Source organism: Dyella sp. AtDHG13, from assembly GCF_003201105.1.
GTDB classification, from domain to species: domain Bacteria; phylum Pseudomonadota; class Gammaproteobacteria; order Xanthomonadales; family Rhodanobacteraceae; genus Dyella; species Dyella jiangningensis_B.
Genome location: NZ_QICJ01000007.1, coordinates 57,672 through 173,014 on the forward strand (window position 1 = coordinate 57,672; position 115,343 = coordinate 173,014).

A 115,343-nucleotide genomic window follows, 5' to 3' on the forward strand; every position below is an offset into this window, starting at 1 on the left:
CGTGCATACGCACCCGTGGCCGCCACGGCGGCGCGCACGCCACCGGTGGCATTCGACGGCAGCGAAATGGCGCGGCCCACGGACAGGCATTCCACCAGCATGCGCCAGCCATGGCCGGCCATGTGCGGGCCGCCGATCAGCACCGACATCGGCACGAACACATCCTTGCCGTGCAGCGGACCGTTCTGGAACGGAATGTTCAGCGGGAAGTGGCGGCGGCCGATTTCCAGGCCCGGCGTCGAACGCGGCAGCAGCGCCAGCGTGATGCCGAGGTCTTCCTTGTCGCCCAGCAGCTTTTCCGGGTCGTACAGGCGGAAGGCCAGACCAACCACCGTCGCGATCGGCGCCAGCGTGATGTAGCGCTTGTCGAAGGTGAGCTTCATGCCCAGCGTTTCCACGCCGTCGACCACCTGCTTGCACACCACGCCATAGTCGGTGATGGAGGTGGCGTCGGAGCCGGCATACGGGCCGGTGAGCGCGAAACAGGGTATTTCCTCGCCCACGGCAAGGCGCGGCAGGTAATGGTTCTTCTGCTCGTCGCTGCCGTAATGCAGCAGCAGTTCGGCCGGGCCCAGCGAGTTCGGCACGGCCACCGTCGAGGCCACCGTGGCCGACATGGTCGCCAGCTTCTGCAGCACCGCCGAATGCGCCAGCGCGGAGAAGCCCAGGCCGCCGTACTGCTTGGGAATGATCATGCCGAAGAACTTGTGCTTCTTGATGAAAGCCCAGACTTCCGGCGGCAGATCGGCCAGCTCGTGCGTGATCTGCCAGTCGTCGAGCATGCCGCACAGTTCTTCCACCGGGCCGTCGAGGAACGCCTGCTCCTCCACGCTCAGTTCCGGCTTGGGCTGCTTGAGCAGTTCGTGCCAGTCGGGCTTACCCGAGAACAGCTCGCCCTCGAAACCGACGGTGCCCGCTTCCAGCGCGGTCTGCTCGGTTTCGGACAGCTTCGGCGTCACCTTGGCGAACATCTTCAGCAGCGGCGCGGTGATCTGCTTGCGACGGAAGCTGTCCATCAACAGCGGCACGGCGATGGCCAGCTCGATTACCAGCAGGATGAACATGGTCCACGGCGCACCGGCGACCAAGCCGACCACGACGGTGGTGATCACCGTGGCGATCGCCCAGGTGCGCAGGCTGGCGCGGTGGTAGGCACAGGCGCCGGTGGCGATGAGCGCCGCCAGCAGGGTCAGTATCACGGACATCACAACACCTCGTTACGAATGACGTCTTGGTCGAACAGGGATTTCATAGGTTCACGCGGAGACCGCATCGCTGCGATCCGTGGAAGAAAGCTTGCCCACGAAGCGTGCGATTTCGCGGGTGAATACGTCGTTGGCGTCGCCCGCCACCATGTGCGTGGCGCGCGGAAGCTCCACGTGCTCGGCGTGCGGCACCAGTCGCAGGAATTCGTCCACCGTCTCACGCGACACCACGTCGCTGCGTCCGCCCGAGAGCAGCAGCACGGGCACGCGCACTTTCGATGCGGCCGCCATCAGGCGCGGCTGGTAGCGTTCGCTCTCGCGCACCAGGCCGTTGAGCAGGGCGGGATCCCAGTGCCAGCGCAGACGTCCGTCGGCGCCTTCGCGCAGCAGTGGTCGCAATTGGTCTTCTGTCTTGCGCTCGGTGCGATGGGGCAGGTACTTCGCGATTTCCTCGGCCGCCTGCGCGTAGCTGGCGAAGCCGTCCGGATGGGCTTGCATGAAGGCCAGGATGCGTTCCACGCCCCGGGTTTCCCAGCGCGGCGTGATATCCACCAGCACCAGGGCGCGGAAGGCGTCCGGATCGATCTCGCCAGCGATGACGAGGCCCAGCAGGCCGCCCATCGAGGCGCCGACCAGAATGGGCTCGCGCAGCTCTGCATGGGCGAGCAGGCGCAGATCGCCGATGAACTGCTCCATGTGGTAATCGCCGCCGGCGACGTGGCCGCTTTCGCCGTGTCCGCGCGCGTCGAAGGTGACGCAGCGGAAGCCTTCCTGCGCCAAGGCCTTGGCCGTAGGGCTCCACGCACCGCGCGTCTGGCCGAAACCGTGCGCGAACAGCAGCGTGGGATGACCCGAGGGCTGGCGGGTTTCAACAGCCAGCGTCAGGCCATCGACGGCCTTGACGTAGGCGAAGGACTGCTCGGTGCTGGGCGCGGATACCATACGCACGAGTATGGATCGACGCAAAGCGCTGCGTCAATATGCGCTGCGACAAGGGCGTTTTCCGCCGATTCAACGACTTGTCGCAGCGCCAATTGCAAAGCCGCAGCCAGGGGCTACCATACGGATATGAATGCAAGCGCCAAACCCGAACGCACCCGCCTGTCCGCCGAGGACTGGGAAGACGCCGCCCTCAAGCTGATTGCCGACCAGGGCGTCGGCGCACTGGCCGTGGAGGCGCTGGCCCGCCAGCTCGGCGTGACCAAGGGCAGCTTCTATTGGCACTTCCGCACCCGCGAAGCCTTGCTGCAGGCCGCCCTGGAGCGCTGGGAGCAGTACGGCGAGAAGGAAGTGATCAGCCAGATCGAGGCCATGCCCGATCCGCGTGCCCGTCTGCCGGAGCTGTTCCGTCGCGTAGCGCACGAACTGGCGCCGCACCGCGTCTACGCCGCCCTGCTGAAGGCGCTGGACCATCCGCAGGTCGTGCCGGTGATGGCCCGCGTGTCCCAGCGCCGCATGGAATTCCTCACCAATATCTACCGCGAAGCCGGCCTGGTGCCCGACGAGGCGCTCAACCGCGCCCGCCTGACCTACGCCGCCTACGTGGGTTTCCTGCAACTCAATTTCACGCTCGGCCTGCCGCGCATCAGCCACGAGGAGTTCGACGCCTACGTGGAACACATGATCCGCACGCTCACGCCCAGCTGATCCAGCGTCACGGGGAAGTCCAGGGGAACGCCACCTTCGGGTGGCGTTCTTTTTTTGTGCCCGTTCCTCCCGTGGGTCTTCATCGGGTCATCGCTCGCGCGATGCCAGGATCGCCCCGTGTCCTGGTCCGCAAGCCACTGGCAGTCCACCCGCCGGATTGGTCTTATGTTGCATCTGTAACTGTCGGGTCCAGCAGTGAATTAGGGGTGCGCCCAGTTGCCTTTTGCTGCGCCCTGACTTGCCATGCCAGTACGCGCAAGTTACCGTTTCTGCTCTTTTTTAGCTCAAGACCAGAGTGAGGGAACGATGTCGAGCAAGTTGGCTGCGCTGCAGCGCTGGGTGGATGAGGTCGCGGCGCTGACCCGCCCCGCCCGTATCCATTGGTGCGACGGTTCCGATGCCGAGTACCAGCAACTGGTGCAGCAGATGCTGCAGACCGGCGACCTGATCGAGCTCAACCAGCAGACCCACCCGGGCTGCTATCTGCATCGGTCGAGCCCCTCCGACGTGGCCCGCGTCGAGCACCTCACCTTCGTCTGCACCCGGGAGCAGGAAGACGCCGGCCCGAACAACCACTGGATGGCCCCCGCCGAGGCCCACGCCAAGATGGATGCGCTGTTCGATGGCTGCATGGAAGGCCGCACCATGTACGTCATCCCGTACTGCATGGGCCCCATCGATTCCCCGCTCGCCCGCTGCGGCGTGGAAATCACCGACAGCCCGTACGTGGTGGCCAACATGCGCACCATGACGCGCATGGGCGCCGCCGCGCAGGCGCGCATCGAGCGCGAAGGCACGTTCGTGAAGGGGCTGCACTCGACCGGCGAGCTCGACCCGGAGCGTCGCTTCATCATGCATTTCCCCGAAGAGCTGACCATCAAGTCGTACGGCTCGGGCTACGGCGGCAACGCGCTGCTGGGCAAGAAGTGCCATGCACTGCGCATCGCCAGCTACCAGGCGAAATCGGAAGGCTGGCTGGCCGAGCACATGCTGATCGTGGGCATCGAAAACCCGCAGGGTGACACCCACTACATCGCGGCCGCGTTCCCTTCGGCGTGCGGCAAGACCAACCTCGCCATGCTCATTCCGCCCGAGGGCTACCGCAAGGACGGCTGGAAGGTGTGGACCGTGGGCGACGACATCTGCTGGATGCGTCCCGGCGCCGACGGCCGCCTGTACGCGATCAATCCGGAAGCCGGCTATTTCGGCGTGGCGCCGGGCACCAGCGACGCCACCAACCCGAACGCGCTGTCGACCATCGCGCGCGACACCATCTTCACCAACGTCGCCGTCACCGCCGACAACCAGCCGTGGTGGGAAGGCCTGCCCGGCACGCCCGTCACCGACTGGCAGGGGCGTCCGTACGATCCGGCCAATGGCCCGGCGGCGCATCCCAACTCGCGCTTCACCGTGAGCGCCAAACAATGCCCCACCTGGTCGCCGCGCGCGGAAGACGCGCAGGGCGTGCCGATCAGCGCCATCGTGTTCGGCGGTCGCCGCCCCTCGCTGATCCCGCTGGTATTCGAGGCGAAGGACTGGAAGCACGGCGTGCTGGTCGGCGCCGCCATGGGTTCGGAAACCACCGCCGCCGCCACCGGCGCCGTGGGCGTGCTGCGCCGCGATTCGATGGCCATGAAGCCGTTCGCCGGCTACCACTACGGCGACTACTTCCGTCACTGGCTGTCGTTCGACAAGCCGGGCGCGAAGCTGCCGAAGATCTTCCACGTCAACTGGTTCCGCAAGGGCGACGACGGCCGGTTCCTGTGGCCGGGCTTCGGCGACAACCTGCGCGTGCTGCAGTGGATGATCGACCGCGTGGAAGGCCGCGCCGAGGGCAACCACACGCCGATCGGCACGCTGCCCACGGCCGATGAGCTCAAGCTCGACGACCTGGGCCTGGACCGCGCCACCGTCGATACCCTGCTGCACGTCGATCACGCCGGCTGGACGGCGGAGCTCGCCGCCATCGGCGAATACCTCGACAGCTTCGGCCAGCGCATGCCCAGGGAGCTGCATGTCGAACAGCAGCGCGTCGCCAAGGCGCTCAACGATGCGGCGATGACGCCGCGCGCGGCCGTCGCCTCCTGACGTCCGCCCTGCTCCGCCGGCGCAACGCCGGCGGGGTTCCCGGCCTTTCCCGCGACGGTCTCTAAACCTTGCCACGCGCCGGCGCATCCAAGCTGGCAAGATGATCGCAGCCTGCCCCGCCACCGGAACCACGATGCCGCCGCCAGCGCCCGCCGCGGATTCCCACGACATGGACGACGTCCGGGCGGCGTCAGCCGGCGATCGCCAGGCCTTTCAGCGCCTCTACCGTGCGCACGTGGATCGCGTGTACGGCGCCGTGTACCGGCTGGCCGGCTACGACCACGCCCGCGCGGAGGACCTGACGCAGGAAGCCTTCGTGCGCGCCTGGCAGAAGCTGTCCGGCTTTCGCGGCGACAGCGCGTTCGGTACCTGGTTGTACCGGCTGGCGGTCAATGTCGCCTTGATGGACATCCGATCGCGCGGCGCCGACCCCGTCACCATGATGGACGAGGACGACATACCCGATCACGGCGATACGCCATTCTGTGCCGCCGAACGCGAAGAACTGGAACGCGCGATCGGCAACCTTCCGCCACGTGCGCGCGCGGTGCTGGTGCTGCATGACGTGGAGGGCTGGCGACACGAGGAAATCGGTGCCGAACTCGGCATGGCGGTAGGTTCGTCCAAGGCGCAGCTGCATCGCGCACGCGGCCTGCTGCGGAAAGTATTAGGAGAACGCTCATGAACGAATTCGAATGGCTCCGCCAGACACGCGCCTTGCGCGAACCGGTCACGCCACGCCGCGACCTGTGGTCGGGCATCGATGCCGCGCTGGATGCCGCGCATGCGGAAGCCGAAAAGCCGGCGCCGCAACGCAATCATCGGCGCGTGCAGAACTGGCTGATCGCGGCGAGCTTCGTCGGCTTGTCACTGTTTGCGGGCAGCCTCGCCGTGCATCTGCGCGACCGCACGCTGGCCAACGCCACGGCGGCGGCAACGCTGGATGCAGGCCGCTGGCGCCCGAACGATCCGCGTCTTGCGGGCGCCGCGGTGGAACTCGACGCCGCCAGCATGGAGCTTCGCCAGGCCATGGAACAGGCACCGCGTTCGCCGGCCTTGCAACGGCTGCTGTACCGCACGCAAAAACAACAGTCGCAGCTGCGACAGATGGAACACCAGGCTGGTTGAGTCCAGTGGAGCCTTCACCATGAAAACCGCACGCTTGATCCCACTCCTGCTCAGCCTGTCGATTGGCCAGGCCCTGGCCGATACGCCGCTCAACCTCAATCACGGGGCCACGCCCAACGCGCGCGTGAGCATCAGCAACGTCAAGGGCGAGGTCACGGTAAGCGCCTGGGACCGCAACCAGGTGCAGGTCACCGGTCGCCTTGGCGACGGCGCCAAGCCGCTCACCATCGAGGGCAGCAACAGCAACATGACCATCAAGGTCGAATCGATGGGCAAGTCCGGCTGGTTCAACTTCGGCAGCGACACGTCGATGGGCGCCACCACGCTGGACGTGCGCGTGCCCAAGGGCGCCTCGCTCGACGTCGACGTGGTCAGCGCGCCGATGAACATCGACGGCATCGAAGGCGGCGCAATCAAGGTCAACACGGTGAGCGGCAAGGCGCGCATCAATGCCCGCTCGCCCAGCATCGACGCCGATGCCGTCAGCGGCAGCATCGAGCTGGCCGGCAACGCCGACAAGGTGCACTTGCAGACCGTGAGCGGCGACATCCTCGCGCCCAACGTCGGCGCGGAAGCCGACCTGCAGACAGTGTCCGGACGCATCCGCGTCAGCGGCGGCCCGTGGCGCAAGCTCAACCTCAGCACGGTCTCCGGCGACGTGCAGCTGGCCGGTGGGCTGGCGCCGAACGGCAGCTTCGATGTCGACAGCATGAGCGGCGACGTGCAGGTGCAGGTGCCGTCCAACCTGTCCGCCATCATCAAGGCCTCGACCTTCAGCGGCGACCTGCGCAGCGACTTCGGCTCGGTCAAGAAACCCGAGCACGGCCCGGGCAGCGAACTGCAGGCGACCGTGGGCGCCGGCGGCGCGAAGATGAACATCGAGACCTTCAGCGGCGACCTGCGCATCCGTCGGCAGGACTGAGCGTCGTCCAATATCCGATGCCGGAAACGAAAACGCCGGGCCAAGCCCGGCGTTTTTCTGTGCCTCCATGCCGGTGACCGGCGGGCGGATCAGAGATCCTGGTGGTACTGCACGTACGGCGTGCGCGACTGATCCGGCTCCGGACCCGCCGGCGTGTTCACGCCGCTGCCGGACGACCACAGGTTCTGCGCGCCGACGCTCAGCGAGCCCTGCCACGGCAGACGCCAGGTGACGCCGAGATCGATGCTGTTCCAGCGGCGATCCGGGTTGTAGCCCGCGCCCGGTACACCGGCTTCCGGCGCCATGGTGCGGCCGACGATGCTGCCGCTCAGCGGACCGCGGTCGACGCCGAAGCTCACCGCCTTCTGGTCCAGCGTGTTGACGCCCAGCAGGTTGCCGGGAAGCAGGCGCACGCGGCCGACGCTGGCGCCCAGGTCGATGCCGCTCTTGCCGTCCAGCGCCACGCGGCCGCGCGCATTGATCTGCGTGCTGCTGTCGAAACCGGAAAGGCCGTTCACGCCCGGCAGGGCGCCCGGCAACAGGCGCGGCAAGGTCGCCGCACCTTGTACGTTGTCCGTACCCACGCTCAGGCCCAGCGAATAGCGGCCGTCGCTGTACGTCGCGCCGACTTCGCTGCCGATGATGCGCGGCGCCTGGTTGTTCGCCCAGTTGTGCTCGCTCACGCCGACGTGCGCCTGCACGTTGGGAGCGATGCCGTAGCGGATGTCGGTGGACTGCACCGTCGCCGAATCGACCGCGCGGAACTGCAGCGGCGCATCGGCCCGCTGCGCGGAAGCCAGCGTGTCGCTGTTGGCCTGCAGGGCCAGCCAGCGGCCGTCCGCGCCACGCCAGAGCGGAACACCGTTGCCCGTGGCGGCCGGCGAGGTCTGCTCCGGCGTCTGCGAGAGCAGGCGTCCAGCGGCGCTGTACGGATCATTGGCCGCACTCTGCCCTGCCGCGACGAACGGCATGAACAAAAGAGGCAATGACAAGAACAGGCGACGCATGTACGCGAAAACCCCCGCGGTACGATTAGACGGGAACGAGTTCGCCCCCTCCCAGAGACGAGTTAGGGGTAACGATACCACGTTTTACTTTTTACTAACACCCAGATTTGCGCTTTGTGAGCAAGGTCCGAAACGACCTTCATCACACTTTTTTGACATCAGGAAGCGCTTGAGGTTCCCGGTTTATCCGGGCAGCGACAAAGCTGAATGGAGGCGATATATAGTCCTCCCCTGTCGACAACGTACGGATTCGTCCTGCGACTGATGACCTCGGTTCTTTCCAGCCACATGTCCGCCCCACCGGCGGACAGCGCGGTCGCTGCCCTTCACGCGGCGGTGGAGCGCCTTTTCCGCGCGGCCGATGCGGCCAGCGTGGCGGAAATCTGCGAAGCCATGCTGCGCGACCTGGGCATCGCGGGGCGCCTGCACTGGCGCCTGCTGGGCGATACCGAGGCGCCGAACCAGGAGTTCACCCAGCTCGACCTGGCCGAGGACCCGCAAGGGCTGCGATCGCTGGTGCTGGCGCTGCCGACGGGCACGATCTCGGACTTGATGAGAGAGAACCTCGCCTGGGTCGGGCGCCTCGTCGCCTGCCGCCTGCGGCAGCTCGCCGAGACCTCGCGCCTGTACGAGGCGATCTCGCGACTCGCGCTGGCCGAACGACTGCAACGCGCGCTCTACGCCATCGCCGACCAGGCCAGCGCCGAGCACAACATGACCGAGATGATGCATGCGCTGCATGCCATTCTCGGCAGCCTGATGTACGCGGAGAACTTCTACATCGCGCTGTATGACGCGGCCACCGACACGGTGCGCTTTCCCTACTACGTCGACACGATGGACAAGGAGCCTCCCTCGCCCGACGAGGCGGTGCCGCTGCAGGAAATGCGTTACAGCCTGACCTGGAACCTGCTGCAGACGGGCCAGGCGATCATGGGCTCGGTGGCCGAGCTCACCGAACAGTTCAAGGGCCGCTTCGTACTGATGGGCCCCGTGTGCGAGCACTGGCTGGGCGTGCCGCTGCTGCGCGACGGCCGCGTGGTGGGCGGCATCGTAATGCAGAGCTACCGCGAGGACACGCACTACAGCGAGCACGATCGCGAACTGCTGAGCTACGTCGCCAAGCATGTGCAGACGGCGCTGGAGCGGCGCGAGGCGCACGAGGAACTGGAACGCCGCGTGTCCAGCCGCACCGCCGCGCTGCGCGAGGCCAATCGCGTGCTGCGCCAGCAGGTGTTGCAGCGGCAGCGCGGCGAGCGCCTGCAGGCGGCGCTGTTCCGCATCGCCGAGCTGGCCAACGCCTCCGAAAGCATCGACAACTTCTACGCCGCCGTGCATCGCGTCATCGGCGGCCTGCTGTATGCGCGCAACTTCTACATCGCGCTGCTGGACGAAGAGCAGAAGACGCTCAGCTTCCCCTATTCCGTGGACGAGTTCGACACCGTGCGCCTGCCGCGCGCGCACGGCCGCGGCGTGACCGAATACGTGCTGCGCCACGGCAAGCCGCTGCTGGCCGATCCGACGGAATTCGACCGCCTGGAACAGGTGGGCGAGATCACCCATCGCGGTTCGCGCTCGCTGTGCTGGCTGGGCGTGCCGCTGATCTGGGGCGATCGCGCCATGGGCGTGCTCGCGGTGCAGAGCTACTCCACGGAACACACCTACGACGTGCGCGACCAGGAACTGTTGACCTTCGTGGGCTACCACGTGGCCAACGCCCTGCAGCGCAAGCACACCACCGAATCGCTGAAGCAGGCCTATGCGAGCCTGGAGCGCCGCGTCACCGAGCGCACGCGCGCCCTGGCGCTGGCGAATCGCGACCTGCGCGAGCAGATCGCCGAGCGCGAACGCGTGGAACGCCGCCTGAAGTACGAAACCCTGCACGATTCGCTGACCGGCCTGCCGAACCGCACGCTGCTGCTGCAGCGTCTGGAGCAGGCGCTGCAGCGTTATCACAGCGACACGCAGGAATTGTTCGCGGTGCTGTTCATCGACCTGGATCGCTTCAAGGTCATCAACGACTCCGTCGGCCACCTGGTGGGCGACGACCTGCTGTTCCAGGTCGGCGGACGCATCCGCGCCTGCCTCAAGACGCGCGACGTGGTGGCGCGCCTGGGCGGAGACGAATTCGCGGTGCTGGCCGAGGGCATCACCGATCCCAAGATGGCCATGCTCATCGCCGAACGCATCATCGACGAGTTGCAGACGCCCTTCCGCCTCGGCGCCAAGGAGATCTTCACCTCGGCCTCGATCGGCATCGCCCTGCCCAGCCCGCATTACCAGCGTCCGGAAGAACTGCTGCGCGATGCGGATGCCGCGATGTACCGCGCGAAGGACGAGGGCCGCCATCGCGCCGCCGTGTTCGACGACCGCCTGCGCCGCGAAGCGCTGTCGCTGCTGGAAATGGAAGGCGACCTGCGCCGTGCGCTGAGCCGCAACGAGTTCGTGCCGTTCTACCAGCCCATCGTGGCGCTGCAGACCGGCCGCACGGTGGGCTACGAAGCGCTGCTGCGCTGGCGCCATCCGGACCGCGGCCTGCTCACGCCCGGCGACTTCCTCGCCGTGGCCGAGGAAAGCGGCTGCGCGGAAAGCATCGACTGGCAGATCTTCGACCAGGTCTGCGCCCAGGCCGAGGCACTGGCCGGCAGCGACGGCTTCGTCAGCATCAACGTCTCCGGCCGCCACTTCCGCTCGCTGGACCTGGACAAGCGCCTGCTCGACCTGATCGAGTCGCATCACCTGCCGCCGCGCTGCCTGCGCATCGAGGTGACCGAACGCGCGCTGCTGGAGAACGCCATCCAGGTGAAGCGCATGCTGGACAACCTGCGCAGCCAAGGCGTGAGCATCGCGCTCGACGACTTCGGCACCGGCTATTCGTCGCTGAGCTACCTGCACCAGTACCCGATCGAGACGCTGAAGATCGACCGCTCGTTCATCGTGGAACTGCCGCGCGAAGGCGGCCACGGCGCCGCCGTGGTACGCGCCATCCAGGCACTCGCCAATTCGCTGCAGATGCAGGTGATCGCCGAAGGCATCGAAGACGAACACCAGCGCGAGGCGCTGCTGCGCATCGGCTGCCGCTACGGCCAGGGCTTCCTGTTCGCCACGCCCAAGATGGCCGAGGTGTGGCTGCAGCGGGAGCATCATTTCGCGCTGCCGTAGTCCACGGCGACGCTTCTTTGCTCGTCATTCCGGCGCAGGCCGGAATCCAGGTGCGGGGCGCTCGCTCTTCGCTGAAGACAGGTCGTGTTGCCGCGGGGCGACAATCGTCGACCGGAGCAACTGGATTCCGGCCTGCGCCGGAATGACGAACAAAGAAAAGGCCGGCATCGAACGATGCCGGCCTTTTTCCGCACAGAACTTACTGCGCCGTATGCGGCGCCGTCGCCGCCGGGCTGACGCTGAGCAGATGCTCCGCGTCAATGCGGTCGAAGGTATAGCGCTGCGCGCAGAACTCGCAGATCACCTCGATCTCGCCCTCGCGCGCTTCCAGCGCCGCTTCCACTTCATCGCGTCCCAGCGAACGCAGCACCGCCTCCACGCGCTCGCGCGTGCAGCTGCAGCCGAACGCCAGCGGGCGTGGCTCGAACAGGCGCACGGATTCCTCGTGGTACAGGCGATACAGCAGTTGCTCCGGCGGCGTGGTCAGCAGTTCTTCCTGGCCCAGCGTGGCCGTCAGATGCTGGATGCGCGTCCAGGCGTCTTCGTCTTCCACGGCGTCGTGGCCGCCTTCGTCCGGCAGCTTCTGCAACATCAGGCCCACCGCATGCTCGCCATCGGCCGCCAGCACGATGCGCGCCGGCAGCTGTTCGGACTGGCTGAAGTAGTTCTCCAACGCCGAGGCGAGATCCGGATGCTGCAGGTCCACCAGGCCCTGGTAGCGCTGCCCGCGCTCGGCGTTGCCGATGGTGATCGCCATGTAGGCATCCGGCAGCACGGCAAGGTCGATGGTCGAGGGCAGCGGATCGTTCCACCGCGCCAGGCCGCGCAGACGGCCCTGGTCGGTGCATTCGGCGAACAGCAGGCGCAACGGGCCGCTGCTCTTGAGCTCCACCGACAGCGCGCCCTCGAACTTGATGTTGCCCGTCAGCAGCGCGCTGGCGGCCAACGTCTGCCCGAGCACCGAGCGCAGCGCGGCGGGATAGGCGGAGCGGCCGGCGACCTCGCGCCAGGCCGACCCGAGACGAACGAGCACGCCGCGCACGCCGGCGCGCTCAAGCATGAAGCGATGCAGCACATCTTCGACTAGCACGGTTTCCACGGGATAGACCTCTCAAGAACAATCCAGCTACATGGGGGCGCCTGCAGCCGGGCACAACGACCATGGGGCGGGCTCATGGGAAGTGAGCCGGGCTCTTATACTGCCCTCAACCTTGTCCAAGCGCCGCCATGACACCACGACGCCCGCTCGCCGCCCGCCTGCTACGCAGTTGCCTTCTGCTCATCCTGGCCTGGCTGGCGCTCAGCTGGTTCCTGGTGCTGGTGTTCCGGTTCGTTCCACCGTGGACCTCGGCGGTGATGATGGAGCGCCAGCTCGGCGCGCTCATCCACGGCGAGAGCGACTTCCACCTGCGCCACCGCTGGGTGCCGTGGAATCAGGTGTCGCCTTACGTGCCGTTGGCGATGGTGGCGGGCGAAGACCAGAAATTCCCGTTCCACCATGGTTTCGACTTCGATTCCATCCAAGATGCCGTGGACGCCGCCGACGAGGGCCGCCGCCTGCGCGGCGCCAGCACCATCAGCCAGCAGACGGCCAAGAACCTGTTCCTGTGGAATGGACGCAGTTTTGTCCGCAAGGGGCTGGAAGCGTATTTCACGGTGCTGATCGAGTTGACCTGGCCCAAGCAGCGCATCCTCGAGGTGTACATGAACATCGCGGAGCTGGGCGACGGCATCTACGGCGTCGGTGCCGCCAGCGATGCGTTCTTCCACGTGCCGCCGGCGCAGCTCAGCGCGGCCCAGGCGGCCCGGCTGGCCGCGGTGCTGCCCAGCCCACGGCGCTTTCACGCCGACCACCCTTCCGCCTATGTGCAGGGCCGTGCCAACTGGATCCAGCAGCAGATGGCGCAGCTGGGCGGGCCCGGTTATCTGCAAGGCCGGCAGGCGCCGCGCAACGTGCGTCGCCGGTGACGCTCTCGTCCCTAGTGCACGGGTGCACTAGCATGCGGCCACCGCCAAGGAATCGCCTTTGACCATGTCCCGCCTCACCGTCGTCGTGCCCGCCTACAACGAAGCCGCCGTGCTCGAAACCTTCCACGCCCGGCTTTTCCGCGTGCTGGACGAGCTTCCGCTGGCCTGCGACGTGCTCTACATCGACGACGGCAGCAGCGACACGACCTGGCAGCTGATCGAAGGCCTAGCCGCGCGCGACCCGCGCACGGGCGCGCTGAAGCTCTCGCGCAACTTCGGCAAGGAGGCCGCCCTCACGGCGGGCCTGGACCACGTGGACGCCGACGCCGCCGTGGTGATCGACGCCGACCTGCAGGACCCGCCGGAACTGATTCCTACCCTGGTCGAGCGCTGGCGCGAAGGCTTCGACGTGGTCTACGCCACGCGCACCGCGCGCGAAGGCGAAACCGGCTTCAAGCGGTTCACCTCCGCCCTGTTCTACCGCAGTATGGAACGCGTGTCGGACACGCGCGTGCCCCGCGACACCGGCGATTTCCGACTGCTGTCGCGCCGCGCGCTGGATGCCCTGCGCCAGCTGCGCGAGCGCCAGCGCTTCATGAAAGGCCTGTTCACCTGGATCGGCTATCGGCAAACGGCGGTGTACTACCTGCGCGAGCCGCGCCAGGCCGGCACGACCAAATGGAACTACTGGCGCCTGCTGCAGCTGGCCATCGAGGGCTTCACTTCGTTCTCCACCGCGCCGTTGCGGCTGGCCACCTGGATCGGCGTGAGCGCTTCGCTCCTGGCCTTTCTCTACGGCCTCTGGGTGTTCGGCAAGGCGCTGCTGTTCGGCGACCCGGTACACGGCTATCCGTCGCTGATGGTGGTGATCCTGTTCATGGGCGGCGTGCAGCTGCTGGCCCTGGGCGTGATCGGCGAATACCTCGGCCGCAACTACGCCGAGAGCAAGCAGCGGCCGCTGTACTTCATCGAAGAGAAGCGCGCACCCCGCACCGGGCCTTGAGAACCGGGCGCTTCACGCCGGGCCAACACCCCGTGCGCACGGCGGCGCTAGACTCGCCCCATGCGGCCCATAGGCGGCCTCCTGGGAGGTTCAAGCATGCGACAGGTCAAGCATTTGCTGGAAGGCAAGGGCACCGACATCTTCAGCATCGCACCGGACGCGCCCGTACTCGAAGCGATCAAGCACATGGCGGAGCGTCGCGTCGGCGCGCTGCTGGTCATGCGCGGGGAGCACCTGGTCGGCATCGTCTCCGAGCGTGACTACGCGCGGAAGGTGATCCTGCAGGGTCGCTCCTCCGCACAGACCGCGGTCTCGGAGATCATGAGCAGCCCCGCGCTCACCGTAGGCCCCGACACCGACGTGTTCGACTGCATGCGCCTGTGCACGGACAGCCGCATCCGCCACCTGCCGGTGGTGGTGGGCGAGCGCGTGGTCGGCATCATCTCGATCGGCGACCTGGTGAAGGAAGTGATCGACGCTCAGGCCGAGCAGATCGAACAGCTGCAGCGTTACATCACCAGCTGAGCTCACGCCTCCGCGGCGCTGGACCCACGCACCGGATGCCCATCGGCCTGCTGCTCCGGCAGCAGGTCGGGCGAATGTCCCGCGCGCGCGGCCACCCACGTGGCCAGGACGGAGACGCCCGCGCCGATGCCCGCCATGCCGGTGGCCGCCACGCCGAGCGTAGTTAGCAAGGTCACGCCACTGGTGACCAGCACGTCGCCGAACCGCCAGATGGCCGTCTCCACGAAATTCTTGCCCTTGTAGCGCGTCTCACGAGGCACGCGGGTGTACAGCGCGTCGACCGCCGGCTTGGTCATGCCATAGGCGAAGCCACGCGAGCCCGCCATCATGATCGCAAGCACTGGTACGACCTGCCCGAACAGGCTGACGTTGCCGATGCCCAGCGCGACCACCAGCAACAGCAGCGCCAGGTTCACCAGCGACGGCACCACCAGCCCCCAGCCCGCGCCCTTGCGGATCAGCAGCCAGCGCGTGAGCGTGAGCTGCAGCGCGACGCCCAGCAGGTTCGCGGCCAGGTCCAGGTCGTTGTAGAACGAGGTGCGCGCGACGCGATCGGGCAGGTGCACCTTGGTGTAGTCCGCCATCAAGGCGTAGGCCAGCGTGCCGATGCCGTCGCCCAGCACCATCAGGATGGCCATGTAGCGCAGGAACGGCCGCGTCCACAGCTCCTTGATGCCAGCCCACAGCGAGCCGCCGATGGCTTCGTCGTTGCGCGCCTCCGCGCGGCAGTCGTGGCGGGAGGACAGCATGAGCAGGATGATCAGCGCGATCGTCAACGCTATCGCCGATACCACCAGCAAGGCCGCCACGCCGATCACCTGCACCAGCGCCTTGGTCACCAGCGGGCCGAAGATCGCACCGGCCATGCCGCCCAGCGCAATCAACGGAAACACGCGGCGCGCCTGCACGCTCTGGAAGATGTCCGCCATGAAGCTCCAGAACAGCGACACCACGAACAGGTTGAACACGCTGGTCCAGATGAAGAAGCCCACGCCCAGCTGCCGCGCGCCGATGCGATCCTGCGCCATGAAGGCCGGCACGAAGGCGAGCAGGCAGAACACGAAGAAGCTGTAGCTCCAGCCCAGCAGCCGCTTGCGCGGGAAGCGCGACACCAGCGCGCCGAACACCGGCGTCAGCAGCAGCATCACGGCGAAGGTGCTCGCGTAGAACAGGGGAAGCGATTGGGAACCGACGGCGCCGCTGAGCTGGTCGCGCACGGGCCGGATGATGTAATAGGCCGTCATCACGAAGAAGAAGGCCAGCGCCGAAAGCGTCGATGCAAGGCCAGCGTTCGCTGCGGCGGGTCGGGGGATGTTCACCGGCATTTCCAGCGTGGGTCCGGCACAGACTAGCATGCAGGTATGACGGCACAGCGCAGGGGGGCGCCATGGGCTACGACTACATCATCGTGGGTGCGGGCTCGGCAGGCTGCGTGCTCGCCAACCGGCTGAGCGCCAGCGGGAGCAAGCGCGTGTTGCTGCTGGAGGCCGGCCCCACCGACTGGCACCCACTGATCCATATGCCGGCCGGCATTGCCCGCCTCGCCAGCCAGCGCCGGCTCAACTGGAACTACCTGACCGAACCGGAGGCGCAGCTGCGGAACCGCAGGCTGTGGTGGCCACGCGGCAAGACGCTGGGCGGTTCCAGTTCGATCAACGCGATGTGCTACGTCCGTGGCGTGCCGGGCGACTACGACCGCTGGGCCGACGCCGCCGGCGATGACCGCTGGTCGTGGGAGCAGGTACTGCCGTGGTTTCGCCACAGCGAAAACCAGGCGCGCGGCGCCAGCGCGCTGCACGGCAGCGACGGGCCGCTGTCGGTGAGCGACCTGCGCTATCACAACCCGTTGTCCGAGGTCTTCATCGACAGCGCGCTGGCGGTGGGCTACGCGCGCAACGATGATTTCAATGGCCCGAACCAGGCAGGCTTCGGTTTCTACCAGGTCACCCAGCGCAACGGCATGCGCTGCTCCACCGCCACCGCCTACCTGCGCCCCGCGCGGCAACGGCCGAACCTGGAAGTGCGCACCGGCGTGCTGGTGAGCCGCGTGGTGATTGCCCATGGCCATGCGGTCGGCGTGCAACTGCATGGGCAGGATTCGATCATCGAGGCCGGCGAAACCATCCTCGCGGGTGGCGCCGTCAACACGCCGCAGTTGCTGATGCTGTCGGGCGTCGGACCGGCGGATCATCTGCGCCAGCACGGCATCGCCGTGCACGTCGACCAACCCGGCATCGGCGCGAACCTGCAGGATCATCTGGACATCTGCACGCTGGACCACAGCACGCAGAAGATCACCTACGACCATCTCAACGAACTGGCCGCCGGCTGGCGCTTCCTGCGCCATCGCGATGGCCCGGGCAGCTCCAACGTGGCCGAGGCCGGCGGCTTCGTGCGCAGCCGGCTCGCCACGGACGAGCGCTGCGACCTGCAGTTCCATTTCGTGCCGGCGCTGCTGGACGATCATGGCCGCCACCGCCTGCCCGGTTATGGATACACCGTGCACGCGTGCTATCTGCATCCGCGCAGCCGCGGCACCTTGCGCCTGCGTTCGGCCCATCCGGCCGAACCCATCGCCATCCACGCGAACTACCTGGACGACCCGGAAGGACACGACCTGCAGCGCATGATCGAAGGCGCGCGGCTTTCCCGCGAGCTGCTTTCGCAAGCCCCGTTCGATCGCTTTCGCGGTGGCCCGGTTTTTCCCGAGCGACCGATCGCCAGCGACGCGGAGTACGCCGATTTCATCCGGCGCAAGGCGGAGACGATCTACCACCCCGCGGGCACGTGCCGCATGGGCAAGGAACCCGATGCCCCACTCGACGGTGAATTGCGTGTACGCGGCGTGGAGAAACTGCGCGTGGTCGATGCGTCCATCATGCCCAGCCTGCCCAGCGGCAACACCAACGCCCCGGTGATCATGATCGCGGAGCGCGCCGCCGCGTTGATCCTGAACGAAACCGTGCTCCCAACCGCAACGCCTCAGGAATAGCGCCCTTCCTGGCCATGCGGCCTGCGGATTTTCCACGGTCTCTGCGGTACTCTCGGCCGGCCGTCACGGATGGATCCGGCTCGCTTCACCAGGCCCGGCTCTCTCCCGAGCTGTATGTCGACACGGCGCCAAGCGGCGCCCATCACCATCGAACAGCATGACGTTTCGCACGCTTCCACTGCTCATTGCCGCCACGCTGGGGCTCGTCAGCCTCTCGCCCATCGCGCATGCCGCCACTCCCTCGAATGATGCCGACGCCGGCTTGCCGCCCGCCTCGCAGAGCGTGCCCGCCGATCGGATGAAGGACACGCTGGCGTCCTACCAGCAGTGGCTGGAACGCCTGGACCAGCGCAACGCCGTCGCCGGCCTGGCCACCGCGGTGGTGGCGGACAACAAGGTGGTGTTCGAGGACACCATCGGTTACGCCGACGCGTCCACGCGCGAGCCGGTGACGCCCGAAACGGTGTTCCGCCTGGCGTCCTTGTCCAAGGCCTTCGCCACCGCGCTGACCGGCGTGCTGGTGGATAGCGGCAAGCTCTCGTGGGACACCAAGCTCGTCGCGGTGCTGCCTTTCTTCAAGCTCAAGAACGATGGCGCCGCGCAGCAGGCCACCGTGCGCGACATTCTTGGCCAGCGCCTGGGCCTGCCGAAGAACACCTACGACAACCTGCTCGAGGAAAACCTGTCCTACGAGGAACTGGCGCGCCGGCTGGACGAGGTCACGCTCACCTGCGACGTCGGCCAGTGCTACGGCTACCAGAACATTGCCTTCAGCCTGATCGGCGACGTGATCTACGCGCAGACCGGCGACTTCTTCACGCGCCAGGTCGACAAGAACATCTTCTTCCCGCTCGGCATGAAAACTGCCAGCTACGGCCGCGAAGGCCTGGAGGCCAGCAAGAGCTGGGCGCGTCCGCATCGTCCCGGCAGCAACGGCTGGATTCCCTTCGAGCCGAAGGAGGCGTACTACCGCGTCGCCCCCGCTGCCGGCGTCAACGCCAGCCTCAAGGACATGGAGCAGTGGCTGATCGCGCAGATGGGCGGACGCCCGGACGTGCTGCCCGCCACGCTGCTGGCCACGCTGCATGCGCCGGAGATAGCCACGCCGATCGAGATGCACTCCGCCCCGTGGCGCCGCGCGCGCCTGGAGGATGCATCGTATGCGTTGGGCTGGCGCGTGTTCGACTACGAAGGCGAGACGATGATCTTCCACGCCGGCGCCGTCGAGGGCTATCGCACCATGATCGGCTTCCTGCCCAAGCGCCACGTGGGCATGGTGATGATGTGGAATTCCGCCGATCCCCTGCCCGCCGGATTGCTGCCGATGGTGTTCGACAGCCTGCTGGGTTTGCCGCACGTGGACTGGGCCGGCATCGAGAGCGACGCACCCGCCGCCAGCACGGCCAAGGGCAAGGTGCGCCGCAAGAGCAGGCACGCGGCCACCGCGCGCAGCAAGGACTGACCTCGCAACTCAAAAACGAAGGCGCCGCATGTTTCCATGCGACGCCTTCGTAAGGCTGCCGGCCGTGCGAACACGGCCGGCCTGTCGTCAGTTGAGCTTGAACACGATGCGGCGCTTGTCCTGCGAGGCGACCGGGTTGCCGTCCTGCGTCGCCGGCTGGAACTTCCAGCGGCTCACCGCTTCGGTGGCGGCGCGGTCGAACACGTGGCGCGGCTCGGCATCCACCACCTTTACGTCGTCGACGGTGCCATCCGGCGTGATGGTGAAGGTCACCTCCACCCAGCCTTCCTGGTTGGCGCGAACCGCTGTGGTCGGATAACGCGGCGCCACGTTGCGCAACAGCACCGCCGGGTGCGTGCCGCCCGCGTTCGCCGTCGCCGAGTTGCTGGCACTGGCGGTCGAGGTGGCGGCCTGCTGCTGCCGCGCCGCTTCCGCCGCTTGCTGCTGCGCGGCGCGCGCCTGTGCCGCACGCTGGTCGGCCTGCGCCTTCTGCTGCGACTCCGCGGCGAGGCGTTCGGCTTCGGCCTTGTCCGAGGCCGCCTTCTGCGCCGCCAGTTGCTGCTGCCTCTCCTTGTCCGACGCCAGCTGCTGCTCGCGGTCCTGCAGCTTGCGCTGGGCGTCGAGCTTGGAACGCAGGATGGTCAGCGTGTAGTTCGCCGGGTCGGCGCGGGCCAACAGGTCGATCTGCCGCTGCGCTTCGTTGAAGTCGCGCTGGTTGATGGCCTGTTCGGCCACGCTCGCGCCCACCGGGAAGGTTTCGCGCAGCGCATCCGTAGCCACCTGGTTGCCCGGGTCCTTTTCCAGCACCTTGAGGTAGAACTCGAAGGCGTTGTTGCCGGCCGGCGCGAGCAGGCGCTGGTCGATCACCGCCTTGCGCGCTTCGGCAAGCAGCTGGTTCATGCTCATGGCGGCCACGTTGACCGGTGGTGGCGGCGCCTGCACACCGGCCGTTACCGGCGTGGACGGGTGCGCGCCCAGGTCCGCCGAAACCAGATCCTGGTGCGGCTTGATGATGAGGAACCAGGACGCCGCAGCCAGAACGGCAATGACGGCAGTGATGGCAATAGTGGCGGGCCGAACGGCCCCACGCGCGTAGCGACGCGCATGAAATGTGTATCGGGTATCCATGATCTCTCACCGAGTGGCATCAGATACCCGCGCTTTTTCCCCCTGTGAATCCAGGAGCGGCACGCCTCCCCAAGGCTTGCCGCGGCGCGGATGTGTGAAAGGTAACCGTAATGCAGCACTACGGCAAATCGTTCGTCGTGTCGGCGATGGCGCGCACATGGCAAGGCACCGGCTGACATCTCGGCACCCTTCGGCAGACAGCCTGGCGTTAGGAAATTTTCCTACCCCGGATTTTCCGACCCCAGAAACGAAGCGTCCCGGCAAGGGCCGGGACGAGTCGCTCTTTCGAAGGACTCTCCCCGCGCTGGGCACCGCGGGGAGAAAAGTCGTTCTTGCTTGTTATTAAGAGTGAAGCCTTAAAGCGTAAAGCTTACTTCTTGGCCTTGGGGGCCTTGGCAGCCTTGGCCTTGGGGGCCTTCACGGCCTTGGTGGCCTTCACCACCTTGGCAGCGGCAGCCTTCTTGGCGACGCGCTTGGTGGCAGCCTTCTTGGCAACGCGCTTGGTCGCGGCCTTCTTGGCAACGCGCTTGGTCGCGGCCTTCTTGGCAACGCGCTTGGCGGCGGCCTTCTTCACGACCTTCTTGGCGGCGGCCTTCTTGACCGCACGCTTCACAACGGCCTTCTTGACCGCACGCTTGGCGGCGGCCTTCTTGACCGCCTTCTTGGCGGCAGACTTCTTAGCAGTGGCTTTCTTGGCAGTGGCCATAGTTCGTCTCAGCTCCTCATCAGTTGGCAGTGGTTGCCCAGTAAAAGCATGTAGGAACGCCTCCACCAGCAAGTCGCTGTTGGTGGCGTGCCGAAGATTGTTCACCTGACGACGGGTGCGTTCGTCAGACAGGGGCCTTAGAACGTGCAGTGGAATCGAGACCGTGATCTTGCGTACTGCGCCGGCCTTTTCTCCATGCTCGATATAAGGCGGGATGAATTTCGATGTTGCCATGGCACCCGTTCTCCGTGTTCCGATGCGAAAGCTATTCCTGAAGATTTCAGCTGTCAATTGATTTTAACCATGAAATCAATCCGTTTCACCCACCCCCAGGAGGGTCCAAACCCCCGCCAGACAAGGCCTTGCAGGGGTTCGACGGCATTTTCATTTGGACGTCCATACATCCAGAATCAAATGCGTCCTTGATTACCTCAAGTTGAATAAAACCGCTTAAAACAAGGCATTTTGTCTTTTCAGCGACTAGCGCACCGCAACATGCGTGTCTCATAAACCAAGACACATCAAGCACATGCCGCAGATGCCCCGAAGACACCCTCCTGGATGAACGAAAGTCGACTGAAATTATTTTTTCGGGGACCGCCCCAAAGGGGCGTTCCGAACACCCTCCGAGGGTGTCCAACGCATCGAAGCCGGTCGCCTCGGCATGCGGCCCCGATCGCGAACCCGATATTCCGGAACCGCCGACCTGGACATCTATCGGCATGAACGGCGACAACTGCAGTACGAAAAAACACTGCATTCCACGATGCCGCGACGGCTGCCGAAAGTCGGGAAACGCGCGGACGTCCACTCAAAAAAGACGCCGGCCGCTTGCGGCGGCCGGCGTCGGGTGAAGCGTCGAAGACGGGGTTTAGTGGTCTTCGTTCTCGATCAGCTCGGCATAGGCGTCGGCGTCGAGCAGCTCGTTGAGCTCGCCACGGTCGCTGGCGCGGACCAGGAAGATCCAGCCATCGCCGAAGGCGTCTTCGTTGATGGTTTCGGGCTTGTCGTTGAGGGCCTCGTTGACCGCGACGATCTCGCCGGAGACCGGGCTGTAGATGTCCGAGGCGGCCTTGACCGACTCGACCACGGCCACGCCGTGACCGGCCTGCACGCTTGCGCCGATCTCGGGCAGTTCGACGTACACCAGATCGCCGAGCTGGCCCTGGGCATGGTCGGAGATACCCACGCGAACCAGGCCGTCGTCTTCGACGCGGGCCCACTCGTGGGACTTCAGGAATTTCAGATCGCCGGGAATCTCGCTCATGATCGGATCCAGTCGTTGATGTGGGGTCGTGGATGGAGCGGCAATTCTAGCCGCTCCACCGGATTGGCAACACGGGCCCAGGCCCGGTTGCCGCCAGATGGAAAATCAGATGCCCTCGCAGGGCTTGCCGTCGCGCACGAAGGGGTACTTCACCACGCGCACCGGCACTTCCTTGCCGCGGATGTCCACGCGCACGTCGCCCGGCTCGCCGGCGGGAATGCGCGCGAACGCCACCGCCTTGTTGAGCGTGGGCGCAAAGCTGCCGGAGAGGATCTCGCCCGCGCCGTTGGCGGTGAGCACCGGCTGGCCGTGGCGCAGCACGCCCTTCTCGTCCAGCACCAGGCCCACCATCACGCGCTGCACGCCGGCGGCCTTCTGCGCTTCGAGCGCCTTGCGGCCGATGAAGTCGCGGCCTTCGTCCAGCGCGATGGTCCAGCCGAGGTTGGCCTCCCACGGCGACACGGTTTCGTCCATGTCCTGGCCGTAGAGGTTCATGCCCGCTTCCAGGCGCAGCGTGTCGCGCGCGCCCAGGCCGGCCGGGGCGACGCCGGCGGCGGCGAGCGCCTGCCACAGGGCCACGGCGTGCTCCTGCGGCACGACGATCTCGAAACCGTCCTCACCGGTGTAGCCGGTGCGGGCGACGAACAGCGGCATGCCGTGCGGGCCCTGCGCGGCGGCGGCGGCGAACTTGCCGAGCTTGCCGATGCGCTCGTGATCCACTTCCGCCAGCAGGCCGATGACCTTGGCGCGGGCGTTCGGGCCCTGCACCGCGATCATGGCGAAGTCCGGGCGCTCCTTGACCTCGACCCCGAAGGCCCTGGCCTGCTGCTCGATCCACTTGAGGTCCTTTTCGCGGGTGGCGGCATTCACCACCAGGCGGAAGAACTCCTCGCCGAGGAAGTACACGATCAGGTCGTCGATCACGCCGCCCTGCTCGTTGAGCATGCACGAGTACAGCGCCTTGCCCTGCACCTTGAGCTTGTCCACGCTGTTGGCCAGCAGGTGGCGCAGGAACTCGCGCGTGCGCGGGCCGTGCAGGTCGACCACCGTCATGTGCGATACGTCGAACATGCCGGCGTCACGGCGGACCGCGTGGTGTTCCTCGATCTGCGAGCCGTAGTTGATCGGCATGTCCCAGCCGCCGAAATCGACCATGCGCGCGCCGAGCGCACGATGGGTGTCGTTGAGTACGGTCTTCTCGGTCATCGCAGTCGTGCCCTGGGGAAAGAAACATTATCGCCGGGCGCACGGACACATTCCAAGCCAAGCGCGGCAAAGGCTGAACGTGCGTGGGCGTATCGGCCGCGTCTCGTGCAGCGCAGCATGCCCAGGCGTGCGCGCCGGCTTGTCGCCGTCATCCCGGTGTCGGCCGGGATGACGGCAAGTGCGTCGATCAGGATGCGTGGGTCGAATGGCCCAGGCCGGCCAGCAATTGTTCGACCACCTGCTCCGCGAGCTGCTCGGGTCGCAGCCCCGTGGTGCGCAGATGCAGTTCGGCGTTTTCGGGCACTTCGTAAGGCGAGTCGATGCCGGTGAAGTTGAGGATCTCGCCGGCACGGGCCTTGCGATAAAGGCCCTTGGGATCGCGGCGCTCGCACTCGTCCAGCGTGGTGTCGACGAACACCTCGAGGAATTCGTCCTCGTCGAACAGGCTGCGCGCGAACTGGCGCTCGCTCTGGAACGGCGAGATGACGCACACCAGCACGATCAGGCCGGCGTCGACCATCAGATGGGCGACCTCGGCGACGCGGCGGACGTTCTCCACGCGCGCCTCGGGTGTGAAGCCGAGATCCTTGTTCAGGCCATGGCGCAGGTTGTCGCCGTCGAGCATGTAGGTGTGGTAGCCCAGCGAATGCAGACGCCGCTCCACCAGATTGGCGATGGTCGACTTGCCCGCGCCGGACAGCCCGGTGAACCACAGGCAGCGCGCCTGCTGACCCTTGCTGGCGCTGCGCACCTCCTTGTCCAGGTCGGTGTGCTGCCAGTGCACGTTGGCGGCGCGGCGCAAGGCGAAGTCCAGCATGCCGCAGCCGACGGTGGCGTGGGTGGTGCGGTCGATCAGGATGAAACCGCCCAGGGTGCGGTTGTCCTGGTACGACTCGAACGCGATGGCATGGTCCAGGTCGATGTTGCAGTAGCCGACCTCGTTGAGGTCCAGGCGGCGCGCCGCCAGCTCGGCCTGGGTGTTGACGTCCACCTTGTGCTTGATCGAGGTGATGCGCGCGTTGACCGTGCGCGAGCCGATCTTGAGCCAGTAGGCGCGATTGGGCAGCAGCGGCTCGTCGCCCATCCACAGCACGTGGGCGGCGAACTGGTCGGCCACCGGCGCCGGACGCGCCGCGTCGGCGATCACATCGCCGCGGCTGATGTCGACCTCGCGGTCCAGCGTCAGCGTGACCGCCTGGCCGGCAATGGCTTCCGGCCGGTCGCCATCGGCGGTCACGATGCGCTCGATGCGGGCGCGGCGCATGGCCGGCTCCACCACGATCTCCGCGCCCACCGCGAGCCGGCCGCCGCACACCGTGCCGGCGTAGCCGCGGAAGGAAGCGTCCGGACGGTTCACCCATTGCACCGGCATGCGGAAGGCTTCGGCCTGCGCGACCGTGGTGTCGGCCGACTCCAGCCATTCCAGCAGGGTCGGCCCCTGATACCAGGGCATGCGCGCGGAGCGCTGGCCAACATTGTCGCCGCCCGGCGCGATCACCGGCAGGCAGTGCACCGAGGTGATGCCCAGCTGGACGGCCAGTTCGCGGTATTCGTGGGCAATGGCCGCATAGATGTCCTCGCGGCAATCCACCAGGTCCATCTTGTTCACCGCCAGCACCACCTGGCGAATGCCCATCAGGGCGCAGATGTAGCTATGCCGGCGCGTCTGCGGCAGCAGGCCCTTGCGTGCATCCACCAGCACCACCGCCAGCTGGGCGGTGGAGGCGCCGGTGGCCATGTTGCGGGTGTACTGCTCGTGGCCCGGGCAGTCCGCCACGATGAAGTTGCGCCGGGGCGTGTGGAAGTAGCGGTAGGCCACGTCGATGGTGATGCCCTGCTGGCGCTCCGCATCGAGGCCGTCGGTGAGCAGGGAGAAATCCAGCGCGTCGGGTGCATCCGCGTGCAGCTTGCGGCTGTCGCGGGCCAGCGCGGCGAGCTGGTCGTCCGGCACCATGCCGGCGTCGTAGAGCAGCCGGCCGAGCAGCGTGCTCTTGCCGTCGTCGACGCTGCCGCAGGTGATGAAGCGCAACAGGGCGGTGTCCGACGCGCTGGCGGGGTTGGTGGCGGCCATCAGAAATACCCCTCCTGCTTCTTACGCTCCATCGAGGCGTTGCCGTCGTTGTCGATCACCCGGCCCTGACGCTCCGAACTGCGGGAGGCGGCCATCTCGTCGATGATCTGGTCCAGCGTGTCGGCGGTGGACTCCACCGCGCCGGTCAGCGGATAGCAGCCCAGGGTGCGGAAACGCACGTTGCGCATTTCGATCTTTTCGTTTTCGCGCAGGGTGAAGCGGTCGTCGTCCACCATGATCAGCGCGCCGTCCCGCTCGACCACCGGACGGGGCTTGGCGAAGTACAGCGGCACCACCTCGATCCCTTCGCGGCGGATGTAGTGCCACACGTCCATCTCGGTCCAGTTGGACAACGGGAAGACGCGCACGCTTTCGCCCTTGTGGATCTGCGTGTTGTAGGTGTGCCACAGCTCCGGGCGCTGCTGCTTGGGGTCCCAGCGGTGCTGTGCGTTGCGGAAGGAGAACACGCGCTCCTTGGCGCGGGATTTCTCCTCGTCGCGGCGCGCGCCACCGATGGCGGCGTCGAAACGGTACTTGTCCAGCGCCTGCTTGAGCGCCACGGTCTTCATCACATCCGTGTGCACGGCCGAGCCGTGCGTGAGCGGGGAAATGCCCTGGCGCACGCCCTCCTCGTTGATGTGGACCAACACCTCGACGTCACCCGCCGCCGCCACCTGATCGCGGAAGGCGATCATCTCGCGGAACTTCCAGGTGGTGTCCACGTGCAGCAACGGCATCGGCGGGCGGGCCGGATAGAACGCCTTGCGCAGCAGATGCAGCAGGACCGAGGAGTCCTTGCCGATGGAGTACAGCATCACGGGGCGCTCGAAAGCGGCCGCCGTTTCGCGAAAGATGTGGATGCTCTCGGCTTCGAGCGCGTCCAGATAGGACAGGGAAGTCATGCGTGGCGTCACTGGTTCCTGGGCCCTCGACGGCTGTCGGGTGCACGGTCAATGGGTCAATTTAGCGGAAAACGGCGGGCCAGGCAGTGCCGGCGGCCTCAAGGCGTAGGAGAACGCTTCAGCTTTTCCCTCGCTGACCTCGGCATCATTTCGTCACCCGTCTTACGCGACACTCCACTAAGATCGCGCCCCATGAGTACGTCGATGGCGACAGGAAGCGCACAACTCGATGCCACCACCACGCCGCCACGCCTGCGCGTGGCCGGCGACTGGACGCTGGCGCACTACGGCACGCTAGAGCGCGCCGTCGACGCGCTGAAGAGCCGGCTCGACAGCCACACGCCCATCGACTTGAGCGGCCTGGGCACGCTGGACACCGCGGGCGCCGCGCTGCTGGCGGGCCTGCTGGGCGCCCGGCGGCTCAGCGACCTGGCCAGCGACGACCCAACTCTGCCCGCCGCGCAGCGCGCGCTGCTGCAGACCGTGGGCAAGGCCATGGCCGGCTACGTCGAGCCCAAGGCCAAGCGGCGTCACAACACGGCGACCGAACTGCTGGCGCGCATCGGCGCGGCGATGGAAAACGTGTGGCACCAGCAGGTGCGCCTGCTCGGCTTCGTCGGCCTGACCCTGGAAAGCCTGTTCCGGACGATCCTGCACCCACGGCGCTGGCGCGTCACCTCACTGGTATCGCACGTGGAGCAAACCGGCCTGGACGCTGTGCCCATCGTGGCGCTGCTCACCTTCATGGTCGGCGCGGTGGTGGCCTTCCTGGGTTCCACGGTACTCGCGGATTTCGGCGCCACCATCTATACGGTCGACCTGGTGGCGTTCTCGTTCCTGCGCGAGTTTGCCGTGCTGCTTACCGCCATCCTGATGGCGGGCCGCACCGCCAGCGCCTTCACCGCGCAGATCGGATCGATGAAGGCGAACGAGGAAATCGACGCCATCCGCGCGCTAGGCCTCGACCCCATGGAACTGCTGGTGCTGCCACGCGTGCTGGCGATGCTGGCCTCGCTGCCCATGCTTACCTTTCTCGCCATGATCGCTGGCCTGGTGGGCGGCGGCCTGGTGTGCGCGATGGTGCTGGACATTCCGCCGGTGATGTTCGTGAACCTGGTCAAGTCCGACATCGGTGTGCGGCATTTCCTCGTCGGCATGGCCAAGGCGCCGATCTTCGCGTTCCTGATCGCCGTGATCGGCTGCCTGGAGGGCTTCAAGGTCACGGGCAGCGCGGAGTCGGTCGGCGAGCACACCACTTCGAGCGTGGTGCAGTCGATCTTCGTGGTGATCCTGCTCGACGCCGTGGCGGCGCTCTTCTATATGGAGATGGGCTGGTGAACGCCGTCGCGAAACCGCATCCGGTCGACAACGTCATTGAGGTGCGCGATCTGGTCAATCGCTTCGGCACGCAGACCGTGCATGAGCATCTGGACCTGGACGTCCGCCGTGGCGAGATCCTCGGCGTGGTGGGTGGCTCGGGCACGGGAAAGTCCGTGCTCCTGCGCAGCATCGTGGGCCTGCGCCGGCCGACCTCGGGCCAGGTCCGCGTGTTCGGCCAGGACCTGCAGGATCTGCCGCCCGAGCAGCGCTCGCGCGTGGAGCGGCGCTTCGGCGTGCTGTTCCAGAACGGCGCGCTGTTCTCCTCGCTCAACATCGTGGAGAACGTCGCCATGCCGCTGATCGAACACGCCGGCCTGCAACGCCCCGACGCGCAGCAGCTCGGCGGCGTGAAGCTGGCGCTGGCGGGATTGCCGGCGGGCGCCGAGACCAAATATCCCTCGGAACTCTCCGGCGGCATGGTGAAGCGCGCGGCGCTGGCCCGCGCACTGGCGTTGGACCCGGAAATCCTCTTTCTGGACGAACCCACCGCTGGCCTGGACCCGATCAGCGCCGCCGCCTTCGACCAGTTGATCCTGACCCTGCGCGACGCGCTGGGCCTGACGGTGTTCCTGGTCACGCACGACCTGGACACGCTCTACACCATCTGCGACCGCGTGGCCGTGCTCTCCCAGAAGAAGGTGCTGGTGGTCGGCCCGCTGGATGAGGTGGCCCAGTGTCCCGACCCCTGGGTGCAAGCCTATTTCCATGGCCCGCGCGGCCGCGCTGCCGAAGAAGCGCACGAGCGAGCTCCGTTTACCGAGGTGAAGTGATATGGAAACGCGTGCCCATCACGTATTGATTGGCCTGTTCACGGTGATCGTGGTCGCCGCCGCCCTGCTGTTCGGGCTGTGGCTCGCCAAGTCCAGCTCGGATCGCCAGTTCTCCGAATACCAAGTGGTGTTCAACGAAGCGGTGAGCGGCCTCTCGCAAGGCAGTGCCGTGCAGTACAACGGCATCAAGGTGGGCGACGTCACCCAGCTCAAGCTCGACCCCAAGGATCCGCGCAAGGTGCTGGCGCGCATCCGCGTTGGCGGCGACACGCCGGTGAAGCAGGACACGCATGCCAAGCTCACGATGACCGGCGTCACCGGCTTGTCGATCATCCAGCTCAGCGGCGGCTCGCCTGGCAGCCCGGCGCTCGAATCCCGCGATGGCCAGCCGCCGGTGATCGTGGCCGACCCTTCGCCGCTCAGCCGCATCCTCGCCAACGGCGAGGACCTGGTGACCAATATCAATGAAGTGGTGGCGCGCGCCAACATGCTGCTGTCGCCGGAGAACACCGACCGCATCAGCCGCACGCTGGAACACCTGGACCAGGCCACCGGCGCCATCGCCAGCCAGCGCGACGACATTCGCCAGCTGCTGCAGCAGCTCGCACTCGCCAGCAAGCAGGCCAACGAGACGCTGGCGCAGACCGATCAGCTGGTGCGCAACGCCAACGGCCTGGTCGACAACCAGGGACGCGCCACGCTGGACAGCGCACGCAACGCCATGGCGTCGCTGGAACGCTCCGCCGCCGACATCGACCGGATGCTCAGCGACAATCGCGCCGCCATCAACGGCGGTCTGCAAGGCTTCAGCGAACTGGGCCCGGCCGTGCGCGAACTGCGCGACGCCGCCGGTTCGCTGCGCGGCATCTCGCGCCGTCTCGACGACAATCCGGCCAGCTTCCTGCTCGGCCGCGAACGCAACAAGGAGTTTGAGCCATGAAGTTGCTCGCCCACGTTTTCGCCGGGATGGCGATCGCCCTGTTGAGCGCCTGCTCGGTACTGCCCAAGGCGGAACCGCAACAGATCTACCGCCTGCCGGCCACGCCGCTGCCGCATGATGCCGGCGCGCCCGTGAACTGGTCGCTGCGCATCGACACGCCGCATGCGGAGCGCATGATCGACAGCTCGCGCATCACCGTGCTGCCGCAAGGCGACACGATGAGCGTCTACAAGGGCGCGCGCTGGAGCGACTCGGCCACGACGTTGCTGCGCAACCGCCTGGTCGATGCCTTCCGCGACAACGGACGCATCGCCGGCCTCAGCAGCGATGAAACCAGCCTGCAGGCGGACTACTTCCTGTCCGGCGACCTGCGCGCTTTCCAGACCGAGTACGAAAACGGCCAGCCCGTGGTGGTGATCCGCTTCGACGCGCGCCTGGTGAAAAGCAGCGGACTGCGCATCGTGGCCAGCCGCCGCTTCGACATCAGCCAGCCGGTGAACGGCACCGCGGTACCGCAGGTCGTGGCCGCCTTCGGGCAGGCCACCGATGCACTCGCCTCGCAGGTGGTTGGCTGGACGCTGCAGCAGCCACTGGATGGCCGCGACGTCCATACCAACTAGAAGTCTGTTCCCGATCTCGCTCGAACGCCTATTTTCCTCACCGTCATTCCGGCGCAGGCCGGAATCCAGTAACCGCACGGTTTGGTTTTGGCGAAGGCGATGGTGAGTGTTATCGCGAAAACCTTGCGTGGACGCCACTGGATTCCGGCCTGCGCCGGAATGACGGTGAGAGGCAATGAATGTCGCGGAGATCGTGCACAGGCGCCCAAACACTAGCGTCGCGACGCATCCACCCAGCGAAACGTCAGATTGATGCGCGGCCCCACTGCCGCGCTGGTCTTCGGCAGGTCGTGCACGTAGCGCTGTTGGGTATCGCCCGCCATGCGCAGCAAGCTGCCGTGGCCCAACTCGATGCCCAGCACATCCTCGCGCGTGGCTTCCTCGCGCGGCTTCAGGCGGAAGCGCCGCACCGCACCCAGGCTCAGCGATGCAATCACCGGCTGCGCCCCCAGCTCGGGCTCGTTGTCGCTGTGCCAGCCCATGGAATCGCGGCCGTCGCGGTAAAGGTTGGCAAGCACGCTGTTGAAGCGGGCGCCGCAGGCCTGGGCGATGCGGTCGCGCAATGCAGCGAGTGCCGGTGTCCACGGCCGCGGCTCGAAGCGAGTGCGCGAGTAGACGTAGGTCGCGTCCTTGTCGCCAATCCAGCAACTGAGCCGGGGCGAATCCACCTCGCGACCGAAGATGCGGATGCGATGGACTTCCCACGGAATCGTCGCGCGCAGCTCGGCCAGCAAGGCATCGGCTTCGTCCTGCGCCAACCAATGCGGCCATAACGAGAGTTCGGCATGGGGAAGCGGCAGCGGCTGCCAGCCATCGGCAGCCGTCTGGTCAAACAAGCCCACGCGTCACCCCGCGCAACGTCAACGGATGGCCGGAAACGCCGGCTCCACATCCAGCGTGGCCGCGCATACCGAAGCGAGTTCGAGCAGGCGCAGGTCCGACCCGCGCGCGCCCACCAGTTGCAAGCCGATCGGCATGCCGTCCGGCAGATAGCCCATGGGGATGTTCACTGCAGGACAACCCGCCAGGCTGGCGAAGCTGGTGAGGTCGGCCTGCGAATCGGGCACCGGGCCATCCAGCGGAAAGGCACCCTGCGGCGTGGTGGGCAGCACCAGCACGTCGATCTGCGCGAACAGGCGACGCATCTTGAGCGTGGCGGCATCCAGCACGCGATCGGCCGTCGCGTAATCGGCGGCGCTCTTGCCGGCGGCGTAGCTGAGCAGACGGCGGAAGTCTTCGGAGGCCCGCTGACCGGTGTCGGCCAGATCGGCGGCGAACGTGCCGAGCATCTCCGCTTCCATCAGCAGCAGACCGGCACGCCGCGTGCGGGCGAAATCCCAGTCGCTGAAGTCCACGGTGCGACGCTCGCCCAGTTCGCGCGGCCATTTCGACAGCGCTTCCTCGAACACGTTCACCACGTCCGGATGCACGCCGAGCGCCGCGAGGTTGGGCAGAAAACCCGCGCGCAGACGGCCCGGCTCCCAGTCGGGCGGCGACAGCGCGACGCGTCGGCGACGCGAGCGCGGGTCGTCGGCGTCATAGCCGGCCAGCACCTGCAGCAACACAGTGAGATCGTCCGCGCTGCGCGCGAGCAGGCCCACGGTGTCCAGCCGCCTCGCCGCCGGCACCATGCCGCGCGCGGAAATTTCTCCGTGCGTCGGCTTGAGCGCGTAGATGCCGCAATAGCTCGCGGGAATGCGCACGGAGCCGAGACTGTCTGACCCGACTGCCGCCACCGCCAGCCCCGCCGCGACCGCGGCCGCCGCGCCGCCGGACGAACCACCCGCCGTGTAGCCATGCCGATGCGGATTGTGCGTTGCGCCAAAGTGCGGGTTGTCCGTGACCGCGCCCAGCGCGCCCTCGTCCATGTTGGTCTTGCCGACCAGCACCGCGCCGGAGGCACGCAGGCGCGATACGACGTGGGCATCGTCCGCCACCGGCCGGCGGCGCCCCGCCAGGCCCGCGCTGGTCGGCCAGCCCGCCACGTCGAAGTTGTCCTTGAGGGCGATGGGGATGCCATCGAGCCGGCCGATCACGCCGTCGCGGCGGCGGTGCTGCGCGGCCAGCGCTTGCTCCTGCAGCATGGTCGAGCTCAGGCTGACGTAGGCGTTGAGTTCCGGATTGAGTCGCTCGATGGCTTCCAGATAGGTCTCGGCCAGGGCCTGCGGCTGCACGCGCTCCACCGCCAGCCAATGCAGCAGCTGACACATGGTGGCGCGACGCAGATCACGTTCGCTGATGGCTGGCTGCACATTCATGCTCTCTTCCCTGGCTTGCCCTGTGTGGATTATGGCGATGTCGGATGAAGGCTTTGCAAGGACCTGGCCACCGTTGCCCCCGGTGGCCCGAACCCGGACAATGCTCGCTTGCCCGTTCCATACGTCCGTGAACGGTATCGTGCCGCCCTAGCCCGTTGGAGTCCGCCGTGAGCGACCGCGAAATCATGGAATACGACGTCGTCGTCGTTGGCGCAGGCCCCTCCGGGCTCGCGTTCGCCATCCGCCTCAAGCAGCTGAAGCCGGACACCACGGTCTGCGTGATCGAAAAGGCCTCCACCATCGGCGCCCAGATCCTCTCCGGCGCGGTGATCGAACCGCAACCGCTGGATGCGCTGCTGCCGGGCTGGCGCGACAATCCGCCGCCGATCTGCGTGCCCGCCACCGAAGACGAGTTCTGGCTGCTCGACAAGACCGGCGGCCGCAAGCTGCCGGTGCCACCGGGCATGAACAACCACGGCAACTTCATCGTGTCGCTGGGCGCCATGTGCGCATGGCTGGCCCTGCAGGCCGAGGCGCTGGGCGTGGACGTGTTCCCCGGCTTCGCCGCGGCGGACAACATCTACAACGAAGACGGCTCCGTCGCCGGCGTGCGCATCGGCGACATGGGCGTGGCGAAGGACGGTTCGCACAAGGCCGGCTATACGCAAGGCATCGACATCAAGGCCAAGGTCACGGTGCTCGCCGAAGGCGCGCGCGGCAGCCTCACCAAGCAGCTGATCAAGCGCTTCGAGCTGGACAAGGACAGCGACCCGCAGGGCTATTCCATCGGCATCAAGGAGCTCTGGCAGGTGCCCGCCGGCCGCGTGCAGCCGGGCAAGATCGTGCACAGCTTCGGCTGGCCCGCCGACAGCCACACCTACGGCGGCAGCTTCCTGTATCACCTGGACAAGGATCGCATCGCGCTGGGCTACGTCAGCGGCCTGGACTACAGCGACCCGAACTACCAGCCGTGGGAAGCCTTCCAGCAGTGGAAAAACCACCCGTCGGTGAAGTCGCTGCTCGAAGGCGGCACCATTCTTTCGGCCGGTGCGCGTGCCATCGTCACCGGTGGCTACCAGTCGCTGCCGAAGGTGGAGATGCCCGGCGCGCTGCTGATCGGCGACACCGCCGGCCTGCTCAACGTGCCCAAGATCAAGGGCACGCACCAGGCCATCAAGAGCGGCATGCTCGCCGCCGAACACCTGGTCGCGAACGACCTGAACCCCGCCGGCTTCGACGCCAAGCTGCGCGCTTCGGACGTGATGGCCGAGCTGAAGAAGGTCCGCAACATCAAGCCCGGCTTCAAGAAGGGCCTGTGGTTCGGCATGTTGAACGCGGCGTGGGAAACCGCCGTCGGCGGCGCCTCGCCGTGGACGCTGAAGAACAAGGCGGACTGGTCGTCGCTGCACAAGCTGGGCGAATGCGAGGAGCCCAAGCGCGACTACGTGCAGCCGCGCGAACTGCCTCCGCGCGACCGCCTGGCGGGCGTCTATTTCGCCGCCACCGAGCACGACGAAGATCAGCCCGTCCACCTCCACGTGTCCGACACCAACGTGTGCGTGACCAAGTGCAGCGTGGAATACGGCAACCCGTGCACGCGCTTCTGCCCCGCGGGCGTCTACGAGATCGTCGACGACGAAGCAGGCAAACGCCTGCAGATCAACGCCGCCAACTGCGTGCACTGCAAGACCTGCGACATCAAGGACCCCTACCAGATCATCAACTGGGTAACGCCGGAAGGCGGCTCGGGTCCGAATTACCAGAACCTCTGACGAGAGGGCATGGCGCTGTACGCACGACTCACCTGGCGCCTCAAACGCCTGAACTACGCACTGCAGCGCCTGCGCGGCAGCGTGGCCCTGCGCGGCTGGCGCGGGACGTTCGCCCGCATCCGGCAGGAGTTCGAACACCGCCCGACGTTCGACGATACGCTGCACGTCGAGCCGCTCGACGTGCCGTTCGCGCCCTTTGTGCTGCCCACGTCGGAACAGCCGCAGGTATCGGTGATCATCCCGATCCACGGCAAGGTGGCCTATACGCTGGCCTGCCTGCGTTCGATCGCGCGGCACGCACCGAACGCCCCGTTCGAGGTCATCGTGGTTGACGACGCCTCACCCGACGACTCCACCGAACGGCTGGCGCACATCGCCGGACTGCGCTTGCTGCGCAACGAGCGCAACCTGGGTTTCGTCGGCAGCTGCAATGCGGGTGCCGCCGCGGCGCACGGGAATTTCCTGTTGTTCCTCAACAACGACACGCAGGTCACGCCGAACTGGCTGGACGGCCTGCTGCGTTGCTTCGCCGAGCGCGCCGACTGCGGCATCGCGGGAAGCCGGCTGGTCTATCCCGATGGCCGGCTGCAGGAAGCCGGCGGTCTCGTCTTCGCCGATGGCAGCTGCTGGAATACCGGGCGCTTTGAAGAACGCGATGCGCCCGCCTGGCGCTACCGGCGCGAGACCGACTACGTCAGCGGCGCGTCGCTGCTGATCCGTCGCGAGGTGTTCGAGCGCATCGGCGGCTTCGACCAACGCTATGCGCCCGCCTACTACGAAGACACCGACCTGGCCTTCGCCGTGCGCGCGCTGGGCCTGAAGGTCTATTACGAGCCCTCCAGCACCATCATCCATTGCGAAGGCATCAGTGCGGGCAACGACCTGCACGCCGGCATGAAGCGCCACCAGGTGACGAATCAGGCGACCTTCGTGGCGAAGTGGGAACAGGCGTTGCGAGCGCAGCCTCCGGTGGACACCTCGCTGATCCGTGCGATGCGCTGGCGCCGCCGCGGGCGCGTGCTTGTCGTCGACAGCATGACGCCCGAACCCGCCCGCGACTCGGGCTCGCTGCGGCTCAGCGCCATCCTGCGACTGCTCGACGAGCAGGGCTGGTCCATCTCGTTCCTGCCGGACGACGGCCGTGCTTCCGAAGATGAGATCCGCGCGCTTGGCGCGTTGGGCACCGAAGTATTGAGCAAGCCCTGGGTGCCCGACCTTCCGCACTGGTTACGCGCACATGGCCACGAACTGCATGCAGTCATGCTCTGCCGCCACACCGTCGCGGACCAATACGCCTCGCAGGTACGCAAGCTCGCTCCCAAGGCGCGCCTGCTGTTCGACACTGTTGACCTGCATTTCCTGCGGGAACAGCGCGCCGCCGAACTGAGCGGCAACGCCTCTATGGCGCGGCAAGCGCAGGCATCGCGCAAGAGCGAACTGGCGCTGATCGAGCAGTGCGACGTGACCTTCGTGGTGAGCCCGCATGAGCAGGCGCTGCTTGCGGCGGAACTGCCGCATTCGCGCATCGAGCTGCTGTCGAACATCCATGACGTCCATGGTTGCACCACGGGGTTCTCGCAACGGACCGATCTGGTCTTCATTGGCGGACAGGGCCACCCGCCCAACGTGGATGCGGTGAAATGGATGTCCCAGGAAATCCTGCCGCGTCTTCGCGAACAGCATCCGAACATGCGCATCCATGTGCTTGGCGATGTCACAGACGCTATGCGCGAAGCATTGGCCACGCCCGGGCTCGAACTGCATGGCCGCGTCGCCGACCTCGCGCCCTGGCTGGAAACCTCGCTGGCCTCGCTGGCTCCGTTGCGTTTCGGCGCGGGCGTCAAAGGCAAGATCAATATGGCGATGAGCTATGGCGTGCCCGTCATCGCCACGTCCGTCGCTGCGGAGGGCATGCACCTGACGGATGGCAAAGACGTGCTGATCGCCAACGATGCCGCTGCCTTCGCCGATGCCGTGAACCGCTTGCTGCACGACGAAGTGCTGTGGAACACCCTATCCAGCCAGGGGTTGGACAACGTGCGTCGACATTTCTCTCCGGAAGCTGCCGCCCGCGCGCTGCGCCAGGCGCTGGATTGACGGGGCATCCCCTGTCGTCCGACCATCCAACGCCAACGCGAAGACCCCATGAACGCCACCGATCTCGCCCGCCACTGCCTGTTCCACCTGTTGCGCGCCGGCTTTCGGCTCACGCCGATGCCTATGGCGACGCGCGATCGGCTGCGCCAGCGCTTCCTGGATCGGCATGCCACCCTGGTTCCCCAGGGTCCCCAGGGGCTCCCTCCTTCACGGGCCGGGGTCCCGCATCGCCCGCTGAGGCAAGCAGGCGGCACGGCCATCGGCTTTACGCCATATCGCCCAGGTACGCTGCCTGAGCCCCTGCCCGCCACGCTCGTTGCGTTCTATCTGCCCCAGTTCCACCCCATTCCGGAAAACGATGCGTGGTGGGGAAAGGGCTTCACGGAGTGGAGCAACGTCACGCGCGCACTGCCACAGTTCGATGGTCACGCGCAGCCGCGTTTGCCAGGCGAACTGGGTTTTTACGACCTGCGGCACCCCGACGTCATGCGCCGGCAGATGGAGCTGGCGCGTGAATACGGGATCGGTGCCTTCTGCACCTATTTCTACTGGTTCGCCGGCAAGACGCTGCTGGAAACGCCGCTGCAGGCGTGGCTGGACGACCCCTCGCTCGACTTGCCCATCTGCCTGTGCTGGGCCAATGAAAACTGGTCGCGCCGCTGGGATGGGCGTGCCGACGACATCCTGATCGGCCAGAAACATAGCGCCGAGGATGATCTGGCCTTCATTAGCTACGTGTCGCGCTATCTCGCTAATCCACGCTATCTGCGCGTCGACGGCAAGCCGATGCTGCTGGTTTATCGTCCTGGCCTGCTGCCCGATGCCAAGGCGACCGCGCAGCGCTGGCGCGAGTGGTGCCGCAGCCATGGATTGGGCGAGATCCATCTGGCCTACGTGCAGAGCTTTGACCGGGTGGATCCGCGCGACATCGGCTTCGATGCGGCCGTGGAATTCCCGCCCAACAACACGTCGCTGCCTCCGGTGACGGCTCACCAGCAACTCATCAACCCGAACTATCGCGGAGACGTGTTCGACTGGCGCACGCTGGCCGACCAAGCGATGAAGCAGGACGACCCTGCTTATCCGCTCTATCCCGGCGTCAACCCCGGTTGGGACAACGAACCTCGCCGGAGCGGCCGGGGGCGCGTTTACCTGCACGCATCACCTCGCGGCTATCGCGACTGGTTGAAGCAGGCCATCGTCACGGCACGCAGGCGCACACCGAACGCGCCGATGGTGTTCATCAATGCGTGGAACGAGTGGGCGGAAGGTGCGGTGCTGGAGCCCGATACGCGTCTCGGCCATGCGTGGTTGGAAGCAACCCGGCAAGCGCTGCAGCCCGCGCCGGCCATGGACGCCCGCCCCTGCGCCGTGGTCCATGCGTGGTATGTCGACGTGCTCGAAGAAATGCTGCTGGCGCTGCGTGACAGCGGCATCACATGGCGCACCATCGTCACCACCGCCCCAGAACGTGAGCAGCAGGTTCGCGCGTGCCTGGAAAAAGCCGGGTTCGTAGCCGAGGTCGAGGTATTGGAGAATCGCGGCCGCGATGTGCTGCCGTTCCTCCAGGTCGCCCAGCGGCTGCTGCACGAGGGTGTCCAGGTGGTGCTCAAGTTACACACCAAGCGATCGGAACATCGGGACAACGGCGACACATGGAGGCGGGAGCTGGTTCGCAAGCTCCTGTCACCGGAACGCGCAACGCAAATACTCCATGCGTTCCCGCAGCAACCCCGACTGGGTCTGGTGGCGGCCGAGGGACACATACAGCCGCTTGGCCATTTCTGGGGCGCCAATGAGGTCAACGTACGCTACCTGATCAACCGTCTCGGCATCGATGCCTCATCCTCCGTCGACCACGAACCGTTCATCGCAGGAACCATGTTCTGGGCCCGCCTGGACGCCATCCGCCCCGTTCTGGACGCCCACCTGGACCTGTGGGAATTCGAAGACGAATCCGGACAGGTCGATGGCACGATGGCGCACGCGGTGGAACGTGTTTTTACGCTGGCCGCGTCAAGCGTGGGCCTGGCCACGCGCAGCGCGGCCGACGTGTGTGGCCTGCCTGAGGCAGGAGCGGAAACCGCTCCTTATCCCTACGCACGACGCAGCCACCGAGATCAATAAGCCGGCGACTGGTGCCAGCGCCAGGCTGTCTCGATGATCTCGCCGATGTCCGTGAATTGTGGCTGCCAGCCAAGCAGGCGACGCGCCTTCTCGCTGGATGCCACCAGCACCGCTGGATCGCCTGGACGCCGCGCGTCCTGCACGTAGTTGATCGGCTGACCAGTGACGCGCCGCGCGGCCTCAATCACCTCGAGCACGGTAAAGCCCTGGCCATTGCCCAGGTTGAACAGATGCGCGCCGTCGTTCTCCTGCATGTAGTGCAACGACAGAAGATGCGCGGACGCAAGGTCGTTCACGTGCACATAATCGCGCACGCACGTACCGTCCCTGGTGGAATAGTCGTTGCCGAACACCTTGAGGCCGCCTCCCTGCCCCAGCGCCGCACGCAACACATTGGGAATGAGGTGCGTCTCGGGTTGATGGGACTCGCCAATGCCACCAGCCGGATCGGCGCCCGCCGCGTTGAAATACCGCAGGGACACCGAACGCAGTCCGTACGCTGCGGCGGCGTCCGCGAGGATGCGTTCCACCATCAGCTTGCTTGCGCCGTAGGGATTGATGGGCCGCGTCGCGTGGTCTTCGACGACCGGTACCGTGTCCGGGTTGCCAAACACCGAGGCCGTCGAGGAAAACACCAGCCTGGATACGCCCGCCCTCCGCATGGCCTCCAGAAGGTTGAGAGAACCCGTTACGTTGCTCTCGTAGTAGGCATAGGGTTCTGCTATCGACTCGCCAATCAGCGAGCGCGCGCAGAGGTGGATGACGCCGTCGAAGCGATGCCGCGCGAAGACCGCTTCCAGTGAGGCCGGGGCAAGCAGGTCCGCCACTTCGAGCATACCTGGAGGCACCGCCGCCGTATGTCCGGTCGACAGGTCGTCGAGCACCACGGCCTCATGGCCCTGCCCCAGGAGGTGCCGGACCATATGCGCGCCGATGTAACCCGCTCCGCCGCAAACCAAGATCTTCACGCCACCTTCCCCATGTCCGGGCCGATGCGGCGCACAACCATGCGCACCCGCATGGTGCTCCAAATCCGGTTAGAATAATCGATCAAACCATCGTCCAGGCTGCCTCCGGACCGCCTGCCACTCGAGGAAATACCACTGATGAAAATCTTGGTCGGCTACAAGCGCGTCGTGGACTACAACGTCCGCATTCAGGTGAAGCCCGATGGCACGGGCGTGGTGACGGATGGCGTGAAGCTCTCCGCCAACCCCTTTGACGACATCGCCCTCGAAGAAGCCCTGCGCCTGCGCGAAAAGGGCGTGGCCGAGGAAGTAATCGTTGTCGGCATCGGCCCGGCCGACCTCACCGCCCACCTGCGCAACGGCCTGGCCATGGGCGCCAATCGCGCCATCCACGTGGTGATGACCGACGCCGTGCAGCCGCTCACTGCCGCCCGCGTGTTCCAGAAGCTGATCGAGAAGGAGCAGCCGGGCCTGGTCATCCTGGGCAAGCAGGCCATCGACGACGACGCCAACCAGACTGGTCAGATGCTCGCCGCCCTGTGGGACCGCCCGCAGGCCACCTTCGCCAGCAAGGTCGAGATCACCAACGGCAAGGCCACGGTAACGCGTGAAGTCGACGCCGGCCTGGAAGTGATCGAGGCGGAACTGCCCGCCGTCATCACCACCGACCTGCGCCTCAACGAGCCGCGCTTCATCAAGCTGCCGGACATCATGAAGGCCAAGTCCAAGCCGATCGACACCGTCGAATTCGCTTCGTTGGGCGTGGAGGCCAACGACCATCTCAAGACCACGCACTACGCCGCGCCGGCCAAGCGCAGCAAGGGCGTGATGGTCAAGGATGCGGCCGAACTGGTCGCGGCGCTGAAGCAAAAGGGCCTGCTCTAAGCAGCCTCACGGAGACATGACATGAGCAAGATCCTCGTCATCGCCGAACATCTGGGCGGCAAACTGAACTCCTCCACCGCGCGCGCCGTGAGCGCCGCCGCGGCCATCAAGCCTGACGCCATCGACGTGCTGGTGCTGGCCGACAACGTCGATGCCATCGCCGCCGAGGCCGCCAAGATCGACGGCGTAAGCCGCGTGCTGACCGTCGCCCGCGCCGAGAACGCCCATCCGCTCGCCGCCGTGCTGGCTCCGCAGATCGCCAAGGCCGCCGCGGGCTACGGCCACGTGTTCGCCCCCTCCACCACCTTCGGCAAGGACGTGCTGCCGCGCGTTGCAGCCCTGCTCGGCGTCGCCCAGGTCAGCGACGTGATGAGCGTGGAAGGCAGCCACACCTTCAAGCGCCCGATCTATGCCGGCAACGCCATCATCACCGTGGAAGCCGATGCAGGCAGCACCGTGGTTGCCACCATCCGCACCGCCTCCTGGGCTGCCGCCGCCAGCGGCGCGAACAACGCCCCGGTCGAGGCGCTGAACTTCGACGTCACCCTGCCCTCGTACACCCGCTTCGTCGAGCTGCAGTCGGGCAAGAGCGACCGCCCTGACCTGCAAAGCGCCAGCAAGGTGGTCTCCGGTGGCCGTGGCGTGGGCTCGAAGGAAAACTTCGACATCATCTACAAGTTCGCCGACAAGATCGGCGCCGCCGTGGGCGCCTCCCGCGCCGCCGTCGACGCCGGCTACGTGCCCAGCGACCTGCAGGTGGGCCAGACCGGCAAGATCATCGCCCCCGAGCTGTACATGGCCATCGGCATCTCCGGCGCCATCCAGCACCTCACCGGCATCAAGGATGCCGGCACCATCGTGGCGATCAACAAGGACGGCGAGGCGCCGATCTTCGAGATCGCGGATATTGGCCTGGTGGGGGACCTGTTCAAGATCATTCCGGAGCTGGAGCAGGCTCTGGGGTAAGTTGAGGCAAGCGGTGACGGCGGTCGGATGCGGCCCCGGCCTGAAGATCATGCAATCGGAACGGTCTGGTGGTCGCCAGGGAGGGCGCCCCAGGCACGGGGGCCATGCCGTAACGCCTATCGTAGTAACATGCCATAGCGCATTTTCTTAAATGCGCTAGTGCTGACGCGACCAATATCGCGGTTCCTGGCATGGATACGATCTAGGGGCGTTCATGGATAGTTTGGCGGCGAAAGTTGAAGCGGAGTGCTTCCGTTCAGAGTGCGTACCTCTTTGCGTAGATCTGGACGGGACGTTGATCCGCTCAGATCTGCTGGTGGAATCCGCACTGGCGCTGCTATCACGCAGCCCGCTCTCACTGTTTTCCATGTTCGGCTGGCTATTGGGGGGCAAGGCCCATCTCAAGCGGGAAATAGCCAAACGGACGGTACTTGACGCTGCTCACCTACCCTATAACGACGAGGTTGTCGCCTGGGTACGAGAACAGCAGGCAGTCCGCCCGGTGGTTTTATGCACAGCATCGGATGCGGGGCTCGCCGAAACCGTCGCCAAACACGTGGGCGGCTTCGATGCCGTGCTGGCCAGTGACGGAGAGCGCAATCTGTCGGGCACCCAGAAAGCGCAGGCGCTGATTGATCGCTACGGTGAGCGTGGTTTCGACTATGTCGGCAATGCCAAGGTGGATCTCAAGGTCTGGAAGCATGCGCGCGCAGCCGTCACGGTGGAAGCCGGTTCTTCACTCAGGCAAGCGGCATCCCGTGTGACGACGGTGGACAAACGCTTCGAACTGCCTGGCACGAGCCTGCGGGACTGGCTGAAAGCTTTCCGGGTCCATCAATGGATCAAGAATGCCTTGGTGTTCCTTCCGATGCTCGCCGCGCACCGCCTTTTTGACGCGGACGCCGCGCTGGCGACCGTGCTGGCATTCGCCTGCTTCAGTCTTTGCGCCTCAAGCGTCTACATCACCAACGACCTGCTGGATCTCGCCTCAGATCGCCAGCATCACCGCAAGCGGCAGCGACCCTTCGCCGCCGGCCACCTGCCCCTGCTCGCGGGGCCCGTTGTTGCCATTGGCCTTCTTCTTGTCAGTTTTGGCCTCGCCGCCCTGCTGCACGAAGTATTCGTCGCGGTCCTTGCGGGTTACTACCTATTGACCAGCGCCTACTCGCTGCGTTTCAAGCGCATCGTCATGCTCGACGTGGTGGTCTTGGCCACGTTGTATACCAGCCGGATCGTCGCGGGCACGGCAGCGATCCATACCAAGCCGTCGTTCTGGCTGCTGGCGTTCTCCATGTTCCTGTTCCTCAGTTTGGCCATGGTGAAGCGATTTATCGAACTGCTCTCTGCCCAGAGGGCGGGCAAGATCAACGCCAGCGGCCGTGGCTACGACGTCGGTGACATACCGCTCGTTCAATCGCTCGGCGCGGCCAGCGGTTACCTGTCTGTCCTCGTGCTTGCACTGTATATCGACAGTCCGGACAGCCGCGCGTTGTACCATCACCCGCACTACCTGTGGTTGCTCTGCCCGGTACTGCTCTATTGGGTGAGCCGCACCTGGGCCATCGCCCATCGTGGCGTCATGCATGACGACCCGGTGGTATTCGCGGTCACCGACAGGCTCAGCCAGGTGCTGCTAATAATCTGCGCCACCGTCATCCTGTTCGCGATCCGATGAGCAAGGCCGGACAATCCTGGGGACGATACCCGAACGCAAGCCAGACCGTCGTTGCATTGAACGATCGCCGTGCAGAGCTGCCAGCATCCGCCGAATCGATACTGCCCTACGGCAACGGTCGCAGTTATGGTGATAGCTGCCTTAACGACGGTGGCACGTTGCTGCATGCCCGTTACATGGACCGTTTCATCCGTTTCGACGCACAGACAGGCGTGTTTGAGTGCGAAGCCGGCTTGCTCTTCTCCGAGATCCTCGACCTGGTCGTGCCGCAAGGCTGGTTTCTGCCCGTCACGCCCGGCACAAAATTCATCACCGTTGGCGGCGCTATCGCCAACGATGTACATGGGAAGAACCACCACAAGGCCGGCACATTCGGCCGCCATGTGCTGGAGTTCGAGCTATTGCGCTCCGATGGCAGCCGGCGCGTGTGCAGCCCGCAGCAAAACCCGGCATGGTTTGCCGCCACCATCGGTGGCCTAGGCCTGACTGGACTGATCACCCGTGTCACCATCCAATTGCGACGCGTGGCAGGCCCATGGATGAGCGCTGAGGTCTATCGGTTTCGCGATCTTTCGGAGTTCTTCCGACTCTCTCAGGCGTCGGACCGCGACTACGAATACACCGTGGCGTGGATCGACTGCGCGAGTCAGGGTAAAGCACTAGGGCGCGGCATCTTTACCCGTGCCAATCATGCGCCCGCGCATCCCGATAGCCGCCCCGGTGCCCCCTCGCGCCGCCTGCGTGTCCCTCTAACACCGCCGATATCGCTGATCAACCCGCTCAGTCTGCGTGTGTTCAACACTCTTTACTACCGCCGTCAACGTGAAAGCGTCAGTCACGTAACGATGCACTACGAACCTCATTTCTATCCACTCGACGGCATCGGAAACTGGAATCGCATCTATGGCCCGCGTGGATTCATGCAATACCAGTGTGTGGTGCCCCCGGCGGCATCGCTGGATTGCATGGAGGTATTGGTGAAGACCATCGCCGCCTCCGGCGAAGGATCGTTTCTGGCAGTGCTCAAGCAGTTCGGTGACATCGCATCCCCGGGCATGCTCTCGTTCCCCCGCCCTGGTGCCACCCTGGCGCTGGACTTCCCGAACAGGGGGGCTGGCACGCTCGCACTGCTCGATCGACTGGACGATATCGTGGCCGCCGCCGGAGGCGCGGTTTATCCCGCCAAGGATGCACGCATGCCTGCCCGTTACTTCAAACAATATTTCCCCGCCTGGGAATCCTTCAGCCATTACATCGACCCGAAGTTCTCTTCCAGCTTCTGGCGCAGGGTCACGGAGTAAGCATGCAAAAGGTCGTCATCATCGGTGCCACATCCGCCATTGCAGAATCCACCGCGCGCCTTTACGCCGCTCGCGGGGCGCAGCTGTTTCTGGTGGCGCGCAATGCCGTACGCCTGAAGGATATTGCCGACGATCTGCGCGTGCGCGGTGCCCCGGAAGTGTTCCAAGCGACGCTCGACGTGAACGACGTACAGGATCACGCACGCCTGATCGAACAGATCTGGACGTCACTGGGACACGTTGACGTATTGCTAGTCGCACACGGCACACTGCCCGACCAGGCGCGGTGCGAAGCCTCCGTGGAGTGGGCACTCAGGGAGTTTGGGACCAACGGTGCCTCCACCATCGCTCTGCTCACCGCAGTAGCTCCACGCTTCGAAACGCAGCGCAAGGGCGTGATCGCGGTCATCTCTTCCGTGGCGGGCGACCGGGGCCGCCAGAGCAACTACCTGTATGGGTCGGCGAAAGCAGCGGTGACCGCTTTCGCCAGTGGCCTGCGCCAACGCATGGCCAAGGTTGGCGTTAACGTGATCACCATCAAGCCGGGCTTCGTCGACACGCCAATGACGCGCGACTTCAAGAAGGGTGCGCTGTGGGCCAGGCCGGACGACATCGCTCTCGGCATTGCACATGCTGCCGACCGTGGGCGAAGCGTGGTCTACCTGCCTTGGTTCTGGCTGCCAATCATGCTGATCATCCGCCACGTTCCCGAATTCATCTTCAAGCGCCTCAAGCTCTAATGTCCATGAACAAGATCGACAAGCATTCCAAGCTCGTGCTGACTGGCGCGGCCGGTCTGGTCGGACAGAACCTGATCGTCGAACTGAAGGCCCAGGGCTATACCAACCTCGTCGCCATCGACAAGCACGCATACAACTTGGGCATTCTTCGCCAACTGCATCCGGACGTCCACGCGATCCAAGCGGACCTGGCCGAGGATGGTGATTGGACCGAATCCTTCGCCGGCGCGAGCTGTGTCGTGCAGTTGCATGCGCAGATCACCGGCAAATATACGGAACTGTTCACCCGCAACAACATCGACGCCACCAAGCGCGTGCTTGATGCGACACGTCGCCACGACATCCCTTACCTGGTGCACATCAGCTCATCTGTAGTGATATCGGTGGCCGATGACGACTATACGAACACCAAGAAGGCACAGGAAAAACTGGTCGTCGAGAGTGGCATCCCGCACTGCGTGCTTCGCCCGACCCTAATGTTCGGCTGGTTCGATCCCAAGCACTTGGGCTGGCTATCTCGCTTCATGGCCAAGACCCCGGTATTTCCCATTCCCGGTGACGGCCGCTACATGCGTCAGCCTCTATACGAGCGCGACTTTTGCCGTTGCATCGCGCGCTGCATCGAGACGCAACCGGAAGGCGACGTCTATGACGTCGTGGGCGACACGCGCATCGACTACGTGGACATCATCAAGACGATCAAGCGGGCGAAGGGCTTACATACCTTGATCGTGCACATCCCCTACGGCTTGTTCCACTTTCTGTTGCGCGTGTACGCAGTCTTCAGCGGCAAGCCTCCTTTCACGGCCGACCAGTTAAAAGCCTTAACTGCGGGCGACGAATTCCATGGCATTGATACAGAGAAGGTGTTCGGCTTTCGGCAAACACCATTTGCCGACGCCATCAAAGAAAGCTATTGCGACCCACGCTACAGCGCGATTGTTCTAAAGCGCTAACTTCAAGACCGGGGCGGCCCAGTACCGGAGCGGATCCACGGCCAGTCATCAGGCGGCAATAGTCGCGACGAGCGCGCCCCAAGGTAGCTGAAGCAACTTCCGGACACGGACCAGAAATGCAAGCAATGCAAGCCAAGACAGTGATCGAACCTTGGACTAGTCCATTCCTTTTTTTTGGATTGGCATTCATCCTTATGGCGTCCAAAAGTCCAGACTCACTTACAAACGCGCAGTTCTGGGCGGAAGATGGCAGCGTCTTCTTTCAACAGCAGTTTGGCTCCCATCTTCCTCGCATCGGCACCGCATATGCCGGCTATCTCCACGTGTTACCGCGACTAATAGCATGGCTTGCCTCATTCTTCAGCCATGGCAAGGCGCCGCTCATCTATAACCTATTTGCTTGTTTTATCACTTCGTGGAGCATGTGCTACACCGCATTGCGCTTGCGTCCGTTTCTGCCAATGGTGCTTACGCTCGCGATTTTCCTGCTAGCCCCAATCAACGGTGAGATCTTCGGCACGCTCACGAACGTTCAGTGGTTCACCCAGTTTGCACTTGTCGCGCTATGTATGCCGGTTGGAGATGGTTACCGAGAGGCTCGTAATGAAATATTTGTCTCGGTTCTTGTTGTGCTAATCGGGCTTACCGGTCCCGCCGCTATTTTCTTGACCATGATCAATCTCGGCATCCTGGGAGGGGCATGGATACTCGCACGTGTTCGTCCTTCTTGGCCGTTGTCCATGGGACTCCGCCAATACGTAGCGCGACTGCCTAGCCTACGAATCATTCTTATCGCGCTCTGCGCGCTAATCCAGCTTCTTTTCGTGGTGACGAATTCGCCAGCCGCAACGAATGAAATCACCGGCATCGCACAATACGGCATACCTAAGCTCATAGGCGTGATGCTTGGCCACATCATTCCAGTTCACGTGTTCGGATTCCATTTCATTCCACCCGTATTGTGGCTCCTGATCGAATTGGCCCTCGTGCTAACCATCGTGCGTTCGGTGCGACTCCCGTTCGAAGCAAAAATCAGCATTATGCAGCTGCTAGCCTTCAGCCTACTAGTTGCATTCAGCGCCGCAGCTCTGAAGGACACGCGAGCCATGCTCCAATTCGCGACAAGCGACCGCTACTTCTATACGTTGAAGTTCGTGTTCTGGTGGATGACCTACCTTGCACTGGCTAGCCGGACTCTAGGCAGACAGACAGATTCACTCGCACTCGTGCTCTGCACGATCATTTACGTCGCGCTGATAAATGGAGCCCCCCTCCAGCGAAAGAACCTGCAAGATCTAGAATGGAAGAAGCATGCAACTGAATTGAAGGCACAAGGCCCTCACTACCTGCCTATCAATCCTTCGCCTTGGGCTGTGAAGGTCATCACACGTCCCGCTGTTGATAACTCGGCCACGGCTCAGTGACCAGCGCTGGAATCCTATAGCCACAAGCGTTGCAATGATTCCCTCAATCGCAGCCTCATCCACGCCCTGACAGACCAATCACTAACGACCAGCCAACCACTTAGCAGAGAAATGCCGTGAACAAACAAAGAATAGCCGTGCTCGGTGCCGGCCCCATGGGCCTCATGGTCGCTATGGAGCTGCTGAAGCAAGGCCATGATGTCGATATCTATGAACGTGATGACCGCATTGGAGGCATGTCGGCTAGTTTCAACTTCGAAGGACTAGAGATCGAGCGGTATTACCACTTCATTTGTAAAACCGACTTTCCATTGTTCCAGTTGCTGGACGAGCTAGAGCTGTCGGACAGGCTGCGCTGGACAGATACGAAAATGGGCTTCTTCTACAACGGCAAGCTCTACAAGTGGGGTACGCCGATGGCCTTACTCACTTTTGACGGGCTGAGCCTGATCAGCAAGTTCCGTTACGGCCTGCATGCCATGTTCACTAAGAGCATCAAAGACTGGCGCCCCTATGATCGCATGAACGCCACAACCTGGTTGCGTAGGTGGATCGGCGAACGAGCATACAACGTGCTCTGGAAGAGCCTCTTCGAACTGAAGCTGTTCGAATACAGCGAGAATATTTCTGCCGCGTGGATTGGCACCCGCATCAAGCGTGTGGCCCTGTCGCGCCGCAGCCTTATGCAGGAAACCATGGGGTACCTTGAAGGCGGTTCAGCTGTACTGCTAGAGAAGATGGAGCAGTTCATCGTGAAGAACGGCGGTCGCATCCACCTGAGATCAGGCATTGACCGTGTGGAAGTACGAGATGGCAAGGTGTCAGGCATCGTCATCAATGACGAAACCATCTCCTGCAACAGCGTGATTTCCACGGCGCCCATCCAGTACGTTCCGCGATTGGTTCCAACCCTTCCCGCCGATTTCGTCGAACGAATCGAAACCATCAAGAACATCCCGGTCGCCTGCGTCATCCTGAAGCTCAAGCAGCCCCTAAGCGAGAACTTCTGGATGAACATCAACGATCCTTCGATTGAGATCCCGGGTGTGATCGAGTACTCCAACCTCAACAAGATGTCACCCTCGATCGTATATGCCCCCTTCTACATGCCCAAGACGCATCCGAAGTGGTCCGAGAGTAATGAAACGCTGATCGAGGAAGTGATTGGTTACCTGCACAAACTCAATCCTGCGTTCCGTCCGGACTGGGTGTTGGCAAAGCATTGCCATCGTTATGAGTTCGCCCAGACCATCTGCCCGCCTGGGTTCTATGACATGCTGCCCAGCATGAAAACGCCTGTGGATGGTTTCTTTATGGCTGACACGGGTTATTACTACCCAGAAGATCGATCAATCAACGAGAGCATCGAGGTCGCCAAGGCTCTGGCGACTGCAGCGATCGGTACGCAGGCACTCTAGGATGAACAGGCAGTTCGTGCTGTTCCTCTTCGCAGGCGGCGTCGCCGCCTGCGTCAATTTCTTCTCGCGCATGCTGCTTAGCCTCTGGCTAGTCTACGGCGCAGCCATCGTCGTTGCCTATGTGCTGGGCATGATTACCGCGTTCGCGCTCAACCGCGCATTGGTCTTTAGGCGTGTTAGTCATTCCATGCGGCATCAGGTGTTTTGGTTCACCGTGGTGAATCTAGCGGCGGTGCTACAGACTCTTGCAATTAGCCTCCTGCTTGCCGAGTGGCTATTCCCGCGCATGGGGCTTACCTGGCATCCTGAAACGGTTGCCCACGCTTTTGGCGTTGCAGTACCCGTGGTGACCAGCTTCATTGGCCACAAGTACCTCTCATTCAAGAGCCACTGATCCGGCCAACGTAGCGTGAAGCGATCGGGTAAGGCCTCCACCCACATTATGCCGCCTCACGCGAATGCTCGTTGCTGCCGGCCTTGCATATCCCTTGATTATGAGCCCCGAAGGGTACGGCGAACGTAAGGACGCCAGGCATGCCCAATCGCCTCCTGGCCATAGTCGCCCTTCGCTGAAACGCTATCAGTTGGGGCAAGATTGCTAACGAACTCCGCGAACGGCGTCCAGATCAGTCGACGGCCGCTTGCTGACAGTCGGCGGCATAGCTCGGCCACGGCAGTGCTTTCTTCGCACTCGGCAGAGAGTCCGCCAGCAGCCTGGTAGCAAACTCTATCTATCATCAGTGAGTCAAAGGCCAACAGCGACACATTTTGGGTAAGCCAGAGCAGATTCAGCGGTCCAGCGGTCGCTGAAGGCATCCCAGCCCCGAAGCTCCATCCCTTGCCGCCATCGTCTTCCAGCATGATGGCTTGCCGAACGAAGCCGCACTGGTCGAAGACCTTGCCTCCTGCGGCATCGACGTTGGCCCGGGCCACGTGAGCCATCAGCTCTCCGAGGCTGCTGCTGCGCAATGGCGCGGTTCCGGCCCTGACAAACAGAAGTAGACTTCCATTGGCGATCGAGGCGGCTGCGTTGCATGCATCTGCGAAGCCATAGTGCCGCGAAATCCCCTCGGCCACGATGACCTCTCCTCCCGCGCTCGTCACCTCGCACACCATCAGTTGACCCGCTGAATCAGGGAAGATGGCCCACGCATCCACGCTCGCTGCGTAGTGTTTCGCTTGCTCTATCACCTCGTAGGTTGCTTCCATTGAGTCGCCGGAGATTCTGGCATCCACGATAACGCTGACCGTCAGTCCGGAGGGAACCGCCCGCTTTATCCGAAATGACCCAGGAATCCAAGGTAAGCGACACACATGCGCACCATCCTCACCCAAGCGGGCCAGATGATCCTGAATAGCCCGTTCGGCTGCCAGCGACGCGTAGGGCTTGATCGTGACGTCGCCGGCGGTCGAGTTTTCCGATACTCGCCAGTGATACAGAATCCGAGGAATGTGGCCAACCCGCTCCTGACCAACAGCATCAGAAACACGCAACGCTAGGTCCCAATCCTGACTACCTTCATAGCCCAGCCGGAAGCCGCCCAGATGGCAAATCACGTCGCGGCGATAAGCAGCGAGGTGGCCAATGAAATTCTGGCCCTCCAAGAGCTCGGGCGCGAAATCCGGCTTGAAGTAGGGGAAGTACTTTCTTCCATCCGGCGCGATGCGGTCCTCGTCCGTGTAGATTAGTGCCAGATCCGGTTGCTCATAAGCCATGGCGGCGATGGCCTCCAACGCCTCGGGGTGCAGCATGTCGTCGTGATCGAGCAGGACGACGTACTCGCCCAGGGCCAGCGAAAGGGCAAGGTTGCTCGCAGCCGAAATGTGGCTGTTCTGCTTGCATCTGGCAACCTTGATCCGCCCATCACGGAGCCCGTATTCACTTAAAACCTTCAGCGTCCCTTGAGCGACGGAAGCATCGTCGGCCACGCAGAGTTCCCATCGGCCATAGGTTTGCCGCAGCACGCTGTCGAAGCATGCCCTCAACAAATGCGGAGGCGTGTTGTACACGGGAATGATGATGGATAGCAAAGGCCCTTCTACCGTCACGTCGCCGCCATCGCGTCGAGCCGCAGGACCAAATTGACTGGATTTGACCCGCTCGTCGCCAGGCTCCCATCCCTCATCCGTCGCCGGACCGCCGTACAGTATGTACAGCTGACCGGCCAACTGACGAACACCACCAAGTAAAAGGCTCCTCCGACTCCGCCACAGCAAAAGTGGCCCTGATCTGCGCAGAGCACCTACAAGCAAGCTAAGGAGGGCGCGCAGGCGCCCCACGCGTTGAATCTTGAAGAAAAGCGGAGTCACGCCGTCTAGCCAAAGCCCGAGCCTTCTCGTTGGCCAGCGAAGAAGCACCAGCCCACGGATGGGCGCATTCGATGTTCTGCGCAAATGCCCCAACGGCATCCGAAGCTGCTCCCTGAAGCCGCCTTCCCCCAGGTCCGGATACAGCGCCGGTGAGCGACAATTGCACGCATCGCCGTCCAACTCGATGTCAATCCAGTACCAACCGGATGCCCACCCTCCATCTTCTTCGACGACAAGACTGAAGGTTCGGAGAAATACATCTCCTTGCGCGGTGGTCAAAAGATTCTCCCTTTGTCCTCGCCTTCTTCAGACTTGGGCGCTCGCCTGAGGCAAGGCCGTCTAGGCACTCAATTACTGGCCGATCGCCGTCAGCGTCGCGCAGGGCTTTGCGAGATGTCCAAACACGGTCTGTTCGATAAGCTCCAACTGATTGAACCAGCCATATCTTTCAATGGACCTGTCATGGGCGACCTGAGCCAGGCGCGGATAGTCATCAAGGCGCTGAATAAGGTTACGAATCGCATCCAACCAACCGGAGCTTGACGAGATGAAGCCGTTTTCGCCGTTGACGATAGCGCTGGCGTAACTATGAATAGGCGTAGCTATCGTCAATGTCCCCACCGCCGCCGCCTCGAAGTACTTCAGCTCGGACTTGCAGTTCGTGAACCCGTTATCCAGAAGGGGAACGATATTGATCTCCACCAGTCCCATCAGCCGCTGTAGGTTGATGAAATCGTGCAGCGGATAGAACTCGATTCGTTCTGCAAACGCCTCAAGTCCCCCCTTCATTTCAAGGAAGCCGACGACCAGCAACCTCACCCTGCTATCTTCCCTCATGATCGTCGCCAAGGCCTTCGCCACCATTGCAAAGTCATGGTTATGCGTAGGCGTCCCACTGAAGTAACCAATGTGGATATAGCCATTACGCTTGAAACCACCTTGCACCTTCTCCCGATAAATCGGGTCAGAAATGGCTAGCTGCTCCTTGTTCAGGAAGTTGGGAATCACGCTGGCGGGAAGACCCGAATACTCGTTGAGACGAGCAGCGAGATAGGAGTTGGTTCCTATCGCGGCATCGCACATCCGTAGCGTTGCGCCCATACGACCAATCCAACCAAACCAGTGATCCCAGGTTTCGTTGGCTTCGATGCTCTGATCAAGCGTGCGTAAAATCAGATGCGCATAATCCGTATTGAACACTAGGTCGTCGACATCGAATATCACACGCTTACCCTGCAACTTTGCGCGGGTAATCATTTGGTTGACGTGCTGATTGTACTTGGTCCGGCAGATAACAATGACATCGGCCGCATCCACCACGCGGTTGAGATGCTCACGGTCGTCCAGACCGAAGAAACCCGCCCCGATGTCGGAGCCAAGCTCTCGCAAAACCTGGATCATATTGTAAACACGATAGCGAAATGTGCTCGTATCGGGTCGCTCGTAGAAGTACGCGACACGACGCGCGCCATCGCAAAGTTCCCGGAACCGTGTCTCAAAAGGGATATTCCAAGGGTCTTGGTAAGCGTGAACGGGCTGGTTGACCAGGAACATCGAAATTACCTCAACTGCTCGACGATTGCCGCCAAACTTGTTTCCCACGACGTCGAGAGATGATGGTGCTTGCCGCTGGGCCTACCCGTCTTCTGCTCGGCTTCTGCCCGAACAATCATCGCGCGCAACCCTTCCTTGAGCGACTTGGCGTCCGGTTGGACGCAGATAATACGACTGGAATAGTTCTGCAGATCGCGCTTGACGCCGAATTGATTGGTCACCACCAATGCACCCGTAACGGCCAAATCCAGTGGTGGATAGCTGGGGTGTGGCGTAGCCATGAGACAGAGCCCCAGATCGATGCTTGCTATGAATGCGCTGTAATCACGCCACTCCATCGTTGGGAGAACGATAGGCTCCAACACGCCACCAAGCCTCAGCTTGGGCACGTCCTTGCCCACGAAATACACATCCCACGATTTAGGGTCAAGAATACCTTCAGCTACGACCTCGTCGAGAACCTCGATGCCACGATAGAAAAGGTTTCGCAAGTTGTTCGGCCTTGCGTAAAAGAAAAACTTCAACCTCTGCTCATTGCCTGGGTTGGGCGCCCTTAATATCTGGTTCGGGAAAGCCGGCTCAAACCACATCGCATGGCTGGCCATATGCTCCAGGCCCGTGGATGTAAAATGACGAAGCAACATTTCCGTATTGATGATGAATCGAATGTCCTCTCGCATCAGGACTTCCTGGCAACGCAACCAGTCATCGCCATGCGGGTAGAACATCCGCTCGTCTTCTTGCAGAAGATAGTCGATGCGTGAAGGAGGAATACTTCCCAGGACGCAAGCCGTCGTCCACCAGGAGGTAGTCAGGAATCGATCCCCTTCGCAAACATCCAATTGCGCACGCTCGTCGGAAACGCCTACCTGCACGAACTCGACGTCATCGACGTATTTGATGCCATTGCACTCCAGCACATGCGCAAAACCCGAGGCATCAGGCGCCTCTGTGCGGGTCACGACGCGCAGCTTGGCTCCCGTCCTCTTTGCCAATAACACTGAGAGAATGATGGCGGTTGCAACGCCACCAAAAAGCGACCCCGAATTGATACTGTCTGTAACGAGATTGATGCGCGCGCTGGGTCCTGGGGCTGAATACACCGGCAGCGGCTGAATGGGCGCATAGGAACGCTTGATCAACGCACGCACATCCAGCGTATCCGCTGCGATCGCCCGCAAGTCAGCCGCCGACGGAGTCATGCCAGCCGACCGCTGTTCCTGCCCCAACATGTGGTGCAAAGCTGATTCACGTCCTTTGACGATTCGTCGGACCAGCCCCCTGACACCCTTGTTTTGCCAGTACCAGGTAATCTTCTCAATGAGATTCACTCATTTACTCCATAAACGTCGCGTGACCTTAACGACTGCCACTAACTAATAAGTGCTGTCCGATGACACACTTACGATCCGCCCTCAACGATCGGTCCAGATCGGTAAAACGAAATCCGCTCACGGGCGTCGTGGCGTGAATGCCTTCCTGACGAGCCAGCGTCGACTGCGCACCTGCATCCGTAGCTCTTCTAGCTCGTTTTGCAATCGCTGTGTCAAAAGCTCTCCCCCGTGGATCCGATCTAAGGCGTCCTTCAGCTTGGCGTGTGCATCTTCGCGCTGAACTTGGGCCTCTTCCAACCGAGCCTGAGCCTCTTCCAGACGGATTTGGCGCTCTTTCGCCACAGCCCGAGCTTCGGCACGCCCCTCTACTAGGGAAAGGTGTTCGGATTCCAACCTAAGTAGTTGCTCCGTAATCACGGCCATTCGCCCTTCCAGTTGGGCGTAATGCTGGACTTTATCAAAATACTGGGCTTCCAAATGTCTCACTGTTTCCTTCATCTGGTGTTCGAGCTGATGGATACGTTCAATTCGCTCCTGTGACAGCCGTGCGAGCTCATCCCGGGCAGCCTCGGCGTCGCCCAGGTTGGCGATAATCTGCTCCAGCGGGCGCTCAAAGAGTTCAGACGCCCCGACAAAGCGTGTATCCCAATCCTCAAGGGGACGCCAATTCCCGCTAGCCATGGCATCGCTGCACAACTGAAACAGCTCTTTCAGCAGTAACGGGATTTCCTGGCGGCGCAAAGAGCCCGGCACCAGACTATGATGTCGGTCTTCAGGACTGAGAAAACCGTCGATCGCAGCAGCTTCATTGGCGATGCTCTCCTCCCAGTCCAGGCCAAGCTGCCTGCCGACCCTGGACAGATTCGAACGCCAGTCGGTCAACAGATCACCGTAGGTGAGCATTGATCGGGGAACACCATGCGTTGCCCTGATGGACTCCGATAAATGCCTTGCCCACATCAGGTAAGAGTGTCCGTGGGACCAGCCATCACGAACTGCCAAAGAATCCGCGACTTCGAGTGGATCCCTGACCATCAGAAGCGCCGTCGCACGAATGTCAAGCCGCTGGAGTGCGGCAAGCCACAGCGGCATCAAACGACACATACGAGGATCCTTTACAGACCACAGTCGCTTACCATCAAAGTCTCGTTTGATAAGCGCACAGATCTCGTCCACCGCGAACAATGCGGCCGGCGAGTGCTGCCAGCCGTCAGGAAGCTCGCGCATGTCATGCCAAGTTCGTCCGAGTGACTCCAGTAGACGATCATGGATTTCGACTGCGTCACTGTGCTCCCAGAATCCCTTCTTGTTATCGTTTTGTGGCGAAAGTAGCCGATCCCCCAATTCGGCACCCAGCAGGCTCAAAACCCTTGTTGCCGCTGAGGTACCGCTGCGATGCATGCCAAGCACCAACACCGCCGTGTCTTGGCCCTTAGAGGCAGACTCAGTCATGAACTTCTCCCTCCAGGGTGAGTTGCGACTGCACGCCAAAATCCACATACCCAGTTGCCAGGCGACCGGGATCTGGCAGGACTCGGAACAACACGGCATCGATGACTCGGTCCAGGAAGGTCTCCTCCTCTCCCACGCGACCACGAATACCGGCATTCATAAAGTAAGTGCCTGGTGCCAGCAGGCATCGGAACCGGAACCTTACCGTGACGGAAGTGCCGGCCTGCACGAAATCAATTGCATCTAGAGGCTGGGAAGTCACTGCGCCGCCAAGCTCCAGCCCCGACACGGATTTGATCAACATGCCAAAACGCACTGCGGCCGAAAGCTTGTCAAACTCCGCGCTATACACGAATACATACTCTGCACCGGATCGCACGACATTGACACGCTGGCCACCGGGCGTTTCCAGATGCGGGTCTACTACCCTACCGCCCCGGGACTCAAAGCGAAGCTCGCTCTGCGAACGCAGGCCTGGATCAAAATAGGCGTCGGGAATGTCTTCGCCAGGCATATCTTCTGGACGCTGGACAGCTATATTGGCGGCATCTGAGCGAACGTTCCCGGCGCGAGTGCCTGATTGCTCGAGCAGTTCCCTTCGATATTTGTCGCGGATGCCCTTCGCCACGGAATCCGGCGCGTAAAGCAACTTCTGGTAGTGAGACACCACACGCTTTGGCGTACCGATGGCCAATAGCTCGCCTCTATCCAGCAGGATAGCGCGATTGCACAACTCCAACACGGTACCCGCCGAATGCGAAACAAAAAGCACGGTGGCGCCATCGTTGCGAATGCGCTCGATTCGAGCAAAACACTTCCGCTGGAAAGCCTCGTCACCGACGGAAAGTGCTTCGTCAACGATGAGAATGTCTGGCGTCACGTTGATCGCCACGGCAAACGCCAGACGAATGTACATGCCACTTGAATAGCTCTTGACGGGCTGATCAATGAAGTCACCGATGTCCGCGAAAGCCACTATTTCATCGAACCGCGCTTCTATCTCCATCCTTGTGAGGCCAAGCAAAGTCCCGTTGAGAAAGACATTTTCCCGGCCGGTGAACTCAGGATTGAAGCCGGCGCCCAGCTCGAGCAAAGCCGCGATACGGCCATTTATTTCCACGTTGCCGAGCGTAGGCGCAAGCGTGCCGCAGATCAGCTGGAGCAGCGTGGATTTACCGGATCCATTGCGGCCAACGATACCGACGGTCTCACCTCTATGCACTTCGAAATCAATGTTCGATAGTGCATGGAACTCTCGATACCAACGACGTTTGGCATCGCCTGCGGCAAACATCTGCATGAGGCGATGATGAGGCTTGTCGTACACCGGGAACGACTTGCACAAGCCCGAAACTCGGATCGACACGTCAGAGGACATCGGCAAATCCTCGACGAGCCGTCATGAAAACCACATAGCCCAGATACGTAAACATGAGCGCACCAAGAGCATAGAGCCCGAGACCCGCCCAGTTCGGAAAATGTCCCCAGAGTGCCACTTCACGCGACTGGTCGATGATGAAGCTCAGCGGGTTAAATTCAAACAACCAACGCACCTCCGGACTGACTGAGGAGATTGGCATGATGGCCGTGGAGGTAAACAGCAATGCAGTCACCAGAACGCCAGTGACCTGCCCGATATCGCGGAAATACACCCCCAGCGCAGACAGCCACCAAGATACGCCCAACGTCAGAATCACCAGCGGCGCAACTGTGAGCGGGAAAAGCACGACCTGCCAGACAAACTGGCGTTCAAGCACTAACTCCAGAACAAAAAAAGCCAACAGATTCGTCAGTAAATGAAAAAGAGCGGACAGCACCATCGGCCACGGCAGTATTTCCAGAGGAAAAATCACCCTCTTCACGTAGCTCGGGTTGCTGACCACCAGCGCTGGCGAACGGCCTATGCATTCAGCCAAGAAGCCGTGAATGATCAGACCGATAAATAGAATAAGGGCGAAGTTGTGCACCCCCTCCGCCGGCTGGGGCCACCGGCTCTTCAGGATACTGCCAAACGCCAGCGTGTACACCGCCAGCATGAGGAAAGGACTGATCAGCGCCCACAACAAACCAAAGTTCGCCCCTCGATATCGCCCGTGAATTTCACGGCGCGTCAACTCGAGGATCAGCGATCTATGCCGAATGGCCACATGAAAGGGCCCAGTGAATTTAGAACCAGCCATTCTGGTGGTTGCCTTCGTTAATCTGCGGATGACTGCGAAGTAGATAGGAGGCAGCGACTTCAGCGCAACGCGTCATCGAGTTCGTTTCGCAAATCGGCAATGTCTTCCACGCCAACCGAAAGGCGAATCAGGCTATCGCTGATGCCCAGGCGCTTGCGATTGGCCGGAGGAATGGAGGCGTGCGTCATAATGGCCGGGTGTTCGATTAGGCTTTCCACGCCGCCAAGCGACTCGGCAAGCGCGAACAGGTGACAACGCTCCAGGACGTTGCGCGCCTTTTTCTGACCGCCCTTGACTTCCACGCTGATGATGCCGCCAAAACCGTCCATCTGCTTCTTGGCCAGCGCATGCTGGGGATGGCTCTTCAAGCCTGGATAGATGACCCTGTCGATCGCAGGGTGCTTTTCCAACCAACGAGCCAGGTCCAGCGCACTGGCACAGTGCTGACGCATGCGCAGGTGCAGTGTTTTTAGGCCACGCATGGCCAGGAAGGCATCAAACGGGCCAGATACGGCACCCACCGAGTTCTGAAGGAACCCCATCTGTTCCACCAACTCGTTGTCGCTGCCAGCGACCACAATGCCGCCGACCATGTCGGAGTGACCATTCAAATATTTGGTTGCCGAATGCAGCACCAGATGCGCGCCAAATTCCAGCGGACGCTGCAGCATTGGCGAGCAAAAGGTGTTGTCCACGACAAGGATCAGGCCATGCTTGTGGGCAAACTCGCCGAGCCTCGCCAAATCCACTAGCTTGAGCATGGGATTGGTCGGGGTTTCCGCCCAAATCATGCGGGTATTGGGCTTCAGTGCAGCCTTGAGTGCCTTGGTGTCATTGAGATCGATGAACGTGAAGTCCAGGCCTGCCGAACGGCGGCGCACGCGCTCGAACAAACGATAGCTGCCCCCATATAGGTCATCCATCGCAATAACGTGACTTCCGCTGTCCAGCAGGTCCAGCACGGTAGCTGCAGCGGCCAAGCCGGAGCCGAACGCGTAACCAGCCTTACCACCCTCCAGGTCAGCCACGCACCGCTCATAGGCCATGCGCGTGGGATTCTGGGTGCGTGAGTATTCGTAGCCTTTGTGAACGCCGGGGCTACTCTGGACATAGGTGGACGTGGCGTAGATCGGCGTCATGATCGCGCCGGTGAAGGGGTCTGGGTGCTGCCCCGCGTGGATGGCTCGCGTACCGAGCCCAAGTACTGTTTTTTTCTTGTTCGTCGCCATGATCACCACGTCAGAAAGCCGGGCCATAAGCCCGATCCATGATTTACCCAAGGATACCGGTAACCGACCTATTTTAGCCGGGAAATGCCCTCCCCGCCGGCACCAGATGAACAGGCCCGTAACTGACTCGTATAAACCGGTGTCTCAAAAGGCATTCGGCCGGGTTTGCTTGAGTTTTCTGGCTTCCCAAAGCGTGACAGAATGGCGAAACATTATTTTCGCCAGTCAGGACTTATGACGACACTGCTAGTTACCGGCGGAGCCGGCTTCATTGGTGCCAATTTCGTGCTTCAGGCCATTGCCCAGGGTCACAGGGTAGTGAACCTGGACAAGCTCACGTATGCGGGCAACCTGGACACTTTGGCGTCGCTGGAGGGAAACGAGCGCCACATCTTTGTGCAGGGCGATATTGGCGACCGCGAGCTGGTTTCCAGTCTCCTGAAGACCCACAAGGTGGACGCAGTCGTCAATTTCGCCGCTGAATCGCACGTCGACCGCTCGATCGACGGCCCTGCTGCGTTCGTCGAAACTAACGTTGTGGGCACACTGGGGCTGCTGGAAAGCAGCCGAGACTACTGGCGTGGGCTGGATGCTTCGGCAGGCAGCGCCTTCCGCTTCTTGCACGTATCCACCGATGAGGTCTATGGCTCGCTTGGCCCGGATGGCAGTTTCAAGGAAACCACGGCCTACGCGCCCAATTCCCCGTATTCGGCCTCCAAGGCCGCGTCGGACCATCTAGTTCGTGCGTTCCATCACACTTACGGCCTGCCCACGCTGACCACCAATTGCTCGAACAACTACGGCCCCTATCAGTTCCCTGAAAAACTGATCCCGCTGATCATTCAGAAGGCCTTGGCCGGCGAGGCTCTGCCGGTTTATGGCGACGGCCTGAACATCCGCGACTGGCTGTACGTTGGCGATCACTGCACTGCAATTCAGCGCGTCCTTGAGGCCGGTCGCGTCGGCGAAACTTACAACGTGGGTGGCAACGCTGAGCGCGAAAACCTGACCGTCGTGAGGACCATTTGCGCCCTGCTGGACGAGCGCCATCCGCTGGCGGATGGTCGACGCCGCGAGTCGCTCATCACGTTCGTCAAGGACCGCCCCGGTCACGACCGCCGCTACGCCATTGACTCCTCCAAGCTGCAGAACGAGCTCGGCTGGCGCCCCTCGCAAACATTCGAAACTGGCATCACCCGCACGGTCGATTGGTACCTGCAGAACAAGGCATGGGTTTCCCGCGTACTTGACGGCAGCTATCGCATGGAGCGGCTCGGCGCATGAGCAATCAAAAGGGCATCATCCTTGCCGGCGGCTCTGGCACGCGGCTGTATCCCATCACGCAGGCGGTGAGCAAACAGCTTCTGCCCGTGTATGACAAGCCCATGATCTACTACCCGCTTGCCACGCTTATGCTGGCGGGTATCCGCGACGTCCTGGTCATCAATACCCCGCATGAACAGGCGCTGTTCCAGCGCCTACTGGGTGATGGCAGCCAGTGGGGCATCAATATCACGTATGCGGTGCAACCTTCGCCGGATGGTCTCGCGCAAGCCTTCATCATTGGCCGCGAGTTTGTCGGGAACAACCCGAGTTGCCTTGTGCTGGGCGACAACATCTTCTATGGCGTAGGCCTTACTGAGCGCATGAAGCGCGCCTCAATGCGCGAGCGCGGCGCTACGGTGTTCGGTTACTGGGTCAAGGATCCGGAGCGCTACGGCGTGGCCGAATTCGACGTTGCAGGCAAGGTCGTCGGTCTTGAGGAAAAACCGACCGAGCCGAAGTCCAACTATGCGGTGACCGGCCTGTATTTCTATGATCATCGCGCACCCGATTTCGCGGCCGAACTGAAGCCTTCGCCACGCGGTGAGCTGGAAATCACGGATCTCAATCGTTGCTACCTCGACGACGAATCGCTGCATCTCGAGCAACTCGGTCGCGGCTATGCGTGGCTGGACACCGGCACCCACGAATCGCTAATGGAAGCAGGCGAGTACATCCAGACCATCGAAAATCGCCAGGGCTTGAAGGTCTGCTGTCCCGAAGAGATCGCCTACGTCAACAAATGGATTGACGCCGAGCAACTGCTTCGCCTCGCCGCTCCGCTATCCAAGACGGGCTACGGCCAGTACCTCCAGAATCTGATCAAACAAGGCTACGTTGGATGAAGTTCATCGAAACCTCCCTGCCCGGCTGTGTCGTCATCGAACCGCAGGTGTTCGGCGATTCGCGCGGTTTTTTCTACGAGAGTTACAACGAAGCCAAGTATCGCGAGGCGGGCATCGATCGGAAGTTCGTGCAATCGAACGTCTCGCGTTCGGCGCGTGGCGTGTTGCGCGGGCTGCATTACCAATGGCCGCATCCGCAAGGAAAACTGGTCAGCGTGCTGGAGGGCGAGGTCTATGACGTGGCCGTGGACATCCGCCGCGGCTCGCCGACGTTCGGCCAGTGGACGGGCGTGATGCTCACCGCTGAGAACCATCGCCACTTCTGGATACCGGAGGGTTTTGCGCACGGTTTTTGCGTGGTTTCAGAATTCGCGACGTTCTCTTACCAGTGCACCGATCTCTACCATGCCCCGGCGGATGGTGGCATCCGTTGGAACGACCCGGCCATCGGCATTGACTGGCCGATCAGCAACCCGCTGTTGTCGGACAAGGACAGCAAGGCCCCCCTGCTTGCCGATGTGACGCCGGAGCGTCTACCGGAGTATCGCGTTTGAAGATCCTGCTGTTAGGTGCCAATGGCCAGCTTGGGCAGACCTTCCTGAAGGAAGGCTCCCTCGCCACGCTTGGAGACGTCGTGCCGGCCACCCGCGACGGATCGGTCGCCGGCGGCACACCTGGCGTCGCGGGCGACCTGTCTTCGCCCGAGGGACTGGTCGCCCTCCTCGATCAAGTCCAGCCGGACGTGATCGTCAATGCGGCCGCCTATACGGCCGTGGACCGCGCAGAGCAGGAAGAGGCGCTTGCCACGCGGATCAATGGCGCCGCCGTGGGAGCCATTGGGCAATGGGCGGCCGCCCATGGCGCCTTGGTACTACATTACTCCACGGATTATGTCTTTGATGGCCAGAGCGCGCAGGCCTACGCCGTCGACGCCGCCACGGCGCCTCTGGGGGCTTACGGCCGCAGCAAGCTGGCCGGCGAGCAGGCGCTGGCAGCGAGCGGTGCGCACCACATGACCTTCCGCACCGCATGGGTCTACGCGGCGCATGGGCAGAATTTCATGCGCACCATGCTCAGGCTTGGGGCGGAGAGAGATGAGCTGCGCGTCGTCGCCGACCAGCACGGGGCGCCGACCTCCACGCTTCTCATCGTGCGCGGCTCGCTCGCGGCGCTACGGGCGTGGATCAAGGCATCGGCCGATGAACGCGGCGCATTGGAAGGCACCTATCACCTCGTGGCCAGCGGCTCCACCACGTGGCATGGGTTTGCCACGGCGATCTTCGAAGAAGCTTTCCATCGCGGCTTGATCGCAAAGAAGCCCACGGTTGCCGCGATCGGCACCGCGGATTTCCCGACACCGGCAAAGCGGCCGGCTTATTCCGTGCTCGACAGCTCGTCTTTTGAAAAGCGGTTCGCGTTTGCCTTGCCCGATTGGCAACAAGGCCTGCACGAAGTGATGGCCGAACTATCTACCCAGGCTCGCTGAACTGACCATGCTCATTCCGCTCATCCTCAGTGGTGGCTCAGGCACGCGGCTATGGCCCGTGTCCAGGCGCAATCTGCCCAAGCAATTCCTGTCGTTGACGGGCCAGGGCACGCTGTTCCAGCAGACGATCGCCCGTACGCGCTTGCTGCCGGACATCGGCTCGCCCATCGTGGTGGCCAGCGAGGACCATCGCTTCCTGGCTGCCGAGCAGTTGCTCGAATCTGGCGTAGAGAACGCGACCATCGTACTCGAGCCCATGGGCCGCAATACGGCACCGGCGATTGCGCTGGGCGCGCTCAAGGCCATCGAGCGCGATGCCGAGGCGCTGCTGCTGGTGCTTCCTGCGGATCACCTGATCGGTGATGCTGAGAGCTTCATCCAGGCCGTCAAGCTGGCACTGCCGGCCGCGGAGGCGGGATGGCTGGCCACCTTCGGCATTCGCCCGGACCGCCCCGAGACAGGCTTTGGCTATATCCGGCGCGCCGAATCCATCGGCGATGGTGCATTCCGCGTTGCCCAGTTCGTGGAAAAGCCGGCGCTGGCCACCGCCGAGTCGTATGTGGCCGATGGTGGCTATGACTGGAACTCGGGCATGTTCCTGTTCAAGGCCTCACGCTACCTGGAAGAACTCGGCCAACACGCGCCCGAAATGCTCGATGCCGTGCGCAAGGCGCATGCCTCCGCCAAAGTGGACCTAGATTTCGTCCGCATCGACGCCGAGCTGTTTTCCAAGGTGCCTGACAACTCCATCGACTACGCCGTCATGGAGAAGACGCAGCGCGCTGCCGTCATTCCGGTGAAGTGCGACTGGAGCGATATCGGCTCGTGGTCGGCACTTTGGCTCGCGGGCGTGCGCGACGCGCAGGGCAATCTGCGCGAAGGCGACACCATCACGGTCGACACGACCAATTCGTTGCTGCGCTCGCATGACCGCCACCTGCTCGCCACGGTGGGCGTCGACGACCTGATCGTGGTCACCACACCCGATGCCACGCTGGTCGCGCATCGGGATGCCGCACAGGACGTCAAGCGCGTTGTCGACGAGTTGAAGGCGGCGGGCCGCACCGAGCACTCGCTGCACCGTGTGGTGCGCCGTCCGTGGGGCAGCTATGACTCGCTGGAATCGGCCGAGCGCTTCCAGGTCAAGCGCATCATCGTAAAACCTGGTGCAGCGCTGAGCCTGCAGAAGCATCATCACCGTGCGGAACACTGGATCGTGGTGTCGGGCACCGCGGAGGTCACCTGCGACGACCGTACGTTCCTCCTCGGTGAAAACCAGAGTACCTATATTCCGCTGGGCAGCGTTCATCGCCTGCGCAATCCGGGCAAGGTGCCGCTCGAGATCATCGAGGTGCAGTCGGGCAGCTATCTGGGGGAAGACGACATCGTCCGGCTGGAAGACGTCTACGGACGCTCCTGACGGTTCCGCCTCCGCAAAGAAAAAAAGCCGCGCATCGCGCGGCTTTTTTTGCATCCGACAACGAATTATTCCACCGTCACCGACTTCGCCAGGTTACGCGGCTGGTCGACGTCGGTGCCGCGCAGCACGGCCACGTGGTAGGCGAGCAATTGCAGCGGTACGGTGAATACGGCCGGTGCGATGAAGTCGCCGCCGCCGTTGATGCGCAGGGTGACGCCCTTCGCGCCGTTGCCTTCCAGGCTGGCTTCGCCGTCGGCAAACACGAGCAGCTCGCCACCTCTCGCACGGACTTCCTGCAGGTTGGACTTGAGTTTGTCGAGCAGCGGGCCGTTGGGGGCCACGGCGATGACCGGCATGTTCTCGTCCACCAACGCCAGCGGGCCGTGCTTGAGCTCGCCGGCAGGATAAGCCTCGGCGTGGATGTACGAGATTTCCTTGAGCTTGAGCGACCCTTCCAGCGCCACCGGATACTGTGCGCCGCGGCCTAGGAACAGAGCGTGCTGGCGATGGATCAGATGGGCGGCCAGGTCGACCACTTGCGGTTCCAGCTTGAGGGCATCCTCGATGGCGCGCGGCAGGTGCTGCAGTTGGTTGCAAAGGTCGATGTATCGCGCGCTGTCCAGCCCGCGATGCTGGGCCAGATGCAGGGCGAGCAGGGCCAGCGCGGCGAGCTGGGTGGTGAAGGCCTTGGTGGAGGCTACGCCGATTTCCGGGCCCGCACGCGTCATCAGCTTGAGGTCCGCCTCGCGAACCACGGAGGACTCCGGCACGTTGCAGATCGCCAGCGTACCGAGATACCCGCGACGGCGTGATTCGCGCATCGCTGCCAGCGTGTCGGCGGTTTCACCCGACTGGGAAATGGCGACGAACAACGTGCCGTCCGGCACCACGGCCTCGCGGTAGCGATACTCGCTGGCCACTTCCACGTTCACCGGCAGGCGTGCGTACTCTTCGATCCAGTACTTCGCCACCAGGCCCGCGTGGTAGCTGGTGCCGCAGGCGATGATGTGCAGGCCGCGCACCTTGTCGAGCAGGTCGTTACCGTCCACGCCGAAGATGTTCGGCAGCACGCCGTGCGGACCGATGCGTGCTTCGAGCGTCGCGGCCACGGCGTTGGGCTGTTCGAAGATTTCCTTCTGCATGTAGTGGCGAAATTCGCCACGCTCCACCGCATCGGCGGAAAGCTCGCTTTCATGCATGGCGCGCTGGACGCGCTGGCCGTCGAGGTTGAAGATCTCGACGCGATCGCGCGTGATCTCGGCCACGTCGTCTTCGTCGAGATAGATGATCTTGTTGGTCACGCGGATCAGCGCCTGCGCATCGGAGCCCAGGAAGTGCTCGCCGATGCCCACGCCCACCAGCAGCGGCGCGCCATGACGGGCGCCGATCACGCGGCCGGGTTCCTTGCTGCTGATCACGGCGATGGCATAGGCGCCTTCGAGCTCGCGCACGGTGGCCAGCACGGCCTCACGCAGGCTCATGCCGGATTCGACGTGTTCGTTGACCAGGGCGGCCATCACTTCGGTATCCGTCTCCGAGGTGAAGACGTGGCCACGCTTCTGCAGGTCGGCCCGCAGGCTGGCGTAGTTCTCGATGATGCCGTTGTGCACCAGGGCCACGCTGCCGGCCATGTGCGGATGCGCGTTGGCCTCGTTCGGCACGCCATGCGTGGCCCAGCGGGTGTGCGCAATGCCGGTGCCACCGGGGAACGGCTGGGCCAGGTACAGGCCCTCCATCTCCCGGACCTTGCCCTTCGCGCGCACGCGGTGGATCTCGCCGCTGTCGAGAACGGCCAGGCCCGCCGAGTCGTACCCGCGGTATTCCAGGGCCTTCAGGCCGGCGATGAGCAAGGGGGCCACGTCACGCTGGGCGGCGGCGGCAACGATTCCACACATGGGTTGTTACTCCTTGAAACGGGCGCGGCGCACACACGGTCGCGGGATCGCGACTTTGTCGACAACCGATTTCAACAAACTTTCACGACCGTGGATCGGAAGGCCCGATGTTCCACTGTCCATGCTGAACGCCCCATCGACCGGGCTTCAATGCACCTTGCGGCGTAGATAGTTCAGCAGATCGATCCGGGTGATCAGGCCCAGGAACTGCTCGCCGTCGACCACGATGGCCACGTGCCCGCGATCGAACACGGGCAACAGGGATTCGATGGGCGAACGTACGTCCAGCATCTGCAGGTTGGTGATCATGGCGGTGGACACGGCGTCGCGGAACTTGGATTCGTCCGCGTGCACGTGCATCAGCACGTCCGATTCGTCGAGGATGCCGACCAGGCGGCTGCCGTCCATCACCGGCAACTGCGAGACGTCGTACAGCTTCATGCGCGTGTACGCCGTCATAAGCAGCTCGTTGGGGCCCACCACCACGGTGTCGCGCTGGGCGAACGGGCGCAGCAGCAGGTCACGCAGGTCGCCGTGCTGTTCGCGCTCGATGAAGCCGTTGTCGAGCATCCAGTAGTCGTTGTACATCTTCGACAGGTACTTGTTGCCCGTGTCGCACACCAGCGTCACCACGCGCTTGGGCGCGGTCTGCTCACGGCAATAGCGAAGCGCGGCGGCCAGCAGCGTGCCGGTGGACGAACCACCCAGGATGCCTTCCTTCGCCAGCAGCTCACGCGCGGCCAGGAAGCTCTCCTTGTCGGGAATCGCGTAGGCCTTCTTCACCCGCGTGAAGTCGCTGATGGTGGGCAGGAAATCCTCACCGATGCCCTCGACCATCCAGCTGCCGGATTTGGTCGAGAGTGTGCCTTCATTGATGTACTGGGCAAGAATGGAGCCGACCGGGTCGGCCAGTACGAACTCGGTGTTCGGCGAGTGTTCGGCAAAGAACTTCGACAGGCCGCTCAGCGTGCCCGACGAGCCGCAGCCCACCACGATGGCGTCGACCTTGCCGTCGAGCTGCTCGAGGATTTCCGGGCCCGTGCTGGCGATATGCGCGGCCGGGTTGTCCGGGTTGCCGAACTGGTTGATGAAATAGGCCCCCGGCGTTTCGCGCGCGATGCGCTCGGCCATGTCCTGGTAGTACTCCGGATGGCCCTTGGCCACGTCCGAGCGGGTGAGCACCACTTCGGCGCCCATGGCCTTGAGGTTGAAGATCTTCTCGCGGCTCATCTTGTCCGGCACCACCAGGATCAGGCGGTAGCCCTTCTGCTGCGCCACCAGGGCCAGGCCCAGACCGGTGTTGCCCGCGGTGCCTTCCACCAGCGTGTCGCCCGAGCGGATCTTGCCGGCCTTTTCGGCCCCTTCGATCATCGACAGGCCGATGCGGTCCTTCACGGAGCCGCCCGGGTTGGCGCTTTCCAGCTTCAGGAAGAGTTCGCACGGTCCAACGTCCAGGCGCTGCGCGCGTACCATCGGGGTACGTCCGATCAGTTCGAGGACACTCTGGTGGACCGACATGGGAACTCCTGGCTGTAGGTGGATCCGGCGCGCCTGGCGGCGACCGTCAGGAGGGCGATGATACCCGAGCCACCGGGTGCCCTTTCGCGGAGTCCATGAACGACACGGCCCCGGAAGCCGTAAGGCGCCGGGGCCGCGTTCATGCGAAAACGTCGCAGATTCAGTTGATGCGGTGCGCTCGGGTATCCCACATGCGCTGGAGTCGCTCCTTGGCGTGGAGCTTTTCCTTCTTCATGCCCGACAACGTCATGTCGTCGATGGGAAGCACGCCGATCTCGGCGTCATGCACCTTGCTGTCGAGCTCCTGATGGTGCTGGTAGAGCCGACGAAACTCGGCGTCGGCCTTCATCAAAGCTTCGACATCATCACGCTGCTGGTTTTCAAACATGATCGAACCTCCTCTGGAGAGAACGGCAGGTGCCTGGAGGGCCCTGCTGACGTTGAATCAGGCGCGCACACCCCCGATCCATGCCGCTTGGACGGGCCATGGAGAACGGTTGGAGAAGAAGGATGGGCGCATGATTCAGGTCGGTGACCCAAGGCGCGACGATGCCCCCTGGGAACTTGACCCTACTCCCGGTTCCGGGGTCATGCAAGCGTCATAGTGGCCTTCACGCTCGGCGGAACTTTCTGAAAAAAGATTGTCAAAACAGTCTTTTGCGCGACGTCAACATCGGCGTCGCGAAATTTGAACGGTAACGGCAACCCGGACGCATCGTCTCGTCCCGTACCAGACAAACGAAAAGGCCGGCGGTGGCGCCGCCGGCCTTTGTTCCTATCGCAAACCGGGGCAGGAGTTACTTGCCCTGGTCCTTGCTGGAACTGTCGCCCTGCATCTGCTGCCGCATGGCGCGGGCGGCCTGGGCTGCCAGGTCGGCCTGCTTCTTGGCCGCGTTGGCCACCTTGGCCTGGGCCGCGGCGAGCTTCTTGGCCTGGTCGGCCTGGGCCTGCGCCTGGGCGGCGGCTTCGGCGCCGGCGGCGATCTGGCGGGCGGATTCTTCCTGCGCGGCCTGGTACTGCAGGCGCTGGCGCTCCAGTTCGCGGCGGGCCAGTTCCGTCTCGCGGCGGCTGCCATCGAGCTGGATCTGGTCGTGTTCGCGGTCGAGCTTGGCGATCTGCTGCTGGGCGTCCTGCAGCTGGGCGGTGGCGCGGGCGAGATCCACGCGACGCTCGGCGATGTAGAGCGCGTGGGCGCGGTCGCGCGAGCGGGCCTGGGACAGCTGGTTCACGGCGTCGTGGGCGCGCGCCTGCTCGGCCTGGGCGTACATGCCCAGGGCCGGATCGCTGGAGAGCTGGCTGAGGCTGTTGTTCAGGCGGGCCACGTCCATGTCGTCCTTGGAGGACGCATGGGCGGCACTGGCGGCGGCCAGGGCCACCAGCAGCATCGAAAGGCGGAAGGTCGGTTTCACAGGTGGCCTCCTTGGTCAGTGCTCGACGCAGGAGCCGGCTGGTTGGGGGGCGGGTTCTGCGGATAGGTCTGGAAGCCCTGCCCCTGCGGGATGGGCTCGCCCAGCGCCGAGCTCGGGGGCGCCGGCATGTCAGGCGTCTGCTCCTGCGGCGGCAGGTTGCTGGGCTGGTTCTGGTCCTGCTGTTGCTGCTCGGCCAGCGACTGCTCGATCTGGTCGCGCAGCTGCTGGTTGGCGGCGGTCTTGCTCTGGATCTGGGCGCGGGCGGCGCCCAGGCGGGCCTTGGCGCGGGCCAGCTCGGCGCTGGCGCGGGCTTCGTCGGCCAGCTGGGCGGCGACGTCGTAGTCGCGCTTGGCCATGGCGTTCTGGGCCTGCATGAACTTGTCCTGGGCGTTCCCGAGGTCGATCGGGTCGTACACCTGGGCGTCGGCATCGCGTGCCGCCTGCAGCTGCATCTGCGCCTGGTTCATGGAGCCGTCCGGCGGCGGCGTGGACGCGCAGCCGGACAGCGCCAGCACCATGGCTAGCGTCAGGGTGGAAACCGCCAGACGGGCGACCCTGGATCGCGCGTTCGACGGGGAAAAGATGTGCACCATCACTCAGTCCTCTCGGAGTGTCGCGGCGTATTGTGGGCGGGCATAATCGCTTTTAGCAATGCGCACGGAACTAGGGGATTCGAGTGGACATTGGTTATTTCCTCAAGCTGATGGTTGACAAGGGCGCGTCGGATATGTTCCTGACGACGGGCGCCCCTGTGAACATCAAGGTCGAGGGCAAGCTGTACCCGTTGGGCAATACCGGCCTGCCCAGCGGCATGGTCAAGAAAATCGCCTATTCGCTGATGGACGAAGGCCAGGTCCCCCAGTTCGAGCGCGACCTGGAACTCAACATGGCGCTGGCCGTGAAGGAAGCCGGCCGCTTCCGCATCAACGTGTTCAAGCAGCGCGGCGAAGTGGGCATGGTGATCCGTGCCATCAAGAGCGAAATTCCCAGTATCGATCAGTTGCAGCTGCCCAGCATTTTCCGCGAACTGATCATGGAACCGCGTGGCCTGATCCTGGTGGTGGGCGCCACCGGTTCGGGCAAGTCGACCACGCTGGCGGCGATGATCGACCATCGCAACCAGAACTCCTCGGGCCACATCCTCACCATCGAGGACCCGATCGAGTACCTGCACCGCCACAAGAAATCCATCGTCAACCAGCGCGAAGTCGGCCTGGATACGCACAGCTATCACGAAGCGCTGCGCAACGCGATGCGCGAGGCGCCGGACGTGATCATGATCGGCGAGATCCGCGACACGGACACCATGGAAGCGGCCATTTCGTTCTCCGAAACCGGCCACCTCTGCCTTGCTACGCTGCACTCGAACAACGCCGACCAGACGCTGGAGCGCATTCTCAACTTCTTCCCGGAATCGGCCCACAAGAACGTGTTGATGAACCTCGCGCTGAACCTGCGCGCGGTGATCAGCCAGCGCCTGGTGATCGGCAAGGACGGCCGCCGCCTGCCGGCGACGGAAGTACTGCTGAACACGCCGCTGATCCGCGACATGATCCGCCGCGGCCAGGTGCACGACATCAAGGAAGCGATGGACCGAAGCCTGCAGGAGGGCATGCAGACCTTCGACCAGTCGCTGTACCGCCTGTACAAGGAAGGCCGCATCGAGCTGGAAGAAGCGCTCAACAAGGCCGACTCCCGCGACGGCTTGGCGCTCAAGGTGCGCCTGTCCGACAGCGGCAACGTCGAAAGCACCGAACTGGTCGGCAACGACCCCTACGGCCTGGGCTTCTGAAGCCTGCCGTCAGGCCGCGGGGCGCGTATCGCCCCGCGCGCCTCGCACCCAGCCGAAGCTGAGCACCCAGCGCGTGCCCTGTTCGATCCGGGTCACGCTGTGTTCCTCCACGTCGGGTCGAAACAGCTTGATGCGACGGCTCGCATGGATGGGCCGGGCGCAGACGAACTCTCCGCCACGGCGCGCCGGCCAAACGATGATGTTGAGACGGTAATGCCGGCCCTGCGCGACGCGGTCGGTATGCGGCGGCACGGACGAACCCTGCGGAAACCTCAGCAGGTAGCAGTCACACGGAAGCGGCCATAGCGTGCCGCCGAGCAGCAGCTTGTCGTAGCCGCTGCCCTGCCGGCCGCGCTGCCATCGCCACAGATGTTTCCAGAACGACGCCATCAGGCCGCCGGGGGCGCGTCAGGCTGGGCTTCGGGCGCTGCCCGCTGGAAGGCTTCCAGCGACTGGCAGGCGTCATGGATGCGACGGATAGTCGGATAGTCGTCCAGCGGCAGCTTCCAGCGCACCGCGTTGTAGAGCTGCGGTATCAGGCAGGCGTCCGCCATGGTCGGCGTATCGCCATGGCAGAAACGGCCGGTGGCGACATTCCCCGCCAGCATGGTCTCCATCGCCCTCAGTCCCAGCCCGATCCAATGACGCGACCACGCGCCCTTGGCTGCGTCGTCCGCCCCGAACTGGGCCGTCAGGTGCTTAAGCACGCGCAGGTTGCCCAACGGGTGGATATCGCAACCGACCACCTGGGCCAGCGCCCGCACCCTGGCCCGGCCGGCCGGGTCGGACGGCAGCAGCGGCGGCGTGGGATGGGTTTCGTCCAGGTATTCCATGATCGCCATGGACTGCGTGAACACCCGTCCGTTGTCGACCAGGCAGGGCACCAGCTCCTGCGGATTCAGGGCTTGGAAGTCGGGCAGGTGCTGCTCGCCGCCCTGGTTCACCAGGTGCACCGCCTTCGACTCGTACGGCAGGCCTTTCAGGTTCAGCGCGATGCGTACGCGGTAGGCCGCGCTGGAGCGCCAATAGCCGTACAACACCAGATCCTGCCCCATACCCTTGTCCTCTCGGCGACATATCGGACAACTAGGATACCTGTCGTGCGGTTTGCATCACCGGGGACCGGGCAGGACAATAGGCGATTCGCGCCCGCGGGCGTCCGCATTCCATGAATCCAAGCAAGGGAGTTCCGCCGTGTCCGTTACCCGCATGAGCGATCTTGATCTGCGCGGCAAGCGCGTGCTTATCCGCGAAGACCTGAACGTGCCGATCGAGAACGGCCACATCACCTCCACCCAGCGCCTCGACGCCTCCCTGCCCACCATCAAGGCCGCCCGCGAGGCCGGCGCCAAGGTGATGGTGCTCTCGCACCTGGGCCGCCCGAAGGAAGGCCAGTTCGATGCCGAATCCTCGCTGGCGCCGGTCGCCAAGTGGCTGAGCGACAAGCTCGGCCAGCCGGTGCGCCTGGTGGCCGATTATCTCGACGGTGTCGAGGTGGCCGACGGCGAAGTGGTGGTGCTCGAGAACTGCCGCATGAACGTGGGCGAAGGCAAGGACGACGAGGCGCTGTCGAAGAAGTACGCCGCGCTGTGCGACGTGTTCGTCATGGACGCCTTCGGCACCGCGCACCGCGCGCAGGCCTCCACGCACGGCGTGATCAAGTACGCTCCCATCGCCGCCGCCGGCCCGCTGCTCTCCGCCGAACTGGACGCGCTGGGCAAGGCGCTGGAACACCCGGCCCGCCCGCTGCTGGCCATCGTGGCCGGCTCCAAGGTCTCCACCAAGCTCACCCTGCTCGAGAACCTGATCGGCAAGGTGGACCAGCTGATCGTGGGCGGCGGTATCGCCAACACCTTTATCGCCGCCATGGGTTACCAGGTCGGTAACTCGCTGTACGAGCCGGATCTCATCCCCGCCGCCAAGAAGGTCATGGCCGACGCCAAGCGCCGCAACGCGGACGTGCCGGTGCCGGTTGACGTGGTGGTGGCGCCGGAGTTCTCCGCCCACGCACCCGCCACGGTGAAGCCGGTGGATCAGGTGAAGGAAGGCGAGATGATCCTGGACATCGGCCCCGAGACCGCCAAGCGCTACGCCGAGATGATCGCCAAGGCCGGCACGGTCGTGTGGAACGGCCCGGTGGGCGTGTTCGAGTTCGACGCCTTCGGCCATGGCACCGAAACCCTGGCGCGCGCGGTCGCGGCTTCCCCGGCGTTCTCCATCGCCGGTGGCGGCGACACGCTGGCCGCCGTCGAGAAGTACGGCATCGAGAAGGATGTCTCGTACATCTCCACCGGTGGCGGCGCCTTCCTCGAATTCCTGGAAGGCAAGGAACTGCCGGCCGTGGCCGCCCTCAAGGCGCGCGCGGGCAAGTAATGCTTTGCCTGTTCGACCTTGACGGCACGCTGATCGATTCGGAAATCGGCATCCTGGGCTGCGTCCGCCACGCGCTGACGCAGCTGGGCGTGGAACATCCCGCCGAGATGCGCCACTGGATCGGTCCGCCGCTGCGCCACAGCTTCGCGCCCTTGCTCGACCACGATCACGATCGCATCGAGCTGGCGGTGGAGTACTACCACCAGCGCTTCCACGCCATCGGTTGGCGCGAGCACACGGTGTATCCGGGCATCGAAGCGATGATCGGCCGGCTGCAGTCGGCCGGCCACACGCTGGCCGTGGTCACCAGCAAACCCGAGCGGCATGCGCGCCCGATCATCGAACACCTGCCCTTCGGCAGTGCGTTCGCGCGCCTGTACGGACCGGACCCGTCCAGCCCGCACAGCGAGAAGGCCTCGATGATTGCCGCCGCGCTGGCCGATTTCGGAGCATCGCCGGAACAGACGGTGATGATCGGCGACCGCCACTTCGACATCGATGGCGCCGTGGCCAATCGCGTGCCGGGCATTGGCGTGCTGTGGGGTTTTGGCAGCCAGGCGGAGCTGGAAAAGGCCGGCGCGCATGCATTGGCGCGCGACCCCGAGCATCTCGCCGGACTGCTGGCCGCCTGACCTTCCCGTCGAGGGAATGTGGATCGCCGCCGGTTCAGACGGTGGCGATCAAGCCCGATAGATCCGTCGCCCCCACGTCCACGCTCGCCTGCGTGAGCAAGGTCGTCACCTGACCACGATGATGGGTCTGGTGATTGAAGAAATGCATGATCAGATAGAAATACGGCTTGCGGAAGCGCTCGCCGCGCGTGTTCGCGTAGGCCAGCGCGTGATCCAGATCCTCCTCGGTCACCGCATCGGCCCAAGCGCTTATCACACCGTCGAGAAAGCGCCGATGCGCGGTGAGCGATGCGAGATCGCCAAACGGCTGCGCGGCCAGATCACGCTGGATGGGCAACCCGCGCACCGGATCGAGTGCCGCATGGCGGGCCGGATGATCGGCAAAGCGCTGCAGCCAGATCATGTCGGCAACGGCGATGTGAGTGAGCGTGCCGTGGACGGAGCCGAAGAACGCGCCGCGGTCCGCCATGATCTCTTCCGGCGCCAGCGTCGCCGCCGCCGCGTAGACTTTATCGTTCATCCAGCGATTGTAGGCAGCCATTTGCCGCACGTGGTCGCGGCGCGTCGGAACATGAGTGGTCATGGGATGGGCCTGCGGCGAAAGTACCCAGCCTAGCGCCGGCGATCGCTCCCGTCGCCTGCCGGATGGAACGGTGCGCAAAGAAAAAGCCGCGGCGAGCCGCGGCTTTTTCACACTACTGTCGCTGACGGCTTAGCCGATCACGCGCTTCACCGCATCGACCACGTGGGCCACGGTGAAACCGAAGTGCTCGAACAGCTGCGGCGCCGGCGCCGACGCACCGAACGTTGTCATGCCGACCACCTCGCCATCGAGGCCGACGTACTTGCGCCAGAAGTCGGACGTGGCTGCTTCCACCGCCACGCGCGCGCGGCACCAGCCCGGCAGGATCGCTTCGCGGTATTCCAGCGGCTGCGCATCGAACACTTCCGTGCACGGCATGGACACCACGCGCACCGGCACGTTCTGCTGCGCCAGCGTGCGGGCCGCTTCCATCGCCAGCTCCACTTCCGAGCCGGTGGCGATCAGAATGGCCTTGAACTTGGTGTCCTGCGGATCAGACAGCACGTAGGCGCCGCGCGTGATGTCGGCCACCTGCTGGGCGCTGCGCTGCTGGTGCTTGAGGTTCTGGCGCGAGAACACCAGGCACGCCGGGTTGCCCTTGCGCTCGATGGCGGCCTTCCACGACACGGCGGTTTCCACCGCATCGCACGGACGCCACACCTGGTTGTTCGGGATGTAGCGCAGCGAGGCGAGGTGCTCCACCGGCTGATGGGTCGGGCCGTCTTCGCCCAGGCCGATCGAGTCGTGCGTGTACACGTGGATGGCGTGCGCCGGAATCAGCGCGCTCATGCGCACGGCGTTGCGCGCATAGTCGGAGAACACCAGGAACGTTGCGTCGTACGGAATGAAGCCGCCATGCAGCGCCAGGCCGTTGGCGATGGCGGACATGCCGAACTCGCGCACGCCGTAATAGACGTAGTTGCCCTTCGGGTTGTGGCCGTTGCCGGCATCCACGCTGCCCGACCACTTGGTGAGGTTGGAGCCGGCCAGGTCGGCCGAACCGCCGATCAGTTCCGGCAGCAGCGGCGCAAACGCTTCGATGGCCATCTGCGAAGCCTTGCGCGAGGCGACCGTGGGGCCGTCGGCCTGCATCTTCTCGACATAGGCCTGCGACTTCTGCGCCCAGTCGGACGGCAGCTCACCGGACACGCGGCGGTTGAATTCGGCCGCCAGCTCCGGGAACGCAGCTGTGTACTTGGCGACCGCGTCGTGCCACTTCTGCTCGCGCTCGGCGCCGGCTTTCTTGTGATCCCAGCCGGCGTAGATCTCGGCGGGAATCTCGAACGGGGCGTAGCGCCAGTCCAGCGCATCGCGCGCGGCGGCGACTTCGTCCTTGCCCAGGGCGGCGCCGTGGCTTTCTTCCTTGCCCTGCTTGTGCGGCGCGCCGAAGCCGATGATGGTGCGCGCGCAAATCAGCGTGGGCTTGTCCGACTGGCTGGTGGCCGCCGTGATGGCCTTCTTGATGGCCTCGGCATCGTGGCCATCCACGCCGCGGATCACGTTCCAGCCATAGGCCTCGAAGCGCTCCGGCGTGTTGTCGGTGAACCAGCCATGCACTTCGCCGTCGATGGAAATGCCGTTGTCGTCGTAGATGGCGACCAGCTTGCCGAGCTTCCACGTACCGGCCAGCGAAGCGACTTCGTGCGAGATGCCTTCCATCAGGCAGCCGTCACCCAGGAACACATAGGTGTGGTGGTTGACGATCTCGTGACCGGGGCGGTTGAAATGGTCGGCGAGCACCTTTTCCGCCAGCGCGAAACCCACCGCGTTGGCCAGGCCCTGGCCCAGCGGGCCGGTGGTGGTTTCCACGCCTGGGGTTTCGCTGGCTTCCGGATGGCCGGCGGTGCGGGAATGCAGCTGGCGGAAGCGCTTGAGCTGATCCATCGGCAGGTCGTAGCCGGTCAGGTGCAGCAGCGCGTACTGCAGCATCGAGCCGTGGCCATTGGAGAGCACGAAACGGTCGCGATTGAACCACTTCGGATTGGTCGGGTTGTGCTGGAGGAAATCGTTCCACAGCACCTCGGCGATATCCGCCATGCCCATGGGCATGCCCGGGTGGCCGGAATTGGCCTGCTCCACGGCGTCCATGGCGAGGGCGCGCACGGCGTTGGCGAGTTCGCGACGGGTTGTCATCTAGGGGTCTCCGGGAAAGGCGGCCATAAAAGCCGCTATTGTCGCCGATCCCGCACCACCCTGTCGCCAATCCGGTGCGCTCCCTGAATGACGTGAAAGGTTAACAACACCTTAATAGTGGACTAACCGGTATTGAAACTCAGAGGCCTCTTACCCATCTAAGGATCAGCACCGTCGGCACGAGGTGCCCAGCCGCGCAACACCGAACCCCCGGAAGACGCGGACTGGCCCAATAAGACGAAGAGGAAACCCCATGAAGAACACCATTCTTGCCCTCGCCCTGGCTACGGCCGGTCTTGCCGCTGTTCCGGCGGCTTTCGCCCAGGAAACTGGCAATGCCCAGCAGGGCTGGTACGTCGGCGCCAACGCCGGCTACGCCCAGGTCCAGAAGGGCCCCTATGACAACGGCAGCTTTGCCGGCGGCGTGAAGGGTGGCTACCGCTTTGCGATCAACCCGGACACCTCGCTGGGCGCGGAAGTGGGTTATGTCTACCTGGGCCGTGCCGACGCGCGTGGCGCGTACACCCAGAACTACGCCAACTACAACGGCAACAACGGCCAGTCCAAGCTGCAGGGCGCCACCGCCGGCCTGAACCTGCGCTACAGCTTCAGCCCGAACTGGTACGGCGAAGTCCGCGGCGGCGCTTTCTTCGCCAAGGGCTCGGGCTTGACCGACGACAAGTTCAACCCGCAGAACGTCAACTTCAACAGCACCCGCTACTACGCTGGTCTGGGCGCGGGCTACAACATCAACAAGAACTTCAGCGTCGGCCTGAACTGGGACTACTACGACGGCAGCCAGAGCGACAAGAACATCCACCTGCCGACCAACCTGTACAGCGTCAGCGCGGAATACCGCTTCTGATCCATCGGTTGTGCGAAACGAGAACGGGCGCCGCAAGGCGCCCGTTTTCTTTTTGCCGCGCAAAACAAGACGTTGCCGCAGTACGAATCAAGAGCATTCCGAAGGACCCTCCGGGCATCGCGGTCTAACCTCTCTGACCCGACCGAACGGGCACGACCACCCTGGGACTTGCAGCCGTTCGGGAATCGAACCCCGATACCCCAAATGGAATGTTCCTCATGAAAAAGATGGTTGCAGCCCTTGCGCTGGCCACGGCCGGCCTCATCGCACTTCCCCTGTCCGCACAGACGACCGAAGGCAATTACCAGCCCGATCAGCAGGTGGGCAGCGGCAACTGGTTCGTCAACGCCAACGCGGGCGAAGGCCACATGGCCGATCACCCGTACTCCAAGCATCCCACCGTCTACGGCCTCAACGGCGGCTACCGCTGGAAGGTCGGCCCGGATCTCGGCTTTGGCGTCGAGGTGGGCTACAACTACATGGGCAACATCAACTACCCGGTCGTCAACACCAACGTGGGTACGTTCACGGGCAACCAGAACCTGCAGGGCTGGACCCTCGGCGTCAACGGCAGGATCAATCTCTGGCAGGGCCTGTACTGGAGCGGCCGCGCCGGTGCCTATGGCTGGAGCAGCCATAGCTACGACGACGATCTGGCCCGTCACAGCTACAGCGGCGTCAACTGGTACGTCGGCACGGGTGTCGGCTACGACTTCAATCAGAACTTCAGCCTTGGCCTGGCCTACGATTACTACAAGGCCGACATGAGCAAGGGTGCTTTCGGCGTCCGCTCGACCGACGCGCTGTCGCTCACTGCGGAATATCGCTTCTGATAGCTCGATCGACGCGAAACAAAAACGGGCGCCGCGAGGCGCCCGTTTTCTTTTACGGCTGGCAAGAGGATGCGCTTACTTGGCGTTCCACTGACCCAGCGCGGCGAGGCCGTTGTCCTTGGCGCGAGCCAGCACGGTCTTCTGCGCTTCGGCGTAGTTCGCCTTCATGTCCTTGGACCACAGCTTGAGTGCGGCCTGCTGCATGGCGCGGCCATAGGAGAACGACAGCGGCCACGGGTGCGGGCCCATGCGGTTCATGGCGTTGAGGTGGGCGGTGGACTGCTCGTCGGTCTGGCCGCCGGAGAGGAACACGATGCCCGGCAGCGTGGCCGGCACGGTGGTCTTGAGCACGCGCACGGTGGCTTCGGCGACTTCCTCGACCTCGGCCTGCTCATCCGCTTCCTTGCCCGGGATGACCATGCTGACCTTCAGGATGGTGCCTTCCAGCATCACGTTCTGCTCGTACAGCGCGTTGAACAGGCTGCGCAGCACGGCCTCGTGCACTTCGTAGCTGACTTCGATGCTGTGGTCGCCATCCATGATCACTTCCGGCTCGACCATCGGCACCAGGCCGGCTTCCTGGCACAGCGCGGCGTAGCGAGCCAGCGCGTGGCAGTTGGCTTCGATGGCGGTGGAGGACGGGTTGTCCTCGGAGATGTTGATCACCGCGCGCCACTTGGCGAACTGGGCGCCCAGCTTCACGTATTCGGCGAGGCGCTCGCGCAGGCCGTCGAGGCCCTCGGTCACCACGTCGCCCGGGAAGCCGGCCAGCGGCACGGGGCCCTTGTCGACCTTGATGCCCGGGATGATGCCGTTCTTCTTCATCACCGTGGTGAACGGCACGCCGTCCTTGGTCGACTGGCGGATGGTCTCGTCGTACAGAATGGCGCCGGAGATGTGCTCGTTCAGGCCCGGCGCGGTGAGCAGCAGCTCACGGTAGGCGCGACGGTTCTCTTCGGTGTTGTCGATGCCAACGGCCTCGAAACGCTTCTTGATGGTGTTGGTCGACTCGTCGATGGCGATGATGCCCTTGCCGGGCGCAACCATAGCGAGGGCAACGCTTTCGAGATCTTCGATGCTCATGACAACTCCGGATACTTAGGCGGTGTGGGCCGCACAAGGTGATGCCGCCCCGGTGGGGCGGAGGCTGAAAGGCCGCGATTATAGGCCAAGCGGCCGTCCGGGGTCCGGAGAGGGCCCTGAACGGCCCGCTGAGGGGCTTCAGGCCTGGTCGTAGCCCGGCAGCTTGCAGGCGTTGATGATGGACTGGCGCTGGGCCGGGTCGGTCGGCAGGTTGAACGGCACGATGTAGTACGTGCTCACCGGCTCGTGCGTGTTGTTCTTCAGCGCCGGGCCGTAGCGGAAGTTGCTCACCACGCTCTTGGCCACGGCGTCCAGGTCGCTCTGCGGCACGACCTTGCGCACCGTGACGTTCTGCGGGATGCCGTCCGAACCGATCATGTAGCTCACCGCCACGCAGCCGGGCTTGTCCATGTTGCGGCCGCTGTTGGGCACATCGGCGTCGACCTTGGTGTTGAGCATGATCCAGTAGGACTGGATCTGCTCGGGCCCGACCATGCGCTCGTGCGACTGCGCGAGCAAGGGCGCCGCGCCCGCCGTGGCCAATGCCAGCACCAGTGCCTGGGCCAGGCGACGTGACTTCGTGTTCATGGAAAACCTCCTGCTCGTGGTCGGGGACGGTGCGCCGATTCTAGCGATACCGCGGCCCGGGCGACGAAGGCGTGAGCCCCATGGCCGTGCGCGAAAACGCCGCGCGACGGAGCGCCATCGCCCGCCGCCCCGGCCCACACCGGGTCGACGGACGATGGCGACTCAACGCGACTTGCTCAGAGATCCCGCAGGCACTCGACCACGCCCTCGGCGCCCACCGAGAGCAGCTTGAGGGTGTTGGTGCCGCCGCCCTGGCCGATGTGGTCGCCGTGGGTCAGCACCACGCGGTCGCCTTCCACCAGCTTGCCTTCGATGAAGAGCTGGCGCACGGCGTCGCGGGCCGAGCCGGCGGTGGTCTGCGACACGTGGGTGAACTTCACCGCCGTCACGTCGCGGAAGATGGACATGCGGCGCCGCGCATCGTCGAACGGCGACAGCGCGTAGATGGGCACCGCGCTGCGGTAGCGCGAGAGCCATTGCGCCGTGGCGCCCGACTCGGTCAACGCCACGATGGCGCGCACGCCGAGCTGGCTGGCCAGCAGCATGGCGGCCAGCGCGATGGCCTGGTCGGTGCGGTCCAGGTGGTGGCCCTGGGTCGCGGGATCTTCCTTGGGCTCGAACTGGCGCTCGGCGCCCAGGCAGATGCGGCGCAGCGCGGCCACGGCCTTGTCCGGGTGCGCGCCGGCGGCGGATTCCTCCGACAACATCACGGCGTCGGTGCCGTCGATGACGGCGTTGGCCACGTCCATCACTTCCGCGCGGGTCGGGATGGGCGAACGCACCATCGACTGCAGCATCTGCGTGGCGGTGATGACGGCACGATTGCGCTGCACCGATTCGCGGATGATCTTCTTCTGCAGGCCGGGCAGCTCGGCGTCGCCGATCTCCACGCCCAGGTCGCCGCGCGCCACCATCACCACGTCGGACGCGTCGATGATTTCGCCCAGCACCGGAATGGCGTCGGCGCGCTCGATCTTGGCCACCAGCGAGGCCTTGCCGCCGGCCTCTTCCAGCAGGCGGCGCGCCAGGTTCATGTCGGCCGCTGAACGCACGAAGGAGACGGCGAGGAAGTCGCAACCGATTTCCGCAGCGAGCTTGATGTCGGCCTTGTCCTTGTCCGACAGCGCATCCACGGAAAGGCCGCCGCCCTGGCGGTTGAGGCCCTTGCGGTCGGACAGCTTGCCGGCGACCAGCACCGTGCAATGGATTTCCGCGCCGACCACCGCGTCGACGGTGAGCGCGACGAGGCCATCATCGAGCAGCAGCACGTCGCCGGGCGCCACGTCCTTGGGCAGGTCGTGGTAGCTGACGCCCACGCGCGTGGCGTCGCCCAGCGGCGCGTTCGGGCTGCAATCGAGCACGAACTTGTCGCCGACGCGAAGCTCCACCGGGCCGTTGGCGAATTTCTCGACGCGGATCTTGGGACCCTGCAGATCGGCCAGCACGCCGACCTCGCGGCCCAGTTTCGTCGCGACATCGCGCACGGCCGTGGCGCGGGCACGATGGTCGTCCGGCTGGCCGTGGGAGAGGTTCAGGCGAACCACGTCCACGCCCTCGGCGATGATTTTTTCGAGCATGCCAGGCACGTCGGTGGCGGGACCGAGGGTGGCGACGATTTTTGTGCGGCGCAGCGGATTTTCAGTAGTCATACTTCGAGACTAGCAAAACCACGCGTGCGGTCCAGAGGGTTTTTGCAAGCATTTTGCGCGCCATCCATGCCACTCAAGTGGACTGCATCTGGCATGCGAACCAGATGAGGCGACTGGTATTGCCGTTCGCCGCAGACATGGACTCTACGCAAAACACTGGTCTGCTTATCAAGCGCATGGACGTCCAAACACTGGTGTCATGACCAGCCATCTTCCAATCCACTCGACGCTTTCGCCGGGCCGGTGGACAGCCGCGCGAAAATCGACCTGGCAAAGGGCGCGGCGCCGGCGGCATTTCGTTGTCGCAATGCAACAAAATGGCGACGAAAAAAAGCGGACCGACCCACGCAGAGCCGGCCCGCCACGACGGATGCAACCTTCCTCGCCGCGCCGTTGGCGCGACAAGGGTGTCGTCAATGCGAGAGCGTCAGGTTGAGCACTTCGGCCAGGCGGCGGCCGGCTTCGCGCAGGCGCAGTTCGGCCACCGGCAGTTCCTTGTCCACATAGGCCTGGTCGATCTTGTGGCCATTGGGGTAGATGTCGCGCGAGATCGCGCACGACTCCTCGGCCCATTGCGCGTAGGCGTTGTCATACGGCGGAATCGGCGCGGGCAAGGTCACCGTGCCCTGCCCTTCCAGCTTGTCCGCGTAGGCCTTGTAGTCCAGGCCGGTGGTCTTGAGCAGGCCCGAGTCCCACACGCTGTGCAGGTTGGTGCCCTTGTCGTTGAACTGCACCTGGTATTCGTTGCCGCCCTTGTCGTCGCGCGAACCGGCGTGCAGGGGCTGGTGCTCGTCGCCGATGAAGTGGACGACGAACTTCAGCGCCTCCAGCCGCGCCGCATCCGGCTGGCTCTTGTCGCCAAGGATCTTCACGTAGTGATCGATGCCGGCGACCACGCAGCGGTCGCCCTTGCAGTCGCGCGGCGGCGTGTAGTTGCAGTCGCCCGATATGAAGTTGATGTAGTGCAGGCCGCTGGTCTGCTTCCACAGCGCGTCCTTGGTGGGATCGTTGCGGATCTCGTCCGGCCAGCTGGCGATGTCGGCCAGCGACTTGGTGTGCTCCGGCGCCAGCAGGCGCTCCACTTCCGCCTCGGCCGCCGGGCTCAGGTGGCGCTGGGCCAGGTCGGCCACGATGCTGTGGCCAAGCTGGCCCCATGCGTGCACGGCGGGCGCCAGGGCGAGGCTGAGGAGGGCGGCGGCAATGGTTCGGCGCGGTAGTGACATGATGCGGCGGTTCTTGGCAGGGAAACGATCAAGTCTGCCACGGTCTCATGACAGGTTCGCGCCAGCAATGCTCACGCTTCGCCGGGAATGGACAGCGCCTTGCCCTCGCCATCGTGCAGGCTCACATCCACCTTGATGCCCTGGCGCACGCTCTGCGTGACGATGCAGAAGTCCTCGAACTGGGCGAGCACGCGATCGAGGTGTTCGAGCATCTCGGCCTTGTCCGCCAGTTGCAGGTCCACGCCGATATGGGTGATGCGCAGGCGGCCGTGCTCGTTGCGGTTCAGCGTGAGCCTGGCCTTGGCGCCCAGGGTGCCCGGTGCGTTCTTGTACTTGCGCAAGGCGAACAGCAGGCTGGCCGCCAGGCAGTTGGCCACCGCCGTGGCCAGCATGCGCGAGGGGTTGGGACCGGCGTCGCGGCCCAGCGGCGAGCCTTCGTCCGTGATCAGGTCGGGAATGGGCGTGTCGTCGAAGCGCACGCGGAACTCATAGTCCGACACCTGCTCGAGGGTGATCCCAAAGCTCTGTTCTGTCTCGCTCACGCCAATCTCCTGCTGGGCCGGGGCGCCCGAAAGAAAAGCCGATTCAAGCGCTTCTGGCGTCCGCTGAACAGCCCCGTCCGGGTGATCCGCGAATGGATGGGAGCTGCAGGCGGGTTCAGGCTAAAATGACGGTTTTACGGCGGTCCCACAGCCGCCATTGTCCGTCACCTCACAGGAGGACGCTGTCCCATGGCCATCAAGGTCGCCATCAACGGTTACGGTCGCATCGGCCGCAACATTCTGCGCGCGCTGTACGAAGCCGGTCGCACCAACGAGATCCAGATCGTTGCGATCAATGACCTCGGCAATGCCGAGACCAATGCGCACCTGACCCAGTACGACACCGCACACGGCAAGTTCCCGGGCACCGTGTCCGTGGACGGCGGCGATCTGATCGTCAACGGCGACCGCATCAAGGTCTGCGCCGAGCGCGATCCGTCCAAGCTGCCGTGGGGCGCCCTGGGCGTCGACGTGGTGCTGGAATGCACGGGCCTGTTCACCTCCAAGGCCAAGGCCAGCGCGCACCTCGCCGCCGGCGCCAAGAAGGTGATCATCTCCGCCCCCGGCGACAAGGACGTGGACGGCACCTTCGTCATCGGCGTGAACGACGACAAGCTCACTTCCAAGCTGGAAGTGATCTCCAACGCGTCGTGCACCACCAACTGCCTCGCTCCGCTGGCCAAGGTGCTGCACGAGAAGATCGGCATCCAGCGCGGCCTGATGACCACCATCCACGCCTACACCAACGACCAGGTGCTGACGGACGTCTATCACTCCGACCTGCGCCGCGCCCGTTCGGCCACGCACTCGCAGATCCCGACCAAGACCGGCGCCGCCGCCGCGGTGGGCCTGGTGTTGCCGGAGCTCAACGGCAAGCTGGACGGTTTCGCCATGCGCGTGCCGACCATCAACGTGTCGGTGGTGGACCTGGTGTTCGACGCCGCCCGCCCGACCACCAAGGAAGAAATCGACAAGGTCATCAGCGAAGCCGCCAACGGCCCGCTGAAGGGCATCCTTGCCGTCAACACCCAGCCGCTGGTGTCGATCGACTTCAACCACAACCCGGCCTCGTCCACCTATGACGCCACGCAGACGCGCGTCATGGAAGGCACGCTGGTGAAGGTGCTGTCGTGGTACGACAACGAGTGGGGCTTCTCCAACCGCATGCTCGACATGACGGTTGCGCTGATGGCGGCCAAGTAAGCCACGCCGACACAGCAAACGAAAAAAGCCGGGCTTAGCCCGGCTTTTTTCATGTCGGCGCGGCGAAGCTTGCCTTGCGCCGCTTAACCGAGCGCCGCGAGCGCCGCGTCGTAGTTCGGCTCGTTGGCGATCTCGCCGACCATTTCGCTGTGCACGACCTTGTTCTGGCCATCCAGCACCACCACGGCGCGCGCCGCGAGGCCGGCCAGCGGACCCGACGCGATGGCCACGCCATAGTTCTTGAGGAAGTCGTGGCCGCGCAGGGTGGAGAGCGTGACGACGTTGCTCAGGCCTTCGGCGCCGCAGAAGCGCGCCTGCGCGAACGGCAGGTCGGCGGAGATGCACAGCACCACGGCGTTATCGAGCTGGCTCGCCTTCTCATTGAAGCGGCGCACCGAGGTGGCGCAGGTGGGCGTGTCGATGCTGGGGAAAATATTCAGCACCTTGCGCTTGCCGTCAAAGCTGGCGAGCGTCACATCGCTCAGGTCCTTGCCGACCAGCGAGAAAGCAGGCGCGGCCTCACCCTTGGCGGGGAAATGGCCATCGACCTGGACCGGATTGCCTTTCAGCGTGACTTGGGACATGGGACACCTCGTTGGATGGGGTCCTTAAGTAGACCACGGCGGGCACGGGAAACACGATGGTTCTGCTCGCTATCCGCGCTTGATCGTCATTTCCGCGAAAGCGGGGATGATGATCGTACAGGGTTGCGAGGCTCTGTTGGCGGATCTATAGCGGCTGCTTACCCACCCACTCCAGCTGCAGCCACAGCTTGGTGTCGTCGCGGCCATATCGGTCGGCGCGATAGTCAGCCGCCTTGAGCATGGCGTTCAGTCCCGGCACCAACGCATAGGACAACGAGGCATCCCATTCGCTGCCATAACGCACACTGCCGCGCACGGCGCGAAATTCGTGATAGGCGACTACCCAACTGAACTGCCTAGCCAATCCCGACGCCCCCAGCGGCCCGTTGAACGCCGCGTAATAGTCCTGCAGGCCCGCCGCCGGAGTCACGGCGAACTGGTCGTCCCAGCCATTGAAGGCATGCAGGCTGGCGAGCGGCGTTTGCAGGGCATGGCGGCCATCGCCGCCCAGGAACTCCCAACCCAGCTTGCCCGTGATGCCCCAGGCCGTCCATGACGGTTCCGCCAGCCAGTAGTTGTTGGCGAAGCGCTGCGGATTGTTGGCATAGTCGTACTGGCGTGCGCCTTCCACGCTCCACCCAAAGCCTCCCTCGGCCGCGGGCTTGCCTATCCAGCGCACGCCATAGGTGGCGGTGGAAGCCGTGGCGACGTCCTTGTCCTTGTGCAGATAGGCGTAACCGACCACCTGCTGCTGTCCGCGGCTCCAGGCACCGTGCAGCAGATGAGTGTTGAGGTCACGATGCCGGGCCAGCGGGTTGATCGCGTCCGGGCCGGCCACGCGATTCACGCGATCGAGCCAGTCATAGCTGAAAACCCAACGGGCGCCGGCCTTCCACCGCAACGCGACGGCATCGAAGGTCTGTTCGAACTGTCGCCACGCAACCGTACCCACCCAGCGCTGGTTATCCAGCGCCACTTCCTGTCGCCCTGCCTTGGCGCTCGCTGCGTCCCCCTGCCACGCGAGCCAGGCCTGATTGAGCTCGGCGCCCTTGGGATCGGTGATGGATGGGTACTGCGCTTGTCCGTTCGCGCCGCTGTTGTAGTGATCGCCGGCACTCGCCGTGCCGGCGCCTTCCACGAAGTAGCTCCAGCCATGACCCACCTCGCTGCGAATACCCAACCTCAGTCGCAGCGTATCGGCGTAAGCGTGCGGCGCATACGCCGCGCTATCCACCTGCTCGTGGCGCAGGCGGGCATTCCATTCCAGTTGCAGGCCGTTGCCGGAAGCACCGGAGGATTGGGCGAGCGCCGCAGCGGATGACCCGAACAAGGCCAGCGCGATACCCGCGAAGAAACACGGTACAAATTTCAAGAACGACTCCCGCCGAGAACTACCGAGGTGCGCTTACTTTTCCGCCAGCGCTTTCCTCACCGCATGCACAAACTCGGCATCCACGCGGCCAATCACGTTCGTGCGGGCCACGATGCGGCCTTCCGCATCGAGCAGCACCAGTTCGCTGGAATGATTGAAATCGCCATCCGGCAGTTGTCGGTATTGCAGGCCGAGCATTGCCGCGATCTTCCGCGTGTCGTCCACGTCAGCGCGCGCCAAGGTCCATTGCGCAGGTGAAAGCCCGCGACGCAGCGCGTAGCCGTGCAGCACGCCTGCCGTATCGCGGGCGAGATCGAAGCTCACCAGCAGCAGGCCGAGCCGGGCATCGTTCTTCTCGGCCGCCGCTTGCGCGGTGATTTTCATGGTGTCGACGATCAGGGGACAGACCATCGTGCACGAGGTGTAGAACATCGAAACAATCTGCACGTGACCGCGCCGGTCGGCCCAGTGCCAGGCGTGGCCGTCCTGATCCACCAGCGGCGCGTTGAACTGATAGACCGAATCGCCTGGCAGCGCGTTGCCGCCGAACGCTCCGCTTGCGAAGACCAGCAGCAGAAGACACAGAAACCATCGCTTCATGTTGATTCCTCAGAGTGAACGGACGCAGCGGAAGCCCAGGTTTCGCGTGGTATCCGATGCCTTCAGCGCGGACAGCATCGCGACGCGCATCAACGTCGCGTAGTTTTCCTTCTGCTGCAGGGTGAGCGCGGCGGCACCGCAGAACCGGGCCTTGTCGGCGCCGTTCTGCTCGCGGCTGTCCGCGCTCACCAGCAGCGCATTGAAATCGTCCACCCATTCCCACACGAGACCATTGAGGTCACGTAGGCCATATACGTTGGCCGCACCACCGACCGGGGCCAACGGCGCAGACGACGGCCGCCCGTACCAATCCAGCACGCTCTGGCGCCAGGCGGGGTCGGCGCGTGCATCCGTGCGATGCGCATCGGCGGCGGCCGCGACTTCCCACTCGTACCACGTCGGAAGCCTCGCGTCCTCGCCCTCGCAGTAGGCGCGGGCGGCAAACCAGCTCACTTCCGTCACCGGTTGATCGGCGAGCACCGCATCGCCCAGCGACAAGGCGCCTGCCCAATGCGAGAGATAGGCGCCATCCGCGAATAAAGCAGGAACCTGATCCTTGCTCCATGCCGTATGCGTCCGCACGAAGGCGAGGTACTCCGCGTTCGTCACCGGCTCCGCGCGCATGGCGAACGGCGCGATGCGCGCGGGTGCGTTCTGCCCGTCCGCCGGCAACACGCTGTTGAACGTCCCGCCGGGCAGCGGCACATAGTCCGCCGCCATCGCGGCGACGCCACCCAGCATGGCACCAAGAAATACCGCGAAGCGCACGCGAGCGACCTCAGTGCGCTTCGCCGCCAGCCGCCGCGGGCTGCGCGCGAACCTTGCCCACCTCTTCCTTGCTCACCTGCCCGCCGGGATTGCCCCAGCTGTTGAGCACATAGGTCAGGATGTTAGCCACCTCGTCATCCGTGAGTTGTGCCATCGGCGGCATCACGGAGTTGTAGTCCTTGCCGTTGACGGTGATCGCGCCCGTGAGCCCATGCAGCGGAATGGAAATGAGCTTCTCCTTGGCGAGCTTCGCCAGATAGTCCGACTTGGCCAGCGGCGGAAACACGCCTGCCATGCCTTCGCCGCTGCCCTGGTGACAGACCGAACACGTGCCCTCGAACAACTGCTGGCCGGCCTTGACCTGTTCCTCCTTGCTCAGCGTGCCGCTGGCGTTGGCCTTCGCCGCCACGGCGACCGCGTGGAGGTTGTCGCCCGCGCGGTCGCCCAGATATACGGAGTCCACTTCCTTGCCGGAATAGATGGCCTTATTGGTCGGTCCCTCCACTTTCAGCATGCCCAGCGCGCCCTTGTTGAAGGCGCGGAAGATCGAATGATCCACCAGCACGTAAGTGCCCGGCACGTCCACACGGAACTCGGCCATCATGGCGCCACCGGCGGGAATGAGCGTGGTCTGCACGTTTTCCTGCGCGTGCGTGCCGCCCTCGTAATAGACCTTGTCGAAGATCTCACCGATGACGTGGAAGCTCGACACCAGGTTCGGTCCGCCATTGCCCACGAACAGGCGCACCGTTTCACCCACCTTCGCACTCAGCGCATGATCGCCGGTCAACGCGCCTTCTCGTCCGTTGAACAACACATACGTCGGGCGCTCTGCGATGGCCGCATCCATGTCGAACGGTTGATGGCCTTTCTCGCGGTACTTGCCCGTGGTGTAGAAGTCGCCCTGCATCACGTAGTACTCGTGATCCACGGTGGACAAGCCTTCAGGCGGCTCGATCAGGATCAAGCCGTACATGCCGTTGGCCACGTGCATGCCCACCGGCGCGGTCGCGCAGTGATAGACGTAGAGTCCCGCGTTGAGCGCCTTGAACGTGAACTGCGATTCGTGCCCCGGCGCGGTGAAACTGGATGCCGCGCCGCCGCCCGGTCCGGTGACGCCGTGCAGGTCGATGTTGTGCGGCATCTTGTTGTCGGGTGCGTTCTTCAGATGGAACTCCACCGTGTCGCCCTGGCGCACGCGGATGAAACTGCCAGGCACGGTGCCGCCAAACGTCCAGTACGTGTAGGTGACGCCTTCGGATATCGGCATCTCCTTCTCGATGACTTCCAGCTCCACGATCACCTTGGCGGGATAGTTGCGATGGATCGGCGGCGGCACGTGGGGAGGAACGCCCAGCAGCGCATGGATGGGCTCGCCTTGCGGCGGCCCTAGATCACCGGGCACCGCTGCGCCATTCGCTGCGACTGCGGGCGCCGCAGCGGCCTTGCCGTCAGCGGCGATGAGGTTGACGGGCAACAGGCCCGCGGCCAGAAGCACGAGAGGTATCAGACGCGACATGTAACGCTCCCTGGATTTACCTCGACAGACTAGGGAGCACGTGGATTTCGGGTTTGACGAAAGTCAGTCTGGAAGACGTTGCACGGCCGCTGCGTCAATGCGCCACGATCAGGGAGACGCGCGTCCACCCGCTTGCGCGCGCAGCGAGACGTCATCGCGCAGGATCACCGCACGACCGTCGATCTCGATGATGCCCTGGCTGCGCAAGCGCCCCAGCGCGCGGGTCACGGTTTCCGGTGCGAGCCGCAGATAGTTGGCGATGTCGCTGCGTGACATGCTCAGGCGAAAGTGCGTGCCGGAAAATCCGCGCGCCGCGTAACGCTCCCCAAGGTCAATCAGAAAAGCGGCGACGCGCTCGTCCGCCGAATGATCCGCCGCCAGCTGCGCGGCGGTGCCCAGTTCCTTGCTGAGTAGTCGGAACAGGTGGTACTGCAAGGCAGGCAGCGTGTCGCCAGCGCACTCATGGCGGGGAACGAGAACCGGCAGAACTGGGTCGATTCGAGCGCCACGGCATCGCACGGAAGCCGGTCGGGATAAATGCCATTGAGCCCCACCACTTCGCCCGGCAGATGGAAGCCAAGCACCTGCTCGCGGCCATCGGCATCGAATGCGCAGGTCTTCACCATGCCCGACCGCACCGCATAAATCGCGCGAAAAGGATCGCCCATGCGGAACGCATACGCACCTGCGCGAAGAGGGCCCACGTGCTCAACCAGGCAATGCAGCTGGGCAAGCTCCGCCTTGCCATAGCCCACGGAAAGACAGGTCTGGGAGAACGCGCAGGCACTGCAGAAGCGCAGGCTGTCGCCATCGTCCGGCAGACACACCGCCGCAGCGGCCCCGTTCATGGCCTGAAGATCATTACCGTCGATCATGCGCGTCGTCGTCAGATCGTGCGTGAATAGCGCGGCGTGTCCGGTGATGTGCCCAGATAGGCGTCGAAGCACATGGCGACGTTGCGCAGCAGGAGCCGCCCGCGTGGTGTGACACGGATGCTGGCTTCATCCAGCTCAACCAGGCCATCGTCCACGCATGCACCCAGGCGCTTCAGCTCCGGTGCGAAGGCGTCCTCGAATCGGAACCCGTTGTCTTCCTCGAAACGCGCCATGTCGATCAACCCGTGGCACATCAGCTCGCCGATCACTGCACGGCGCAGTCGATCGTCATCGCTCAGGCATAAGCCGCGACTTACTGGAAGTCGGCCCGCGGCCAAGGCAGCCTCGTAGCCGGCGAGGTCGCGTGCGTTCTGGCTATAGGTATCGCCGACGCGGCTGATGGCGCTGACGCCCAGGCCGACGATGTCGCAATCGCCATGGGTGGAGTAACCCTGGAAATTGCGCTGCAACGTGCCCGCCCGTTGCGCACGGACCAGCTCGTCATCGGCGCGCGCGAAATGGTCCATGCCCACGTAGACGTAGCCGGCCTCGCACAAGGCGCGGAAGGCAGCGCCGAACAAAGCCAGGCGCGCGGCGGCATCCGGCAGCTCGCCCCCGTTGATCTGCCGCTGCGCCTTGAACAGGTGTGGCAGATGCGCGTAGCCGTAAACGGCCACGCGGTCGGGCGCCAACGCGATGACCTGTTCCAGCGTGCGCTGGAATCCCTCCAGTGTTTGGCGCGGCAGGCCATAGATCAGGTCCACGCTCACCGAGCCGTAACCGGCATCGCGTGCCGCGTCGATCACAGCGCGCGTCTGCGCCACGCTCTGGATGCGGTTGACGGCGGCCTGCACCGCGGGATCGAAATCCTGAATGCCTACCGACAGTCGGTTGAAACCCAGCGCCGCGATATCGCGCACATAGCGCGCATCCGCATACCGCGGATCGATCTCGATGCCGTACTCTCGAACGCCATCGCGGCGATACGAGAAATGCCCTTCGAGAGCAGCCACCAGCCGTGCCATGCGCGGCGCATCGAGAAAGTTGGGCGTACCGCCGCCCAGATGGAGTTGCAGCAGCGGGCGATCGCGGTCGAACAAGGATCCCGTCAGCGCGATCTCCCTCCGCAGCACGTCGAGATAGTGATCGGCGCGGTTGACGTCCCGCGTGATGACGCGCGTGCAGCCGCAGTAGAAGCACGGGCTGAAGCAATACGGCACATGCACATAGAGCGACAGAGGCCGGGGCGCGGCCGCCTCGTTGGAAGCCGTCGCCGCCGCGCGGAAGGCGGCCTCGTCAAAGCCCGCATGGAACTGCGGTGCCGTCGGGTAGCTCGTATAGCGTGGACCGGGCACATCGTAACGGGCAACGAGTGCGGGATCGAATTCCGGAACGATGGTGTTCGTACGCATGCGCGGAGTATCGCCGCGGCATCGAACTACAAGCCTGATGCCCGTCAAAGCCCTGCGACAATCCGCTTGAAACCGTGGGCCGGCTCGACCATGCCCACGGTTTCAGCGAAGCGGCTTACTTCTTGAGCGGCGCGATGGTCTGCTCGATGGCGCCGAAAATGGATGCGCCCGAGGCATCGGTGACGTCGATGCGCAGGCTGTTGCCGAACGACAGGAACGGCGTGGACGGCTTGCCGTCGCGCAGCGTTTCCACCGTGCGCTGCTCCGCCAGGCACGAGGCGCCCTTGCTGGTGTCCTCGTTGGCGATGGTGCCCGAACCGACGATAGTACCCGCCGTCAGCGGACGCGACTTGGCGGCGTGCGCCACCAGCTGCGCGAAGTTGAACTGCATGTCCACGCCGCATTCCGCTTCGCCGAACCACTGGCCATTGAGCCAGGTACGCATCGGCAGGTGCAGCTTTTCGTCCTTCCATGCGTCGCCCAGCTCGTCTGGCGTCACGAATACCGGCGACAGCGCGGAACGCGGCTTGGACTGCAGAAAGCCGAAACCCTTGGCGAGCTCGCCCGGGATCAGGTTGCGCAACGACACGTCGTTGACCAGGCCGATCAGCTGGATATGCCCGGCTGCCTGCGCTGGCGTCACCGCCATCGGCACGTCGTCGGTGATCACCACCACTTCGGCTTCCAGGTCGATGCCGTAGTCCTCGCTCGGCACCACCACCGGATCGCGCGGACCGAGGAAGCCGGCGCTGGTCGCCTGGTACATCAGCGGATCGACGTAGAAGGATTCCGGCACTTCGGCACCACGCGCGCGACGCACGCGTTCGACGTGCGGCAGGTAGGCGCTGCCGTCGACGAACTCATAGGCACGCGGCAGCGGCGCCGCCAGCGCAGCCATGTCGAGCGCGAACGCGCCCTTGGCGTTGCCGGCGTTCAGTTCCTCGTACAGCGCATTGAGGCGCGGCGCGGCGCTCGACCAGTCGTCCAGCGCCGCCTGCAGCGTCGGCGCAATGCCGGTGGCCTTGACGGCCTGCGTCAGCGCGCGGTTGACGACGATCAGGGTGCCATCGCGACCGCCTTCCTTCAGTGAACCCAGTTTCATGCTTTGCTCCGTCGACCGTGCCGCGCACAGTCTGCCATCGTGTGTTGATCGTTGGGCGCTTACTTGCCCGTGAAATGCTTGCGGATGCCCTGCCAGCACTCGTAGTAGTTGCCCTGCAGCTCGGGCGAGGCCAGCGCCTGCCTGGTGGGATGGATCACGCGGCGCGTCTCGAACATGAAGGCCATCGTGCCGGTGATGACGTCCGGCTGCGACAGGTCGCGCGTGGACGCCTTCTCGTAGGTCGCGGCATCCGGCCCGTGGCCGCTCATGCAGTTGTGCAGCGAGGCGCCGCCCGGCGAGAAGCCTTCGGCCTTGGCGTCGTATTCGCCGGTGATCAGCCCCATGAACTCGCTCGCGATGTTGCGGTGGAACCACGGCGGGCGGAACGTGTGCTGCGCCACCAGCCAGCGCGGCGGGAAGATCACGAAATCCATGTTGCTCACGCCATCGGTATCGCTCGGCGAATGCAGCACGAGGAAGATGCTCGGGTCGGGATGATCGAAGCTGATCGAGCCAATGGTGTTGAAGCGGCGCAGGTCGTACTTGTACGGCGCGTAGTTGCCATGCCAGCCCACCACGTCCAGCGGCGAGTGATCGATGCGGGCGCGCCACAGGTTGCCCTGGAACTTGGCGACGAGCTCGAACGCGCCTTCCACGTCCTCGTAGGCGGCCACGGGCGTGAGGAAATCGCGCGGATTGGCCAGGCCGTTGCTGCCGATGGGGCCGAGGTCCGGCAGGCGCAGCAACCCGCCGAAGTTCTCTGCGATATAGCCGCGGGCGGTATCATCGAGCAGCTCCACGCGGAAGCGCACGCCGCGCGGAATCACCGCGATCTCCAGCGGCTCCAGCTCGATGATGCCCATCTCGGTGAACAGCTTCAGGCGCCCCCGCTGCGGCACGATCAGCAGCTCCGCGTCGGCGTTGTAGAAGAAGCGGCCCTGCATCGAACGGTTGGCGGCATAGACGTGGATGCCCACGCCCGTCTGGTCCGCCGCGCTGCCATTGCCGGCCACGGTGAACAGGCCATCGATGAAGTCGGTGGGTTCGGCCGGCAGCGGGAACGGGCTCCAGCGCAACTGGTTGGGGCTGGCCGGCACTTCGTTGAAGCGGTTGTGGAAGCGGCCGTCGGGCATCGCCTCGAACGGATGGTGCATGGCGGCCGGGCGGATGCGGTACAGCCAGCTGCGACGGTTGCTGTGGCGCGGCGCGGTGAACGCGGAGCCGGAAATCTGTTCGGCATAAAGCCCGCGTGCCACCTGCTGTGGCGAGTTCTGCCCTTCGGGCAGCACGCCGGGCAAGGCCTCGGTGGCGAATTCGTTGGCGAAACCGGTCTGGTACTGCTGCTTGCTGGCTGACATGGAAGCTCCGCGATCTGCCCGAATGCGAGGCCGCTGCGCGACCTTCGCGATACTATGACTCTTGCCTTACCGCCGTTGGTCGCCTCACTCCAGGGAAGAGGCGTTGTTACCTATTGCAACAACATCACAAGGAAACCGCATGTCCGACTCGTATTCCTCGCTGGGCAACGCGCCCGCGACCGCCTCTGTCCAGGACCTCAGCCAGCCGCTTGCATCGGGCAAGGGATGGATGAAGTTCGTGGGCGTGATGTTCATCATCCAAGGTGCCATCACTGCCCTCTCCATCGTCGGCATCATCATCGCGTGGCTGCCCATCTGGATCGGCGTTCTCGTGATGCAATCCGCCAACGCCATCGAGCGCGCCCAGCTCAGCGGCGATGCCGCCGCATTGAAGGAAGCGCTCGCCAGGCTGCGTACCTACTTCATCATCCAGGGCGTGCTGTTCCTGGTCAGCATAGCGGTGCTCGTGCTGTACATCGCCGTGTTCGGCGCAATGTTCGGCGCCATGCTGCATAACGGTTCCTGGCACTAAGACCGCCACACCATGGCCGCCCGCAACGGGCGGCCATACGGCGGCGCTTACAGCACGCCGCGCTTCATCTGGTCGCGCTCGATCGACTCGAACAGCGCCTGGAAATTGCCCTCGCCGAAACCCTCGTTGCCCTTGCGCTGGATGATCTCGAAGAAGATCGGGCCGATGTTGTTCTGCGTGAAGATCTGCAGCAGCTTGCGCTGCTTGGTCTCCGGGTCGGCGTCGATCAGGATCTTGTTCTTCGCCAGGCGCGGCACGTCCTCGCCGTGGTTGGGGATGCGCATGTCGATCACTTCGAAATACGTATCGGGCGTGTCGAGAAACTCCACGCCCTGCGCGCGCATCGCTTCCACCGTGTCGTAGATGTTGTCGGTGAACAGGGCGATGTGCTGGATGCCTTCGCCGTGATACGCGTCGAGGTATTCGTTGATCTGCGACTTCGGATCGCTCGACTCGTTGAGCGGAATGCGCACGATGCCGTCCGGCGCGGTCATGGCCTTGGACACCAGGCCCGTCTTGGCGCCCTTGATGTCGAAGTAGCGGATCTCGCGGAAGTTGAACAGGCGCTCGTAGTAGTCGGACCACTTCTGCATGTTGCCGAAGTAGAGGTTGTGCGTGAGGTGGTCGATGAAGGTGAGGCCGAAACCCTTCGGGTTCTGGTCAGCGCCCGCGACAGGCTCGTAGTCGCCTTCGTAGATGCTGCCCTTGTCGCCGTAGCGGTCGACCAGGTACAGCACGCAATCACCAATGCCCTTCACGGCCGGCGCATTCACCGCCTTGGTGGATTCGGCCAGCGCGCTCACCGCTTCGCCGCCATTGCCGAGCACGACGTCATAGACGTCCTTGGCGGGCTTTTCGAAACGGATGGCGAAACCCGCGGCGCAGGGGCCGTGGGCCTGGGCGAATTCGGCGGCGTAGGAGTCTGGGTCCTCGTTGACCAGCAGGTTCACGCCGCCCTGGCGGTAGACCGTGATCGGGCGCGACTTGTGCTTGAGCACGGCGCTGAAGCCCATGCTCTTGAACAGGCGGTGCAGCTCGTGGCCGCGGCCGGCGGGGGCGGCGAATTCGACGAATTCGAATCCGTTGATGCCCATGGGGTTTTCGAAGGTGGTGACCTGCATGCCAAGATTGGGCTGCGCGCTCATGGGGCTCTCCTGATGGACCGGGCTCAATGGCCTACGCGGGACATCCCTTGCGTGCGACCATCGTGATAATCCTCGCGTTATAGTTACATATGAAACCATTTGCAAGGAGCGCCGCAGCAGTGGCCGAAGAACACCATCCCGACCATGCCCCGCTGGAGCTGGAAAACTTCCTGCCTTACCGGCTTTCCATCCTCTCCAACGCGGTCAGCCAGGCCATTGCCGACGATTACCAGCGTCGGTTCGACCTGAGCATGACGGAATGGCGCGTGATGGCCGTGCTGGCCCGCTTCGACGGCCTTTCGGCCCGCGAAGTGGCCGAGCGCACCCTGATGGACAAGGTGGCCGTGAGCCGCGCCCTGTCCAAGCTGGTGGAAACCGGCTGGGTGACCCGCGCGACCCACGACGGCGACAAGCGCCGCTCCGTGCTGGGCCTGAGCGAGGCCGGCTGGGCCATTCACGAGGTGGTGGCGCCCATGGCCCGCGAGCATGAGCGCAATTTGCTGTCCCGGCTGGACGAAGAGGAACGCACCTGGCTGGTGCGCATTCTGGACAAGCTGCAGGCGATTGAGCCGAAGTGAGCGAGAAGTGAGTGAAGAGAAGTGAGGAGTGAGAGAGAGCCGGCCAGTTCGACGCTCTTCTTTCACTTCTCACTCCTCTTTACTCACTCCCGCTTTATTTCACGCCGTGCATCAGCCGGTTGATCAGTGGCGCGATGACGAACAGCACCGTGCCCGCGCCGGCCAGCAGCCAGAAGCTGAAGGTGAAGCCGCTCAGCGCCGAGGCCACGGTCATGCCGGTTTCGCCGCTCACATGGCCGGCGAAGATGCCCGACAGGTTGTTGCCAATGCCGGTGGAGAGGAACCAGCCGCCCATCGCAAAGCCCACCAGGCGCACCGGCGCCAGCTTGGTCACCATCGACAGGCCGATCGGCGACAGGCACAGCTCGCCCAGCGTCTGCAGCACGTAGACCAGCACCAGCGGCCAGAACGGGATCAGGTGGCGGCTGTCCACCAGGCGGGAGAGCGCGTACATCAGCACGATGAAGGCCAGCGCATTGCCGAGCAGGCCCAGGCCGAACTTGCGCGGGATCGACGGCTCCATGTGGCGCTTGTCCAGCCAGCCCCAGGCCAGCGACACGAACGGCGCCAGCAGCACCAGCGCCAGCGGCGCGACGGACTGGAACCAGCCCACCGGGAACTCCCAGCCGCCGAACATCTCGCGATCCACGATGTTCTGCGCCAGGAAGTTGAACGAGCTGCCGGCCTGTTCGTAGAACATCCAGAACAGCACGTTGAACACGAAGATGATCAGCATCGCGAACACGCGATCGCGCTGCACCTTGCCCTCGCGGAAGCCCTCCACCAGCAACAGCAGCGACAGGCCCACGAACAGCACGCTCAGCATCCACTGCAGCACGATGGCGCCAGCCTTGGCCATCACCAGATAGACCAGCGGAATGGCCACCAGGCAGCCGATCAGCACGTAGACCACGCGCATGCGGTTGGCCTGATCCGCGGCGGGACGGCCCACGCCCTTCAGCTGGCGGCGCCCGATCCAGAACCACACCAGGCTGATCAGCATGCCGATTCCCGAGGCCAGGAACACCAGCTTGTAGTTCTGCTGCATCGGCGTGTCGGTGAAGTGGCTGGCCATCCAGCCGGTGATCAGCGGCGACACCAGCGCGCCGGCGTTGATGCCCATGTAGAACAGCGTGAAGCCGCGATCCCGCCGCGCATCGCCCACGCCATAGAGCTGCCCCACCATCGAGGAAATGTTCGGCTTGAACAGGCCGTTGCCCACGATCACCGTGGACAGGCCGAGCAGGAAGATCTGCTCATTCGGCAGCATGATCATGAACAGCCCCGCCGACATCACCACGGCGCCCACCAGGATCGAGCGCTGGTAGCCGATGATGCGGTCCGCCACGTAGCCGCCGAACACCGCCGCCGCGTAGACCAGGGCCAGGTAGGCGCCATAGGTGCGGCTGGCGAAGCCCTGGCCTGCAGGATCGCCCTTGAAGAACTCCGCCACGATGTACAGCGTCAGCGCCCAGCGCATGCCGTAGAACGCGAAGCGCTCCCAGAACTCCGTCATGAAGAGCATCCACAGCGGGCGCGGATGCCCCATGGTCTGCGGGTAATCGGGCACCGTCGGCGCGGTGGCGGTGTTGGTCTCGCTCATGCAAACCCCATGAAGGCCGGAAGGGCACTCGCGTGCCGGTCGAAAGTTTTTGCGAACCCGGACATGTAACCGGCCACGCCCAGGTACGTCAAATGCCTAAAGAGCGAGGAGTAAGTAAAAAGAGAAGTGAGAAACGAGAGAAAAGCCAGCCAGCCGGCGCTCTTCTCTCGTTTCTCACTACTCACTCCTCACTCCTGCTTTTACCTCACACCGTGCATGAGACGGTTGATCAGCGGCGAAATCAACAGCAGCAGCACGCCGGCGCCGGCCAGCAGCCAGAAGCTGAAGGTGAAGCCGGACAGCGCGGAGGCGGCGGTCATGCCGCTGTCGCCGCTGATCTGCCCGGCCAGTAGGCCGGACAGGTTGCCTCCCACCGCCATCGACAGGAACCAGCCGCCCATCGCCACGCCCACCACGCGCGGCGGCGCCAGCTTGGTCACCATCGACAGGCCGATGGGCGACAGGCACAGCTCGCCGATGGTCTGCAGCACGTAGCACGCGGTCAGCGGCCAGAACGGGATCAGCCCGTGGCTGTTCACCGAGTACGTCAGCGCATACATCAGCGTGGTGAAGCCCAGGCCGTTGAAGACCAGGCCCAGGCCGAACTTGCGCGGGATCGACGGTTCCTTGTGGCGCCTGGCCAACAGCGCCCATACCTGCGTCACCAGCGGCGCCAGCACGATGATCGCCACCGGGCTCACCGACTGGAACCAGCCCACCGGGAACATCCAGCCACCGAACATCTCGCGGTCCACCATGTTCGCGGCAAGGAAGTTGAACGACGTGCCGAGCTGGAAATACATCATCCAGAACAGGATGTTGAAGGCGAAGATGATCAGCATGGCGACCACGCGATCCAGCTGCACGCGATCGTGGCGCATCGCCTCCACCACCAGCATCACCGCCACGCCGATGAACAGCAGGCTCAGCAGCCACTGCAGGCCGCTCGCGCCGATAAAGGCCAAGAGCAGATAAACCAGCGGCACCGCGACCGCCACGCCCAACACCACCCACGCCACGCGGGCGCGGCCCGCCTGATCGGGCGCTGGCCGGCCCACGTCCTTCAGCCCGCGGCGGCCAAACCAGAACCAGAACAGGCTGAGGAACATGCCAACGCCAGCCGCACCGAACACGATGCGATAGTTTTCCTGCGTAGGCGTATCCGTGAAGTAGCTGGCCAGCCAGCCCGTGAGCAGCGGCGCCAGCAGCGCACCGCCGTTGATGCCCATGTAGAACAGGGTAAAGCCGCGGTCGCGGCGCTCGTCCTTGGGGCCATACAGCTGGCCGACCATGGAGGAAACATTCGGCTTGAACAGGCCGTTGCCCACCACGACCATCGCCAGGCCAAACAGGAACACTTCCTTGCCCGGCAGCATCACCACGAACAGGCCCACCGCCATCACCAGGGCGCCGATCAGGATCGAGCGCTGGTAACCGATCACCTTGTCCGCCACGAAGCCGCCGAAGATGCTGGTGGCGTAGATCAGCGCGGTATACGCGCCGTAGATCTTGCTGGCCCAGGCCTCACCCGCCGGATCGCCGTTGAAGAAGTGCGCCACGATGTACAGCGCCAGCGCCCAGCTCACGCTGTAGAACGCGAAGCGCTCCCAGAACTCGGTCATGAACAACATCCACAGCGGCCGTGGATGCCCGAGCATTTGCGGGAAGTCGGGCACCGGCGCGGGTGCGGTCTGGGTGGTGTTGCTCATGCATGCCCCTTTGCAAGCGAAGCGACAGAGATGCCGCCAAAAGTTTCGTAACCGACTGCGTGACCGACTGTTCGCGACAACGTCTCAACTGCCCTCACCGTCATTCCCACGAAAGCGGGAGGCGCTTCATCAACAGCCGAAGGCTGGTCATCCAGTGACTTTCGCGCGACGGCAAAGGCACTGGGTCCCCGCTTTCGCGGGGATGACGGTGAGGGATAACCGCCGCAATAGGTCCGTGAAGCCGGTCTTATTCAATGGAGTGCCGACGCTCAAACTCCCAACTCCGTCCGCACATCCAGCAACTCCGGAAAAAACTCCAGCTCCAGCGCCTTCTTGAGAAACGCCACGCCCGAGGAACCACCCGTGCCGCGACGGTGTCCGATGATGCGTTCCACGGTTTTCATATGGCGGAAACGCCACATCTGAAAACTCCCCTCCACATCCACCAGCTGCTCGCACATGTGGTACTCGGGCCAGAATGTCGTTCGGTTTTCGTAAATGCGCTTGAGCACGGGCAGCAACCCCTCATGCCGCCTGTAAGGCTGCGACCAGTCGCGCGCGGTCAGTTCGGCGGGCACCGCGTGCCCGCGGCGCGCGAGATAGCCCAGGAACTCGTCGTACAGGCTGGGCGCTTCCAGCACCTCGCGCAGCGCGGCCTGCGCCGCCGGGTCGTACGCGAACACCTGCAGCATCTGGGCGTTCTTGTTGCCCAGCAGGAATTCGATCTGCCGGTACTGCAGCGACTGGAAGCCCGAGGACGTGCCCAGCACGCCGCGAAATTCCAGGTATTCCGAGGGCGTCAGCGTTTCCAGCACCGCCCATTGCTCGAACAGCTGGCGCTGCACCTGCTTCACGCGCGCCAGGATCTTCAGGCATGGATCGATCTCATCGCGGCGCAGATGGGCCACCGCCGACTTCAGCTCGTGGATGATCAGCTTCATCCACAGCTCCGCCACCTGGTGCTGCACGATGAAAAGCATTTCATCGTGGTGCGGCGGATGGCTCAGCGGCTGCTGGGCCGTGAGCAGCTGGTCCAGCCGGAGGTAGCCGCCATAGGTCAACCGCCCGTTCAGGTCGAGCTCGATGCCGGCCTCAAGGTCGCGCTGGTTCTCGGTCATGTCGATCCGGGGTGCGGAAAAACCCGCATGGTAACCCGTGTGAAGGCCAGGGCCTGTTTCCCCTTTCCGCATAGCCCCGTACGAGGGCGCATGCTGCACCGTGCCTTGCGGCGCAACATCCGGCCCTGTAACAATTTTGGTCTTGCTCAGGGCTTTACGTCCGCTGCTGGCCCCACTGGATGGGCCGCCGACGCCCCGCACCCCACTTTCTCATTACTCACTCCGGGAGCGAGTCGTGTCCATCGCCGCCAAGTTCGAAATCGAATACCTCCAGTATCTCGATGCTGAAGGCAAGCAGGTTCGTGATGACCTGCCTGAATTCGCCAAAGACCTCGACCACATGGTCGAGCTGTACAAGCTCATGATGTCCACCCGCGTGTTCGACGCGAAATCCGTCGCCCTGCAGCGCACCGGCAAGCTCGGCACCTACGCCAGCTGCCTGGGCCACGAAGCCGCCCACGTCGGCATCGGCAGCGCCATGAAGCCCGAGGACGTGTTCGCGCCGAGCTATCGCGAATACGGCGCGCAGCTCTATCGCGGCGTGCAGCCGCGCGAGGTGTACATGTACTGGGGCGGCGACGAGCGCGGCAACGACTACCAGAACGAACCGGCGCGCCACGATTTCGCCTGGTCGGTGCCGATCGCCACGCAGTGCCTGCACGCCGCCGGTTCCGCGCTGGCGTTCAAGATCCGCAACGAGAAGCGCGTGGCCGTGTGCACCATCGGCGACGGTGGTTCGTCCAAGGGCGACTTCTACGGCGCCATCAACATCACCGGCGCGCAGAACCTGCCGATGGTGGCGGTGATCGTGAACAACCAGTGGGCCATCTCGGTGCCGCGCAAGATCCAGTCCGGCGCGCCCACGCTGGCGCAGAAGGGCATTGCCGCGGGCCTGTTCTCCATCCAGGTGGACGGCAACGACATCATCGCCGTGCGCAAGGCCATGGGCGATGCGCTCGATCGCGCGCGCAACGGCCAGGGCGGCAGCGTGCTCGAACTGGTGACCTACCGCCTGAGCGACCACACCACCGCCGACGACGCGCGCCGCTACCGTGGCGAGCAGGAAGTGAAGGACGCCTGGGCGAAGGAGCCGATGAAGCGCCTGCGCAACTGGCTGGTGGCCAAGGGCGTGTGGGACGACGCGAAGGAAGAAGCCTGGAAGGCCGAGTGCGACGAGTGGATGGACAACGAGGTGAACGCCTACCTCGAAACCAAGACGCAGCCCGTCACGGCGATGTTCGACTACACCTTCGCCGAAGTCCCCGCCGATCTCGCCAAGCAGCGCGATCTCGCACTCCAGCTCGACAAGAAGGCGCACTAAGCCATGGCACAGATCACCCTTATCGAAGCCGTCACCCAGGCGCTTGCGTATGAAATGGCCCACGACGACAGCGTCGTGGTGCTGGGCGAAGACGTCGGCGTCAACGGCGGCGTGTTCCGCGCCACCCAGGGCCTGCAGGAAAAATTCGGCGAACTGCGCGTGCTCGACACGCCGCTGGACGAAACCACCATTGCCGGCGTCACCGTGGGCCTCGCCGCCCAGGGCATGAAGCCGGTGGCCGAAGCGCAGTTCGAAGGCTTCATCTACCCGATGATGGAGCAGATCGCCTGCCACGCCGCCCGCCTGCGCAACCGCACGCGCGGCCGCATCACCGTGCCGGCCGTGTGGCGTGCACCGTGGGGCGGCGGCATTCGCGCGCCGGAGCATCACTCCGAGGCGAACGAGCACCTGTTCACCAACATCCCCGGCCTGCGCGTGGTGATGCCGTCGTCGCCGGCGCGCGCCTACGGCCTGCTGCTCGCCGCCATCCGCGATCCTGATCCGGTGATGTTCTTCGAGCCCAAGCGCATCTACCGCCAGTACAAGGAAGAAGTGCCCGACGACGGCGAAGCGCTGCCGCTGGACGTGTGCTTCGTGCTGCGCGACGGCACCGACGTCACCATCGTCACCTGGGGCGCCCAGGTGAAGGAAGCGCTGGAAGCGGCCGACGCGCTGGCCGAAGACGGCATCAGCGCCGAAGTCATCGACGTGGCCACGCTGACCCCGCTGGACTTCGACACCATCGCCGAATCGGTGCAGAAGACCGGCCGCTGCGTGATCGTGCACGAAGCCCCGAAAACCGCGGGTTTCGGCGCCGAAATCGCCGCCCGCCTGGCCGAGGAATGCATGTACGACCTGCTGGCGCCGGTCGAGCGCGTGACCGGCTACGACACGCACATCCCGCTGTTCCGCCTGGAAATGAAGTACATGCCGAGCACCGAGCGCGTGGTGGAAGCGGCCAAGCGTACGTTGGCGGCGAGCTGAGCTCGCCTGCCAAGGGAATAGGGAATGGAGAATAGGGAATAGGAAAAGCAAGGCGCGGCAAGATTGCAGGTCGCCGCTTTTCACTATTCCCGATTCCCAATTCCCTATTCTCTCCCCCGAAAATTTCTGCCACCTCCGGAATGAACCCCATGGCCGACATCAAGACTTTCTACCTGCCCGACCTCGGCGAAGGCCTGCCCGACGCCACCATCGTCGAGTGGCACGTGAAGGAAGGCGACACCATCAAGCTCGACGCCCCGCTGGTGTCGATGGAAACCGCCAAGGCCGTCGTCGACGTGCCCTCCCCGTACACCGGCAAGGTGACCAAGCTGCACGGCGCCGCCGGCGACATCATCGAGACCGGCGCCGCGCTGGCCGAGTTCGAGCCCGACCCGAACGCCAAGCAGCGCGCCGAGGCCGAGGCCACCGGCCACCATCACGGCCCGAAGAAGGGCGCCGGCAGCGCCGCCGCCGAGCCGAAGAAGGTCGTCGCCTCCGATGAAGGCGGCGAGATCGACAGCGGCACCGCCGATCGCGAAGACGAAGGCACCGTGGTCGGCGCGATGATCTCCGGCAGCCACGTGCACGTGGAGCAGGCCTCCAGCGTGGGCGGCGTGAAGGCCGTGCCGGCCGTGCGCGCGCTGGCCAAGAAGCTCAAGGTCGACCTCACCCGCGTCAAGCCGACCGGCGCCGACGGCGTGGTCACCCTGGCCGACGTGAAGAACGCCGCCGCCAACGGCAGCGCTGCGCTCGGCGCCGCGCCTGCCCGCGCCGTGCATGAAGACGCGGGCCGCCACCTGGCCCCGCGCCTGCCCGAGCCGGAGCCGTCGCGCACCGCCACCTCGCTCGCCGGCAAGCCCGTGCGCACGGCCCCGCCGAGCGTGCAGGCCAGCGGCCAGCCGGAGCAGCTCAAGGGCGTGCGTCGCAACATGGCGCGCGTGATGGCCGAGGCCCACGCCAACGTGGTGCCGACCACCCTCGTGGACGACGCCGACCTGCACGCCTGGATCGGCAAGCAGGACATCACCGCTCGCCTGATCCGCGCCATCGTCGCCGCGTGCAAGGCCGTGCCGGCGCTCAACGCCTGGTTCGACGGCAAGAACCTCACCCGCACCCTGCATCCGCACGTGGACATCGGCATTGCCGTGGACACCGAGGAAGGCCTGTTCGTGCCGGCGCTGCGCAACGCCGACGTACTCGACGGCGCCGGCATCCGCGCCGCCATCAAGCGCCTGCGTTCGTCGGTGGAAGACCGCAGCATTCCGGCGTCGGAGCTGTCGGGCTACACCATCAGCCTGTCGAACTTCGGCATGTTCGCCGGCCGCTACGCCACGCCTGTGGTGGTGCCGCCGTGCGTCGCCATCGTCGGCGCGGGCAAGCTGAGCCACGACGTGGTCGCCGTGATGGGCGGCATCGAAGTGCACCGCCGCATGCCGATCTCGCTCACCTTCGACCACCGCGCCGCGACCGGTGGCGAGGCGGCGCGCTTCCTCAAGGCGCTGCTGGACGATCTGTCGCTGCCGAACTGAGTGCAGATGAGTTGAACGAAAAAGCCCCGGCTGTGCCGGGGCTTTTTCCTTTGCGTGCTTTTGGAAAGGAACTCATCGCCTCAGGGAAGCCCAACGACTCCATCCCCCTCACCGTCATTCCCGCGAAACCGGGAGGCGCTCCACAACAGCCGAAGGCTGGTCATCTAGTGACTTACTGGTATCGCAAAATGCTCCAAAGGCGCTGGATTCCCGCTTTCGCGGGAATGACGGTGAGGGATAACTAACGCTGAGGAGCGCTCCACGCCACTGCATAGCGACACGCTCAGTACCGCTCCACAAAGTGCCTCATCGTGTGCTCCAACGCTTTCCGCCAGCGCTGCTCCAACGCAAGGTCACACGCCGGATCATGCTCGCGTATCGCCACCAGCAATGCCTCAGTCCAATAGGGATACAGCGACGGCGGCACCGGCGCGTGGCCGCTGCGGCTGTGCGCGCAGGCCATCTGCTCCATCGTGCGCTTGGTCAGCGTGCTGCCTCCGGCATGCGCAATCGCGGCGCTGATGCCCCGGCGCAATGCAATGTGTTGCTTGCTGAAGTCGGTGTCCTTGAACAACGCCGGCACGTCCGGATGACTGGCCATGAAGATCTCGTAGAAGCGGGCAATGAATTTCCCGTGTTGCAGGCAACGGCCGTAGCTGGTCTGCAGATCGTCGAACGTGTCGCTCATGTTTGCCCCGGCGTGGACTTCAATCGTCCTAAAGCGCCGGCACGCTAACACGCGATCGATGCATCGCCGCCTGGCATATCGCCGCAAGCGGGCGACATGCCGCCTGCACCCTGCGTTGACGACGCATGCACTCCATCGCGCTATACGATCCACGGACACTCGCACGGGAGCCGCGCCATGCATCACAGCCGACTATGCACCGTGGTGATCGACTGCAAGACCGACGATCTCGCCGATGCCGCCGCGTTCTGGAGCCACGCTCTGGGCAAGTCCATCGTCACCCTGGATGAGGATGGCGACGGCAAGTACGCGCGCCTCGCCACCGCCGATGACGAACCCATCATCCTGCTGCAGCGCGTGGATCACGACAGCCGCGTGCATCTGGATATCGAAACGGACGACATCGAGGCGGAGGCGCAACGCCTGGAAAAACTCGGCGCAAAACGCGTGAACAAGGTGGGCGATCGCTGGTGGGTGATGCAGGCGCCGAGCGGACACCGGTTCTGCGTGATCCGCCCGCAGCGCGAAACATTCGGGCCGCATCTCAACCGCTGGGAATGACGCTTAGCCATCCGCGCCTCGCAAGGTCGACGCTGGCCTGCGGCTCGCCTTGCGAACAAACGCGGATATCAGTAATCGCGGATATCCAGCGCGATAAACCCGCGTACGCTGTAGCCCTGCTCGCCCGCCGGCCACGGCAGCGAAGTCAGCAGGCGGTCTCCCGCCGGCCAGGGCGCATTGTCGAGCAGCGCCTCGGCACTGACCGTGCCGTCATCGCCGCGGCGATAGAACAGGCGCACCCAGTGCAGTTGCCGGCTCAATACTTCGTCCTGCAGCGCGGCGCGCAGCACGGGCATCAGTTCCGACGGCGGTTCGATGCCGTTCTTGCTCGATAGCCACGGCCCGGCGAACACGTCCCACGTGCGAATGCCCAGGTCCCAGCCGTACAAGGTCATGCGGCGGTCGTCGGTGACGTACCAGCAGGCCGCCAGCAGCACGTGGAACACGCCTTCCTCAAACGCGCGCAGCGCATCGAGGCAACCGGCCTCGCCACCACCCACGCCGGCGAAACTCTCTTCGATATGGCGGTCTTCGCTCAACACCACATCGACGTCCAGGCGGCCGGGCTCGCCGGCAGCGCCTTCGAACCAGCTGGCGCGCACGGCGGGAAAATCGCCGTCCGTCATCAGCCATTCTTCATCCGGCTCCAGTTCGACGTCGTGACGCTCGAACAGGCGCAACAGGTAACGCTGGATATCGGAGTCTTGCATCGCCGTGCCTGCCTTCAATGCGCCTGTGGACGCCACACCAGCTGGCGCACGATCAGCGCCAGCACCAACACCACCACGCATGCGCCGTAGCCATACAGCGCCGGCAGCACCTGCTGCCAGATGGCGCCGCTGGACGGGCCGTACTGGCCCACGGCCGGCACCGTGGCCGTATCGAACGCGCTGCTTGCGCACTCCACCGCCGCGAAGGCGGCAAGCAGCAGCGCAGCGATGTCGAACCCGCGACGCAGGCGCGTGCGCGGCAGGCTCTTGGGATAGGCCCAATAGGCCCAGCCCAGGATCAGCAGCCACGGCGCCAGCAACAGGATGGCCAGGTAACGCATGCGTCAGTTCTCTCCCCGAAGGCCGCGAGGCCTTTTATTCCTGCGCGGCAAGCTGGTCGAGCGCACCGCGCAGGCGAAGCAGTGCTTCGTCGCGCGCCTGCTCGCCGTCGTAATCGGGCGTGGCGCCGACCTGCTCGCCGTCGATCTCCAGCACCAGCGCCTGCGGCTGCACCTGCACCACGGCACCCACGCTGCCCAGTTCCTTTATGCGCTTCTGCACGACGCCGGCCGCCTTGGGATCGGCGAACGAACGCGACAGCAGCAACTCCTCGCCTTCCGACGAGAACAGGCGGAAACGGAAGCTACCATCCGCATCGCGGAAACTGGCGAAGCGCGGCGCTTTGCCGCCCTTGGCGACCGCCTTGGGCGCGTTCGCCTGCGGCGCCACCGAGGTGCCCGAACGCAGGCCGATGGCGTCGCGCAACTCGGCCACCTTCGGGCCGGCAATGGCGCGCGCCTTCCTGGCGCCTTCGTGCAGGATCTCCTCGATCATCGCCGGGCGCGCGATCAGCGCGTCGTAGCTCTCGCGCATCGGCGCGATTTCCACTTCCAGCCGCTCGAACAACACCTGCTTCGCCTCGCCCCAACCCAGGCCGTTGACCAGGGCCTCGCGGAAGGCATTGGATTCGGCCTCGCTGGCGAACGCGCGGAAGATGGTGAAAAGCGAGGAGCTGTCCGGATCCTTCGCCTCGCCCGGCAGGCGCGAGTCGGTGACGATGCGCATGATCGCCTCGCGCAGGTGCTTCTGCCCGCCGGCGAACAGCGGAATGGTGTTGTCGTAGCTCTTGGACATCTTGCGGCCGTCCAGGCCCGGCAGCGTCGCCACCTGTTCCTCGATCACCACTTCCGGCAGCACGAAGAACTCGCGGCCGTAGATGTGGTTGAAGCGCTGCGCGATGTCGCGCGCCATTTCGATGTGCTGGATCTGGTCGCGTCCCACCGGCACCTTGTTCGCGTTGAACGCGAGGATGTCCGCCGCCATCAGCACCGGATACATGTACAAACCCGCCGTGACGCCGGCATCCGGGTCTTCGCCCGCTTCCGTGTTCTTGTCCACGGAAGCCTTGTACGCGTGCGCGCGGTTGAGCAGGCCCTTGGCGGTGACGCAGGTGAGGAACCAGGTCAGCTCGGGAATCTCCGGAATATCGGACTGGCGATAGAAGGTGACCTTCTGCGGATCGAGACCGGCCGCCAGCCACGTGGCGGCGATTTCCAGGCGCGAGCGCTCGATGCGATCGGGATTGTCGCTCTTGATCAGCGCGTGGTAGTCGGCCATGAAGTAGAACGCGTCGACGTCGTCGCGCCTGCTCGCGGCCACGGCCGGGCGAATGGCGCCGACGTAGTTGCCCAGGTGCGGCGTGCCGGTGGTGGTGATGCCGGTGAGTACGCGGGTCTTCATGGTCTCTTCTTCGTATCGTTATTGTTTGTTGTTGTCGTCAGCGGATCAGCGTGGACTTGCCGAACAGCGATTCCACCAGATCCACCGCCAGGCGCGCGGTCTGGTTCTTCTTGTCGAAGGCTGGGTTGAGTTCGACGATGTCGAGCGAACCGACGCGCCCCGTGTCCGCGATCATTTCCATGCACAACTGGGCCTCGCGATAGTTCGGGCCGCCGCGCACCGTGGTGCCCACGCCCGGCGCGATGCTCGGGTCGAGGAAATCCACGTCGAAGCTGATGTGCAGGTGCGTGTTCTCGTCGATGCCGGCCAGCGCCTCTTCCATCGTGCGCTTCATGCCCACTTCGTCGATGTGGCGCATGTCGAAGATGCTCACCTGCGACTCGCGCACCAGGCGCTTCTCGCCTTCGTCCACCGAGCGGATGCCGATCTGACGGAACACCGCCGGCGACGTGGCCGGCACGTAGCCGCCCAGTTCGATCAATTCCTTCGGACCGTTGCCGCACAAACAGGCCACCGGCATGCCGTGGATATTGCCCGACGGCGTGGCTTCCGCCGTGTTGAAATCGGCATGCGCATCCAGCCACAGCACGCGCAGCGTCTTGCCCGTGTCGCGGCAATGACGCGCTACCGCGCTGATGGACCCAATGGCGAGGCAATGGTCGCCGCCCAGCATGATCGGCAGGCGGCCGTCGGCCAGCTCGGCGTAGATCGCTTCGTGCACGGCCTGATTCCAGGCCACCACTTCCGGCAGGTGGCGATAGCCGTTCACCGGCGGCTGCCACGGGTTGAGCGGACCCTGCAGGTTGCCGCGATCCACCACGTCCAGCCCGCGCCGGGTGAGCTTCGCGGCCAGGTTGGCCACGCGCAATGCTTCCGGCCCCATCGAAGCGCCGCGATGCCCCGCACCGATATCGGTGGGAACGCCGATCAGGGAAAGTGCCTTGTTGACCATGAAAACCTGCAGTGTGGAAACGAGAGTACGAGACTTCTTAGTGTGCCAGAGGCAGATGACGTTGCCGCCATCCGTTCAGGCTGCCGTCCAGTACCCGCACGTGGGAGTAACCCAGGGCATCGAGCGTCTGCTGCGCCTTTGCGGCGCGCTTGCCGGAGACGCAATACACCACGATCTCGCTGTCGCGCGGCACGCCGAGCGCGCCCGCACGGCTGGCCAGCTGTTCCACCGGGATATTGAGCGCGCCGGCGATGTGACCGTCGGCGTATTCGTCGGCATGGCGCACGTCCAGCAGCACCGGCGCCTGCCCCGCCTGCTGGCGTTCCAGCAGCTGTGCGGCGTCCATGGGCGCATCACCAGCGGCGACACCCGCGCTCGCCAGCCACCACCCCGCGATCAGGACGGCCTTGAACACGAGAGATACCGTCACACGGCCTGGCGCAACACGCTGCAACACCGCCAACACCTTGAATATCATGAAGTAATGAGCAAACCGGAAACCGGCCGTCGCTCATAGTAGCGTCAAAAGCGCCCGGACTTATCGAAAAGTCCGGCGAAAATCGCGTTTTGCTAAGTGGCCGATGGGTACGTACAGGGATCGCGTCGCCATGGCCCCGGATTTCCGCTACGCGTCATCCGGGCTACGGGCGCTACGCCATGCCCCTGATCTTCCCCTCGGCGTGGATAACGGCGATCAGTTCGGCCGTCGCATCCGACCACCGCTCCACCGCCGCACCGTCCCGCAGCACGATGTCGTGCACGAACCCGAAGCGGCTGCCGTCGCGCCAGACCTGGGCGATGTAGGCCAGGTCCTTGGGTGATTTGGTGATGGTCAGCTCGTAGTGAAATGTCGATCCGGCATGGTTGAACCAATGCGTCGATTTCGCCACGGCCTAACCTCACGATGCTTGGTGACGCTCCTATATGCCAGCGCGATAACGCGTCGAACACTCCGCCGAACGGTCTACGCCAAGATCAAGGAAACGTGTATTCGCGGATGGATCAATGCATGCGAACAACCACGCTTGCAGAAGCCTGACTTATTGCCGGAACTACATCATCGTTCCACCCGCGACAACGCCACAGCTGTAGCTCGGATGGAGCCATCGGCGAAATCCGGGGCAGCACCACACACGGCGAATTGCAGCTGCAAAAGTGCATCTTCTCCGGATATGGAACTACTCATCCGTTGCACGGAGTGCGCCGAAAAATCGCCAGCAACCTTCAGCAGCATCTCCGAGAACGTCGGCTGTTGTCAGTCGCACCCGCCCAACAAAAAAGGCCTGCACGGACCGTATCCATGCAAGCCTTTTCGTTGTCTGGTGCCGGCAGCAGGAGTCGAACCCGCGACCTACTGATTACAAATCAGTTGCTCTACCAACTGAGCTATACCGGCGAAGGGTGGCAAGTCTAGCAGGCCTGCGTGGCCCAGCGCCAAAGGCGGTTAGAAGCAGCCAGTGCTGTGGGAACCGACGCCCTTGACGCGATTGCGCCAGTCCGCGTGGCCGCTGTCGGCGATGACCACGTCCAGCCAGTATTCGGGCACGGTTTCGGTGCGCTCGGTCATCTGGGCGGGGAAGCCGGCGGCGACGACCTGGTCGCGGCGGCGGCGGGCGTTGGCGGGGTCCTTGAACAGGCCCAGCGACACGTTGGACTGGTCGCCGGCGCTGACCACGAAGTAGTCGCCCACATTGGCGGCGGCGAGACGCCGCCCGAGTTCCAGCGCCTTGTCACGGCTGCCGCCACCGGGCAGGAAAACCCACCAGCCGGTGGTCTGGGTGGTCTGCTCCTGGCGCGAGCGCATGCGCGCTGCCTGATTGGTGAGCGAGACGCGGGCGTTGCGCATGTCGTTCTGGGTCGCAAACGGGCCCAGCGCCATGCAGGTGTAGGTGGTCGGGCGCGGCGGCTGCGGTGCGGGCGGCGGTGTCGGCGTCGTGGCCTGCGCCACCGGAGCCCGAGTGGATGCCGGCGTCGACGGCGTGGCGCCGGTCGATGACGCAGCGGCAGCGGAAGAAGTCGTCGGGGACGGCGCCGCAGCAGAGGAAGGCGACGGCGGGCGCTCGCTGAGCAGATGCAGTTCCGGCACGCCGGCATCGGTGGCGGCGCGGCCGTGCACGTCGTCCTGGCCGAGCAGCAGCCATGCGCCTACCGCGATATTGAGTGCGATCAGCAGGACAAAGAGCAGGCGCAGGAACATCGGCGATCCGTCAGGCGAACGGCGAAGGAGCGAGCATTCTAGAGAGACTGCTCAAGAGGCGTATGTGCGTCGGACCACACCGACAATCCGCGCAGCACGCCGTCCTGGCTGAGCCGCGACGGCAGCGCGATCAGCGGCGCCAGCGACTCGGCATCGCCGCCGCCCAGGATCAGCTGCGGCGCGCCGCCCAGGGGCGCGGACATGTGCGCGACGAAACGCTCGACCAGCGCGGCGGCGGCCTGCCAGCAGCCGGAGGCGACGGCGTCAGGCGTGTTGTCGGCGGCTTCCAGCACCTTGCCCGGCCGGTCGATCAGCACGCGCGCGGTGGCGCCCAGCAGGGATTGCTGCATGAGCTGCGGACCCGGCGCGATCAACCCGCCAAGGTGCTTGCCTTGCGCATCGAGCGCATCCAGCGTCAGCGCGGTGCCGACACCGGCGAGCACGCACGGCGCCAGCCCTTCGGCGCGGGCGGCGACCATGCCGAGGAAGCGGTCCACGCCCAGGCGACCGGGTTCGGAATAGGCGTTGCGCACGCCGCAGGCTTCGGCGGGCGTGCGCAACCAGGTGATTGGCCGCGCAAAGCGGGTCGATACCACGGCGGCGATCTGCGTTTCGCGCGCACCGTCGACCACGGACGCACCGAACACATGATGCGGCGGCGGCAAGTGGCGCCACGCATCGTGCAGCGCGAGCACCACGTCGTCGTTCCACGCCACCGCACCCTGCTCGCGCCATTGCACGCCATCGCGCAAGGCCCATTTCAGGCGCGTATTGCCAAGATCGAGCAGCAGCCTCATGCGCGACGCACCGTCACGTCGGCGCTGTCGATGCGATGCAAACCGTCGCCGGCTTGCAGCAGCAAGGCGCCGCGTTCGTCCACGCCAGCGCCGATGCCTTCCAGTGCACCGATCGCGCCTTGCACGCGCAGCGCCTTGTCGCGCAGCAGGTCATGCCGGGCGTACTCGTCGACGAAAGCGGCGAAGCCTTCGCGTTCGAACTGATCCAGGCCTTCGGCCAGCGCCGTGATCAGCGCGGCGGCGACACGATTGCGGTCCGGCGCCGCGCCCGCCAGGGTCGTCAGGTCGTTCACCGGCTGGCCTGCCTGTTCATGCAGCGCCTCGGTGAGCCGCACGTTGAGGCCCACGCCGATAATGGCTGCGCACGGCCCCTGATATTCGCCGCCCAGCTCGACCAGGATGCCGGCAAGCTTGCCGTTGTCGCTCAGCACGTCGTTGGGCCACTTCAGGCCCGCGCCATCGATGCCGAGCGAGGCCAGGGTGCGCATCACGATCACGCCCACCGCCAGCGACAGGCCGGACAACGCCGCGAAACCTGCATCGAATCGCTTGAGGCAGGACAGGTAGACGTTGAGCCCCGGCGGCGACAGCCAGCGCCGGCCGCGTCGGCCGCGGCCCGCGCTCTGCGTTTCCGCCAGCACCATGCTCAGGTCGGGCAAGTCGCCCTGCCGGCGCTGAATCTCGCTGGAGGTGGAGTCGACCTCCCAGTGCAGCTCCAGCGTGCCGAGGCGCTTGTGCACGGCTGCGGGCACGGTGGCCTTCAACGCGGGCAGGTCGAGCAGTTGGACCGGCCACGGCAGGCAGTAGCCTGCGGTGCCGCGCGACTCCACCGGTACGCCGCGCGCCCGCAAGGCCTCGATCTGCTTCCAGATGGCGGCGCGGGTGACGCCCGCGCGCTCGGCCAGCTGGGCGCCCGACACCATGCCGCCGTCCGCCAGCGCCACCAGCAGCTCCTGCGCCTGCATTACGCGGCGCCCTGGGCCAATGCGCCGCGACGGCAGCGCCCGCGGGAACGTGGGAACGGGGTAAGGAAACGTGGCATCCAGCCATTCTAGCCTGCCCTCGCTACGCCACACAGGCTGGCCACGCGGGAAGTCGCATGACTTCTGGGACTCGCGGGCACAGCCAGGCGCGGGCTGGGGCACTGGTATCGCCCCCTTTTTTCTGCCAGCATCGGGATCTTGGATTGCGGATCAAGGGGTTGAGCCGCCATGAACGTCGGGAAGATCTTGCTTGGCTGTGTTCTGTGTGTCGGCAGCGTGGGTGCTGCATCGGCCATGGACGCCGACAGCCAGGATCTGGGCTCGATGCAGCATTCGGTGGACAGCAGCTCCAGCCACGAAGGCGCGGGCAGCGGCAGCGGTGGCGACGCCCTGGGCCTGTCGCGCGAAGCCACGACCGCACCGAGTTCTTCTTCCTCGTCGTCCAGCGACAATTGCCCGCAGAACACCCCGGCCCGTGGGGCGCGCAGCCGCCAGAACCGCGTCGGCTGGCAGTCGTTGTTGCCGGGCTCCATCCAGTAACGTCCATCGCCCGTGCCAGCTGCCTGGTGGCGGCGCCTCCGCGCCTACCTGACGCCTCCTCCGCTTGACGAAGCACCCTGGCAGCAGGCGCTGGCCGCCTGCCCGCTCGCGCAGCGGCTGGACAGCTGCCGGCAACAGGAACTGCGCCGGCTGGTGGGCGTATTCCTCGCGCGCAAGCGCTTTCATGCGCTGGCCGATGCCGAACTGAGCGACGCACTGTGCACCCTGATCGCCATGCAGGCGTGCATCCCCGTGTTGCAGCAAGGCCCGAAGGCGCTGCGCGGCTGGCGCGACGTGCTGGTGTATCCCGGCGAGTTCAAGGTAAAGCGCAGCCATCACGACGACCGCACCGGCGTGGTGACCGAGGGCGACGACGTGCTTATCGGCGAAGCGTGGGAACGCGGCCCGCTGGTGCTGTCGCTGGCGGACGTGCAGCTGGACCTTGCCCAGCCGTGGGACGGCTACAACGTGGTCGCACACGAGATCGCCCACAAGCTGGACATGCTCGACGGCCCGCCCGATGGCGTGCCGGTGCTGCCGCCGCATATTCCGCGACGCCAGTGGATCGTGGCATTCCAGCGCGCCTTCGACCGCCTGTCCAGCGACGTGGCGCGTGGGCGCGATACCTTGATCGATCCGTACGCGGCGGAAGGCCCGGATGAATTCTTTGCCGTGGTGAGCGAGCTGCATTGGTCGCAGCCGGGCGTGCTGCGTCGTGCGGATGGGGCGGTGGCGGATCTGCTGCAGGCGTATTACGGGGTTTCGCCGGCGCCGGGGTGAGGGCCGTTTGGCCGTCCAAATGAACTGAGTGGACTGAGGCGAAGTTGGCCCCTCACCCCAGCCCTCTCCCCTGAGGGGAGAGGGAGTGGAGCTGAGGCGTACCATCAGGTATCAACCCGGCGGTAGTTTTACGCTGAACCGCGCACCGTTGAACTCCGGCGAACGATCCACCACCAGCTCGCCGCCGTAGGCGCGGATGATGTCCTGCACGATGGACAGGCCGATGCCGTGGCCTTGCACGCGCTCGTCGCCGCGCACGCCACGCTGCAGCACGCTCTCGATCTTGTCGTCGTCGATGCCGGGGCCGTCGTCTTCCACGCTCAGCCACAGGCCGGGGCGCTGACGGCCCGCGACCGGGCGCATCTTCACCACCAGCAGCACGCGATGGCGCGCCCACTTGAACGCGTTCTCCAGCAGGTTGCCCATGAGTTCGAGCAGATCGCCCTGCTCGCCGTAGAACGCGGCGTTGTCGTCGATGTCGAATTCGCACAGTACGTTCTTGGCGGCGTAGACCTTCTCCAGGCTCTGCACCAGATCTTCCGCGTGGCCGGCGATGGGAATGGCGGTGGTGGCGAAGGTTTGGCGGCCCGAGGTGGCCGCGCGCGCGAGCTGGTAGGCGACCAGTTCGTCCATCTTGCGCACCTGTTCCAGCACCTGGTTGCGCAGGTCCGGCGTGTCGCTTTCCAGGCCGGAACGGATCACCGCCAGCGGCGTCTTCAGGCTGTGCGCCAGGTCGGCCAGCGTGTTGCGCGTGCGTATGCGCTGCTCGCGCTCGCTGTCGATAAAGGCGTTGATGCGCTCGGTAAGGCCGGTGAGTTCCTGCGGGTATTGATCGCCCAGGTGCTCGCGATCGCCGCGTTCCACGCGCGACATTTCGTTGGCCACCTTGCGCAAGGGCGTCAGGCTCCAGCGCAGCAGCAACAGCTGCAGCAGGATCAGCATCACGCCCAATGAGGCCAGCCAGAACACCAGGCTGCGCCGGAACACGGCGTTGCGGCCTTCGAGCTGGTCTTCGGTCTGCGCCACCATGAAGGTGAGGTGCACCGATTTCTTTTCCGACGTGTCGAGCGCCACGCCGTAGATGTAGTAGTACAGGCGGCCCATGCGCGTATCGACCGGGCCGACGAACTCGCCCTCGCCCGGCGC

General features: G+C 64.4%; 103 protein-coding genes, 1 tRNA gene and 2 pseudogenes (2 of these 106 cut by a window edge). 46 read left to right on the plus strand and 60 right to left on the minus strand.

What is annotated here, in order from left to right:
- On the minus strand, window positions 1-1,205 hold the start of the coding sequence (locus BDW41_RS12875; RefSeq protein WP_074548583.1) for an acyl-CoA dehydrogenase. It extends 1,267 nt beyond the left edge of the window; the window shows 1,205 of its 2,472 coding nt (coding positions 1-1,205); its start codon is at window positions 1,203-1,205; the stop codon falls past the left edge of the window.
- A gap of 51 nt (window positions 1,206-1,256) precedes the next feature.
- A complete protein-coding gene (locus BDW41_RS12880) occupies window positions 1,257-2,147 on the minus strand; it encodes an alpha/beta hydrolase (protein ID WP_074548585.1) in 891 nt (296 codons plus the stop codon).
- A 126-nt stretch (window positions 2,148-2,273) separates the two neighbouring features.
- On the opposite strand from BDW41_RS12880, the gene BDW41_RS12885 reads away from it, so the two are divergent.
- The 5 genes from BDW41_RS12885 (at window position 2,274) to BDW41_RS12905 (ending at window position 6,990) form a co-directional block, all read left to right on the plus strand.
- A complete protein-coding gene (locus BDW41_RS12885) occupies window positions 2,274-2,852 on the plus strand; it encodes a TetR/AcrR family transcriptional regulator (protein ID WP_074548587.1) in 579 nt (192 codons plus the stop codon).
- 243 nt (window positions 2,853-3,095) lie between these two features.
- Window positions 3,096-4,940, plus strand: coding sequence for a phosphoenolpyruvate carboxykinase (GTP) (locus BDW41_RS12890; RefSeq protein ID WP_255412973.1), 1,845 nt, complete (start codon window positions 3,096-3,098; stop codon window positions 4,938-4,940).
- A 133-nt stretch (window positions 4,941-5,073) separates the two neighbouring features.
- Complete coding sequence (locus BDW41_RS12895; RefSeq protein WP_074548593.1) at window positions 5,074-5,625, plus strand: sigma-70 family RNA polymerase sigma factor; 552 nt, start codon at window positions 5,074-5,076, stop codon at window positions 5,623-5,625.
- Window positions 5,622-6,068 carry a hypothetical protein gene (locus tag BDW41_RS12900; protein WP_074548595.1) on the plus strand — a complete coding sequence of 149 codons (447 nt, stop codon included), beginning with the start codon at window positions 5,622-5,624 and terminating at the stop codon, window positions 6,066-6,068. Before BDW41_RS12895 ends, BDW41_RS12900 begins: the two co-directional genes overlap by 4 nt.
- A 19-nt stretch (window positions 6,069-6,087) precedes the next feature.
- Window positions 6,088-6,990, plus strand: a complete 903-nt coding sequence (locus BDW41_RS12905) for a DUF4097 family beta strand repeat-containing protein (protein ID WP_074548597.1) — start codon at window positions 6,088-6,090, stop codon at window positions 6,988-6,990.
- A gap of 89 nt (window positions 6,991-7,079) precedes the next feature.
- On the opposite strand, the gene BDW41_RS12910 is transcribed toward BDW41_RS12905, so the two are convergent.
- The gene (locus BDW41_RS12910) at window positions 7,080-7,997 is read right to left on the minus strand and encodes a hypothetical protein (protein WP_074548599.1); all 918 of its coding nucleotides are present in this window, start codon (window positions 7,995-7,997) and stop codon (window positions 7,080-7,082) included.
- 264 nt (window positions 7,998-8,261) lie between these two features.
- On the opposite strand from BDW41_RS12910, the gene BDW41_RS12915 reads away from it, so the two are divergent.
- Window positions 8,262-11,159 carry an EAL domain-containing protein gene (locus tag BDW41_RS12915; RefSeq protein WP_074548601.1) on the plus strand — a complete coding sequence of 966 codons (2,898 nt, stop codon included), beginning with the start codon at window positions 8,262-8,264 and terminating at the stop codon, window positions 11,157-11,159.
- A 199-nt stretch (window positions 11,160-11,358) separates the two neighbouring features.
- Here BDW41_RS12915 and BDW41_RS12920 read toward each other — a convergent pair whose 3' ends face one another.
- Window positions 11,359-12,258: an Hsp33 family molecular chaperone HslO gene (locus tag BDW41_RS12920; protein WP_074548603.1), complete on the minus strand. Its 900-nt coding sequence runs from the start codon at window positions 12,256-12,258 to the stop codon at window positions 11,359-11,361.
- A 128-nt stretch (window positions 12,259-12,386) separates the two neighbouring features.
- Between BDW41_RS12920 and mtgA the strand changes: the two genes are divergently transcribed.
- The 3 genes from mtgA to BDW41_RS12935 all read left to right on the plus strand — a co-directional run bounded on the left by mtgA (window position 12,387) and on the right by BDW41_RS12935 (window position 14,655).
- Window positions 12,387-13,127, plus strand: a complete 741-nt coding sequence (gene mtgA / locus BDW41_RS12925) for a monofunctional biosynthetic peptidoglycan transglycosylase (RefSeq protein ID WP_074548605.1) — start codon at window positions 12,387-12,389, stop codon at window positions 13,125-13,127.
- Window positions 13,128-13,185: 58 nt separating this feature from the next.
- Complete coding sequence (locus BDW41_RS12930; RefSeq protein ID WP_199535336.1) at window positions 13,186-14,130, plus strand: glycosyltransferase family 2 protein; 945 nt, start codon at window positions 13,186-13,188, stop codon at window positions 14,128-14,130.
- Window positions 14,131-14,226: 96 nt separating this feature from the next.
- Window positions 14,227-14,655 carry a CBS domain-containing protein gene (locus BDW41_RS12935; protein ID WP_074548607.1) on the plus strand — a complete coding sequence of 143 codons (429 nt, stop codon included), beginning with the start codon at window positions 14,227-14,229 and terminating at the stop codon, window positions 14,653-14,655.
- Between the two features lie 2 nt (window positions 14,656-14,657).
- Here the strand turns inward: BDW41_RS12935 and BDW41_RS12940 are convergent, their stop codons facing one another.
- Window positions 14,658-15,974, minus strand: coding sequence for an MFS transporter (locus tag BDW41_RS12940; RefSeq protein ID WP_255412974.1), 1,317 nt, complete (start codon window positions 15,972-15,974; stop codon window positions 14,658-14,660).
- Between the two features lie 68 nt (window positions 15,975-16,042).
- Between BDW41_RS12940 and BDW41_RS12945 the strand changes: the two genes are divergently transcribed.
- Entirely contained in the window at window positions 16,043-17,647 is a 1,605-nt protein-coding gene (locus BDW41_RS12945) for a choline dehydrogenase (RefSeq protein ID WP_074548611.1), read from the plus strand.
- A gap of 157 nt (window positions 17,648-17,804) precedes the next feature.
- Entirely contained in the window at window positions 17,805-19,109 is a 1,305-nt protein-coding gene (locus BDW41_RS12950; RefSeq protein WP_074548613.1) for a serine hydrolase domain-containing protein, read from the plus strand.
- An 87-nt stretch (window positions 19,110-19,196) separates the two neighbouring features.
- Here the strand turns inward: BDW41_RS12950 and BDW41_RS12955 are convergent, their stop codons facing one another.
- The 6 genes and pseudogenes from BDW41_RS12955 to cysD all read right to left on the minus strand — a co-directional run.
- Window positions 19,197-20,237, minus strand: coding sequence for an energy transducer TonB (locus BDW41_RS12955; protein WP_074548615.1), 1,041 nt, complete (start codon window positions 20,235-20,237; stop codon window positions 19,197-19,199).
- A 370-nt stretch (window positions 20,238-20,607) separates the two neighbouring features.
- Window positions 20,608-21,177 carry a met regulon transcriptional regulator MetJ gene (metJ, locus tag BDW41_RS23930; RefSeq protein ID WP_074548617.1) on the minus strand — a complete coding sequence of 190 codons (570 nt, stop codon included), beginning with the start codon at window positions 21,175-21,177 and terminating at the stop codon, window positions 20,608-20,610.
- Window positions 21,178-21,814: 637 nt separating this feature from the next.
- Complete coding sequence (gcvH, locus tag BDW41_RS12965; RefSeq protein ID WP_074548619.1) at window positions 21,815-22,210, minus strand: glycine cleavage system protein GcvH; 396 nt, start codon at window positions 22,208-22,210, stop codon at window positions 21,815-21,817.
- Window positions 22,211-22,315: 105 nt separating this feature from the next.
- Entirely contained in the window at window positions 22,316-23,416 is a 1,101-nt protein-coding gene (gene gcvT / locus BDW41_RS12970) for a glycine cleavage system aminomethyltransferase GcvT (RefSeq protein WP_074548621.1), read from the minus strand.
- 187 nt (window positions 23,417-23,603) lie between these two features.
- Window positions 23,604-25,487, minus strand: coding sequence for an adenylyl-sulfate kinase (gene cysC / locus BDW41_RS12975; protein ID WP_074548623.1), 1,884 nt, complete (start codon window positions 25,485-25,487; stop codon window positions 23,604-23,606).
- Window positions 25,487-26,413: pseudogene (gene cysD / locus BDW41_RS12980) on the minus strand (sulfate adenylyltransferase subunit CysD); the annotation flags it as partial. The gene cysC and the pseudogene cysD, both read right to left, overlap by 1 nt.
- A 168-nt stretch (window positions 26,414-26,581) precedes the next feature.
- Between cysD and BDW41_RS12985 the strand changes: the two are divergent.
- The 4 genes from BDW41_RS12985 to BDW41_RS13000 are packed head-to-tail and all read left to right on the plus strand — an operon-like array spanning window position 26,582 to window position 30,099.
- Complete coding sequence (locus BDW41_RS12985; RefSeq protein WP_074548627.1) at window positions 26,582-27,727, plus strand: ABC transporter permease; 1,146 nt, start codon at window positions 26,582-26,584, stop codon at window positions 27,725-27,727.
- Complete coding sequence (locus BDW41_RS12990; protein ID WP_074548629.1) at window positions 27,724-28,539, plus strand: ABC transporter ATP-binding protein; 816 nt, start codon at window positions 27,724-27,726, stop codon at window positions 28,537-28,539. Before BDW41_RS12985 ends, BDW41_RS12990 begins: the two co-directional genes overlap by 4 nt.
- Before the next feature lies 1 nt (window position 28,540).
- A complete protein-coding gene (locus BDW41_RS12995) occupies window positions 28,541-29,479 on the plus strand; it encodes an MlaD family protein (RefSeq protein ID WP_074548631.1) in 939 nt (312 codons plus the stop codon).
- Window positions 29,476-30,099 (plus strand): ABC-type transport auxiliary lipoprotein family protein, encoded by a 624-nt coding sequence (locus BDW41_RS13000; RefSeq protein ID WP_074548633.1) that lies wholly within the window; start codon window positions 29,476-29,478, stop codon window positions 30,097-30,099. Before BDW41_RS12995 ends, BDW41_RS13000 begins: the two co-directional genes overlap by 4 nt.
- 212 nt (window positions 30,100-30,311) lie before the next feature.
- Here the strand turns inward: BDW41_RS13000 and BDW41_RS13005 are convergent, their stop codons facing one another.
- Together BDW41_RS13005 and BDW41_RS13010 are read right to left on the minus strand one after the other, a co-directional pair.
- A complete protein-coding gene (locus tag BDW41_RS13005) occupies window positions 30,312-30,941 on the minus strand; it encodes an alpha-ketoglutarate-dependent dioxygenase AlkB (RefSeq protein WP_083337634.1) in 630 nt (209 codons plus the stop codon).
- A gap of 18 nt (window positions 30,942-30,959) precedes the next feature.
- Window positions 30,960-32,357 (minus strand): amidase, encoded by a 1,398-nt coding sequence (locus BDW41_RS13010; protein WP_074548635.1) that lies wholly within the window; start codon window positions 32,355-32,357, stop codon window positions 30,960-30,962.
- A gap of 167 nt (window positions 32,358-32,524) precedes the next feature.
- Between BDW41_RS13010 and BDW41_RS13015 the strand changes: the two genes are divergently transcribed.
- From BDW41_RS13015 to BDW41_RS13025, 3 genes are read left to right on the plus strand one after another with little or no spacing between them, the layout of a single operon-like run.
- Entirely contained in the window at window positions 32,525-34,129 is a 1,605-nt protein-coding gene (locus tag BDW41_RS13015) for an electron transfer flavoprotein-ubiquinone oxidoreductase (RefSeq protein ID WP_074548637.1), read from the plus strand.
- Between the two features lie 9 nt (window positions 34,130-34,138).
- Window positions 34,139-36,226: a glycosyltransferase gene (locus BDW41_RS13020; RefSeq protein WP_083337635.1), complete on the plus strand. Its 2,088-nt coding sequence runs from the start codon at window positions 34,139-34,141 to the stop codon at window positions 36,224-36,226.
- A 48-nt stretch (window positions 36,227-36,274) separates the two neighbouring features.
- Window positions 36,275-38,353: a glycoside hydrolase family 99-like domain-containing protein gene (locus BDW41_RS13025; RefSeq protein ID WP_074548639.1), complete on the plus strand. Its 2,079-nt coding sequence runs from the start codon at window positions 36,275-36,277 to the stop codon at window positions 38,351-38,353.
- Here BDW41_RS13025 and galE read toward each other — a convergent pair.
- Window positions 38,347-39,321 (minus strand): UDP-glucose 4-epimerase GalE, encoded by a 975-nt coding sequence (galE, locus tag BDW41_RS13030; RefSeq protein WP_074548641.1) that lies wholly within the window; start codon window positions 39,319-39,321, stop codon window positions 38,347-38,349. The genes BDW41_RS13025 and galE overlap by 7 nt on opposite strands.
- Window positions 39,322-39,459: 138 nt before the next feature.
- Here galE and BDW41_RS13035 point away from each other — a divergent pair, with 138 nt between their 5' ends.
- From BDW41_RS13035 to BDW41_RS13075, 9 genes are all read left to right on the plus strand, one after another.
- Window positions 39,460-40,206, plus strand: a complete 747-nt coding sequence (locus BDW41_RS13035) for an electron transfer flavoprotein subunit beta/FixA family protein (protein WP_074548643.1) — start codon at window positions 39,460-39,462, stop codon at window positions 40,204-40,206.
- 21 nt (window positions 40,207-40,227) lie between these two features.
- Window positions 40,228-41,172, plus strand: coding sequence for an FAD-binding protein (locus BDW41_RS13040; protein WP_074548645.1), 945 nt, complete (start codon window positions 40,228-40,230; stop codon window positions 41,170-41,172).
- A 214-nt stretch (window positions 41,173-41,386) separates the two neighbouring features.
- Complete coding sequence (locus BDW41_RS13045; RefSeq protein ID WP_083337636.1) at window positions 41,387-42,847, plus strand: UbiA family prenyltransferase; 1,461 nt, start codon at window positions 41,387-41,389, stop codon at window positions 42,845-42,847.
- On the plus strand, window positions 42,844-44,148 hold the full coding sequence (locus tag BDW41_RS13050; RefSeq protein ID WP_074548647.1) for an FAD-binding oxidoreductase: 1,305 nt from the start codon (window positions 42,844-42,846) through the stop codon (window positions 44,146-44,148). Before BDW41_RS13045 ends, BDW41_RS13050 begins: the two co-directional genes overlap by 4 nt.
- Before the next feature lie 2 nt (window positions 44,149-44,150).
- Window positions 44,151-44,888 carry an SDR family oxidoreductase gene (locus BDW41_RS13055; RefSeq protein ID WP_074548649.1) on the plus strand — a complete coding sequence of 246 codons (738 nt, stop codon included), beginning with the start codon at window positions 44,151-44,153 and terminating at the stop codon, window positions 44,886-44,888.
- 5 nt (window positions 44,889-44,893) lie between these two features.
- Window positions 44,894-45,844, plus strand: a complete 951-nt coding sequence (locus BDW41_RS13060; RefSeq protein WP_074548952.1) for an NAD-dependent epimerase/dehydratase family protein — start codon at window positions 44,894-44,896, stop codon at window positions 45,842-45,844.
- Between the two features lie 125 nt (window positions 45,845-45,969).
- Window positions 45,970-47,268, plus strand: a complete 1,299-nt coding sequence (locus tag BDW41_RS13065; RefSeq protein ID WP_233496866.1) for a hypothetical protein — start codon at window positions 45,970-45,972, stop codon at window positions 47,266-47,268.
- 116 nt (window positions 47,269-47,384) lie between these two features.
- Window positions 47,385-48,686, plus strand: a complete 1,302-nt coding sequence (locus tag BDW41_RS13070; protein WP_255412975.1) for an NAD(P)/FAD-dependent oxidoreductase — start codon at window positions 47,385-47,387, stop codon at window positions 48,684-48,686.
- 1 nt (window position 48,687) lies between these two features.
- The gene (locus BDW41_RS13075) at window positions 48,688-49,080 is read left to right on the plus strand and encodes a GtrA family protein (protein ID WP_074548653.1); all 393 of its coding nucleotides are present in this window, start codon (window positions 48,688-48,690) and stop codon (window positions 49,078-49,080) included.
- A gap of 98 nt (window positions 49,081-49,178) precedes the next feature.
- On the opposite strand, the gene BDW41_RS13080 is transcribed toward BDW41_RS13075, so the two are convergent.
- The 7 genes from BDW41_RS13080 to BDW41_RS13110 form a co-directional block, all read right to left on the minus strand.
- Window positions 49,179-51,275 (minus strand): glycosyltransferase, encoded by a 2,097-nt coding sequence (locus tag BDW41_RS13080; protein WP_083337637.1) that lies wholly within the window; start codon window positions 51,273-51,275, stop codon window positions 49,179-49,181.
- A gap of 72 nt (window positions 51,276-51,347) precedes the next feature.
- Entirely contained in the window at window positions 51,348-52,550 is a 1,203-nt protein-coding gene (locus tag BDW41_RS13085; RefSeq protein ID WP_074548657.1) for a glycosyltransferase, read from the minus strand.
- A 5-nt stretch (window positions 52,551-52,555) separates the two neighbouring features.
- Window positions 52,556-53,881, minus strand: a complete 1,326-nt coding sequence (locus BDW41_RS13090) for a hypothetical protein (protein WP_083337638.1) — start codon at window positions 53,879-53,881, stop codon at window positions 52,556-52,558.
- Window positions 53,882-54,001: 120 nt separating this feature from the next.
- The gene (locus tag BDW41_RS13095; RefSeq protein ID WP_074548659.1) at window positions 54,002-55,336 is read right to left on the minus strand and encodes a hypothetical protein; all 1,335 of its coding nucleotides are present in this window, start codon (window positions 55,334-55,336) and stop codon (window positions 54,002-54,004) included.
- Window positions 55,329-56,714, minus strand: coding sequence for an ABC transporter ATP-binding protein (locus BDW41_RS13100; RefSeq protein WP_074548661.1), 1,386 nt, complete (start codon window positions 56,712-56,714; stop codon window positions 55,329-55,331). Before BDW41_RS13100 ends, BDW41_RS13095 begins: the two co-directional genes overlap by 8 nt.
- Window positions 56,704-57,516, minus strand: a complete 813-nt coding sequence (locus BDW41_RS13105; protein ID WP_074548663.1) for an ABC transporter permease — start codon at window positions 57,514-57,516, stop codon at window positions 56,704-56,706. Before BDW41_RS13105 ends, BDW41_RS13100 begins: the two co-directional genes overlap by 11 nt.
- Window positions 57,517-57,575: 59 nt before the next feature.
- A complete protein-coding gene (locus BDW41_RS13110; protein WP_074548958.1) occupies window positions 57,576-58,745 on the minus strand; it encodes a PLP-dependent aspartate aminotransferase family protein in 1,170 nt (389 codons plus the stop codon).
- A 234-nt stretch (window positions 58,746-58,979) separates the two neighbouring features.
- On the opposite strand from BDW41_RS13110, the gene rfbB reads away from it, so the two are divergent.
- The 5 genes from rfbB to BDW41_RS13135 are packed head-to-tail and all read left to right on the plus strand — an operon-like array spanning window position 58,980 to window position 63,819.
- Window positions 58,980-60,029, plus strand: coding sequence for a dTDP-glucose 4,6-dehydratase (gene rfbB / locus BDW41_RS13115; RefSeq protein WP_074548665.1), 1,050 nt, complete (start codon window positions 58,980-58,982; stop codon window positions 60,027-60,029).
- The gene (gene rfbA / locus BDW41_RS13120; RefSeq protein WP_074548667.1) at window positions 60,026-60,913 is read left to right on the plus strand and encodes a glucose-1-phosphate thymidylyltransferase RfbA; all 888 of its coding nucleotides are present in this window, start codon (window positions 60,026-60,028) and stop codon (window positions 60,911-60,913) included. Before rfbB ends, rfbA begins: the two co-directional genes overlap by 4 nt.
- On the plus strand, window positions 60,910-61,467 hold the full coding sequence (gene rfbC / locus BDW41_RS13125; RefSeq protein ID WP_074548669.1) for a dTDP-4-dehydrorhamnose 3,5-epimerase: 558 nt from the start codon (window positions 60,910-60,912) through the stop codon (window positions 61,465-61,467). Before rfbA ends, rfbC begins: the two co-directional genes overlap by 4 nt.
- Complete coding sequence (gene rfbD, locus BDW41_RS13130) at window positions 61,464-62,399, plus strand: dTDP-4-dehydrorhamnose reductase (RefSeq protein WP_074548671.1); 936 nt, start codon at window positions 61,464-61,466, stop codon at window positions 62,397-62,399. The genes rfbC and rfbD overlap by 4 nt, the downstream gene beginning before the upstream one ends.
- Before the next feature lies 1 nt (window position 62,400).
- Complete coding sequence (locus BDW41_RS13135; RefSeq protein ID WP_304529196.1) at window positions 62,401-63,819, plus strand: mannose-1-phosphate guanylyltransferase/mannose-6-phosphate isomerase; 1,419 nt, start codon at window positions 62,401-62,403, stop codon at window positions 63,817-63,819.
- Window positions 63,820-63,884: 65 nt separating this feature from the next.
- Here the strand turns inward: BDW41_RS13135 and glmS are convergent, their stop codons facing one another.
- The 5 genes from glmS to BDW41_RS13160 all read right to left on the minus strand — a co-directional run bounded on the left by glmS (window position 63,885) and on the right by BDW41_RS13160 (window position 69,234).
- Complete coding sequence (gene glmS / locus BDW41_RS13140) at window positions 63,885-65,714, minus strand: glutamine--fructose-6-phosphate transaminase (isomerizing) (protein ID WP_074548675.1); 1,830 nt, start codon at window positions 65,712-65,714, stop codon at window positions 63,885-63,887.
- A gap of 147 nt (window positions 65,715-65,861) precedes the next feature.
- A complete protein-coding gene (locus tag BDW41_RS13145) occupies window positions 65,862-67,232 on the minus strand; it encodes a pyridoxal-phosphate dependent enzyme (protein WP_074548677.1) in 1,371 nt (456 codons plus the stop codon).
- Window positions 67,233-67,392: 160 nt separating this feature from the next.
- Window positions 67,393-67,620, minus strand: coding sequence for a YdcH family protein (locus BDW41_RS13150; protein ID WP_074548679.1), 228 nt, complete (start codon window positions 67,618-67,620; stop codon window positions 67,393-67,395).
- 409 nt (window positions 67,621-68,029) lie between these two features.
- Entirely contained in the window at window positions 68,030-68,641 is a 612-nt protein-coding gene (locus BDW41_RS13155) for a hypothetical protein (RefSeq protein ID WP_233496867.1), read from the minus strand.
- Window positions 68,638-69,234, minus strand: a complete 597-nt coding sequence (locus BDW41_RS13160) for a DUF4398 domain-containing protein (RefSeq protein WP_083337639.1) — start codon at window positions 69,232-69,234, stop codon at window positions 68,638-68,640. Before BDW41_RS13160 ends, BDW41_RS13155 begins: the two co-directional genes overlap by 4 nt.
- An 83-nt stretch (window positions 69,235-69,317) precedes the next feature.
- Between BDW41_RS13160 and BDW41_RS13165 the strand changes: the two genes are divergently transcribed.
- Window positions 69,318-70,433: a PilT/PilU family type 4a pilus ATPase gene (locus BDW41_RS13165; protein ID WP_074548683.1), complete on the plus strand. Its 1,116-nt coding sequence runs from the start codon at window positions 69,318-69,320 to the stop codon at window positions 70,431-70,433.
- 9 nt (window positions 70,434-70,442) lie between these two features.
- On the opposite strand, the gene BDW41_RS13170 is transcribed toward BDW41_RS13165, so the two are convergent.
- Together BDW41_RS13170 and maiA are read right to left on the minus strand one after the other, a co-directional pair.
- Window positions 70,443-70,823 (minus strand): 2OG-Fe(II) oxygenase, encoded by a 381-nt coding sequence (locus BDW41_RS13170; protein WP_074548684.1) that lies wholly within the window; start codon window positions 70,821-70,823, stop codon window positions 70,443-70,445.
- A complete protein-coding gene (gene maiA, locus BDW41_RS13175) occupies window positions 70,823-71,488 on the minus strand; it encodes a maleylacetoacetate isomerase (RefSeq protein WP_074548686.1) in 666 nt (221 codons plus the stop codon). The genes BDW41_RS13170 and maiA overlap by 1 nt, the downstream gene beginning before the upstream one ends.
- A gap of 139 nt (window positions 71,489-71,627) precedes the next feature.
- On the opposite strand from maiA, the gene BDW41_RS13180 reads away from it, so the two are divergent.
- Both BDW41_RS13180 and BDW41_RS13185 read left to right on the plus strand, forming a co-directional pair.
- Window positions 71,628-72,806: a phosphoglycerate kinase gene (locus tag BDW41_RS13180; protein ID WP_074548688.1), complete on the plus strand. Its 1,179-nt coding sequence runs from the start codon at window positions 71,628-71,630 to the stop codon at window positions 72,804-72,806.
- Entirely contained in the window at window positions 72,806-73,438 is a 633-nt protein-coding gene (locus BDW41_RS13185) for an HAD hydrolase-like protein (RefSeq protein WP_074548690.1), read from the plus strand. Before BDW41_RS13180 ends, BDW41_RS13185 begins: the two co-directional genes overlap by 1 nt.
- A 34-nt stretch (window positions 73,439-73,472) precedes the next feature.
- On the opposite strand, the gene BDW41_RS13190 is transcribed toward BDW41_RS13185, so the two are convergent.
- The gene (locus BDW41_RS13190) at window positions 73,473-74,132 is read right to left on the minus strand and encodes a DinB family protein (RefSeq protein ID WP_233496868.1); all 660 of its coding nucleotides are present in this window, start codon (window positions 74,130-74,132) and stop codon (window positions 73,473-73,475) included.
- An 18-nt stretch (window positions 74,133-74,150) separates the two neighbouring features.
- Entirely contained in the window at window positions 74,151-76,154 is a 2,004-nt protein-coding gene (gene tkt, locus BDW41_RS13195; RefSeq protein ID WP_074548694.1) for a transketolase, read from the minus strand.
- A 253-nt stretch (window positions 76,155-76,407) separates the two neighbouring features.
- Here tkt and BDW41_RS13200 point away from each other — a divergent pair, with 253 nt between their 5' ends.
- Both BDW41_RS13200 and BDW41_RS13205 read left to right on the plus strand, forming a co-directional pair.
- Window positions 76,408-77,019: an outer membrane beta-barrel protein gene (locus tag BDW41_RS13200; RefSeq protein ID WP_074548696.1), complete on the plus strand. Its 612-nt coding sequence runs from the start codon at window positions 76,408-76,410 to the stop codon at window positions 77,017-77,019.
- 218 nt (window positions 77,020-77,237) lie between these two features.
- A complete protein-coding gene (locus BDW41_RS13205; RefSeq protein WP_074548698.1) occupies window positions 77,238-77,852 on the plus strand; it encodes an outer membrane beta-barrel protein in 615 nt (204 codons plus the stop codon).
- Between the two features lie 75 nt (window positions 77,853-77,927).
- Here the strand turns inward: BDW41_RS13205 and BDW41_RS13210 are convergent, their stop codons facing one another.
- The 5 genes from BDW41_RS13210 to BDW41_RS13230 form a co-directional block, all read right to left on the minus strand.
- Window positions 77,928-78,935, minus strand: coding sequence for a class I fructose-bisphosphate aldolase (locus tag BDW41_RS13210; RefSeq protein ID WP_074548700.1), 1,008 nt, complete (start codon window positions 78,933-78,935; stop codon window positions 77,928-77,930).
- A gap of 138 nt (window positions 78,936-79,073) precedes the next feature.
- Entirely contained in the window at window positions 79,074-79,523 is a 450-nt protein-coding gene (locus BDW41_RS13215; protein WP_074548702.1) for an energy transducer TonB, read from the minus strand.
- A 176-nt stretch (window positions 79,524-79,699) separates the two neighbouring features.
- Window positions 79,700-81,172, minus strand: coding sequence for a pyruvate kinase (gene pyk / locus BDW41_RS13220; protein WP_074548704.1), 1,473 nt, complete (start codon window positions 81,170-81,172; stop codon window positions 79,700-79,702).
- Window positions 81,173-81,585: 413 nt separating this feature from the next.
- Window positions 81,586-82,395, minus strand: a complete 810-nt coding sequence (locus tag BDW41_RS13225; RefSeq protein WP_074548706.1) for a S1/P1 nuclease — start codon at window positions 82,393-82,395, stop codon at window positions 81,586-81,588.
- A gap of 71 nt (window positions 82,396-82,466) precedes the next feature.
- The gene (locus BDW41_RS13230; RefSeq protein WP_074548708.1) at window positions 82,467-82,937 is read right to left on the minus strand and encodes an OsmC family protein; all 471 of its coding nucleotides are present in this window, start codon (window positions 82,935-82,937) and stop codon (window positions 82,467-82,469) included.
- A 189-nt stretch (window positions 82,938-83,126) separates the two neighbouring features.
- On the opposite strand from BDW41_RS13230, the gene gap reads away from it, so the two are divergent.
- Window positions 83,127-84,140, plus strand: a complete 1,014-nt coding sequence (gap, locus tag BDW41_RS13235) for a type I glyceraldehyde-3-phosphate dehydrogenase (RefSeq protein ID WP_074548710.1) — start codon at window positions 83,127-83,129, stop codon at window positions 84,138-84,140.
- An 83-nt stretch (window positions 84,141-84,223) separates the two neighbouring features.
- Here the strand turns inward: gap and tpx are convergent, their stop codons facing one another.
- The 9 genes and pseudogenes from tpx to hmgA form a co-directional block, all read right to left on the minus strand.
- Window positions 84,224-84,724, minus strand: a complete 501-nt coding sequence (tpx, locus tag BDW41_RS13240; protein WP_074548712.1) for a thiol peroxidase — start codon at window positions 84,722-84,724, stop codon at window positions 84,224-84,226.
- Window positions 84,725-84,869: 145 nt separating this feature from the next.
- A complete protein-coding gene (locus BDW41_RS13245; protein WP_074548714.1) occupies window positions 84,870-86,096 on the minus strand; it encodes an alginate export family protein in 1,227 nt (408 codons plus the stop codon).
- Between the two features lie 33 nt (window positions 86,097-86,129).
- Window positions 86,130-86,696: an SCO family protein gene (locus BDW41_RS13250; protein ID WP_074548716.1), complete on the minus strand. Its 567-nt coding sequence runs from the start codon at window positions 86,694-86,696 to the stop codon at window positions 86,130-86,132.
- 9 nt (window positions 86,697-86,705) lie between these two features.
- Window positions 86,706-87,464 carry a formylglycine-generating enzyme family protein gene (locus BDW41_RS13255; protein ID WP_233496869.1) on the minus strand — a complete coding sequence of 253 codons (759 nt, stop codon included), beginning with the start codon at window positions 87,462-87,464 and terminating at the stop codon, window positions 86,706-86,708.
- A 10-nt stretch (window positions 87,465-87,474) separates the two neighbouring features.
- A complete protein-coding gene (gene nirK / locus BDW41_RS13260; protein WP_074548718.1) occupies window positions 87,475-88,983 on the minus strand; it encodes a copper-containing nitrite reductase in 1,509 nt (502 codons plus the stop codon).
- Between the two features lie 108 nt (window positions 88,984-89,091).
- Window positions 89,092-89,831 (minus strand): annotated as a pseudogene (locus BDW41_RS13265) (helix-turn-helix domain-containing protein).
- Between the two features lie 38 nt (window positions 89,832-89,869).
- A complete protein-coding gene (gene hemN / locus BDW41_RS13270; RefSeq protein WP_074548720.1) occupies window positions 89,870-91,270 on the minus strand; it encodes an oxygen-independent coproporphyrinogen III oxidase in 1,401 nt (466 codons plus the stop codon).
- Between the two features lie 115 nt (window positions 91,271-91,385).
- Window positions 91,386-92,372, minus strand: coding sequence for a fumarylacetoacetate hydrolase family protein (locus tag BDW41_RS13275; RefSeq protein ID WP_074548722.1), 987 nt, complete (start codon window positions 92,370-92,372; stop codon window positions 91,386-91,388).
- A gap of 59 nt (window positions 92,373-92,431) precedes the next feature.
- Window positions 92,432-93,730: a homogentisate 1,2-dioxygenase gene (gene hmgA / locus BDW41_RS13280; RefSeq protein ID WP_074548724.1), complete on the minus strand. Its 1,299-nt coding sequence runs from the start codon at window positions 93,728-93,730 to the stop codon at window positions 92,432-92,434.
- 139 nt (window positions 93,731-93,869) lie between these two features.
- Here hmgA and BDW41_RS13285 point away from each other — a divergent pair, with 139 nt between their 5' ends.
- Entirely contained in the window at window positions 93,870-94,262 is a 393-nt protein-coding gene (locus tag BDW41_RS13285; protein ID WP_074548726.1) for a DUF5362 domain-containing protein, read from the plus strand.
- Window positions 94,263-94,309: 47 nt separating this feature from the next.
- On the opposite strand, the gene hppD is transcribed toward BDW41_RS13285, so the two are convergent.
- Window positions 94,310-95,407, minus strand: coding sequence for a 4-hydroxyphenylpyruvate dioxygenase (gene hppD, locus BDW41_RS13290; RefSeq protein ID WP_074548727.1), 1,098 nt, complete (start codon window positions 95,405-95,407; stop codon window positions 94,310-94,312).
- An 89-nt stretch (window positions 95,408-95,496) separates the two neighbouring features.
- On the opposite strand from hppD, the gene BDW41_RS13295 reads away from it, so the two are divergent.
- Window positions 95,497-95,985, plus strand: coding sequence for a MarR family transcriptional regulator (locus BDW41_RS13295; protein WP_074548729.1), 489 nt, complete (start codon window positions 95,497-95,499; stop codon window positions 95,983-95,985).
- A gap of 94 nt (window positions 95,986-96,079) precedes the next feature.
- Here BDW41_RS13295 and BDW41_RS13300 read toward each other — a convergent pair whose 3' ends face one another.
- The 3 genes from BDW41_RS13300 to BDW41_RS13315 all read right to left on the minus strand — a co-directional run bounded on the left by BDW41_RS13300 (window position 96,080) and on the right by BDW41_RS13315 (window position 100,421).
- Window positions 96,080-97,588 carry an oligopeptide:H+ symporter gene (locus BDW41_RS13300; protein WP_074548731.1) on the minus strand — a complete coding sequence of 503 codons (1,509 nt, stop codon included), beginning with the start codon at window positions 97,586-97,588 and terminating at the stop codon, window positions 96,080-96,082.
- Between the two features lie 200 nt (window positions 97,589-97,788).
- A complete protein-coding gene (locus BDW41_RS13310; RefSeq protein ID WP_074548735.1) occupies window positions 97,789-99,297 on the minus strand; it encodes an oligopeptide:H+ symporter in 1,509 nt (502 codons plus the stop codon).
- Between the two features lie 269 nt (window positions 99,298-99,566).
- A complete protein-coding gene (locus BDW41_RS13315) occupies window positions 99,567-100,421 on the minus strand; it encodes a tryptophan 2,3-dioxygenase family protein (protein WP_074548963.1) in 855 nt (284 codons plus the stop codon).
- Window positions 100,422-100,650: 229 nt separating this feature from the next.
- Between BDW41_RS13315 and pdhA the strand changes: the two genes are divergently transcribed.
- From pdhA to BDW41_RS13330, 3 genes are all read left to right on the plus strand, one after another.
- Entirely contained in the window at window positions 100,651-101,736 is a 1,086-nt protein-coding gene (pdhA, locus tag BDW41_RS13320) for a pyruvate dehydrogenase (acetyl-transferring) E1 component subunit alpha (RefSeq protein ID WP_074548737.1), read from the plus strand.
- Window positions 101,737-101,739: 3 nt separating this feature from the next.
- Window positions 101,740-102,720, plus strand: a complete 981-nt coding sequence (locus BDW41_RS13325) for an alpha-ketoacid dehydrogenase subunit beta (protein WP_074548739.1) — start codon at window positions 101,740-101,742, stop codon at window positions 102,718-102,720.
- A gap of 149 nt (window positions 102,721-102,869) precedes the next feature.
- Window positions 102,870-104,249: a dihydrolipoamide acetyltransferase family protein gene (locus BDW41_RS13330; protein ID WP_074548741.1), complete on the plus strand. Its 1,380-nt coding sequence runs from the start codon at window positions 102,870-102,872 to the stop codon at window positions 104,247-104,249.
- Between the two features lie 283 nt (window positions 104,250-104,532).
- On the opposite strand, the gene BDW41_RS13335 is transcribed toward BDW41_RS13330, so the two are convergent.
- Window positions 104,533-104,937 (minus strand): globin, encoded by a 405-nt coding sequence (locus BDW41_RS13335; RefSeq protein WP_074548743.1) that lies wholly within the window; start codon window positions 104,935-104,937, stop codon window positions 104,533-104,535.
- 177 nt (window positions 104,938-105,114) lie between these two features.
- Here BDW41_RS13335 and BDW41_RS13340 point away from each other — a divergent pair, with 177 nt between their 5' ends.
- On the plus strand, window positions 105,115-105,498 hold the full coding sequence (locus BDW41_RS13340) for a VOC family protein (protein WP_074548745.1): 384 nt from the start codon (window positions 105,115-105,117) through the stop codon (window positions 105,496-105,498).
- Between the two features lie 68 nt (window positions 105,499-105,566).
- Here BDW41_RS13340 and BDW41_RS13345 read toward each other — a convergent pair whose 3' ends face one another.
- From BDW41_RS13345 to BDW41_RS13390, 10 genes are all read right to left on the minus strand, one after another.
- A complete protein-coding gene (locus tag BDW41_RS13345) occupies window positions 105,567-106,208 on the minus strand; it encodes a DUF6348 family protein (RefSeq protein WP_074548747.1) in 642 nt (213 codons plus the stop codon).
- Window positions 106,209-106,222: 14 nt separating this feature from the next.
- Window positions 106,223-106,549: a hypothetical protein gene (locus tag BDW41_RS13350; protein ID WP_074548749.1), complete on the minus strand. Its 327-nt coding sequence runs from the start codon at window positions 106,547-106,549 to the stop codon at window positions 106,223-106,225.
- 34 nt (window positions 106,550-106,583) lie between these two features.
- On the minus strand, window positions 106,584-107,948 hold the full coding sequence (locus tag BDW41_RS13355; protein WP_074548751.1) for a tryptophan--tRNA ligase: 1,365 nt from the start codon (window positions 107,946-107,948) through the stop codon (window positions 106,584-106,586).
- Window positions 107,949-107,985: 37 nt separating this feature from the next.
- Complete coding sequence (gene rocF / locus BDW41_RS13360) at window positions 107,986-108,900, minus strand: arginase (RefSeq protein WP_074548753.1); 915 nt, start codon at window positions 108,898-108,900, stop codon at window positions 107,986-107,988.
- A 37-nt stretch (window positions 108,901-108,937) separates the two neighbouring features.
- Window positions 108,938-109,315: a rhodanese-like domain-containing protein gene (locus tag BDW41_RS13365; RefSeq protein WP_158536999.1), complete on the minus strand. Its 378-nt coding sequence runs from the start codon at window positions 109,313-109,315 to the stop codon at window positions 108,938-108,940.
- 235 nt (window positions 109,316-109,550) lie between these two features.
- Entirely contained in the window at window positions 109,551-109,790 is a 240-nt protein-coding gene (locus BDW41_RS13370) for a hypothetical protein (RefSeq protein ID WP_074548757.1), read from the minus strand.
- Between the two features lie 430 nt (window positions 109,791-110,220).
- Window positions 110,221-110,296, minus strand: a tRNA-Thr gene (locus BDW41_RS13375).
- 48 nt (window positions 110,297-110,344) lie between these two features.
- Complete coding sequence (locus tag BDW41_RS13380; protein ID WP_074548759.1) at window positions 110,345-111,097, minus strand: SPOR domain-containing protein; 753 nt, start codon at window positions 111,095-111,097, stop codon at window positions 110,345-110,347.
- 38 nt (window positions 111,098-111,135) lie between these two features.
- Window positions 111,136-111,894, minus strand: a complete 759-nt coding sequence (locus BDW41_RS13385) for a type III pantothenate kinase (RefSeq protein WP_074548761.1) — start codon at window positions 111,892-111,894, stop codon at window positions 111,136-111,138.
- On the minus strand, window positions 111,891-112,859 hold the full coding sequence (locus tag BDW41_RS13390) for a biotin--[acetyl-CoA-carboxylase] ligase (protein ID WP_074548763.1): 969 nt from the start codon (window positions 112,857-112,859) through the stop codon (window positions 111,891-111,893). The genes BDW41_RS13385 and BDW41_RS13390 overlap by 4 nt, the downstream gene beginning before the upstream one ends.
- A gap of 246 nt (window positions 112,860-113,105) precedes the next feature.
- On the opposite strand from BDW41_RS13390, the gene BDW41_RS13395 reads away from it, so the two are divergent.
- Together BDW41_RS13395 and BDW41_RS13400 are read left to right on the plus strand one after the other, a co-directional pair.
- The gene (locus BDW41_RS13395; protein ID WP_074548765.1) at window positions 113,106-113,417 is read left to right on the plus strand and encodes a hypothetical protein; all 312 of its coding nucleotides are present in this window, start codon (window positions 113,106-113,108) and stop codon (window positions 113,415-113,417) included.
- Window positions 113,418-113,429: 12 nt separating this feature from the next.
- The gene (locus tag BDW41_RS13400; protein WP_074548767.1) at window positions 113,430-114,197 is read left to right on the plus strand and encodes a M90 family metallopeptidase; all 768 of its coding nucleotides are present in this window, start codon (window positions 113,430-113,432) and stop codon (window positions 114,195-114,197) included.
- Window positions 114,198-114,308: 111 nt separating this feature from the next.
- On the opposite strand, the gene BDW41_RS13405 is transcribed toward BDW41_RS13400, so the two are convergent.
- On the minus strand, window positions 114,309-115,343 hold the 3' portion of the coding sequence (locus BDW41_RS13405) for an ATP-binding protein (protein ID WP_233496875.1). The gene runs 297 nt beyond the window's last position; only the last 1,035 of its 1,332 coding nucleotides appear in the window; its start codon lies beyond the right edge, outside the window — the gene reads right to left on this strand; its stop codon occupies window positions 114,309-114,311.

Coding starts and splice junctions, on each gene's coding strand:
- maiA (WP_074548686.1), bottom strand. CDS start 71,488: ATGGGGCAGGATCTGGTGTTGTACGGCTATTGGCGCTCCAGCGCGGCC.
- cysC (WP_074548623.1), bottom strand. CDS start 25,487: ATGGCCGCCACCAACCCCGCCAGCGCGTCGGACACCGCCCTGTTGCGC.
- BDW41_RS13075 (WP_074548653.1), top strand. CDS start 48,688: ATGAACAGGCAGTTCGTGCTGTTCCTCTTCGCAGGCGGCGTCGCCGCC.
- BDW41_RS13355 (WP_074548751.1), bottom strand. CDS start 107,948: ATGAAGACCCGCGTACTCACCGGCATCACCACCACCGGCACGCCGCAC.
- gcvT (WP_074548621.1), bottom strand. CDS start 23,416: ATGACCGAGAAGACCGTACTCAACGACACCCATCGTGCGCTCGGCGCG.
- BDW41_RS12945 (WP_074548611.1), top strand. CDS start 16,043: ATGGGCTACGACTACATCATCGTGGGTGCGGGCTCGGCAGGCTGCGTG.
- BDW41_RS13160 (WP_083337639.1), bottom strand. CDS start 69,234: ATGGTGCACATCTTTTCCCCGTCGAACGCGCGATCCAGGGTCGCCCGT.
- BDW41_RS12895 (WP_074548593.1), top strand. CDS start 5,074: ATGCCGCCGCCAGCGCCCGCCGCGGATTCCCACGACATGGACGACGTC.
- BDW41_RS13390 (WP_074548763.1), bottom strand. CDS start 112,859: ATGCAGGCGCAGGAGCTGCTGGTGGCGCTGGCGGACGGCGGCATGGTG.
- BDW41_RS13340 (WP_074548745.1), top strand. CDS start 105,115: ATGCATCACAGCCGACTATGCACCGTGGTGATCGACTGCAAGACCGAC.
- hppD (WP_074548727.1), bottom strand. CDS start 95,407: ATGAGCGCGCAGCCCAATCTTGGCATGCAGGTCACCACCTTCGAAAAC.
- pyk (WP_074548704.1), bottom strand. CDS start 81,172: ATGACTACTGAAAATCCGCTGCGCCGCACAAAAATCGTCGCCACCCTC.
- BDW41_RS13045 (WP_083337636.1), top strand. CDS start 41,387: ATGGATAGTTTGGCGGCGAAAGTTGAAGCGGAGTGCTTCCGTTCAGAG.
- BDW41_RS13325 (WP_074548739.1), top strand. CDS start 101,740: ATGGCACAGATCACCCTTATCGAAGCCGTCACCCAGGCGCTTGCGTAT.
- BDW41_RS13205 (WP_074548698.1), top strand. CDS start 77,238: ATGAAAAAGATGGTTGCAGCCCTTGCGCTGGCCACGGCCGGCCTCATC.
- BDW41_RS13035 (WP_074548643.1), top strand. CDS start 39,460: ATGAAAATCTTGGTCGGCTACAAGCGCGTCGTGGACTACAACGTCCGC.
- BDW41_RS13110 (WP_074548958.1), bottom strand. CDS start 58,745: ATGGCGACGAACAAGAAAAAAACAGTACTTGGGCTCGGTACGCGAGCC.
- BDW41_RS13040 (WP_074548645.1), top strand. CDS start 40,228: ATGAGCAAGATCCTCGTCATCGCCGAACATCTGGGCGGCAAACTGAAC.
- BDW41_RS13395 (WP_074548765.1), top strand. CDS start 113,106: ATGAACGTCGGGAAGATCTTGCTTGGCTGTGTTCTGTGTGTCGGCAGC.
- gap (WP_074548710.1), top strand. CDS start 83,127: ATGGCCATCAAGGTCGCCATCAACGGTTACGGTCGCATCGGCCGCAAC.
- BDW41_RS13310 (WP_074548735.1), bottom strand. CDS start 99,297: ATGAGCAACACCACCCAGACCGCACCCGCGCCGGTGCCCGACTTCCCG.
- rocF (WP_074548753.1), bottom strand. CDS start 108,900: ATGGTCAACAAGGCACTTTCCCTGATCGGCGTTCCCACCGATATCGGT.
- hemN (WP_074548720.1), bottom strand. CDS start 91,270: ATGCGTACGAACACCATCGTTCCGGAATTCGATCCCGCACTCGTTGCC.
- BDW41_RS13000 (WP_074548633.1), top strand. CDS start 29,476: ATGAAGTTGCTCGCCCACGTTTTCGCCGGGATGGCGATCGCCCTGTTG.
- BDW41_RS13250 (WP_074548716.1), bottom strand. CDS start 86,696: ATGAAGCGATGGTTTCTGTGTCTTCTGCTGCTGGTCTTCGCAAGCGGA.
- gcvH (WP_074548619.1), bottom strand. CDS start 22,210: ATGAGCGAGATTCCCGGCGATCTGAAATTCCTGAAGTCCCACGAGTGG.
- rfbC (WP_074548669.1), top strand. CDS start 60,910: ATGAAGTTCATCGAAACCTCCCTGCCCGGCTGTGTCGTCATCGAACCG.
- BDW41_RS12950 (WP_074548613.1), top strand. CDS start 17,805: ATGACGTTTCGCACGCTTCCACTGCTCATTGCCGCCACGCTGGGGCTC.
- BDW41_RS13385 (WP_074548761.1), bottom strand. CDS start 111,894: ATGAGGCTGCTGCTCGATCTTGGCAATACGCGCCTGAAATGGGCCTTG.
- BDW41_RS13295 (WP_074548729.1), top strand. CDS start 95,497: ATGAAACCATTTGCAAGGAGCGCCGCAGCAGTGGCCGAAGAACACCAT.
- hmgA (WP_074548724.1), bottom strand. CDS start 93,730: ATGTCAGCCAGCAAGCAGCAGTACCAGACCGGTTTCGCCAACGAATTC.
- BDW41_RS12995 (WP_074548631.1), top strand. CDS start 28,541: ATGGAAACGCGTGCCCATCACGTATTGATTGGCCTGTTCACGGTGATC.
- BDW41_RS12880 (WP_074548585.1), bottom strand. CDS start 2,147: ATGGTATCCGCGCCCAGCACCGAGCAGTCCTTCGCCTACGTCAAGGCC.
- metJ (WP_074548617.1), bottom strand. CDS start 21,177: ATGGCAACATCGAAATTCATCCCGCCTTATATCGAGCATGGAGAAAAG.
- BDW41_RS13055 (WP_074548649.1), top strand. CDS start 44,151: ATGCAAAAGGTCGTCATCATCGGTGCCACATCCGCCATTGCAGAATCC.
- BDW41_RS13330 (WP_074548741.1), top strand. CDS start 102,870: ATGGCCGACATCAAGACTTTCTACCTGCCCGACCTCGGCGAAGGCCTG.
- BDW41_RS12915 (WP_074548601.1), top strand. CDS start 8,262: ATGACCTCGGTTCTTTCCAGCCACATGTCCGCCCCACCGGCGGACAGC.
- BDW41_RS13215 (WP_074548702.1), bottom strand. CDS start 79,523: ATGAACACGAAGTCACGTCGCCTGGCCCAGGCACTGGTGCTGGCATTG.
- BDW41_RS12985 (WP_074548627.1), top strand. CDS start 26,582: ATGAGTACGTCGATGGCGACAGGAAGCGCACAACTCGATGCCACCACC.
- BDW41_RS13380 (WP_074548759.1), bottom strand. CDS start 111,097: ATGTTCCTGCGCCTGCTCTTTGTCCTGCTGATCGCACTCAATATCGCG.
- BDW41_RS12955 (WP_074548615.1), bottom strand. CDS start 20,237: ATGGATACCCGATACACATTTCATGCGCGTCGCTACGCGCGTGGGGCC.
- BDW41_RS13185 (WP_074548690.1), top strand. CDS start 72,806: ATGCTTTGCCTGTTCGACCTTGACGGCACGCTGATCGATTCGGAAATC.
- glmS (WP_074548675.1), bottom strand. CDS start 65,714: ATGTGTGGAATCGTTGCCGCCGCCGCCCAGCGTGACGTGGCCCCCTTG.
- BDW41_RS13350 (WP_074548749.1), bottom strand. CDS start 106,549: ATGCGTTACCTGGCCATCCTGTTGCTGGCGCCGTGGCTGCTGATCCTG.
- BDW41_RS13105 (WP_074548663.1), bottom strand. CDS start 57,516: ATGGCTGGTTCTAAATTCACTGGGCCCTTTCATGTGGCCATTCGGCAT.
- BDW41_RS12890 (WP_255412973.1), top strand. CDS start 3,096: ATGCCAGTACGCGCAAGTTACCGTTTCTGCTCTTTTTTAGCTCAAGAC.
- BDW41_RS13300 (WP_074548731.1), bottom strand. CDS start 97,588: ATGAGCGAGACCAACACCGCCACCGCGCCGACGGTGCCCGATTACCCG.
- tpx (WP_074548712.1), bottom strand. CDS start 84,724: ATGTCCCAAGTCACGCTGAAAGGCAATCCGGTCCAGGTCGATGGCCAT.
- BDW41_RS13335 (WP_074548743.1), bottom strand. CDS start 104,937: ATGAGCGACACGTTCGACGATCTGCAGACCAGCTACGGCCGTTGCCTG.
- BDW41_RS13050 (WP_074548647.1), top strand. CDS start 42,844: ATGAGCAAGGCCGGACAATCCTGGGGACGATACCCGAACGCAAGCCAG.
- BDW41_RS13170 (WP_074548684.1), bottom strand. CDS start 70,823: ATGGCGTCGTTCTGGAAACATCTGTGGCGATGGCAGCGCGGCCGGCAG.
- BDW41_RS13225 (WP_074548706.1), bottom strand. CDS start 82,395: ATGTCACTACCGCGCCGAACCATTGCCGCCGCCCTCCTCAGCCTCGCC.
- BDW41_RS13285 (WP_074548726.1), top strand. CDS start 93,870: ATGTCCGACTCGTATTCCTCGCTGGGCAACGCGCCCGCGACCGCCTCT.
- BDW41_RS13100 (WP_074548661.1), bottom strand. CDS start 56,714: ATGTCCTCTGACGTGTCGATCCGAGTTTCGGGCTTGTGCAAGTCGTTC.
- nirK (WP_074548718.1), bottom strand. CDS start 88,983: ATGTCGCGTCTGATACCTCTCGTGCTTCTGGCCGCGGGCCTGTTGCCC.
- tkt (WP_074548694.1), bottom strand. CDS start 76,154: ATGACAACCCGTCGCGAACTCGCCAACGCCGTGCGCGCCCTCGCCATG.
- BDW41_RS13200 (WP_074548696.1), top strand. CDS start 76,408: ATGAAGAACACCATTCTTGCCCTCGCCCTGGCTACGGCCGGTCTTGCC.
- BDW41_RS13095 (WP_074548659.1), bottom strand. CDS start 55,336: ATGACTGAGTCTGCCTCTAAGGGCCAAGACACGGCGGTGTTGGTGCTT.
- BDW41_RS13025 (WP_074548639.1), top strand. CDS start 36,275: ATGAACGCCACCGATCTCGCCCGCCACTGCCTGTTCCACCTGTTGCGC.
- BDW41_RS13150 (WP_074548679.1), bottom strand. CDS start 67,620: ATGTTTGAAAACCAGCAGCGTGATGATGTCGAAGCTTTGATGAAGGCC.
- BDW41_RS12935 (WP_074548607.1), top strand. CDS start 14,227: ATGCGACAGGTCAAGCATTTGCTGGAAGGCAAGGGCACCGACATCTTC.
- BDW41_RS13020 (WP_083337635.1), top strand. CDS start 34,139: ATGGCGCTGTACGCACGACTCACCTGGCGCCTCAAACGCCTGAACTAC.
- BDW41_RS12910 (WP_074548599.1), bottom strand. CDS start 7,997: ATGCGTCGCCTGTTCTTGTCATTGCCTCTTTTGTTCATGCCGTTCGTC.
- BDW41_RS13145 (WP_074548677.1), bottom strand. CDS start 67,232: ATGTCGGTCCACCAGAGTGTCCTCGAACTGATCGGACGTACCCCGATG.
- rfbB (WP_074548665.1), top strand. CDS start 58,980: ATGACGACACTGCTAGTTACCGGCGGAGCCGGCTTCATTGGTGCCAAT.
- BDW41_RS13060 (WP_074548952.1), top strand. CDS start 44,894: ATGAACAAGATCGACAAGCATTCCAAGCTCGTGCTGACTGGCGCGGCC.
- BDW41_RS12905 (WP_074548597.1), top strand. CDS start 6,088: ATGAAAACCGCACGCTTGATCCCACTCCTGCTCAGCCTGTCGATTGGC.
- BDW41_RS13010 (WP_074548635.1), bottom strand. CDS start 32,357: ATGAATGTGCAGCCAGCCATCAGCGAACGTGATCTGCGTCGCGCCACC.
- BDW41_RS13275 (WP_074548722.1), bottom strand. CDS start 92,372: ATGAAACTGGGTTCACTGAAGGAAGGCGGTCGCGATGGCACCCTGATC.
- BDW41_RS13210 (WP_074548700.1), bottom strand. CDS start 78,935: ATGAGCATCGAAGATCTCGAAAGCGTTGCCCTCGCTATGGTTGCGCCC.
- rfbA (WP_074548667.1), top strand. CDS start 60,026: ATGAGCAATCAAAAGGGCATCATCCTTGCCGGCGGCTCTGGCACGCGG.
- mtgA (WP_074548605.1), top strand. CDS start 12,387: ATGACACCACGACGCCCGCTCGCCGCCCGCCTGCTACGCAGTTGCCTT.
- BDW41_RS13065 (WP_233496866.1), top strand. CDS start 45,970: ATGCAAGCCAAGACAGTGATCGAACCTTGGACTAGTCCATTCCTTTTT.
- BDW41_RS13345 (WP_074548747.1), bottom strand. CDS start 106,208: ATGCAAGACTCCGATATCCAGCGTTACCTGTTGCGCCTGTTCGAGCGT.
- BDW41_RS13085 (WP_074548657.1), bottom strand. CDS start 52,550: ATGTTCCTGGTCAACCAGCCCGTTCACGCTTACCAAGACCCTTGGAAT.
- BDW41_RS12900 (WP_074548595.1), top strand. CDS start 5,622: ATGAACGAATTCGAATGGCTCCGCCAGACACGCGCCTTGCGCGAACCG.
- BDW41_RS12885 (WP_074548587.1), top strand. CDS start 2,274: ATGAATGCAAGCGCCAAACCCGAACGCACCCGCCTGTCCGCCGAGGAC.